Source organism: Streptomyces sp. NBC_00207 (assembly GCF_045160965.1).
Taxonomy (GTDB): Bacteria; Actinomycetota; Actinomycetes; order Streptomycetales; family Streptomycetaceae; genus Streptomyces.
Genome location: NZ_CP130715.1, coordinates 1,007,291 through 1,119,176 on the forward strand (window position 1 = coordinate 1,007,291; position 111,886 = coordinate 1,119,176).

Consider the following 111,886-nt stretch of genomic DNA (forward strand, 5'->3'; position numbering starts at 1 on the left):
TTCTACGCGGCGGCGGTCATCGTTCCGGTCCTGCTCGGGAACGCCCTGGGCCTCTCCCGCGAGGAGCTCGTCCACCTCATCAACGCGGACCTCCTGACCTGCGGCGTGGCCTCGATCGTCCAGGCCCTCGGCGTCTGGAAGGTCGGCGCCCGGCTGCCCCTGGTCCAGGGCGTCACCTTCACCGCGGTCTCCCCGATGATCGCCATAGGCACGGGGGCGGGGGGCGGGACCGCCGGTCTCCTCGTCGTCTACGGGGCGGTGATCACGGCGGGCATCGCCACCTTCCTCTTTGCGCCGCTCTTCAGCAGGCTCGTGAAGTACTTCCCGCCGGTCGTCATCGGCACGATCCTCACCATCATCGGCATCACGCTCATCCCGGTGGCCCTGCAGGACGCCGCCGGCGGTGGGCACCTCATCGGCACCCCCGCGTACGGGGATCCGAAGAATCTCGCCTACGCGCTGGGGACCCTGCTCTTCATCATGACCATGGTCAGGATCGGCAAGCCGCTCCTGAGCAGCCTGGCCGTCCTGCTCGGGCTCATCGCCGGCACGGCGGTCGCCTGGCTCCTCGGCGACGCCGATTTCACGGTGGTGGGGCAGAGCGACTGGTTCGGCGTCACCACGCCCTTCCACTACGGCATGCCGCGGTTCGAGCTGCTCCCGATCGCCGCCATGCTCGTCGTCATGCTGATCACCATGGTGGAGACCACCGGGGACGTCTACGCGATCGGCGAGATCACCCGCAGGAAGGTCGACGCCGACACGGTCGCGCGGGCGCTGCGCGCCGACGGCGCGGCGACGGTGCTCGGCGGCGTCCTCAACTCGTTCCCGTACGTGGCGTTCGCCGAGAACATCGGGCTCGTGCGGATGTCCAGGGTGATGAGCCGGTACGTGGTCGTCGCGGCCGGCGTGTTCATGGTCGTACTGGGGCTGCTGCCGAAGGCGGGCAGCCTCGTCGCCTCGATCCCGCACCCGGTGCTGGGCGGGGCGGCGATCGCCATGTTCGGCATCGTCGCCGCGGTGGGCGTGCAGATCCTGGGGAAGGCCGACCTGCGCGAGGAGCGCAACACGCTGATCCTGGCGGCCAGTCTCGGCGCCGCCCTGATGCCGACCACGGTCGCCCCGTTCTTCGACCGGATGCCGGACGACCTCCGGGCGGTTCTGGACAGCGGGATCACACTGGGCGCCCTCACCGCCATCACGCTGAACCTGTTCTTCAACGTCTTCACGCGCCGCACCACGGCCGAGATCGACTGGGACGGCATCGGAGAAGAGGACGCGGCGGAACCGCAGTTCGGGGCCCGCCCCGCCCGCTGACGCGGGCACCGCGGGGCCGGGAGGGGTGCGAGGGGCACGAGGGGCGGGCAGCCCTTCCCGGCCCGCCGCCGCGCGGTCAGCGCCCGCCCAGCGGGAAAGGGGACGCCTCGCCCTCCTCCCCGATCAACTCCCAGAAGTGGTCGACGAGTCGGCGCAGGTAGGCGGCACGCTCCGTCGCGATCTCCTTGAGCCGGGCGTCGTCGTTGCGCGCGACCAGGTGTCCCATGTACCGCTCCGAGAAGCGCGAGAACTCCTGGTGCATCGTGCGCAGTGCGTCCCCCACGCTGGTCGCGTCCACCACGACGATCTCCGCCACCGGTTCCACGTACGTCTTCCAGCGCCCGGCGACGGCCGATCCCAGGAGCTCCGCCAGCTCGTCCACCCGGCCCATGATCCCGATGAGCTTGCGCAGGGACAGGCCCAGGGCCTCCACGAGCGCCCTGGTCTGCCAGTCGTCGCCGCGCCAGTGCTGTGCCGCTTCGGCCTCGCGGTATTCGGTCGGGTCCATGCCTATGCGGTACGCCAGCCGCTCCACGGTGAGCCGGCGGGCCAGCCGGTGCTCGGCGAGGGTGCGCGGCTCGATGCCCATCAGTGTCGTCGCGTCGCACCACAGGACGTCGGCCAGGGCGAAGAGTTGCCGGTCGGTGGGGACCTCGAAGCCCTGCTCCCAGGCCAGGACCAGCTGGGGGTGGACGGGTGTGCCGCAGGTCGCCATGAAGTGGGCCACCTGGGTCGGGGACAGGCCCATGCGGGCTCGTGCGGATCTGGCCTCGATCGGGGAGAACGGAGTGCTGTGCACGGACGCGACACCTCGCAGCATCCTCGGACGCGAGGCGTGCGAGGGGAGGACGGATCGATGGATGAACACCAAGCGCGGGCACACTAACAGATGTTCAGCTGATGTTCAGCGGGGTGCAACCGTCCATCTCCCTGCGATTCAAAGGCTATTCGGCCCCTCCGGGTTCGAAGTTGGCAAGCATCTGCTCCAGCGCTGCCTGGTCCGGCCCCGAGAACGGATCGAGGCCGGGCAGCGCGGCAAGGGTGTCGACGAACTGCGCGGTCTGGCCCACCGCCGGCGGCAGGTGTGTGCACAGGATGGTCTGCGGGTCCATCGCCCGCAGCGGCTCCACGGTGGACAGGAACCGGTCCGGATCCACCACTTGGACCCACGGGCTGTCCACGCTCGCCCAGAGCCGCTGGGACGCCCTCAGGTCCTCGGCCGGCAGCGCCCCGACGTCGGTACTCAGCGCGACGTCCGCGGAGGGCATCGGACCGCCGAAGCAGTCGGAGCTGAAGCAGGTCCGCGAACGGTCCTCGTAGAAGCCGACGGTGGCCGGGTTGTCGAACAGCGGCGGCCGGAACGCGTGCAGCGTCCGGTCGCCCACGTCCAGGGTCTGGCCCGGATTGAGGAAGTACAGCCGGTCCATCGGCAGCGGCCGCTCGGTGGACATGATCCCGGCGGCCAGGAACGTGGTGACCACCCGGGCCCGGGGAGCGGCTTCGAGCAGCGCGAAGAGGCCGCCCGTGTGGTCGCGGTCGGGGTGGGTCAGCCAGATCCACCGCACGTCGGCGGGGTCGAGCACCGAACCCAGGGTCTCGACGAAGTCCCGGTCGGGCAGTCCGAGGCCGGTGTCGACGACCACCGGCTGCTCGGAGTGCAGGACGAAGGCGTTGACGGGGAGGAAGCCGATGCCCGGAACCTCCAGGCAGTCCGCGAGAACGGTGACGTCGGGTCCCAGCTTGTGTGTGCTCATGGCGGTCTCCACCCCCCTGCGCGGTTCGGGCTCTCCCTCCATCGTGGCGCCGCCGGGTTGCGACCGCGCGCGGGAGGCGGTGGCCGCCCGGGGGGCGGTGGCCGCCCGGGCGGCGGTGGCCGCGCCGGGGGGCGGTGGCCGCGCCGGGGGGCGGTGGCCGCGCCGGGTCGCCGTACTCAGTTCGCGCAGTCCGTGTCCCGGGCCGGACGCCTGCCGGTGGTCAGGAACTCCGTGACGGCCCGGTTGCCGCACGCGTTGCCGTTGCCGAGGTAGAGCCCGTGGCCGCCCTGCTCGACGGTGACCAGGCGGGCCCGGTCGCCCAGCGCCTCACGCATCTTCAGACCTCCGAAGAGCGGGGTCGCCGGATCCCGGCGGCTCTGGAGCATGAGGACGTTGGACGGCCCGTCGTCGGTGATCCGGGTGGGCTTCTGCGCCGGGGCGTCCTTCCAGAAGGAGCAGGGCAGCACGTTCACCGGCATGCCGGCCGTGAGCGGGTGGCGGGCGCGGTCCGCGTCGACCGCGCGCTGGTACGAGGCCGTCGGCACGTCCGGCCACGCCACGTCGTTGCAGATGACGGCGACCATGAGGGCGGCGTCCGGGTCCGGGATGGGCTGGGCGAGCTCGCGCGGGAGGGCGGGCTTCTTCGCCGGGTCCCCGGCCTCCTTGACGAGCCGGGCGAAGGCGGCAAAGGCGGAGTCGCTGTAGAGGGCGTTCTGGAGGGCCTGGCGCAGGCCGTTGCCCGTCAGGGGCACGCCCGGGGTGGTCGATTCCCTCGGGGCCCGGTCCAGCACGGCCGCGAGTGAGACGACGAGCGGCTCGACCTCCTCCGGCCGCCCGGCCAGTCGCAGGCCGTCCCCGTCCCGGTCGGGGTGGGCGGCCCAGGCCGCGAAGTCGGGGAAGCGGTCCGCGGCGCCCTGCGACATGTTCGCCAGCCAGCCGCGGGCGACCCGCCTCGGGTCGGGGTCGCCGCTGCTGTCGAGGACCCAGCGGTCGGTGCGCTGCGGGTACTTCTGCGCGTACACGGCCCCCACGTAGGTCCCGTAGGAGGTGCCCCAGGCGGAGAGCTTGCGCTCGCCGAGCGCCTCGCGGAAGCGGTCCATGTCGCGGACCTGGTTGGCGGTGGTGAAGCTGCGCAGCTCGGGGCCGCCGTTTCGGGCGCAGGCCTCGGCGATGCGCCGGGAGCGGGCGACGTTCTCGGCGATCTCCCCGTTCGGGCCCGGCCAGGACCGCAGGCTGGTGAGGTACCGGTCCTCGGGGGCGAGGCCACAGGTCGCGGTGGTGCTGGCGCCCACACCGCGCGGGTCGAAGGCGACGAGGTCGTACGCGCCGCCGAGTTCCCGGCGGAGGGCGTCGCCCTTCTGCTTCAGGCGCTGTACGCCGGAGCCGCCCGGACCGCCGGGGAGCACGACGAGCGTGCCGCGCCGGGCCTCGGGGCGGTCGCTGCGGATGCGGGAGACGGCGACGGTGAGCTGCCGGCCGTCGGGGTCGTCGTAGTCGAGCGGGACGGGCAGCTCGGCGCACTCCTGGCCGGCGGGCACGTCCGGATCGGCGCAGGTGTGCCAACCGAGCTGCGGGGCGGCCGTCGTGGGCCGGGCGGCCGCCGGTGCGGCGGTCGCGGTGGTCAGACCGGCGGCGACGGAGGCCGCGGCGAGGGCGAGGAGCAGGGCCTTCTTCGGGTAAGTCGTCATGGCGCAAGCCTTGTTGACCTCGCCCTGGAACCCCATCCAGGAGGCCGGTCGCCTCCCGGTGGGGCTAACCCCCGTGCCGCCCGGCCGGGTTGCCGGATCAGGGCAGCGGGACTCCGCGGGCCGTGATCCAGAGCTCGTACCATTCCTCGTGCGTGAGGTCGGGCTCCCGTACGGCCGCGTCGCGGCAGGCGCGGATCCGGTCGGGGCGGGCGGTGCCGATGACGGGCGCGATCCCCGCGGGGTGCCGGATCAGCCACCAGAGCAGGACCGCCTCGGGCGTCGTGCCCTTGCGGCGGGCCAGGTCGGTCAGCAGGTCCGCGGTGGCCCGCTCGGCCGGCGTCTGCTGGCGGCCAGTGAAGCGGCCCTGCGCCAGCGCACCCCACGCCTGGAGGCGGATGCCGTGGTCGCGGCAGTGTTCCAGCGTGCCGGACGGGAAGCCGTTGGCCGCGGACCCGGGCGTGTTGACGAGCACCCCGGCCTCGACCCAGTCACGGCTGTGCAGGCTCATCTCCAGCTGGTTGGCGACCAGCGGGACGTCGAGACGCGCCTGGAGGTGGGCGATCTGCGCGGCGCCCATGTTGGACACGCCGAAGCGCCGTACGAGACCCTGCCGGTACAGGGACGTCAGCGCCGACGCAATGGAGTCCACGTCCGCCAGCGGATCGGGACGGTGCAGCAGGAGGACGTCGATCACGTCGGTGCGCAGCCGGGTCAGGCTCTCCTCCACCCGCCGCGTGATGCTCTCCCCGCGCAGGTCGTAGATCCCCGGGCGGTCCTCGCCGCCGAGGCGGATCCCGCACTTGGTCTGGAGCGTGATCCGCTCGCGCAGCCCCGGCGTGCGGGCGAGCACCTCGCCGAAGACGGCCTCGGCCTTCCCGTGCCGGTAGATGTCGGCGTGATCGAAGGTGGTGATCCCGCTGTCCAGGGCGGCGCGGACGGCCTCCTCGGCGGCATCGATGTCGCCGGGCCCGTACGCACCGGGCTCCCAGCTCCCGCCGAGGCCCATGCACCCGTACAGCACCCGTTCTTCGCCACTCATGCCCACAGCCTCGTTCGTCACCAGGCCACCCTAGGGGGTGTCCGACGTGGGCTTCGCGTCGCCCGATCGGCCGTACACTCGGGCCATGGGTCGCATGGGTTCGTCGAGGCAGTGCCTGCAGCAGGCCGTCTCCGGACTGCGCCAGGCCGCCGCCGGCCCCGCCGCCGCGGCCGACGTCGAGGCGCCCGAGACCCGTCGGGTCGCCCTGCACGGCCACGGCTAGCGCTCTACTCCTCCCGGCGCGCCGCTGCTCCACGCAGCGGTCGGGGCTCTCCTGCCGCGCCGGGCCGCCTCGTCGTCCTGCGCTCGCCGGACGGTCGACCGCCCCGCTCCACGTCACCACCGCAGCTTCCCGGCACGCCGCCGGCGCTGCCGCCTGGCTACGGCCGCACGCCCGGGCCGAGCCCCCTCGAAGGGATCATTGTGAAGCTGAGCGAGTTGCTGGCCGGGCAGGAGCACCACGTACTCCGGGGTGACCCGGAGACGACGTCGATCACCGCGGGAACGACGTTCGACGCGGATCGGGTGATGCCCGGCTCGCTGTTCATCGCCGTGCCCGGGCACCGGGAGGGCGGACCGGACGCCGTGTCGCCCGCACTCGCCCGCGGGGCGGCCGCGGTACTAGTCGACGGCAGGGAGCCGGCCCTTCCGGCGTCGGTGTGGCCGCCGGGTGCCTGCGCCGTACGGGTGCCCGACACCCGGACGGCGGCCGCGGTCGTGACCTCGCGGTACTTCGGCGAGCCCGGGCGGCAGATGGACATGGTGGCGATCACCGGTACGAACGGCAAGACGTCCGTGTCGTACATGGTCGAGTCCGCCCTGCGGATCTCCGAGGGCGCGAAGGTGGGGGTCATCGGGACCGCCGGCAGCCGCATCGGCGACGAGCTGATCCCGATGCCGCGTTCGGTGCTGACCACTCCGGAGTCGCCGGACCTGCAGTACCTACTGGGGTGCATGCGCGACCGCGGTGCCGGCAGCGTGGTGCTGGAGGCCACCTCGATGGCCCTGCTGACGCACCGGGTCGACCGCACCTTCATCGATGTCGGGGTCTTCACGAATCTGACGCAGGACCATCTGGACGACCACGGCACGATGGCGAACTACCGGGACGCCAAGCTCCGGCTGTTCCAGGGCCTGTGCCGGCACGCCGTGGTCAACGCCGACGATCCCGTGGGCGCCGGGATCCGGTCGATGATGCCCGGGGCGGTGACCACGTACGCGATCGACGCCCCGGCGGACTACCGGGCCACCGGTCTCGCCGTGAGTGCTTCCGGTACGCGGTTCACCCTCCACCACGGCGGGCGCGCGTATCCGGCGTCGATCCCCGTTCCGGGGAAGTTCTCGGTGGCCAACGCACTGGCCACCGTGGCGGCCTGTCACGTCCTGGGCCACGACCTGGGCGCCCTGGTCGACGCCCTCGACCGGATGCCTCCGGTACCGGGCCGGTTCGAACGCTTCCGGACCCCGCTCGGCACCTCGGTGATCGTGGACTACGCCCACTCGCCGGATTCCCTGGACAAGGTCCTGACCACCATCCGCGGCTTCGCGCGCGGCCGGGTCGTCACCGTCTTCGGCTGCGGCGGGGACCGCGACACCACCAAGCGCGCCGACATGGGGAGGATCGCCGGAATCCACTCCGACCTCTGTGTCCTCACCTCGGACAACCCCCGCAACGAAGACCCCGAGGCCATCCTCGACCAGGTCGCCCCGGGCCTCGTGGCGACCGGCACCCCCTTCGAGCGCTTCGCCGACCGCCGCCGGGCGATCGCATTCGCCCTGTCGGCCGCGGGTCCCGAGGACATCGTCCTGATCGCCGGAAAGGGCAGCGAGCCCTACCAGATCGTGGGCGAGGCGCTGCTCCCCTTCAGCGACATGTCCACGGTGCGCGAACTCTCCCCGGCCCAGGTCCCCGCCCGGCCCGCGCCGGCAGTCCCCGCGTAGGGCGTCGGGGCGCTGCGGAAGTCCTCCGCGGCAGCCCCGGAGCGCGTTCCGCAGCCCTCACACCAGGGCCGATGCACGGTCTGACCGGCGGATACCCAATGATGTCCGCATGGAGAGACACAAGGAGACCGGCCGGTGGCCGTCCGGCCGCCGGTTCGGCCGCGCGGCCGCGACCCTGAGCCTGCTGACCTCGGTGGTGGCGTGTACGTCCGCGCAGGCTCCGGCTTCGGTAGCGGGCGCCGGGAGCGGGGACGAGGTCTCCGTGGCGACCTGGAACATGTGCGGGGTGCGGCAGTGGAGCTGTGAGGAGACCGGCAGCCCGAAGGACAAGTTCCAGCAGCTGCGCGACCTGGTCGGCGACTCCGGCGTACGCGTCCTGCTCCTGCAGGAGGTGTGCTCGGAGGACCTGCTGTCCTCGGCCGTGCGCCTGGGCCCGGAGTGGCACTCCGTCTTCGAACCGTACGAGGACGTGGACGCGTCGGGTCGGCGCACCGCCGTCGAATGCACCGGGCAGGGGCGCGGCCGGGCCGGCTACGGTCTGCTGGCCGCCTCCCGGCTCACCGATGTGGAGATGGTCCCGACCGAGCAGCCGACGGTGGGACTGCACCGCGGGATCCTGTGCGCGCGGGTCCCCGCCCAGGGGCTGCGGGTGTGCAACGCGCACCTGTCTCTGCGGGAGAGCGACGACGAGCACCCCGACTGGGACTTCCGCGACGACCAGCTGAGCTCGCTGGTCGCCACCGCGGCGACCGACGCCCGTACGGTCTTCGGCGGCGACTTCAACGCTCCGCCGCCGGTGGGCAACCGGAACACCTCCGCCTGGATCTGGCCGTCGGAGACCTACACCACGTACCGGGAGTGCGATCAGAAGGGCGACTCCCGGAAGGGCCGCGCCACCCACAAGGACGGCACGAAGATCGACTACCTCTTCACGCTGCTGCCCCGCACCGCCTGCGACGTGGTGGACACCAAGGCGTCCGACCACCGGGCCCTGGTGATGCGGGTGAGCCGTCCCGCCGACGCCCCGTCGGCCACTCCCTCCGCTCCCTCCGCCGATCCCGGCGTCAGTAGCGCGAGTTGAAGTAGTTGCCCTGCTGGGTGGGCACGGTGTAGCCGTTCACCGAGGTGAAGGGGACGGCCGTCCACGGGGAGGCGTTGCCGACGGCGTCGACCGCGATGGCCTCGACGAAGTGGTCGCCCTCGTTCCAGGCCCAGCCCGACTCCCAGACCCAGCTGCCGTCCGCCCGCACGTCGCACGTGCCGAGGGTCACGCCGCCCTCCTGGAAGTCCACGCGCACGGCGCCGGGGGCGTAGCCCGCGAATCCGACGGCAGGCCCCTGCACCTGCTGGTGGGCGACCGGGGCCGTCACCGAGAGCGCGAGAGGCTGGGCCGGCCTCGGCAGCGGCGCAGGCGCGGGCACGTACTCGGGCAGGGGCTCGGAGGCGTGCTCCACGGCGGTGAAGACCACTTCGGTGCGCTCGGTCTGGTAGTTGTTCGCGTCCGCGGCGAACAGCCGGACGACGTGCCTCCCCTTGGGCCAGGGGCTGCTGCGTTCCCAGACCCACGTGCCGTCGGCCGCGACGGGCGCGGAGCCCTTGTGCTTCCCGTCCTGCCAGAAGCTGACGCGCACGGCGCCCAGGGCGGTACCGGTGAAGCGGACGGTGTTCGCGGGGACCCGGTCCTCCGGCGCCGGGGACAGCACCACCGGCTTGGGGAAGGCCTCGCTGCTCTGCACCAGGGAGGTCTGCGCCAGGTAGGCCTCGATGGCCGACTTGTCGCGCTCCGGCTCTTCGTAGCCGTTGCGGACCATGCCGAACCGCGGGGAGATGCCTTCGACGAGGAGGTTCAACAACCCGATCATGGTCGGGAGGTTGCGCAGTGTGACCTTGCCGTGGTCGGTGATGAGGGGCGAGTCGTTGTAGACGAAGTTGAAGTTCTCGTGCCCCTGGAACAGCCTGATGAACGGTTCCACCTGGCTCGCGTACTGCTCGTCCTGGGGCGAGCTGATCAGGTAGATGTTGGCCGAGCGGTTCGCCCCGCTGTGGACCAGGTCGGGGAGGACCGAGTCGAGGATGCGTACGTTCTGCTCCGTCGCCTCGCCCATCATCACCCGGACCGCGTCGGGGTTGCCCTCCTTGACGCGGGTTCCGATCCGGAACTGGGGCACGCTGGCCACGATGTTCCGGAAGCCGTACTTCAGTCCGTAGAAGAGGGCTGCGCTGCCGCCCTTGGAGCTGCCGAACATGGTCACTTGGTCCGGCGAGAGGGACAGAGCGTGCATGACGCGCGAGATGAGCCCGGCGACGGACTGCTCCAGGGAGAAGTCCATCCCCTTGCACAGGTAGTAGGTGTTCGCGCCGTCGAACAGGTCGCGGATCCAGAGGATGTTCGACCGGAGCAGGTCGAGCTTCCCGTTCGCCCAGCCCCACTCACCGGGGGCGTAGCGGTTCGCGAAGACCACGACCAGGTGGCGGTTGCCGTTCCTCGCGTGGGAGAACCGGTACTCGACGGGCACCGCCCCGGCGGAGTCCACGCCGGTGAAGACGCGGCGCGAGTTCTGGGCTGCCTTAGACATGCTCGGAATCCATTCTTCTCACCGGCTGGCGCGGCACCTGGCCGAGGGTGCCTCCGTTCCATGGGCCTGGCTGGCCCGGCTGACCCGGCTGACCCGGCTGGCCCGGTGCACGGCCGCCCGCCGCACCGACGGCCGGCGCCTGGGCCCGCGCGGGGTCGAGGTCCCCGCCGGCGATCAGGATGCGGTCGGCGAGCCTGGCCGAGGCGTAGCCGTCGTCCAGATCGCAGAACTCCTGCTGGAACCAGCGGTACCGGGCGCCGTAGCCGTGCTGGATGCGGTCGATGTTGCGGATCGCCCCGATCAGTTCGGGGGAACTGAACAGCAGCGGACCGGGTGCGGACTGCTCGAAGTCGAAGTAGAAGCCGCGCAGGGTGTCCCGGTAGTGGTCCAGGTCGTACGTGAAGAACAGGATCGGCCGCCCGGTGTTGACGAAGTCGAACATCAGGGAGGAATAGTCCGTGATCATCACGTCGGTGATGAGGGAGAGGTCCGCCATGTCCGGATAGTCGGACACGTCGTAGACGAAGCCGTCGCCGGCGCCGGGCACCGGGTCCACCACGTTGGGGTGGCGCCGCACGAGCAGGACGTGGTCGTGGCTCAGCTGCGCCTTGGCATCGTCGAGGTCTATGCGGAAGTCGAGCTTGTACTTGCCGGGTGCGTAGAACTGGTCGTCGCGCCAGGTCGGCGCGTACATGATGACCTTCTTGCCCGGCGGGAGGCCGATGCGGCGGCGCACCTCCGCCGCCCGCCGGCCGGAGTCCGCCCGGCGCAGCACGTCGTTGCGCGGATAGCCGCTCTCGACCATCTCGCCCGGGAACTGGAAGGCCCGCTTGAGGATCGGGGTGCTGAAGCTGTTCGGGGACACCAGCATGTCCCAGTTCTGCACCTCCTTCTCCACGCGTTCCAGGTAGCGCTTGTCCGCGAAGTGCACGGCCTCGATGTCGTGGCCGATGCGCTTGAGCGGGGTGCCGTGCCAGGTCTGCACGACGACCTGGCCGTCGCGCTTCTGGAACCAGTCGGGCAGGTGGTTGTTGGCGACGATGTACCTGGCCCGGCCCATGGCCTCGTACCAGTCGGGGGACCACATGCGCACGGGGCGTGCGGTGGGCGGAACGGCGACCTGGTCGTCGCGCACCACCCACAGGTGCTCGAGGTCCACGCCGCGGCGGACCATCTCCTCGTGCAGCGCACGGGGGCTGTCGGAGTACTGGGTCCCCTTGAAGGCGTCGAACAGCACCGCCTGCGTCACCGGCTTGCGGCGCGCCTCCGGGTACGTCTTGGTGCGCATCAGCTTCTGCCGGTACGGGCCGCGGGCCTCGTCGGGCATGGCCGAGTGGACCAGGAGCGAGAGCCGGTCGTAGGCCTCGGCCTGGAGCTCGTAGCGCCGCTCGTTGCTGGTCATCTCGCTGGGGAAGTCGGGGATCAGCTCCTGCACCATCTTGACCATGAGGTCGTTGGAGCGGTTCTCCGCGGTGACGGCGGAGGGATCCTGGCGGCGCAGGAAGAAGTCCCAGCGGCCGGAGGCCAGCGGTACCTCTCCGGCCAGGGTGCGCATCGCGGCGGGAGTGACGACGAAGCGGAACTCCTCGCCGTACCAGGTGATGGGTACCGTGCGCTCCGCGCCGTGGGCGCGGGAGCGTACGACGATGTGCGCCGCGGCGAACTCGGACGAGTCGAGCCTGTCCTGCGCGGCGTAGCCGACGGCGACCTCCAGGGAGCCGTCCGGGTGCCAGGTGGCGGACTTGGCCAGCGGCAGGGTGTCCCGCTCGAACAGCACCACGTAGCCGGAGCCGTTGCGGTGCACGAACACCTCACGGTCCGCGCGCTCGGTCTGCAGTCCGGCCGGCATCCGGTAGTGGCCGTCGGTGGCGTCCTCCGCCATGACGGGGTAGAGGGCCGCCTTGCGCCCCTCGACGTGCAGCGTGGTCTTCCAGCCGTTGGCGCCGGTGTTCCAGGTCTCCGGAACCCCGTCGGAGGCGTTGGTGCGGTGGCCCGGGACGAGCGCCTTGACCGGGATGCGGGTCACGAAGGTGTACCAGCCCTCGCCGCCCGGCTGGAAGTTGACCCACGAGTCGTGCCGGCCGGCCCCGCCCATGCTCGTGACCCGGAACTTGCCCCACTCGGGGATCTTGGGGCCGAGGTAGACGCCGCCGAGTTCGAGGTGGTCGCCGACCATGCGGTGCCGTGTGATGCGGCAACGCACCGTCTCCACCCGGAGCTTGAGCTTGCCCTGCAGGAAGAGCGGGACCACGCGGATGTTCTTGTCCACGTACCGGTAGGGCGGGTTGGCCGCACTGCCCGCCCCGCCCCGGGCTATGCCCTTGTAGCGGAACAGGCCGCGGCTCAGGACGCCGGCGGCGACGTCCCAGGTCCCCTCGACCCACTCGCCCTTGCGCTTGAGCCGGGAGACGTCGAAGCGGACCTGGAACCCGGACCAGTCGTAGCAATAGCGGTTCTGCTGGGAGTATTCGGTGGCCTGCGGGTAGTAGGTGCTCTTCGCCTTGGCGACGACCACCCGGCCCTGCTTCTTGTTCCGCAGCGCGATCGCCTTCATCGACATGTGCCGCTTGTGCACGTTGATGAAGCGGACGTACGCGGATCCCTCAAGGGTCAGGTGGTCGGCGTCGTCCCAGTGCGCGGACGACAGCGAGCCGTGCAGCGAGAGTTCCTTGTCCAGCCGGTACGCGCTCTTGTCCAGCCCGATCGACCGGTCGCCGAGATAGGGGTAGTTGAGGTAGCGGTGGAAGCGCCGCTGTACGGGCAGGGGGCCGCCCTTGCGCTCGAACTCGACGACGTCGAGCAGCTCTTTGAGCCGGCCCTCGCGCACCAGGAGCCACTTGACGCGGGCGTCGGCGGGCAGTTCGTGGATGATGTCCGCGTCGGCCTCGTCCAGGAACTCGTTCGCCCACTGCATGAAGGCTTCGCGGTACTCCTCGTCCGCGTCCGGGAGCACCTTCAGGTGCAGCATCAAGTCCGACTTCAGACAGGCGAGATCGTACTTGCGCTTGTGGTCGGAGTAGGAGCGTGCACGGTGTCCGGCGAGGAAGCGGCTGACCGACTGCACCGCGGCGACACGGTCCTGGAGGTTGCTGAATTCGGTGTGCCGCTGGGTGATGGAGGGCGCGGCTCCGCCCTCGCGCCGGCGCCAGAAGTAGACGATGTCCGTGAGGATGTCGACCTTGGCGGCCCGGAAGTGGGCGAACATGTTGACCCAGGAGTCCTCGTACATCACGCCCTCGGGGAACGCGATGTAGTGGTAGTCCCAGAAGGACCGCCGGAACACCTTGTTCCACACCGTGCGGTCGTAGATGAGGTCCGGCAGCTTGGTGATGTGCGTGCCGCGCTTGTTGCTCCGCATGGGCGCCTTGTGCAGCGGGGACTGCCACCTCTTGGTGGAGTTCATCATCTGCACGTTGCCCGAGACGAAGTCGGAGCCGGAGGCTTCCAGGGTCCGCACGAGCAACTCGTAGGCGTACTCAGGTATGACGTCGTCGCCGTCGACGAAGGCGAGGAACTCCGCCTGGGGGTGGGCTGCGCGGATGCCGACGTTCCTGGCGTGGCCTGGCCCCATCGACTCCTGCCGCAGCAGCCGGAACCGCGGGTCCCGGCGGGCGAAGTCCGCGGCGATCGCGGTGGAGGAGTCGGTCGAGCCGTCGTCGACCATGATCACTTCAAGGTCGCGGAACGTCTGCCTGGCTATCGACTCGAGACACTCCTCGAGGTAGATCTCGACGTCCTGAAAGGGCACGACGACGCTCAGGCGGGGCATACCTGCCACTCAGAAAACTCCTTGGTAGACACACTTCGCACAGCGCACCGGGAATCGCCGCGACGCGCCGCCAGACCCGCCCCTGAATCTGGTCACCCACCGCTCCCCGCACACTCGACCCTCCCCCACCCCCGGCCCGCACACTTATGCGACCCTCACAGGGTGTGCGCAGCGTAGGGCAACTGCGCAACGGCGAGCAAGTATTCACAAGCGCGCAAGCCCCTTAAAGCTTCACGTCTGCGAAGGTGCGACGACCTGCAAACCGAACGGAACAGGCCAACTCCCCTCCGGTTCCGGGTGACGCGCGAAGACACGGACCGTCACCGGCCCGGGCGCGCGCACACCCGGTGAGCTAGGTCACCCCACCAGGCACCAGGGCTCGAAGGCGAGACCCGCGTCCATCAGGTCCTGGCGGGCGATCCGCAGGCCGCCGTCCGTGTCGATCATCGCGATCGTGACCGCGCCTCGGGCGTCGAGGGCGATGGCCGGAAGCCCGGCGCAGCGGTCTCCCACGGGGGCCCACCAAGCGCCGTACTGCTCACCCTCCGTGGGATAGGCGGCGATTTCAGGACATCCCTCCGCGCCCCGCTGCAGCAGCACGGTGCAGTCGTACCCGTTTATGCGCGTTCGCGCGATGCCCACCGGGCCGGCGCCGCCCGCCCCGCCCAGCGGCATCGGCGCGCGGGGCGCTCCGGCGGGGGCCATGGGGCGGTAGGCGATCACGCCGCCGTCCGCCGGGTGGCGCCAGAAGTAGGTGCCGGTGCCGGGGCCCGTCTCGTAGGCGCTGAACGTGCCCTCGACGGCGTCGGCCTGCATGCGCCCGAGCCAGCGGAAGGCATTGCCGGGCCTGTCCTGGCTCCAGTACGAGGCCCCGCCCCGGAAGGGTGCGAGGAATTCGGCCCGGCCCTGGGCGGTCACCAGGGGGACGACGGCACCTCGTGCCCATTTGCCCTGATAATCCGTCCAATTGTCCCATTTGCCATCGGCGCGCCGGGTCCGGCCGCACACACCGGACCCGAAGCGGGTGGCGACGACGTGGAGCGATCCGGCGCCATCCGGCAGCACCATCGGGTCCCCCGGCGGGGGCTGGGACTCCCCCTCCCGCTCCGGCTCGGGGAAGGGGTTGCCCACCGCACGCCAGTCGCCGAGCGGGCGGCCGGTCTGGTACTGGGCGGCGATGATGAATTCGCGGCCGCCCGGCGCCCCGTCCCGGTAGCGGGTGCCGGCGAACCAGACGAACCCGTTGGAGTCCTGGGCCAGGGTGAACCGGCCCGCCCAGCCCTCCACGGGGAAGAGGTCGGGCCCCTGCCAGACGTCGGAGCCGGGCGCCGACTCGGTCCAGCGCACCAGGCCCTCGGAACAGCTCGCGTAGGCGGTCAGCCGGCCGTCCCGCCCCAGGCGGAGCCAGCCCCGGGCCGCGAGCCCGCCGTCGGCCGCCGCGGCTATCTCGGAGCCCGGAACCGCGGGCGTGGCGGAGGTGACACCCCGGCCCGTCTCCGCACGTTCGCGTCGCGCCATGTCCTGCCCACTCCTGCCTGTTCTCGCCCGTTTTGCCCGACCTGACCCGGCGGGCCGTGGGACATTTCCTCCGGCAGGGCGCCGACCGGTCACCGCCAGGGGCGGACGTCCGGGACGGCCCCGGCCCGGTGCAATCTAGCCTGCCCGCGCCGTCTCCACGGAGGCGGACCCACCGATTCCGCAGTCAGCGCACCCACCCCGGACCGGATCACCCGCCGTGAGCTGCCCCCTTCCCGGCCGCATGGCATTGTCAGACCCCTGGGAGAGGATCATCCTCATGACGATCCTTCCCGCCGATGAGGCGTTGTCCAGCCTGTCCAGCCGCGCCGACTACCGTGCCGCGCTCGAGCAGTTGCGCGAGGCGTCCCACGCCTACTACGGCGGGGAGAACACCTCGCTGGACGACGCCACTTACGACCGGCTGCGCCTTTCCGTGCTCGCCTGGGAGGCGGAGCACCCGGACGAGGCCGCCCAGGACTCCCCGACCGGTCTGGTCGGTGACGGTGCAGCCCCGGTCGGCGACATAGCGCACACCACCCGGCTGCTCAGCCTCGACAACGTCTTCGACCCGGCCGGCCTGGTCGCCTGGGAGGCCTCGCTCCAGCGCCGCCTGGGCCACGCACCCGCCGGCGGGTTCACGGTCGAGCCGAAGATGGACGGAGCGGCCGTCGCCGCCCGCTACCGCGCCGGGCGGCTGGAGCAGATCGTCACCCGCGGCAACGGCACGCACGGCGAGGACGTCAGCCACGTCATCGGCACCATCGAGGGCCTGCCCGCGCAACTGCCCGTGGCGGCCACGTTCGAGGTTCGCGGCGAGGTCCTGTTCACTCAGGCGCAGTTCGAGACCGCGAACGAGGTCCGCACGGCACACGGCGCGCAGGTCTTCGCGAACCCGCGCAACGGCACCGCCGGCACCCTGCGCGCGAAGGACCGCCCCTACCGGCTCGCGATGACGTTCTGGGCGTACGGGGCGGTCGAGCTCGACGGGGTCGGCTTCGTCCCCGCCGGCGCCACGCACGCCGAGGTCCTCGCCGCCGTCGCCGAGGCCGGTGTGCAGACCACGGCCGGCACACCGGCCGGTCTGCACGTGGTCGCGACCCTCGCCGAGGCGCAGCAGAAGGTCGACGAGATCGCCGCGCTGCGCCCCGGCCTGCCGTTCGGCATCGACGGGGTCGTGATCAAGGCGAACGGCGCGGCCGAGCAGGCAGCGGCCGGGTTCGGCAGCAGGTTCCCGTACTGGGCGATCGCCTTCAAGCTCCCGGCGGTCGAGCGGCAGACGGTGCTGAAGGACGTGGTCTGGGACGTGGGCCGGACCGGCGTGCTGGCCCCGACGGCCGTCCTCGAACCGGTGGAAATCGACGGATCCACCGTCACCCGGGCCACCCTGCACAACCCTGCGGACATCCGCCGCCGTGACCTCCACATCGGCGACACCGTGACGGTCTACAAGGCGGGCGACATCATCCCCCGCGTCCAGGCCGCCGTCATCGGCCGCCGCCCGGCCGGGGCGCAGGAGGTGCCGCTGCCCACGGCCTGTCCCCACTGCGGTGGGGAGATCAACAAGGAACAGGAGCGGTGGCGCTGCGCGCAGGGCTCCGGGTGCGCGCTGCCCGCGCTGATCGAGTACGCCGCCGGACGCGACATGCTCGACATCGACGGTCTGGGCAGGACGTACGTCAACGCCCTGATCGAGTCCGGTGACGTCACCGACGTCGCCGACCTGTTCACCCTGACCGAGGACCGGCTCACCGCCGCCTCCGGGAGCGCCAAGCGCGGAGCGAAGCTGGCCGAGCAGATAGCGGCGGCCAAGTCCCACCCGCTCAGCCGTGTCTTCTGCGCCCTGGGCGTACTCGGCACCGGGCGCAGCATGTCCCGGCGCATCGCCGCGCACTTCGGCACGATGGACGCCATCCGGCAGGCCGATGCCTCCGAGATGCAGGAAGTCGAAGGCATCGGGCCGGAGAAGGCCCCGGTCGTCGTCGAGCAGGTCGCCTCGCTGGCCGTGGTCATCGACAAACTGGCCGCGGCAGGGGTCAACATGACGGAGCCCCGGCAGCCCCGGGCGGCCGTGGAGGGCCCGTTGGCGGGCAAGACCGTCGTCGTCACCGGCAAGATGAGCGGACCGCTGGAGACCATGGGGCGTTCGGAGATGAACGCCCTGGTCGAGAAGGCCGGCGGCAAGGCGGGCAGCAGCGTCAACTCCAAGACCGCCTACCTGGTCTGCGCGCCGTCCGCGAGCGGGAAGCCGAGCTCCAAGGCAGTCAAGGCGGCGGAGCTGGGCGTCACGGTCCTCACCCCGGAGGAGTTCGCCGAGCTCGTCTCCGACTGCCTGGACTGAGCGGGAGGACCGGCTGCGCCCTGACGACGGACGAGGCTGCCGCCGCGGCCGGGGCCCGTCAGTACACGAGCTTGTAGCTCACGTCCTTGGGGACCGGGGCGGGGGCGGTGTCCGTGTAGAGCAGCCGGATCATGGTGAAGCGCCGGAGGTCGGGACGGTCCGGCCAGGGCTCCGGCTTGCTCAGGGTCACCGTCACCGGGTAGGACCGGAAACGGCCGGCCGCGCAGTAGGGCTTGCAGTCGTTCACCATGTCGGTGCCCGTGGCCGTCGCGGTCTGCGGCCCCCAGGTGTCCCAGCGGAGCCGTACGAGGCGGTTGTTGCCGTCGCCGCAGGCCAGCAGGTACTCCTCGGGGCGTACCTGGGCCTTCGAGAAGCAGTCGACGACCACGACCGGATCCGGCGTCGGGGCCGGCAGTGCCCGGGGCTGCGCGGAGGCCGGTACGGTGCCCGCTGCAAGAGCCGCGGCCGCACAGAGCAGGGTGGCGGTCCGCACCCTGGTCCAGGGGCCACGGACGCGCCGGCCGTCTCCTGATGCGTCCACGACGTCCTCCTCGCCCGTCGGTCCCAGCGTCGGCGCTGAGATCATGCCCAGCTTCCCCCATCCGGGCGAGCCTCGCATCCGCAGGGCCCGGGGGCGGGAGGGTTGAGGCTCCAGGTACGCGTACTACCTGGGGAGTACGCCTGAAACGCTACGCCGGGGTGACGCGGGTGAAGGCGGGCGCGGTCTAGCGTGGCCGTATGGACGAGCTGCGCGAGCGCCCGGGTCCCCCGTGGCGGAGGTGGGTGGAGCGGACCGGGCGGGGCCCGGCCTGGCGCTCCGCGCTGCTCGTCGCCGTCTTCGCTCAGGTCGGCGCCGGGTGGGCCGCGCACGCGCAGAGCGGGCGGGTGGCTCTGGACGGCTTCGCACGGCTCCTGCTGCTGCTCGGGCCCGCCCTCCTCGTCGCACGGCACCGCCATCCGGTGGCCGTGGTGTACGCGGTCAGCGTGGTCACCCTGGTCTATGTCGGCGCCGGGTACCCCTACGGTCCCGTCTTCCTGAGCCTGGCCGTGGCCTGCTTCGCCGCCGTCGTCGCCGGCCGTCGCCGGGCCGCCTGGGGCGCCGTCGGCCTGCTCTGGGCCGGGCACCTGCTGATCGGCCACTGGCTGTACCGGTGGCTCCCGCCCGCCGGGGACGGGCCGGCGCCGTGGTCGCAGGAGGTGGCCGTCACCGCGTGGGTCCTCGCGATCCTCGCCGTCTCCGAGCTGGTCCGCCTGCGCCGGGAGCAGTGGGCCCGTGAGCGGGCCGAGCGGCGGGCGGCCGAGAGACGCCGGGTGGACGAGGAGCGGCTGCGGATCGCCCGTGAACTGCACGACGTCCTCGCCCACAGCATCTCGGTGATCAACGTCCAGGCGGGCGTCGGGCTGGCCCTGCTCGACTCCGATCCCGAGCAGGCCCGTACGGCTCTGACCACCATCAAAGCGGCGAGCAAGGAGGCCCTGGGCGAGGTCCGGCAGGTCCTCGACACCCTGCGCGCACCCGGCGAGGCACCGCGCACCCCCGCACCGGGCCTCGACCGGCTCGACGAGCTCGTCGAGCAGGCTGCGGCGGCCGGGCTCACCGTGGACGTCGCGGCCGAGGGAGAGGCCCGGGCGCTGGCGCCCGGGGTGGATCTGGCCGCCTTCCGCATCCTCCAGGAGGCGCTGACCAATGTCGTACGGCACTCCGGTGCGCGCACGGCGTGCATCCGCCTCGCCTGGCGGCCGCGCGCCCTGGAGCTGCGCGTGGAGGACGACGGACCGGCCACGGGCGGCGCCTCGGACGGCAGCGGCAACGGTCTCGTCGGGATGCGCGAGCGGGCTTCGGCCCTGGGGGGCGGCATCGAGGCCGGACCGCGTCCCGACGGCGGCTTCCGGGTGATCGCGAGGCTCCCTCTGCCGGCCTCGGCCGGCGGGGAAGAGGCAGGGAAGGAGCAGGCGTGATCCGCGTCCTGCTGGCCGACGACCAGCTCCTCGTCCGGGCCGGCTTCCGGGCACTGCTCGACGCCCAGCCCGACATCGAGGTGGTGGGCGAGGCCGCCGACGGCGCGGAGGCCGTGCGCCTGGTGCGGGAGCTGCGGCCCGACGTGGTGCTCATGGACATCCGGATGCCGGTGCTCGACGGGCTCGAAGCCACCCGCAGGATCACCGAGGACGGTCAGTCGGCCGCCGTGAAGGTGGTCATGCTCACCACCTTCGAGCTCGACGAGTACGTCTTCGAGGCGATCCGGTCCGGTGCCTCCGGCTTCCTGGTCAAGGACACCGAGCCGGAGGAACTGCTGCGCGCGGTGCGGGCGGTGGTCGCAGGCGACGCGCTGCTGTCCCCCGGGGTCACGCGCCGCCTGATCTCGGAGTTCGCGGCCCGCTCGAAACAGCCCGCCGCGGCGGCGGAGCTGGGCCGGCTCACCGAGCGGGAGCGGGAGGTGATGGCACTGGTGGGCATGGGCCTGTCCAATGAGGAGATCGCCCGCCGCCTGGTCGTCAGCCCGCTCACCGCGAAGACCCACGTCAGCCGGACCATGGTCAAGCTCGGCGCCCGGGACCGCGCCCAGCTGGTCGTCCTGGCCTACGAGTCCGGGCTGGTCCGGCCCGGCTGGCTCGGCTGACCCGGCACCCGCGGCCGTACTACCGGGGAAGTACCCCCGGTGCAGCCGGCCGTACGACGACCCGGCACCCCTCGCGGAGCCAGTCTCGGAGTGAGACGAAGAGTCCGCGATTCCGAGGAGCTGAACCGAGATGGACACCTTCACCACCCTCGCGTACGACGGGCCCGGCCCGTGGGTGCTGTTCTTCCCGCTGATCTGGGCGGCGGTCGTCATCGGCGTCGTCACCGTGCTGCGCCGCACGGTGTGGCGCGGCCGCCGTGCCCCGTGGCAGAACCGGGCCGCGGCGTACGGCGAGCACTCGCCGATCGCGATCCTGGGGCGGCGCTTCGCCTCGGGCGAGATCGACGAGGACGAGTACTGGCGGCGGCTTTCCGTCCTGGACGAGCAGCCGCTCCCTCAAGGACGGACCCGCCTGAACGCACGAAGCGGGTGGTGGCGGGATCACCTCCGGCGATCCCGCCACCACCCGGAAGTGCCCGGCCGGCCCTCTGCCTCAGCGGCTGAGCGCCGGCTCCTCTGCGGCGCGGAAGGGGGCGAAGCCCCGGTTGTCCTTGCAGCCGAGGTTCTCGTAGGTGTTGACCTTGGTCACCGGGTCGGTGCTCAGCAGGCGGATCTTGCAGGCCTGCTTGATGAACCGTCCCTCGACCCCGCCGGGGAAGTCGATCTCCTTGTTCCACAGGTACGGCGATTCGTATTGGTTGGCCCAGGCGGTGGAGTTCACGTCGATGCCGCCCGGGGCCTCGATCTCGTAGACCCATCCCGTCCTGGCCGCGCCGTAGGTGGCGAACTTCTCGGCCACCCACTTCTCGCAACTGGTGCTGAGGTGGGCGCTGGTCTGGCCGCCGCCCTTGACGATGTACTCGGCCAGCGGGGTCAGTTGATCGCCGCGCGGGGTGAAGCCCGCCTGGAACAGCTCCTCGACGTTCTCGCGGGTGTCACCGCGCCACAGGGTGTTGTCGTCGACGCGCCAGTGCCAGTTCTCGGCCTTCGCCGCGGCCTCGACGGCGTAGGCGATGAACGGGTTGGTGGTGGTGCTGAACCAGTCCCACGAGTCGAACTCGGAAACGGGCCCGCAGGGGCCGGTGTCCGGGGCGGGTGCGGGGAGGGAGCGTGCAGGGGCGGAAGGTCCGGGGGCGGACAGTGCGGGGGCGGAAGGTGCGGCGGTCGCCGGGGAGACGGCGGCGGAGGCGAGCGAGGCGGCGGCGAGGACCTGCAGGGCGGCCTTCAGCATGACGAGTGCCCATCAGTTGATCAACATGGCGGGCCCTTTATAGCGACATGTCGCAGCACGGATCGAGGGTGGCGAAAGGTGATCACCCGGACGAGTGGGGCGGGCGGACCGGCGCGGACCGCTCCTCGGAGGATCCGGCGAGGACCGACTCGGCGACGGCGGTGCGGGCGTAGAGCACGGAGCGCCCGGCCCGGTGCGCGCTGACGAATCCCGCGGCGCGCAGCGCGGTGAGGCACTGGGAGACCCCGGCCGCCGAGAGTCCGGTGCGCCGGGCCAGTTCGGTGGTGGACGCCGGGGTCTCCAGCTCGGTCAGCAGCAGGGCCCGGGAGCGGCCGAGGACGGCGGCCAGGGCCTCGGTCCCGGTCGCGGGCCGCGGTTCCCACAGCGCGCCCGTGCCGCGCGCCGGATAGGCGAGTTGCGGAGGTTCGGGCGGCGTCACGCGGGTGAAGGGGACCGGCCCGGTGAAGGCCGAGGGAATCAGCAGCAGTCCGGCGCCCGCCGTCCCGCGGGACAGCGGCCGGTGCCGGCGCGCCAGCCGCAGCGCGTTGTCGTCCCAGCTCACCGACGGGTGCAGCTCGTTGAAGAGCCGGCCCGCGCCGTGCTCTGCGACCTGCCGGGCCCGGTGGAAGACGTCGGCGTCGAGAACCGCGCGGATCCGCGCCCAGTAGGGCGCCAGGGCCAGCTCCCAGTAGGTCTCGATCTCCTCGGCGACCCGCTCCAGGCGGGCCTGCGGTTCGGCGTACAGGCTCCGTGTCCGGGGACCGAGGCCTCCCTGCTCGCGCCGCAGGCGGTCGAGGTCCCGGCGTACCTGCGCGGTGGACGAGGCCCGGATCCCGGCCAGTTCCTCCGTCAGCGCGGGAGCCGGCCCCGTGGGTGCCGGATTGAGGAAGTCGGGAACGTACCCCGAGGGCGGGATCAGTTCGGCCAGCCAGCCCCGGTCGAGGCCGGCGGCCGCCAGCCGTGGCCGTACCTGCTCGGCCCAGGGCCGGTGCACGGGCGATGCGGCACCGGAGCGCAGCAGCCGGAAGCTCGGGCCGACCTCCCACATCGGCGAGACGGCGAACCGCATCTGCGCCAGATCACTCACCGAGAACGTCAGCTCCGCCAGCACGGCCCAGCCCTCCCCCGAGGATTCGCACATGTCCTAATCAGTGGCCCGGCAGCATACACGGCGGAGATCATCCGGGGCATGACCTCACAGACGATGACCGCGGCCGCCGCGGGTACCTGGACACTCGGTGACCGGGAGATCAACCGGATCGGTTTCGGCGCGATGCGGCTGACACAGAGCGGCGAGGCGTTCGCGGACGACGCCGTGCCCAGCGACCGGGGCCGGGCCATCCGCGTGCTGCGCCGGGCCGTTGAGCTCGGGGTGAACCACATCGACACCGCCGCGTTCTACTTCTCACCGCTGCGCTCCGCCAACGAACTGATCAGCCGGGCGCTGGCCCCCTACCCGGAGGACCTCGTCGTCACCACCAAGGTCGGGCCGGGCCGGGACCCGTCCGGCGCGTGGATCGCCCACGCCACCGCCCGGCAGCTGCGCGGCCAGGTCGAGGAGAACCTGCGCCAGCTGGGCCGCGACCACCTCGACGTGGTGAACCTGCGCGTCGTCGGGTCCGATTCCATCGCCGAACGCTTCGGAGCCCTCGCCGAGCTGCGCGAGGCGGGGCTCATCCGCCACCTGGGCATCTCCAACGTCACCCCCGAGCACCTCGACGAGGCGCAGGCCATCGCCCCGGTCGTGTGCGTGCAGAACATGTACGGCATCGGGGTGCGGCCCGAGCACGACGCGTTCCTACGCACCTGCAGCGAACGGGGAGTCGCGTTCGTCCCCTTCTACTCCATCGCCGGCGACGGGCGGCAGGCGGGCGCGAGCGGCGCCGAGCACGAGGAGGTGCTCGCCGTCGCCCGGGCCCACGGCGCGAGCCCGGCGCAGGTGCGGCTGGCGTGGACCCTGCAGCGGGGACCCCACGTACTGGCCATCCCCGGTACCGGCGATCCGGCTCACCTGGAGGCGAACGTGGCTGCCGGCGCGCTGCGCCTGACGGCGGACGACCTGGCCGCGCTGGACTCCCTCCACCGCAGGGGGGCGTGAGCCGGCCGGCTGCGCCGCTCGAGCGGGGCCACCGCAGACGGGCCGGTGCGGGCGGCGCGGGCGGGGCGGCCGGCGCGGGCGGGGCGGGCAGGACGGGCGGGCGGGACGGTTCGGGTGGGGCCGGGCGCGCCGGTGGCCTTGCCGGCCGGAACGCGGGGGCCTGCGCACCGGTGCGGGTGGAGCCGGGCGCGCGCCGGGGCGTCTCCTCGGGCGCCGAACGTGGCGAGGGGTCGGAGGGCCGAGCCACAGTGCGTTCGACGCCCTGCGGGGAGCGCCCCTGCACACACCCGACCCGCCGGAGCCACCCTGGGGGTCGGAGGGCCGAGCCGCGTTGCGTTCGGCGCCCTGCGGGGAGCGCCCGGTCGGAACCTGTGGGGCCGGTGTCAGTTCACGGGAGGTCCTCGGTCGGCAGGTCGGCCTCGTACACGTGGGGGGTGTCGGCGTCCCACTCCACGAGCTCGGTGCCGCCGAGGACCACCTCGTCGGGGTCCGGCATGCCGGCCCGCCGCAGGAACTCGATGACGTCCTCGTCCGAGTGGGCCAGGCCGAGGGACTGCTCTCCGCTCGCGGTCCGCAGGGTCACCTGCCGGCCGCCCGACGGGAAGATCCGGTGTACGACGACGGGCGCATGACGCATACCCACAGCCTCGCCCCCTCGGCCCGGCCCGGCACCCCGGGGGGTCAGGACGTACGGCCGACCGTGGCGGCGGCGCCGTCGGCCGCCGCGGGGATGCGGAACATGGAGGGGTCGGGGTAGGTCGCCTTCTCGGCCTGCAGGACCTCTTCGATCTCGTCCCTGAAGACGGGCTCGAAGAAGTCGACGTCCAGCAGCAGGCGCAGCCCCCGCACGGTCGGGTCGAGCAGCGGGCGGGCCATGCGGGCGCCGCCGCCGGAGATGCCGCTGAACCCGGTCCGGGCGGTCGCCGATCTCCCGCCCACGCGGTCCTCGAAGCCCGCGGTCGCGTATCCGACGACCAGCGCCAGCTCGGTGAGGAACTTCCGCGTCCCGAGGGCCATCTCCTCGGCGCCCTGCAGTGTCTGGACGGAGCCGCCGGCCACCTTGAAGTCGTCGCTGTTCCGCTTGAGGCCGCGCGCCTCGTACGCGGCGCGCGCCTCCTCGAAGAGCCGCCCCGCCTCGTCGACCGCCTTCATCGCCGTCACCAGCTGGTCGATGTCGATCTCGCGCTTCACGCTGCCTCCCGATCCGGAACCCATGCTGCACAGACCGTAGGAGGCAAAGCCTCCGCTACGGAACACCCTTGCGGCGGTCAGATCTCGGGCCCTCCGGAGGCGCCAGAGACCCCTTCCCCGGCGGTGGCTCCAACTCTCCATGCCCTCTTGTGACTTGAGGCAAGTGTCTCAACAATGCACATGACAACCGGAGGATCTTCGGTCGCATTGTCATCAGAGGGGAACCCCCACATGAAAAAGCCTCTCGCCGGTGCCTTACTCTCGCTGCTCCTGATGGGAGCAGCAGTCGCCCCGGCCGTAGCCGCACCCACGGCACCCACGGCACCCACCGCACCGACCGCCCAGGCCGCGCCCGCCGCACCCCCGGCGACCGCCGTCGCCGTCAACTTCGCCGGCACCGTGGCCCTCAGCAACTGTTCCGGCTCCGTCGTCCGCGCGCCCGGCTCCCAGCCGAACGACCCCGCGCTCGTCCTCTCCAACGGGCACTGCCTGGAGACCGGCTTCCCGGCCGCCGGCGAGGTCGTCAAGGACCGGCCGTCCTCGCGCTCCTTCTCGCTGCTCAACTCGTCGGGGTCGAAGGTCGCGACCCTGCGGGCCAGCAAGATCGCGTACGGGACGATGACCGACACGGACGTCTCGATCTACCAGCTCACCAAGACCTACGCCCAGATCCAGAGCCAGTACGGCATCACCGCACTGACCCTGAACGACGTGCGCCCGGCCCAGGGCTCGGCGATCAAGGTGGTCTCCGGCTACTGGAAGCGGATCTACAGCTGCAACGTGGACGGCTTCGCCTACCGCCTCAAGGAGGGCGACTGGACCTGGAAGGACTCGGTCCGCTACACCTCGTCCTGCAACACCATCGGCGGCACCTCCGGCTCGCCGGTGATCGACACGACCACCGGCAAGGTCGTCGCCGTCAACAACACGGGCAACGAGGACGGCGGGCGCTGCACGGTGAACAACCCGTGCGAGGTCGACCAGAACGGCAACGTGACGGTCCGCCAGGGCATCAACTACGCCCAGGAGACGTACATCATCGTCCCCTGCATCGCCCCCGGCAACAAGATCGACCTGAACCGCCCCGGCTGCCTGCTGCCGAAGCCGCAGTCGTAGCTCCGGCCCCGCGTACGTCCCCGCCCGGCCCGAAAAGCCCCACGGCCGGGTCCCGGGCGGGGATACTCGGACGCGTGGAACTGCACATCGATCACCGCTGGTTGCTGGAGCGGCAGGAGGCGCTGTTCAAGGACGTGGAGGTGGCCGACCACTCCGCCCTGGTCGCAGCCGTCGCCCGGCACCGGGTGAACACGCCCAGCCTGGAAGTGGACGACCCCGACGCCTACTGGCGCGCGGCCGCCCTGCTCGATGCGATCGTCCTGCTCCGGCCGCTCCCCGACTCCAACGAATACTTCGCCTACGGGGTCGCCGTCGCCTACATCGAGGCCTCCGGCGAAACGGTGGAGGCCTCCTACGAGCAGTGGCGCGACCTGATCACCGACATCCGCATGCTCCGCGTGAGCGTCTACGACGTGGCCGCGCGGCTCCGCTCCTGGCAGCCCGCGTAACCCCCGGGCCGGTCCTCAGCGCCTGCGCTGGGCGGGAGTGCCCACCAGCAGCGCGTCCGAGACCAGGCGCGCGCCGCGGGCGAGCCGGCTCAGCTGCTCGAGCTCCAGGGCGTACATCCTGATCGAATTCTCGATGACCGTCTCGGCTATGCCCATCGTCGGCAGCTCGGCCCGGCTGGTCTGCAGGGCCGCCCGCACGGCGCGCATCTCGTGCTGCAGCTGGAGCTGGACGTGCCGGGCCAGGAGCGCGTGGTGGCGGGTGAGCGTGAGGTAGCCGCCGTAGCGGGCCGGGAGCAGGTCCCGCAGCCAGCGCGTGGCCGTGCGCTCCCAGTCGTGCGTTCCGGGCGCCTTGACCTGCAGGGGCCAGTCCGGGCTGAGCGTAAACGTGGCCGTCTGGGGCATTCTCGTCACTTCCGAATGGTGTCGAAGCTCTGATCGAGACGTTCTTGGGGGCGGCCTCGGCCCAGGGGTTGACCGAGGCCGCCATGGGCGCTCTGCGGGATCCGAAAGCCTGGACTCGACGCGCGGCCGCGACGTGAGGAGGTTCGTCGGGCCGTGCGTACGTTCGAGAGGACGTGGGGTCGTCCTCCTTGGCATCTGGTGGATCCGGAGCGCCGTCGTCAGTAAACATATATACCGTCGAGTAAGCAAGAGTATGAAAAATTTCATGCACATCGAAGGCTGAATATCCCCTGGTGGAGCGTGCAGGATCCGCGCTACAGCGCTACAGGAAGAAGCCGTGGTGGTGGGCGACCTGCTCGTAGTCCTCCAGGCGGGCCTGCGTCCGCTCGGGGTCCGCGTCCGCCATGGCCTGGAGCAGGGCCGCGGAGAGCATCCCGGGCGCCGCGTACGAGTCGAACACCAGGCGGGATCCGGTCCCCGCCGTCAGGGCCACGTCCGCCTCGTCCACCAGCGGCCCCAGGGTGGGGTCCGTGATCAGGACCACACGCAGCCCCGTACTGCGGGCGGCCCGGATGGCGGCCAGGGTCTCCTTGGCGTGCCGCGGCATGGCGAAGGCGAGGACCCAGGTCCCGCCGGCCGCCCGGGACTGGAGCAGCGCGTCGAAGGCGACGCTGCCGCCCCGGGTCACCAGACGGACGTCGGGGTGGATGCGCCGGGCCGCGTACGCGAAGTACTCCGCCAGGGAGACCGAGATCCGCAGCCCGAGGATGGTCAGCGGCACCGAGGCGGCCAGTTCGCGGCCGATGTCCAGCACCTGGTTGGTGTCGGCGAGCAGCCGCCGCACGTTCTCCAGGTTCTCGATCTCGGCGTCCACGGCAGCCTGCAGCTCGTTGCGGCGGATCTGCTCGCGGGTGTCCGGGGCTCCGGCGACCGCGCTCAGCGCGATCGGCTGGAGCACGTCGCGCAGGGCGGGGTAGCCGCTGAACCCGAGGGAGGAGGCGAACCGGGTCACGGAGGGCTGGCTGACGCCCACCCGCTCGGCGAGCTCGGTGATCGACAGGAACGCGGCCTCGGTGAGGTGGTCGATCAGGTACTGGGCGATGCGGCGCTGGCCCGGCGAGAGGCGGCGGCCGTCGAAAAGGGCGAGGAGCCGGTCGGCCGGGGGGCGGACCTCTTCCGACGACTGGCCGCTCGGCTTGATCGCGGCCGCCTGCGCGCGTGCCTGCTGCCCCGATGACACCGGAGGGCCTCCTTCTCACGTCACTCGCGTTCCAACATAGCTCACGCCCCGTGGTCGTTGATGATCAGTCCTCGGCCCGGGCCGTCACGGGGGCGTCGGTGCGGTCGCCGAGGAACTCGTACCAGCAGTGCCGCAGGTGCAGGTAGCGGGTATCGGCCTCGGTGAGGGCGAGGAAGGCGCCGATCGTCGAGGTCAGCCGCTCGGCGAGGCCCCGGTCGGCGAGGGCGCCGTTCTCGGAGAACGCCTGGTGGGCATTGGCCAGGCTGAACATGTCGGGGTAGACACGGGCTCCGAGGTGCTCCAGCGGGACCCGCAGGGCCCACAGCCCCCGGTTGCCGCCCACCATCGAGGGCGAGGCCGAGAGCAGCAGCGTCTGCTTGTCCTTGAAGGGCTGCGGGCGTCGGCGAGAGACCCAGTCGACGGCGTTCTTCAGCGCGCCCGGGACGGAGGCGTTGTACTCGGGCGAGGCGATGACCAGCGCCTGCGCGGCCTCGATCCGCTCGCACAGGTCCAGGGCCCCCTTCGGCACGCCCTCGTCGGCCTCCGCGTCGCCGTCGTACAGCGGCATGGGGAAGTCGGCGAGCGTGGCGGCGTCCGCGACGGCGCCGGCCCTGGCCACCTGGGCGGCGGCCAGGGACGCGAGCCGGGCGTTGACCGAGCCGGTGCGGGAGGACCCGGAGAGGACGAGCACGCGCAGGGAGGAATGGGAGAAGGCGGCGTCCTCGTGCGGGCGGGCCGGATCCGCCGGGAAGTGGTCGGTGTCGGTCGGGTTCATTCCGTCTCCCTGCTGTCAGCTGTTTCGGACTCCGGATACGGGCTCCCGGACGGGCTCCTGAAGAGGCTCCTCGCGGACGGGCCACGCGCGGCGGGACCCGCACACTCCGGTGTGCGGGTCCCGTCCGGGCCGCCGGGTCACTTCGCGCCGGGGTTCTCCCAGCGGTAGAACTCGTGGGCCATCGCGTCCTTCGGACTGCGCCAGGTCTCCGGGTTGTGCGGGCTGATGTAGGCCGTGAGCCGGTCACTGAGGTCCCGGAACTCCGGGTGGTCGGTGACCTTCGCGATCGCCGGGCCGGGCGGCCGGTCCGATTCGATCAGGTGCAGGTAGACGTCGCCGAACTGGAACAGGCTGCGGCGCGTGACCCCTACGAGGTGGGGCAGTTCGCCCGCGTCCGAGTCCGCGAAGAGCTCGGCGATGTCGGGCGCCGACCCCGGCGCCATGCGGGCGACGATGAGGGCGCGGTGCGGCTGGTTCATCCGGGTGCCTGCCTTTCTTTTCAGAGCCGGCTGACGGCGGGGGTGCGGTTCTCGCGCTCGCGCTGCTCGATCTTGTCCCGGATGAGCGCCATCTGGATCGGGGAGTTGCGGTTGATGTTGTCGGTCATCCACGCGTCGTCCACGGGTGCGTCCGGCTTCATCGCGAAGTCCTGGGTCCACTTCATCCGGGTGCCGCCGGGCACCTTGAAATACTGCCAGTGGATGTCCATGTGGGCGAAGGGGCCCGTTTCCACGCGCCGGGCCCGGACGGTGAGGCTCTTGCGGTCGACGGTCCGCTCGGAGACCCAGCTCCAGACCTTGCCGTTCTCGTCGGGGTGCATGGTCAGGCGGAACCGGGTGGTGTCGCCCTGCTGGTCGATGATCTCCAGCGAGGCGTACTCGCTGAACAGCTGCGGCCAGTTCGGGAGGTCGTTGGTCATCTCCCACACGACGTCCACGGGCGCGTTGACGGTGATCTCGTTCTCGGTGTGTCCAGGCATGTCAGGCTCCGGTCATCAGGCTGTTGTTGACGAGGTCGAGGAATTCCCCGGGGGTCTTGCACCGGTCGGCGTCGGTGGGCAGGGCCCGCCCGCGCCGGTTCTCCAGTTCGCCGACGATCCCGAGCAGGCCCAGGGAGTCGAGGCCGTACTCGTCGAAGGCCGAGTCCGGGCGCCTCGCCATCTCGGCGGGATCGACGGTGATTCCGGCGGTCTTCATCAGCACCGCCAGTTCCTCCAGGGTCAGTCGGTCGGACATCTGGCTTCTCTCTTCTACGGGGGCGCTACTTGGTCGCCGACGAGCCCTTGCGCAGGACGAGCGCGGAGTTCGATCCCATCCGTCCGCGGCTCAGCACGAGCGCGGTGCGCAGCTCTGCGGGGCGGGCGCTGCCGGTCACCACGTCGAGGTCGTGGCACACGTCGTAGACGTTCGGGGTCGGCGGGACGACACCGTGCTCCAGGGCCAGGACGGCGGCCGCGGTGTCGAGGGCCGGCGCCGCGCAGTACGCCCTGCCGGTGCCGGACTTGGGAGCCGTGACCGGCACCTTCCGCCCGTACGCGCCGAGGGCGTCGGCGAGGGCCGCGGCCTCGGCCGCGTCCGCCTCCGGCGTTCCCAGGGCGTCGGCGAAGACCACGTCGATCTCCTCCGGCGCGCAGCCGGCTTCCCGGAGCGCGCCCCGGATGGCGTGGGCCAGTCCCTCGCCGGCCGCGTCCCGCCGCCGGGTACCGGTGAAGGTCGCGGCGTGCCCGGCCAGGACGGCCCGGACCGTGGCGCCGCGGCGGCGGGCCCCGGCCTCGTCCTCGACGACGAACATCGCGCCGCCCTCGGCGGGGACGAATCCGCAGGCCTTGTCGGTGAACGGCCGGTACGCGCGCTCGGGGTCGTCCGAGGTGCTCAGCCCCTCGTACTCCAGCTGGCAGACGATGGAGTACGGCGCGAGCGGTGCCTCCGTCGCCCCGGCCAGCATGGCGCGGCTGCCCTGGCGGATAGCCCGGACCGCGTGCGCGAAGGCGTCCAGTCCGCCCGCCTCGTCGCTGCAGACGACCCCGCAGGGGCCCTTCAGCCCGCGGCGGATGGAGATCTGGCCGGTGCTGGCGGCGTAGAACCAGGCGATCGACTGGTAGGGGCCCACGAAGCGCGGTCCCTGTTCCCAGAGGTGCTGCAGCTCGCGCTGGCCGAACTCGCCGCCGCCGGATCCGGCGGCGGTGACGACGCCGACGGAGAAGGGATCGCCCTCGTAGTCGGCCCGGCCGAGCCGGGCGTCCTCCAGGGCCAGGTCGGCGGCGGCCAGGGCGTGGTGGGTGAAGCGGTCGGTCTGGACGAGGAAGCGGTCCTCGACCATGGCGCCGGGGTCGAAGCCCCGTACCTCGCCCGCGACGCGCAGCGGCAGGTGCTCGCACCCCGCCCGGGTGACGCGGTCCAGCACGCTGACCCCGGACTGGGTCGCCTTCCAGAAGGCGTCGGCGCCCACGCCGTTGGGCGCGATGACCCCGATGCCCGTGATGACCGTACGGCTGGTCACGAGACCTCCTCCTTCGGCCGGGTCATGACGACGGCGGACTGGAAGCCGCCGAAGCCGCTGCCCACGGAGAGCACGTTGCGCAGTTTCCGGCCGCGGGCGACGCGGGGCACGTAGTCCAGGTCGCACTCGGGGTCGGGCGTCTCGTAGTTCGCGGTCGGCGGCACCACCTGGTGGACCATGGCGAGGACGCAGGCCGCGAGTTCGATGGCGCCGATGGCGCCGAGGGAGTGACCCACCATGGATTTGATGGAGGTCATCGGCGTCTTGTAGGCGTGGTCGCCGAGGACCCGCTTCACCGCCGCGGTCTCGTGGCGGTCGTTCTGCTTGGTCCCGGATCCGTGTGCGTTGACGTAGTCGATCTGGTCGGGGCCGACTCCGGCCTGGGCGAGGGCGGTTTCGATGGCACGGGCCATCTCCAGGCCCTCGGCGGTCAGGCCGGTCATGTGGTGGGCGTTGCCGAAGGTGGCGTAGCCGCCGATCTCGCAGTAGACGGTCGCACCGCGGGCGCGGGCGTGTTCCAGCTCTTCGAGAACGAGGACGGCGCCGCCCTCGCCGAGGACGAACCCGTCCCGGTCGGCGTCGAACGGCCGCGAGGCGTGGGCCGGGTCGTCGTTGTTCGGCGAGGTGGCCTTGATGGCGTCGAAGCAGGCCACGGTGATCGGCGATATGGGCGAGTCGGATGCGCCTGCGATGCAGACGTCCATCCGGCCCTCCGCGATGGAGTGGACGGCGTACCCGATGGCGTCCAGCCCCGAGGTGCAGCCGGTGGAGACCGTCTGGACCGGGCCCCGCGCACCCATCTCCTCGGCGACGGCGGAGGCGAGGGTGGCGGGGGTGAACGCCCGGTGCAGGAACGGCCCGGCCAGCTTGTCGTCCACGTCCCACCAGGAGCCGGACTGGCTCACGGCGACGTAGTCGTGCTCCAGCCTGGTGGTGCCTCCGACGGCCGTGCCGAGGGAGACGCCGGTCCGCCAGGCCTCGTCCGTGTCGAGGTCGAGCGCCGCGTCTCGGACGGCCTCACGGGCGGCGACCAGGGCGAACTGGATGTACCGGTCCGCCCGGGCCGCTTCGCCCTCGTCGAGGCCGTGCGCGGCGGGGTCGAAGTCGACCTCGGCGGCTATCCGGGAGCGGAAACCCGTCGGGTCGAAGAGGCTGATGCCCCGGGTCGCCGTACGGCCGTTGGAGAGCAGGTCCCAGAAGTCGCGGACCCCGATCCCGCCGGGCGCGACGACGCCGACTCCGGTGACGGCCACCCGCCGGCGGGTCACGAGACCGCTCCCGTACGGTCCGGAGGCTGCTCCCAGGCGGTGCTCTCCGGGTGCGGGGCCTCCTCGGTGTCGACGTGGCCGAGTTCGGGACGCGGGGCGAGCGGGCCGAGGTGGAAGACCATGCGGGCCTCGGTGTCGCCGACGTTGCGGAAGCGGTGGCGCACGTTGAGGGGGACGAGCAGGCCCTGGTCGGTGCGCAGCGGGTGGGCCTCGCCGTCGAGGTCCACCTCCAGCCGGCCGGCGACCACGTACACGAACTCCTCGGAGTACGGGTGGTAGTGCTCGGCGATGGACTCCCCGGGGGCCATGATCGCCATGCCCATGAAGCCGCTGGTGGAACCCACCGACGTCGGGGTGAGCACGGCCCTCAGATCGCCACCGCGCCGGCGGTTGGGCGGCGTCTCGCTGAGGTCCACGATGCGTGGGCGCTGTCTGGTCATGGCGGGTTCCTCCTGGCGTGTGGGGAGAGCCTGGACGGGGATGGGGGTCGAGGCAGGGGGTGGAGCGAGGGGGGGGTGAGGGATGGTGCTCCGGATGGATTCCCCGGCGGGGATCAGGACTGCGCGGCTGCCCGGCGGTCGGTGATCAGGTTCATGGTGTGGTGCGCGGGGCGAACGCGCCCGCCGGGCGCGGCCGTCAGCCGGGCGAGCACCGCCGCCTTGCGCGGGCCCGAGACGCCGGAGGTGATGTCGGGCTGGGCGTCCAACGGGCCGCGCACGTCGATGAGGCGGACGACGATGTCGTCACGCTGGAAGATGCTGCTGCTCCGTACGGGGCTCTTCGGGCGGTGCGCGGCCGCCTCGTCCTGCCGGGCGAGGAACTTGGCGAGCGCCACGCCGCAGCCGGGCTTGGCCTCGTAGAACAGCGCGTGCCGCTGCACGTCGGCGGAGTCGGACTCGGGTGCCGTGATGTGGTGGACCGCCGGGAGCGCGGCACGCATGAAGAACATGCGCGCGGATTCCGGGTCGTTCAGGTTCCGGTCCTGTTCGAGGTAGGGGTTGATCGCCTGCTCCACGGCGCGTACCTCGGGTTGCTCGGAGACGTGCCGCAGGGCCGTCACCAGGTCGCCCTGCACCTCCACCGTCCGTACCACCCGGTTGCCGTGCATGAAGAGCGAGGTGCGGCACAGGCGGGTGTGGGCGTCGACGCGGGCCGCCGGGGACGCGTAGCTCGAGAGGATGGCCGCGACCTCCTTCTCACTGCCCGGCTTGACGGTGAAGGTGAGGGCGTGGCGCACGATTCCGGCGCCCAGCCGGGGTGCGGCCTGCAGGCGCGCCGTGGTGGGGCGGGCGGACTGGTCGTAGCCGCGGCCGGTCTCCCGCAGGACGGTGAACTTGAGCGGGCGCATGTTGCGCGCGCACGCGCCCAGCGGCTTCACCTGTTCGGCGTGGTGCTCGCTGTTGACCCAGGCGAGGTACTGCGGGGCGCTCTCCCACTCACTGGTGATGAGCCACTGCGAGGGATCCTCGAAGGATTGGCACAGCTGATCGCTGATGTGGCCCGGGACCGACGCGATGTCGTGGCGGAGCTGTTCGTACGCCTCGAAGAACTGCTGCTGGGTCCCCTCGTGGAGATCCATCAGCAGGACGACCCGGAGCATGGAGCCGTCGAAGGCTGACTGCGACACCCGTTCGGACAGGGTGGTTGTCATCTACTCACTCCTTCATGAGGGGGTGGAGATCCATCGCGTACGGACCCCTCGTCCGTCACCGGTGGCGTCCGCCCGGGCCGGCGGCCGCCTCCATGGGGAACGGCAGGCCGGCGCGTCTCAGGGGGAGCCGCTGTCGCTCATCGTCATCCGGGTGGCGACGTACCGCTACATGTCCGGATCAAGCGGGTGACAACCGGCGAATCAACTGGGCCTGATCCCGGATCGGGGGCATAAAGACTCCACTCCCCCACACAGAAAACAGGAGCCCGCAGCTGATGGAAGACAACGCCGATGTTCGCGTACCGGTTCTCGTCGTGGGCGGCTCCCTCGTGGGCCTGTCCACCTCGCTTTTCCTGAGCCGCCACGGAGTGAGGCACCTGCTCGTCGAGAAGCACTCCGGTACGTCCCCGCACCCGCGAGGCCGCGGCATCAACGCCCGGACGATGGAGCTGTTCCGCACGGCAGGGGCGGAGCGCGCGATCCGCCAGGCGGCGTCCGTACTGGAGGGCATTCAGGGCATTCTGCAGGCCCGGTCGCTGACCGACCGCAGCGACCACAACTGGCTGATCAAGTCGATCGATCCGTCGGGGGCGATCGCCCGGTTCAGCCCGACCGGCTGGTGCCTGTGCAGCCAGAACAACATCGAGCCGGTGCTGGCCGCCCAGAGCCGCGCGCAGGGCGCGGACGTGCGGTTCTCCACCGAGCTGATGAGCTTCGACCAGGACGCCACCGGAGTGAACGCCGTGGTGAAGGACCGGTTGACGGGCGAGCACAGCACGGTGCGCGCGGACTTCCTGATCGCGGCGGACGGTCCGCGCAGCCCCGTCAGGGAACAGCTTCGGATCCCCCAGACGGGTAACGGCGAGCTGTTCCACAACGTCAGCGTGACCTTCCGCTCGGAGCGGCTCGTCGAGGTCCTGGGCGACCTGCGGTTCATCGTCTGCTACCTGATGCGTCCGGGGGCGGACGGGGCCCTGCTGCCGGTGGACAACAAGACGCAGTGGGTCTTCCACGCCCCGTGGCACCCGGAGCAGGGCGAGACCCTGGAGGACTTCACCGACGAGCGGTGCGTGGACCAGATCCGCGACGCGATCGGCGTACCCGACCTGGACGTGGAGATCGGCGGCAAGGCGCCGTGGCATGCCGCCGAACGGGTGGCGGAGCGGTACTCGTCCGGCCGGGTGTTCCTCGCCGGGGACGCGGCCCACGAGATGTCCCCCACCGGGGCCTTCGGCTCCAACACGGGCATCCAGGACGCGCACAACCTGGCGTGGAAGATCGCCGCGGTGCTGGACGGTTCGGCGGGCTTCGAGCTGCTCGAAACCTACGAGGCCGAGCGGCTGCCGGTCGCCAGGGCCACCAGCGAGCGTGCCTCGGCCCGTTCGGCCGAGCACAGCCACCCGGGGTACGCGCCCCCGCCCACCATGGGCGGCGGTCCGGGCAGCGGGGTGCTCACCACGGCCATGGGCTACTGCTACCCGCAGGGCGCCTTCGTCGGCGGCGAGCCCGGCCGGCCCGTCATCCCCGAGACGATGCGCATGGTCGGCGACACCGGGACCCGGGCCCCGCACATGTGGCTGACCCGGGCGGGCGAGCGGATCTCCACCCTGGACCTGTACGAGCGCTCCTTCGTGCTGCTCAGCGGCGCGGGGTCACCCTGGAAGACGGCCGCGGAACAGGTCGCGGAGCAGCTGCCGGTGCGACTGGACGCCTACGCCATCGGCTCCGGTCCGGCCGCCGACCTGATCCAGGACGGCAGCGGCTCCGACTGGAGCGAGGTCCACGCGATGAGCGCCGAGGGCGCCGTGCTCGTACGGCCGGACGGGTTCGTGGCCTGGCGCTCGGAGGGCGCCGTCGCCGATCCGCGGGCGGCTCTCCACAAGGTCCTCTCGACGGTGCTGCGCCGGGCGTGACCACCTCGTCCCCCCTTCCGCCGGCCGTGCACGCGGCCGGCGGAAGGGGTTCAGCGGCAGGCCCAGCAGTTCGCCCAGCAGCCGGCGTCGGGCCGGAAGGTGCGGCGGCGGCCGGCTGCGGAGCCGACACCACCGCCCGCCGGACCGCGGGCCCGGTCTCCGCCCTGGTCACGGTCGCGGTCAAGGGAGTTCCGGTGCGCGTAACACGCGACGACGACCGCGAGCGCGGCCAGTTCCTCCGGGGCGGCAACGCCCCTCTCCACACGCAGCAGGCTCGCTATCGGGACATCGTTCGACATCGGCACGGCCTCTCTCACGGGGGCTGCGCGTGCGCCCGGCCGCGGCACGAGGGGCGGACCGGCTCTGCGCCGACACGGGCGGCACACGGGTGGCTCGGCGCGCTGACGGGACGTGTTCCGCGTGTGCGAACCGGCCGGCGGACTCCTGTCGGGTCACCAGGACTCCTGTCGCGACCGACGCTACAAGCGCGCGGCGGACCCGGCACTCCGGGGACGTGCCGCCCGGAGCGCGGCGGACCCTCGGCCCGGGCTGCCCGCCGGGGCCGGCCGTGACCGCCCAGGGGCCCCTGTTGTGCCGGGGCTGCGCCGGCCGGCTGTACGCCGTCTGCATCACGGACCATTCCGGCGGGAACACGGCCGGACAGTGGGAGGTGGACCACGAGATGCCCGTGGAGTGCCCGCTGGCCGGGCTGTTGCCCCTGACCGGGACGGCGACCGATGTCCACGACCTGCCGGGTGCCGCGGAGGTGCTCGGTCCGCCCTTCTGAGCGCGGCGGGTTGGACCGCACGGGTGATCTCCGTCCGTCGCCGGCCCGTCCCGGGCGGTGTCCTCGGCACTCCCCCGGCCGCGCCGGCGACCCCGCGGCGGAGACCGGCACGTGCGGTGCGTTCACCCTTTGAACTCCCCCTGCCCGTAAGGGCTTTGCCGGTTCTATCTCTTGACGGCCGCAAGTGCGGGGAGCACAGTGTCCAGCGGCGCCGTTCTGAGAGCGCTCTCAGAACGGCGGACCTCCCGTTTCCTCCCCCCGCACCGCGCCTCACCGCGCTTCAGAGAGGGCACCCATGCGTGAGATATCCGGCAGGACACGACCGACGGTCCGGCGGGCCGTCCTGGCCGCGCTCGGCACGATCACCGTGGTCGCGGCAGCCGCCGCGGGCATCGCGCTGCCCGCGAGCGCCGCGGCTCCCCCCACCCCGGCCGGCTGGTCCCGCGTGTTCCTGGACGACTTCGACGGAGCCGCGGGATCCGGGGTGAACACCGCCGACTGGCAGTACACCACCGGCACCAGCTACCCCGGCGGGCCCGCCAACTTCGGTACCGGTGAGATCGAGACGATGACCGCCGACCCCTCCAACGTCTCCCTCGACGGCGCGGGCAACCTCCGCATCACGCCGCGGCGGGACGCGGCCGGCAACTGGACGTCCGGCCGGATCGAGACCAGGCGGTCCGACTTCCAGCCCCCGGCCGGCGGCACGCTCCGCTCCGAGGCGCGCATCCAGATGCCGAACGTCACGGGTCCGGCGGCCAAGGGCTACTGGCCGGCGTTCTGGATGCTGGGAGCCCCGTACCGCGGCAACTGGTGGAACTGGCCCGGCATCGGCGAGATCGACATCCTGGAGAACGTCCAGGGCATCAACAACGTCTGGGCCACCGTGCATTGCGGCACGACCCCCGGCGGACCCTGCAACGAGACGTCCGGCATCGGCGGCCAGCACGTCTGCCCGGGCACGAGCTGCCAGGGCGGATTCCACACCTACGCCGTGGAGTGGGACCGCTCGACCGCGGTCGAGGAAATGCGCTTCTACGTCGACGGCCTCAACTTCCACACCGTGCGGGCGAACCAGGTGGACGCGACCACCTGGACCAACGCCACGAACCACGGCTACTTCATCATCCTGAACGTCGCCATGGGCGGCGGTTTCCCCGATGCCTTCGGCGGCGGGCCCGACGCGGGCACCCAGCCCGGCCACGCCATGGTCGTCGACTACGTGTCCGTCCTCCGCTCGACGGGCGGCACCACCCCGCCCACCACACCGCCCACCACTCCCCCGACCACCCCGCCCACGACGCCTCCCACCACCCCGCCGACGGGCAATCGTGACGCGTACTCCGCCATCCAGGCCGAGTCGTACGACGGCCAGGCGGGCACGGACAAGGAGACCACCACGGACGCCGGCGGCGGCCAGGACCTGGCGTCGGTCGGCAACGGCGACTGGGCACTGTTCAAGGGTGTCGACTTCGGTTCCACACCGGCGAAGCAGTTCTACGGACGCGTGGCGAGCGGTGCGGCCGGCGGGGTCAGCGGACTCGTCGAGGTGCGCCTCGACGACCGGAACTCGGCGCCCGTCGGCAGCTTCTCCATCGCGGGCACCGGCGGGTGGCAGAGCTGGCGGACGGTCCCGGCGAACATCACCGCGGTCACGGGCACCCACGACGTCTACCTGACCTTCACCAGCGGCCAGCCCGCCGACTTCGTGAACGTCAACTGGTTCGACTTCGGCCACTGAGCCGTTCGGGCAGGTGAAGTGGCGACGAGGGCAGGATTCGAACCTGCGTCCACCCGGGATCAGAGCCGGGCGCTCCTCCGCAGAGCTTCCTCGTCGCCACGTCGATCATGGCGGGAGCCGCCGCCCCGGGCAACCGGTTTCCCCGACGCCCCGGGACGGTCGGTCACAGCCACTCTCTCGCCGCTGCGCGCTTGCCCTTGCCGGAGAACACACCGGCCGACCGGAGGGCGCTGGCCATGAGGGGGTCCGCAACGGCGACACCGTGCACGAGTTCGGGCGTCCGGCGGAAGGCGACGGCCTCGGCCGCCGGCCTGGGGGCGGTCCAGGCGCCCGCGACGGGGTCCACCCGGTGCCGGGCGCAGACCGCCTCGACCAACGAGCGCGGGCATTCCCTCTCTCCTCGGAGCACTTCCCAGGGCAGGGGCAGCTCCGCGCAGATGTAGGTGTCGGGGTGCAGCCCGCCGCCGCTCATGCGGTGCCAGTACGCCACATCGGCGGCCATCAGCCGGGGAACCTTGCCCGGACAGAACCGGTCCAGGATCTCCTCCCGGCCCAGTTCGGACAGGATCGCGAACCAGTGGGCCCGGGCCGTGTTCCACGCCTGCGCGGCCTGGTTCCACGTCGACGAGTCGTCGCCGCGGCGCACGATCATCGTTTCGCGCTCCAGCGGGTGCCGGTTCCAGGCGTCTTCCAGCAGGTCCGCGACCTGGCGCAGGAAGCCGTTCCACCGCATCAGCAGGTGGGTGAGGTCCTCGTCGGACACCGCGGCCAGCACTTCCGGCGTGGGATGCACATGTGCGACCGCGGACCAGCGAGTCCGCTCGGGGCGCGCCCGCAGACGCTGGAACAGCGCCTCGGCGACCTCGTCGTGGACCTGGCGCTGGCGGCCGTTGGTGAAGACGCTGCGCATGTGGCCGCGTGCGGTGGTGTACGCGATGAAGGCCGCCGTGTCCGGGTTCGCGGCGAAGAGACCGTACGGCAGCGCGTGGGCGAGTGCCCCCTTGCCCGTCATGGTCACCTCGCGGCGGCGCTGCTCGTGAATCAGCCGCGCCAGTTTGGCCTCCGTCCGGCGCAGGAGCCGGAAGCGCTTGTTGTACTGGCGCTTGGAGATCTCGCCGAGGCCGGCAGCGGATCGCCCGGCCCGGTCGAGACGGTCCAAGCCGAAGTCGTTCTGGCCGTACGCGCGGCCTATGGACTCGCCCGCACGCCGAATCACCGCCTCGATCCGGTCCGGATCGTCTCCCGCGCCGTCCGGGAGCTGCGGTAGATCCGCGAACAGGCTTGCCACACGGGCGAGCTGGCGCTGTGCGCCGACCGGACGGGCGAAATCCTCCCGCATGGAGGTGTAGCCGTGCCAAAGGTTGCGCAGCGAATGCTCGGCGGCCTTGGCGAGGGCCTCTTCCGTGGCCGTGTCGAGTTCGGCGCCCTGGGCCGCGTACAGATCCTGGATGAGCCGGGCCACGTCCTCCGGACGCTTGCGCAAGGTGAGCGAGGCGTGCAGTTCACGCAGGAGTTCTTCGACGGTGGGCGACGGCATGATCCTCACCTTGCCACTCCGCGGTCACGCGCCCAACCGGATATCCGCGGGCCGCAGCCCGCCGACCCCGAGGGCAACGCATTCCGCATCCTGCACACCCGGCTCGGGCCCCGCTGACGACCTGTCTCCCGTAGCCGGGCCGCACTGTTGTACGGCGGCCGGGTGGAACCACCGCCTCCGAAGGGCCGGGTCCGGCGAGCCGCCGGGGTACTGCTGCGGCAGCGGCCGGAAGCTGTGGCCCGTCACGAGGGGTGACCGGAGCCAGGGCGAGCAGCGGCAGAGGGGTCTGCATGTCGACATTCACGTGGGGTGCTCGAAGGGATCGGGGACGGGTCACGAGGGGTGGCCGCCGGCGCCGTGCCGACAGGATCTGCGCGGTGGTGGCCCTGGGCCTGGCGCTCGCGGTGGCCCTGCCCGGAGCGGCTCTGGCCGCCCCGGGCGATCCGGATCCCACGTTCGGCGGCGGCGACGGGGCCGTGACCACCGACCTCGGCGCCTCCGAAGCGGCCGCCGACATGGTGGTGCAGCCCGACGGCAAGATCGTCGCCGTGGGCGGTGACGTGACGGACTTCGTCGGCAATTTCGCGGCGGTCCGCTACAACGCCGACGGCAGCCTGGACACCACGTTCGGCGACGGCGGAAGGGTGTCCACCGACATCGCCGGCGGCTCCGACACGGCCAATGGCGTGGCCCTGCAGGCCGACGGCAAGATCGTCGTCGTCGGCATCAGCGAGAACCTCGAAGGCGGCGTCGCCTGGTTCACCGTGGTCCGCTACAACGCGGACGGCAGCCTGGACACGACCTTCGACCGTGACGGCAAGGCGGTCACCGACTTCGGGGGCGGTGGCGCCGACCAGGGCTCCGACATCGCGGTGCAGGCCGACGGCAAGATCGTCGCCGGCGGCGGTGTCGGCGGACTGTTCGCCCTCGCCCGGTACAACGCCCTGGACGGCAGCCTGGACAGCACCTTCGACGGCGACGGCAAGGTGCTCACCCCCTTCGCGGGCATCCAGGGTGGCAGCACGGCGTACGGACTGGCGCTGCAGGCCGACGGCAGGATCATCGCCGCCGGCGACACGACCGAGGGTCTCGTGCGGGACTTCGCGCTGGCCCGGTACAACTCCGACGGCAGCCTGGACACGAGCTTCAGCGGCGACGGCAGGGTGACCACCGACCTGGGGTCCATGGACACCGCCCAGGACGTGGCGGTGCAGTCCGACGGCGGGATCGTGGCCGTGGGCGGCTCCGGTCCCGGTGGGTTCTCGCTGACCCGCTACCTCGCCAACGGCGCCCTCGACACGAGCTTCGACGGCGACGGCAGGGTGACCACCAGCCTCGGCGGGCCCCAGGGCGGCAGTTCCGCGTACGACGTGGTCCAGCAGTCCGACGGCAAGCTCGTCGCCGTCGGCGGCGTCAACGGGGACTTCGCGCTGGCCCGCTACCTCGCCAACGGCAGCCTGGACACGGGCTTCGGCGGTGGCGACGGCGCGGTCGCCACGAACCTCGGGGGCGCCGACCTGGCCCACTCGGTGGCGCTGCTTCCCGACGGCAGGCTCCTCGCCGCGGGCGGCGGCGGGGCGGGCGAGGACTTCGCGCTGGCCCGGTACGAGGGCGGCGGCACCACTCCGCCGCCTCCGCCCAGTGCGGACCTGGCCGTCACCGTGTCCGGTCCCGGCACGGTCGGCATCGGCGACCAGGCGACCTACACGGTGACGGTGCGCAACACCAGCGCCACCGTGCCCGCGACTGCCGTCACGCTGGCCGACACCCTCACCGGAGCCGGCGGCACCGTCCTGTCGGCCGTGCCCGGCCAGGGCAGTTGCACGAACACCGCCACCAGCGCGAGCTGCACCCTGGGCACCCTCGCGGCCGGCGCCTCCGCCACCGTGACCGTGGTGACCGAGCCCCGGAGCACCGGCACCCTCTCCGACACCGCCACGGCGGACGCGGCGGAGCCCGACCCGGTGCCCGGCAACGACAGGGCCACGGCGAACACCACCGTGAACAACGCCCGCGGCTGCACGATCATCGGCACCAGCGGCGCGGACACCCTGAACGGCGGCTACTTCGCCGATGTGATCTGCGGTCTCGGCGGCAACGACACGATCCGCCCGGGCTACGGAAACGACACGGTCCACGGCGGTGCGGGCAACGACAACATCGACGGCGGCTACGGCGACGACACGCTCTACGGCGGCGCCGGGAACGACACCCTGCTGGGCAGCTACGGCAACGACCGGCTCAACACGGTCGACGCCGTCGCCGGCAACGACACCGCGAACGGCGGCCTCGGCAACGACAGCTGCACGACCGACCCGGGCGACTCCCGCATCAGCTGCCCGTAGGCCGTCCGGACAGTGCGGGTGATCGCTGCCCGGCGGCGGTGGCGATGTCGCGCCATCGCACCGATCCCCGCCCTGGATCCCCCCACTTGGCACGCACCGGCCGCCGTCCGCCACCGCGCCGGCCGGGCCGGCCCCCGGAACCGGCCGGTGAACGACCGGCTCCCACCGGGCGTCACCGCGGTGACGCCCGGTACGGTCGTGAGCGCCCTCGGCTTCGCGTCCCCACCGGTTACCCTGCTGTGTCCGGCGAGGCCACCGCCCGTGGGACCCAACTACAGCATGGAGGAACACCCGTGTCGGAACCGCGTCCCGGGAACCGCCCCACCCTGGAGGCCGTCGCGGCGCTCGCCGGGGTGTCCCGGGCCACCGCCTCCCGTGTGGTCAACGGCGGCGACGGCGTCCGCCCGCACCTGGCGGACAAGGTGCGCGAGGCCATCCGGGACCTGGGCTACGTCCCCAACCACGCGGCCCGCACCCTGGTCACCCGGCGCACCGGAGCCGTCGCCGTGATCATCGCCGAGCCGGAGGTCCGGATATTCTCGGACCCCTTCTTCTCCCGCCAGATCCGCGGCATCAGCAAGGAGTTGACCGCGCACGACGCCCAACTGGTCCTGATGCTGGTGGAGGACCGGGGCGACTACGACCGGATCGAGCGCTATCTGGCCGGCGGCCACGTCGACGGGGCGCTCGCGTTCTCCCTGCACACCGACGATCCGCTGCCCGCCATCACCCGCCGCATCGGCATGCCCACGGTGTACGGGGGCCGCCCCGGCTGGACCGCCGGGTCCGGTGAGCAGGACGGGGTGGCGTACGTCGACGCGGACAACCGCGGCGGCGCCCGGGACGCGGTGCGCCACCTGCTGGCACTCGGCCGGCGGCGGATCGCGCACATCGCCGGCCCGCTCGACCAGACCTCGGCGGCGGACCGCCTCAGCGGCTACCGGGACGTGCTCCCGGGCGACTGCCCCGAGCTGTTCGCCGAGGGGGACTTCACGGTGGTGGGAGGGGCCCGGGCGATGGCCGAACTGCTGGACCGGGACCCGGGGATCGACGCCGTCTTCGCCGGCAACGACCTGATGGCGACCGGCGCACTGCAGGTACTGCGGGAGCGCGGCCGGACGGTTCCGGGGGACGTGGCGCTGGTGGGCTTCGACGACGCCGAGCCGGTGGCGGAGAGCGCCGACCCTCCGCTGACGACCGTGCGCCAGGACGTCGAGGGCATGGGGCGCATGATGGCGGGGTTGCTGATGCGCACGCTGAACGCGGGTCCGGACGAGCGGACCGCGCCCGGTCCGGTGATCACCGCGACGACCCTGGTCCGGCGCGTGTCGGCCTGACGCGGCCTGCGGAAGCGGCCCGCGGAAGCGGTCTGCGAAGTACGGCGCACGGAAACGGCTGCCGGGGGCCCGCGTGGCAGCGGGCCCCCGGCAGCCGGGCCGAGGGGGAGGATCCCGGATCAGCGGCGCACGGGGCACTGCTTCCACGAGAAGTGGTAGATGCTGTTGATGCTGCCGTCCGTCGAGTCGAGGGCCATGAAGCTGGTCTGCGACGGGTCGGAGGTGCCCACTTCTGCGCGCAGTTCGGTGTTGATGTTGAAGTTGCGCTGCTCGCCGCAGGGCGCGAAGACCAGGGCTTCGATGCCCGTGGTGTCGGTCGCCTGCCAGTTGTCGTCGTAGTGGCCGTTGAATTTGTGGGTGCGCTGGGCGGTCTGGCTCATGCCCTGGAAGTAGTAGCTGGCCTTCTGGGTGCCGATCGCGCCTTCCTGCAGGCTGCCGAAGCCCCGGTAGTCGACCCGGGCCACGGCGTAGGTGTAGCCCTGGGGGACGTGCACCTGGAGGGAGAGGAGACAGTTCTTGCGGCCTTCGGTGGCGGGGGCGCCGCCGCCGGCCTGGGCCAGGTACTCGCTGTAGGTGACGGTGAAGGCCGAGTTGTCCGGCGCCACGGCGACGGCCGCGCTGCCTGGTCGGCAGCCCGATCCGTTGACGGAGGCGACGTCCACGGTCACCTTGTCGGTGGGCGCCGAGGGGGAGGCCCCGGCCGTGGGGGTCAGCGTGACGAGCGTTGCGGTCACGGCGGCTGCGGTGAATCCGGTACGGAGCGACTTGATCACACCGTCATGGATAGCCGTCGGCGGCGGCACCGGCCGGCCGACGGGTACGCGGTCTCACCTCGATGGCCGAAACGATTCACCGCAGAAACGATCAATCAGCCCATAACGGACCGCCGAACGGCCGCGGGCGGCGCGATGTACCGAGTCGCACCGGTAATCGAGTCCCGTTTGTCCTAATATCGGCGAGATCCTTCAGGCCTGCGGTGAGGAGTCCCATGTCCCGCGTACGACGGTCCGCCGCCCTGGCGGCGCTGGCGCTCACCACCGCCCTGGCCGTCACGGCGACGGCGCCCGCGCCCGCCTCCGCCTCACCGCACCACAACGGTGACGAGGCGGCCGTGCTCGGCGAGGACCACGCCCGCGCGCACGCGCGACTGCGCCAGGAGGCCAAGGGCACCCAGGGCTATCCCCAGGCGAAGCGCACGGCGAGCCTGACCTCGCTGCAGGAGTCCCAGCGCAAGGCCAACGCGGGTTTCGACGCGGCGCGGTTCGGCCGTTTCACGCAGTTCTTCCCGTCGCCCGACTTCGGTGTCCACGTGGCCCAGCTGCCCACGGGCAAGGTGCTGCTCTTCTCGTTCGAGCGCGTGGAGGCCGATCCCACGAAGGAGACCGGCCCCACGAACACGGTGGGGCGGACGAACGCGGGCCGGGCCTACCTCTGGGACCCCGCCAAGGGGACCGGGGCCCGGGCCTTCAAGAACGTGCCCCCGCCGGTGGTGCTGATGCCCGACGGCACCTACGCCCCGCGCCCGGCACCCTTCTTCTGTGCGGGGCACTCCTACCTGCCCAACGGGATGGTCGGGGTCTTCGGCGGCAACGTCGGCGGCAAGGGCGGCAGCGGCGCCAAACTGTCCTTCGTCTTCGACCCGTGGACCGAGACCTGGTTCCGCAACCGCGACATGGCCGTGGGCCGCTGGTACCCCTCCGTCGTGACCGGGGCGGACGGCCGGCAGATCATCATGTCCGGCCAGTCCGAGCGCGGTACGGGGACACCCACCCCGGTGGTGGAGCGCTTCCCCGCGCTCGGACGCCCCGTGCCCTGGCGCCCGTTCGACATCCCGGTGAGCGTCCCCGCGGAGCGGCTCCGCTCCGAGGCCCCCTTCCGCAACGACTATCCGCACCTGTTCTCGCTGCGGGACGGGAAGATCTACGGGCTCGGCCGCGACGCCGATCAGCAGTGGCTCTTCGACCCGGTCAAGGACGTGCGCACCGACCTGCCCCGGCGGCCCGCCGACTTCCGCGGCTACGGCTCGGCCGTGCCGCTGCCGGCCGGCTTCCGCGGCCCGGACTCCGTCCTGGTGCTCGGCGGCGACCCGCGCGACCCGCTCACGTACCGGCTGTCCGGCGGCCGCTGGAGCATCGAGGGGCCGCGGGCCTTCGGCCGCACCCAGGACGGCACCCTGATCCTGCCGGACGCCACGCTGCTCACCGTGAACGGCGCCCTGGACACCCGTGACTACGGGAACGGACCCTTCAATCCGAAGGCGGACCTGAAGTACCGGCAGATCGAGCTGCGCGACGCGCGCGGCCACTGGAAGCTGGGGCCGGCCCAGCGGCTGCCGCGCGGCTACCACTCCAACGCCCTGGTCCTGCCGGACGGGCGGGTGATGGTCACCGGCGACGAGCTCCAGCAGATCGCCAACGACCCCGACATCAAGGACGGGATGGACGGCAGCATCGAGCTGTACGAGCCCGCCTACCTGCACCGGGGCGCGCGCCCCGCACTCGACCGGGCACCGGCGGGCGAGCTCGGCCACGACACGGCCTTCCAGGTCACGAGCTCGACGGCGAAGGACGTCAAGCGCGCCGTGCTGCTGGCACCGACCACCGTCACCCATTCGGTGAACACCAGCCAGCGCCACCTGGACCTCCGGATCACCGGCGTGCACGGCTCGGCGATCGGGCTCCGGACCCCTCCGAGCGCGGCCGACGCCCCGCCCGGGTACTACATGCTCTTCCTGCTCGACGCGAAGGGCGTGCCCAGCACGGCGAAGTGGGTGAAGCTGGGGGTCCGCCCGCGGTAGGGCCGGGTGCTCAGAGCCCCGGCGGCGGTTCGACCTTCGCCAGCCAGGTGGTGAGGAGCTGCTCCAGCTGCGCGGCCTCCGGCGGCGTCAGGCCGTCCAGCAGGCTCCGCTCGTTGCGCATGTGCTCGGCGAAGGCCCGGTCGATCAGGTCCCGTCCCGCCGGCGTGAGCGCGACCACCCGGCCCCGGCCGTCGGCGGCCGAACGGCGGCGGGTGACCAGCCCGTCGCGTTCGAGCCGGTCGATCCGCTTGGTCATGGCGCCGGTCGTCACCATGGTGTGCGCGGCGAGCTCGCCGGGCGCCCGCTCGAACGGCTCGCCCGCGCGGCGCAGGGTGGCCAGGACATCGAACTCCCCCTCGCCGAGTCCGTACTTGCGGTACACGAGGGCGAGGCGGTCGGTCAGGAGCAGGCCGAGGCGGTGCAGCCGCCCGATCACGCCCTGGGGACTGACGTCGACGTCGGGCCGTTCGCGGGCCCACTCGTCCTGGATGCGGGCCACGTGGTCCTTGGGCTGGGGTTTCACGGGATCAGCATAGCGTTACCTTCCATGGAAGGTATTGTAGCTTCCATGGAAGACAATCTGCGGTGGTCACTGGTCACGGCGATGGCCCCGGTGGCGTGGGGCACGACCTATTTCGTCACCCGCGAGTTCCTGCCCGCCGGCCACCCGCTGTACGGGGGCGTCATCAGGGCGCTGCCCGCCGGGCTCCTGCTGCTCGCGGCGGGCCGGCGCCTGCCGAGCGGCAGCTGGTGGTGGCGGGCGCCGCTGCTCGGCGTGCTCAACATGGGCGGCTTCTTCGCGCTGGTGTACGTGGCCGCGCAGCGGCTGCCGACCAGCGTGGCCTCGACCGTCATGGCGACGGCGCCGCTGGCGATGATGCTGTGCGCCTGGGCGCTGCTGGCGGAACGGCCGGGCCTGCGGCACCTGGCCGGTGCGGGCGTCGGGGTCGGGGGCGTCTGCCTGATGCTGCTGACCCCGGGCGCACCCGTCGACCTCCTCGGGGTGCTCGCCTCGGCCGCCGCCATGGGAATGGCCTCACTCGGCTACGTACTGGCCAAGCGGTGGGGTGCCGGGGTGGACGTGCTCGCGTCGACGGCCTGGCAGCTGCTGGGCGGCGGGCTGCTCCTGCTCCCCCTCGCGATCGCCCTGGAGGGTGCGCCGCCGCGACTCGACGGCCCCGCGCTGGCCGGCTTCGGCTACGTGACCGTGGTGGCGACCGCGGTGGCCTTCGCCGCCTGGTTCGCGGGGCTGCGGCACCTGCCCGCCGGGACCGTCGGACTCCTCGGGCTGCTCAACCCCGTGACCGGAGTCCTGCTGGGCACGGCCGTCTCCGGGGAGTCCCTCGGCCCGCTGCAGCTCTGCGGCCTCGCGCTGGCGCTGACCGGGGTGCTGCTGGGGCGCCCGGCGACGGCGCGCCCGCACCCGGGGGCTCCGGGGCGGGCGCGGGCGGCGGCCCCGGGGGCGGGCACTACCCCCTGACGGCGTCCGCCGCCGGAGCGGGACCGAAGCGGACCACCGCCGCGCGCCCGGCCGTACGCAGGACCCGGCCGGGCCCGCCCGTGAGCAGGGCGGCGTCGTACGGGGCCAGCTCCTCGACGCGGTCGGAGGCGGCGCCGGAGCCGGGCCCGAGGCCGCCGGACCGGTGGAGCAGCGCCGGCCCGTCCAGGGCCACGACCAGCAGGGTCTCCCCGGGCGGCACGGCGAGCGCGAGCACGCCCCGTACGACGGCGGTCTCCGCCCGGGTCTCGCTCCGCCGGTACATCACGTTGAAGTTGACCACCGGACCGTCGAGGAGCCGACAGTCCGTCGGCTCGTCCCCGGCGAAGTCCCGCGGCGCGAACCGCTCGTCCACGAGGTGGCGGACACCGGCCACCGCGAGGTCCATTCCCGCGCCCTCGGCCAGGGTGAGGATGCGGTCGACCCCGGGGAAGGAGGAGAACGGCCCGTCCGCGGCGACCTCCGCGAGGCTCACCCGCCAGGCGAAGTCCCCGATGCCGGCGCCCTCGGGCCGTGCGGCGATCTCGCGGGTGACTCCCCCGCCGTTCTTCCACGGGGTCGCACCGCGGTCGGCCGCCCGCAGGAGGCGGAGCCCTTCGCCGCCGCTCACGCGGTCGGCCCGGCCAGCCGCGCGGCCAGTTCCCCGGCGTCGGCGAGGAACCACGCCTGGCGTCCGCGGTTGCACTCGCGGACGAAGTCGCGCAGCGCCGAGCTGGCCGCCGTGTGGCGGGAGATGTCGCCGAGGACGACGATCCCGACCCGGTACTGGGCGAACTTCTGGATGATCTCCCCGGCGACCCGGGTACTCAGCCGGAAGAAACCTTCGTCGAACCGTTCGGCGGGGATGACGACCCACTGCGCGCCCTGGTAGGAGGCGTCGCCGATGCAGTCGAGGGCATCGCGTTCGCCCGCGATGACCTCACCTTCGGCCGCGCACATCAGGACGGGTACGTCATTGATCGTCTGCAGAGTGCTCATGGAGGTCGAGGCTAGCTCCCCGTCGAGGGGCGCAGGCGGCCCAGGAGGGCGTAGAGCGTCGCGCTCTCGGCCTCGTCGAGGGTGTCGAGCGCGCCGTGCATGTCCTGCATCTCCTCGCGGACCCGGCGGATGACGTCGCGGCCCGCGTCCGTGGCCACGACGTTCTTGACGCGGCGGTCGGCGGGGTCCGGCTCGCGGCGCACCAGTGCGCGGGCCTCCAGGCGGTCGACGATGCCGGTCACGTTCGAGGCGTCGCACACCAGCAGGGTGGCGAGGCCGCGCATGGGCACGGGTCCGTCGAGCTGGGCGAGGACCCTGGCCTGGGTCGAGGTGAGGCCGTGCTGGGCGGCGGCGGCCGCGAACTCGCGCCATTGGGCGGTGCCGATGGCCGCGAGCAGTTCCAGCAGCTGGAGCTTGGTGGGGGCGTGCGTGGCGGTGTCGCTCATACCTGGAGCGTACTCAGGATGTTTGACATTATCAATTGTTTACTTGACCACCTTAACTATCGAGGTCTACCGTCAGTCGAGTTACTTGAGGAAGTCAAACATCTGCGTTCCGAAGCATTCAGCTCCGAAACACGAAGAAGGTCCCCCCAGCCATGAGCACCCCCTCCCCCGCCACCCAGGCCTCCGGGCCCCGGAACGAGACGGTCATCGTCTTCGCCCTGAGCCTCGCCGCCATGGTCGTGGCGATGATGCAGACCCTGCCGGTCCCGATCCTGGGCCTGATCCGCGAAGACCTCGGCACCTCGACCGCGAACGTGAGCTGGGTGACCACCGCCACCCTGCTGTCGGCGGCCGTCTTCACCCCGCTGCTGGGCCGGTTCGGTGACCAGCACGGCAAGAAGCCCACCCTGGTGGCCGTGCTCGGCGTCATGGTCGCCGGCTCCGTCATCGCGGCGCTGGCGTCCTCGCTGCCCCTGCTGATCCTGGGCCGGGTGCTCCAGGGAGCCGCCACCGCGATCTTCCCGCTGGCCCTGTCGGTCCTGCGCGAAGAGGTCCGGCCGCAGAAGCTGCCGGGCGCGATGGCGCTGGTCAGCGGCACGCTCGCGTTCGGCAGCGGCCTCGCGCTCGTCGCGACCGGGCTGCTCACCTCCGGATCCGACGCGGACTACCGCAACGCCTTCTGGATGGCGACCGGCTTCGCGGTCCTCGCCCTGCTCGCGGTCGTCTTCCTGGTGCCCGCGACCCGCCACAAGACGGGCGGGCGCACCGACTTCCTCGGCGCACTGACCCTCGGCCTCGCGCTGCTCCTGCTCCTGCTGCCGATCTCCCAGGGCCACGAGTGGGGCTGGGGCTCCACCCGTACGCTGGGCAGCTTCGCCGGCGCCGCCGTCATGACCGCCGTCTGGGTGCTCGTCGAGCGCCGGGTCCGCGAGCCGCTCGTCGACATGAAGATGTTCGTCCACCGCCCGGTGCTCATGGCCAACCTGGCCGGCCTCCTCGTCGGCTTCGGCATGTTCGCGAACTTCCTGGGCGTCTCGTACCTCGTCCAGATGCCCGAGGCGCTGACCGGCTACGGCTTCGACGCGTCGATCCTGCGCGCCTCCGTGCAATTCCTGCTGCCCGGCGCCATCGTCTCGCTGCTCGCCTCGCCCGTGGGCGGCCAGATCGTGCGCCACCGCGGTCCGCGCACGGCGCTGGCCCTGGCCGCCGCGCTCGGCGCGGCCGGCTTCGCCTGGCTGGTCCTGGACCACCAGCACAGCATCTCGGTGATCGGCGCCGGACTGGTCGTCGGCGCGGCCGTCAGCTTCGGCTACGCGGCCATGCCCGCCGTGATCATGTCCAGCGTCCCGCACCACCAGAGCGGCATCGCCAACGGCATCAACTCGATCTCCCGCTCCACGGGCAGCGCGATCGGCAGCGCCGTGGTGACCACGATCCTGGCCTCGAAGACCATCGAGCACCTGCCGGCGGGCGTGCCCCCGCTGCCCGCCGAGTCCGGGTTCACCCTCACCTTCGGGATCGGGGCCGTGGCCTTCGCCCTGGTCGCGGTGATCAGCTGGATCGGCCTGCGGGGCGGGCACCGCACCGTCGTGGCGTCCGCGCCGACCGGGGCGGCCGGGCAGACCGCGAAGTCCGGGACGGCCGAGAAGGCGGAGAAGGCGAAGAAGGCCGAGGTCGCCGAGGCCACCCGCTGACCGGCCCACCGCCGGCCCGGCGGTCCCCGTTGTCGCGTGTCGTTCGCGCCGGGGGGACCGCCGGGCCTTGCATGGTGGGTGCATGAAGGCTACGGACGTCATCGCCGACGGGTTCGGACGCATCGGGGAGATCGTGCACGAGGTCGTGGACGGCCTCCCCGCGGAGCTGCTCAACGCGCGCGTGGACCCGGCGGCGAACTCGATCACCTGGCTGCTCTGGCACCTGACCCGCATCCAGGACGACCACATCGCCGACGCGGCCGGCACCGAGCAGGTGTGGGACTCCGAGGGGTGGTCGGACCGGTTCGCGCTGCCGCTGCCCGCCGGGTCGACCGGGTACGGGCACTCGCCGCGGGACGTCTACACCGTCCGGGTCGACTCGGGCGAGCTGCTGCTGGGGTACTTCGACGCGGTGCACGAGCGGACCGCGCGGTTCGTCCGGGGGCTCGCCGCCGCCGACCTGGACCGGGTGGTCGACGAGCGCTGGGACCCGCCGGTCACCCTCGGGGTACGCCTGGTCAGCGTACTGGCGGACGACCTCCAGCACGCCGGGCAGGCGGCCTTCGTGCGGGGCGTGCTGGAGCGGGACCGGGGCGTCTGAAGGACGCCTGCCGTCCCGTTGCCCGGACAGCTCCGCCGCCGAGCACACCACAGGTCGCACAGAGGGCCGGGACCCGTCCGGGTCCCGGCCCCTCCCGCTACGCCCCGCTCGCGTCGAGCATGTCCTCGCGCTCGACGATCTTCACGCGCTCGCGGCCCTGGGGCTCACCGAGGGCCTTCTCGGCCGCGTCCAGCCGGTGCCAGCCCTCCCACGTCGTGTAGCGGACGCTGCGCTCGGCGAGGAAGGCCTCGACGGCCTCCGGCGCGGGTGCGGCCGGCGCGCTCAGGCGGCCTTCCGCGTGGTCGGCGAGCAGGTTCGCGACGGTCTCGTTCGCGTCGCCCTTGGTGTGGCCGATCAGGCCGACCGGCCCGCGCCGGATCCACCCGGTGACGTACGTCGACTGCAGGTGGGAGCCGGCTTCGATCACGCGGCCGCCCTCGTCCGGAACGGTGCCGGAGTCGACGTCCCAGGGAAGCTTCGGCAGCTCGTCGGAGAGGTAGCCCACGGCCCGGTAGACGGACTGGACGTCCCAGTCGGTGAACCGGCCGGTGCCCTTGACATTGCCCGTGCCGTCGAGCTCGGTGCGCTCGGTGCGCAGGCCGACGACCTTGCCGTCCTCGCCGAGGACCTCGACGGGCGACTCGAAGAAGTGCAGGAACAGCTTGTGCGGCCGCTCGCCGATGTCCCGGATCGCCCAGTTCTCCAGCGTCTTGGCGACCATGTCGGCCTGCTTGTTGGCACGGCGGGTGGCTATGGAGCCCTCGTCGTAGTCGATGTCCTCGGGGTTGACGATGACCTCGATGTTGGGCGAGTGGTCCAGCTCACGGAGCTCCATGGGGCTGAACTTGGCCTGGGCGGGACCGCGACGGCCGAAGACGTGCACCTCGAGCGCCTTGTTGGCCTTGAGGCCGTCGTAGACGTTCGCCGGGATCTCGGTCGGCAGCAGCTCGTCGGCCGTCTTCGCGAGGATGCGCGCGACGTCGAGGGCGACGTTGCCGACGCCGAGCACGGCGACCTTCTCGGCCTCCAGCGGCCAGGTGCGCGGGACGTCCGGGTGGCCGTCGTACCAGGAGACGAAGTCGGCGGCGCCGTAGGAGCCCTCGAGCTCGACGCCCGGGATGGTCAGCGCGCGGTCGGCCGTGGCACCGGTGGAAAAGATCACGGCGTCGTAGAAGGACTGCAGCTCGTCGAGGCTGATGTCGTTCGGGTAGTCGACGTTGCCGAAGAGGCGGACCTGCGGCTTGTCGAGGACCTGGTGCAGGGCGGTGATGATGCCCTTGATGCGCGGGTGGTCGGGGGCGACGCCGTAGCGGATCAGGCCGAAGGGTGCCGGCATCCGCTCGAAGAGGTCGATGGAGACACCGGGCTCGACGGCGGCCTCGGACTTCAGCAGCGCGTCGGCGGCATAGATTCCGGCGGGGCCGGCACCGACGATTGCTACCCGCAGAGGGCGAGGCATGGCAGGGGTTCCCTTCGAGCGACGGCAAGGTGGATCAAGGGGAACCCTAAACGAAGGTAAGCCTAACCCAGCACCCGGTCTCGCTTTATGACCCCATAATCAAAACTTATGACCTCCCCAAGCTGCCCTTGGGGTCGCGGCGAACTCGCTGGTCAGCGGGCACGCCACCTGACAGACTGAAACGGCTTGATCACCCCAGGAGGACTAATGGCTGACGAAACAGACACCCCGCAGGACGAATCCCCGGCCGATGCGGCCAAGCGCAAGTTCCGGGAGGCGCTGGAGCGCAACGCGGCGAACGCCCAGTCCCAGCAGGCGCACCAGAGCCGTGCGAAGGTCCAGGGTGCCAGCAGCGGCCCCGGCGGCAAGAACAAGAAGGTCCGCCGCAAGACCGGCTGACCCTCGGACCCGAGGAGCTCAGTCTCGCCGCCGCGGCGGCGGGACCGGGCGACTCCACCCGCCATTGGGCCACCCGGGTGACGGAGGATAACCCCTGACGCCGTCAGTAGTTGATCAGCTCGTCCCGCCGAGGGCAGCTATCTCATGCGACAGTGCGACAGAAGGATCCCCCACATGTTCAAGAAGTTCATGGCCACCGCCGCCGTCACCGCCTCCGTGCTCGGCGCCGGTGCCGCACTCGCCTCCCCGGCCATGGCCATCGGCAACGACGAGGGCGTGACCACCGTCAACGGGAACGGCGCCGCGCAGATCTACGGCAACCAGGAGACCCACGGCAAGATGAGCCCGCAGCTCAGCGCGGTCCAGGGCTCCCTCAACAAGCTCTGCATCGGCCTGCCGGCCAAGGTCAACGCCCAGGCCCTGTTCGCGGTTCTCGCCAACGTCGCCGTCCAGGACATCAACGCCCTGTCGAACCCGCAGAACCAGCAGTGCGCCGAGAACTCCACCCAGGCGAAGGGTGACGAGGCGGCCTCTCACATCCTCAGCAACATCCCGGTCCTCTCCGGCAACGTCTCCGCCGGTAGCTGATCGACCCGATTCCGCGCCGGTGTCACGCGTAACGCGCGACGCCGGCGCGTTTCATTTGGTCTAGACCTTGACAGGTACAGACCACTCTCGCTTCAGTGGGCACTGTTGCCCCCACGGCAATTCCCCCCACTGAAGGAGCAGTTACGTGATACGTGCGTTTCGCCGCCGTGCCCTCTCCCTGGCCGCCGCCGCGGCCGTCACGGTCGGCCTCGCCATCGCCCTCCCCTCCTCCCCCGCCTCCGCGGCAGCCCCCTGCGCCGGCGGCTGGACCTCGTCCGCGGTCTACACGAACGGCATGAGCGCCTCCTACGGCGGACACAACTGGCAGGCGAAGTGGTGGACCCAGGGCGAGACGCCCGGCACCACCGGCCAGTGGGGCGTCTGGTCGGACCAGGGCGTCTGCGGCGGCGGGGGCCAGGACCCGGACCCCGGCAACCCGTCCGGATTCGTGGTCTCCGAGGCCCAGTTCAACCAGATGTTCCCGAACCGGAACCCCTTCTACACCTACAACGGCCTGGTCGCGGCGCTGTCCGCCTACCCCGGCTTCGCCAAGACCGGCGACGACACGGTGAAGCGGCGCGAGGCCGCCGCCTTCCTCGCGAACGTCTCCCACGAGACCGGCGGGCTCGTGTACATAGTCGAGCAGAACACCGCGAACTACCCCCACTACTGCGACGCGAGCCAGCCCTACGGCTGTCCGGCGGGACAGGCGGCGTACTACGGGCGCGGGCCCATCCAGCTGAGCTGGAACTTCAACTACAAGGCGGCCGGTGACGCGCTGGGCATCAACCTCCTCGCCAACCCGTACCTCGTGGAACAGGATCCGGCGGTCGCCATGAAGACGGCGCTCTGGTACTGGAACACCCAGAACGGCCCGGGCACGATGACCGCCCACGCCGCGATGGTGAACGGCGCGGGCTTCGGCGAGACCATCCGCTCCATCAACGGCTCGCTGGAGTGCAACGGGGGCAACCCCGCCCAGGTCCAGAGCCGGATCTCGAAGTACCAGAGCTTCACTCAGCTGCTGGGCGTGACCCCGGGGAACAACCTGGGCTGCTGATCCGCAGGGCGGTCAGCGGGTGCGCAGGGCGGTCGCGAGCTGGGCGCGTGAGCGGACGTCGAGCTTCTGGTAGATGCGGGTCAGCCGTGCCTCCACCGTCTTGACGCTCAGGAACAGCTTCGCCGCGGCCTCCTGGTTGCTGGCGCCCTGGCTGACGAGCAGGGCGAGCCGGGTCTCGGCCTCGGTCAGCACCGCGGCCGCCGCCTGCGCGCCGCCTCCCTCGCCGGGAGCCGGTTCCCTGGCGAGCTCCGTCCAGGGAGCCGCCCCGGCCAGGGCGAACACCTCGGCCGCCGCCCGCAGCGCCGCGCGGGGGGGGCGCGCCGGCGCCGGCGGCGCTCCACCCGGGCGAGGGCGAGCAGCGTACGGCCGCGCTCCAGCGGCAGCTGCAGGGCGTCGAACCGCTGGGCCGTGGCCTCCAGCAGGTGGACGGCCGCGTCGGCCTCGCCCTGGGCGGACAGGCACAGGCCCCGGGCCCGGTCGAGCGCGGCGACGACGCCCGTGCGGCCGAGGCGCACGGCGACCGTACCGACGCGGTCGAGGAGTTCGGCGGCCTCGCCGGGAGCGTCCGCGGCGATCAGGGCCTCGGCGAGCTCCCCGTGCCAGCGCAGGACCGAGGGGTCCACCACCTGCTGGGCGGCCTCCAGCGCGGCGACGCGGCGCAGCGTCGCGACTGCTTTCGCCGCCTCTCCGGTGGCCAGTTCGACCAGGCCGAGCGCGTGCAGGCTGCGGGAGAGGAAGACCTGGTCCTGCTCCTCCTGCGAAGCCTGGATACCGCGCCGGGCGTAGCCGGCGGCGCGCGCGAAGCTGCCGCCCGTGGCCTCGGCCATCGCGGCGACGTACCAGGCGGGGCCGGGCGACAGGCCCGCCTCGATCGTCAGCTCCAGGGCCCGGCGGGCGTGGGCGGAGGCGGCCTCGCAGCGGCCGCTGCGCAGTTCCACCTCGGTGAGGCTGCGCAGGACCTCGAAGACGTCCTCGGCGGAGCCGGTGCGCTGGACCGCCGGGAGCAGGACCATCAGCTGCCGGCGGGCGTCGGCGAGGCGGTCGTCGAAGAGGGCGTGCCGGACGGCGAGGTACTGCGGTGCGTTGCGCATCCCGAGCGGCACCTCGGGCGCGGGCAGGGCGAGCGCCTCGGCCAGGATCTCCTCGGCGTCCGTGTCCCCGAGGATGCGGCCCATGCGGGCCCGTACGGTCAGGGCCATGGCCTCGGCGGTCTGGTCGCCGCCGAGCGCGGCGAGGCGGCCGGCCTCGGCAGCCGCGTCGCGGGAGCGGACCGGGTCGCCGTCGCTGAGATTGTGCTTCCAGGCGATCCGGAGCTGGACGGCGGCCTGGAGCGAGGGGTCGCCGGCGGCCTCGTCCATGGCGTAGGCGAAGGTCTCGTCGAGGGCGCCCAGGGCCTGCCCGGCGGCGTCGATCACGGCGAGCCGGGCCCGTACCCGGTCGGCGGACGAGGCGTCGCGGGCCAGGACGGCCCGCGTGGCGCGGCGCGCGAGGTCGGCGCGGCCGGCCCAGCCGGCGTCCTCGGCGGCGGTGACGAGCCGGGCCAGTTCCTCGCCGGCCAGCCAGGACGGCGTACGTTCGGCGGCGAGCAGGCCGAGCTCGGCGGCGAGGACCCGCTGGCCGCGGCGCCGGCAGACCGCGGCGGCCTCGGTGATCTCCGCGGCGAGCCACTGGTCGGGGGTGTCCACGGCGAGCGCGCGGTGGCGTACGGCCTGGACGGGGTCGTCGACGGCGGCGGCCAGGGCCGCGTGCCCGGCGGCGCGTTCGGGCCAGCCCGCGTCGGCGGCGAGGGCGGTGGGCAGGGCGCCGGCGGTGAACTCGACGGTGCCGTCCTCCCCCACCCTGACCAGTGCGGCCCGTTCCGCCTCGGCGAGCTCGGCCTCGGCGTCGGGGCGGCCGGCCCGGCGGAGCAGGGAGGTGGTGGGGCGGGAGGCCAGGGCGGCGAGCAGCAGGGTGCGGCGGGCCTGGGCGGGGACGCCGGCGAGGAGCCTGCGGGCCACCTCGCGGGCCTGTCCGGAGACGGGCAGCGGGTCGGCGTGGTGGGCGCTGCTGTCGCGGGCCTCGGCGGCTTCGGCCAGGGAGTGGCCGAGGGCGAGGGCGAGGCGCGGGTTGCCGCCGCTGGCCTGGTGGATGCGGCCGGCGAGGCGGGCGGGGAGGCAGTGGCGGACGAGGAGTTCGGCGACCTCGTCCGCGCCGAGCGGGGGGACCCGGATCGCGGGGGCGCCGGGTCCGCACAGGGCTTCGCCGACGGGGGCTCCGCCCTGGACGCATTCGGCGACCAGGACCCGTACGCGGGGCGGGGTCAGGCGCAGCGCGAAGCGGAGGAGGTCGGTGCTCTCGGCGTCGAGCCACTGGGCGTTGTCGAGGACGAGCAGGACGGGCTGGCGGGCGGCGAGGGTGCGGAGCACCTCGACGACGGCGAGGCGCAGCGCGATGTGGTCGCGGCCGGCGCGGGGGGCGTCCGCCTCGCGGCGGAGCAGGGCTATGGCGGTGCGCTGGGGGCCGGAGAGCTGGTCCAGGGCGGCGGCGGGGACGGAGGCGAGGAGGGCGGCGGCGGACGCCTCGGGTATCCACTGGTCGGCGGCCTCGGGGGCGAGGCGGAGCACGCTCTCGCGCCGTGCTTCGGCCGCGGCCGCGACGGCGCGGACGACCTCGGTCTTGCCCGCGCCCGCGGGTCCGGTGAGGAGCGCCCGGCCGTGCGTGGTCAGCGCATGGTCGACCGCCTTGATGAGTTCACCGTGTCCGACACTCGTGTCAGCGTTCCCCGTCGCCGCCACCACGCACAGCCACCAGCCTTCCGGTCCCCAGCTCCTGTGCCCTTCCTGTGAGAGGCGACAATACGAGGTCGGATGGCGGGCGGACCCGGATTGTGACGCAGAAATCAGTCACGTGCCGGGAAAACCCGGCGGACCTGCCGATACGAGGTGTATCAGCAGGTCCGGGGGATCATTACTGGTCCGTACTATCGGCCCGTCAGGCCGAGTTGGCGGGCGGACCGGAAACCGGCCGGAAGCCGGTCACCGGCGCCTCAGAACGCGAGGTTCCAGGAGTCGATCTTGCCGGTGTCGCCGCCGGCGTTGTCGTTCACACGGAGCTTCCAGGTGCCGTTCGCGACCTCGGAGGAGGCGTTGACGGTGAAGACCTGGTTGATGTTGTCCGTGCTGCCGCCGGCCCGGTTGTGGACCGTGTAGACGCTGCCGTCCGGGGCGATCAGGTCGACCTTCAGGTCACCGATGTAGGTGTGCACGATGTTCACGCCCACCTTGAGGGTGGCCGGGGCGTTGCCGGTGACACCGCTGACGGTGATCGGGCTCTCCACGGTGGTGTTGTCACCGATGGCGAAGTCCGTGCCGTTCTCGAAGCCCGGGGTGGGCGGGGTCGAGGTGACGGCGGCGACGGTCGCGGCGGCGTCGGCGAGACCGGTGCCGCAGCCTCCGGTGCAGGTGCCGGCCAGCGGGCGGGCGTTCGTCTTGATCGCCGACTCGATCTGCGCCGGGGTCAGCGCGGAGTTCGCCGACTTCAGCAGGGCGGCGAGGCCCGCGATGTGCGGGGCGGCCATGCTGGTGCCCTGGTAGGGCTTGTAGATCTCGGCGCCGGGGGTGGTGGTGCCCGCGTTCAGCGTGGAGAGGATGGCGTTCTCGGGGGTGGTGACGGTGCCGGGCGTGTCGGTGGCGCGGCGGGTCTCACCGCCCGGGGCGGCGACGTCGATGATCGCGCCGTAGTTCGAGTAGTACGAGCGGTCGCCCGCGCGGTTGGTCGAGGCGACGTTGATCACGTTGTTGCAGCTGGCGGGCGAGAAGTTGGCCGCGTCCGCGTTGCTGTTGCCGGCGGCGACGACGACGGTCGTACCGCGGGCGACGGCGGCGTTGATGGCGTTCTGGTAGCTGGTGCCGCAGGTGCCCGAGCCGCCGAGGCTCATGTTGATGACCTTGGCCGGGGTGGCGTTGGCCGGGACACCGGCCACGGAGCCGCCGGAGGCCCAGGTGATGGCGTCGACGATGTCCGAGGTGGCGCCGCCGCACTTGCCGAGCACGCGGACGGGCTGGATCTTCGCGCCGTACGCGATGCCCGCGACGCCCTTGGAGTTGTTCGTGGCCGCGGCGATGGTGCCCGCGACGTGGGTGCCGTGCCAGGAGGAGTTGCTGGCCTTGGAGCCGAGGCCGCACTCGCCGTCGGTGGCGTTCCAGTCGCCCTGGTCGGCGGGGTTGTTGTCGCGGCCGTTGCCGTCACGGGCGTCGGCGGCGCTGGAGATGAAGTCGTAGCCCGCGACGATGTTCGGGGCGACGTCCGAGTGGGCGACGTAGCCGGTGTCGATCACGGCGACGGTGACGCCGGAGCCGGTGGTCTTGTCCCAGGCGGCGGGAACGTTCATGCCGGCGGTGGGCTCGAAGAGGTCCCACTGCTTGGCGTACTCGGTGTCGTTCGGGGTGACGGCCTGGGCGTAGGCGCGGGAGTCCGGCTCGACGTAGGCGACGTCCGGGTCGGCGCGGAACTGGGCCATCACGTCGGCCGCGTCGGCCGGGGCCACCGTTCCGCCGAGGTTGACCAGGGCGGCTCCGGTGCCGAGGCGGCGGTCGAACTTCGCCTTCTTGCCGGCCTTCTTGCCCTTGGCGGCGGCGTCGTCGGCGGCCGCGGTGTTCGAGCTGGCCTCGGTGGCCGAGGACTTGTAGCCGACGATGAGGTTCTGGACCGGCGCGGTGACGGCGACCGTGGCGGCCGGCGCCTGGCCGGGGGCCTCGACGGCCGCGGCCACCGAGGCGGTGGCGGTGGCGGATCCGGCGAGCAGGGTGACGGAGATGGCCGCCACGGATATGAGCCGACGTCTGGAAGCGTGCACGTGTTCCCCTTCGAGGGCCGTTTCCGGGCAGGCCGGAGCGGCCGGTCGGTGCAGTGTGGGAGGTTCCGGCGGCCGCGGGGCCGGGAGCGAGTTGGTCGGTCTCGCCCCGGCCGCCGCCGCGCGCCACGTTGTCCCGGCCGCAACGGCGGGGCAGGGGCAACGGCGTCCCGGCGCTCCCCCGGACGGTGGGGCCTACACGCCATGTGGGGTTGGCGTGTGAACCGCCCGGCCTGGGGAAGATCGCCGGTGGGCAGACAGTAGGCAACGCGGCGATGAACTCGATACGGGGAAAACCCTTGTCCGCCCCCTGCCGCACCCCCCGGGGGTCCCTCGGGGCCCCGGCGACCAGCGGTTACGACGTCGGGCGGGGCCCGCGGAAGTCGCCCGGCGGTCGCGCCCGGTGAGGGCCGGCCCACGCTGTCCGGTCCGCGGGGACCGGCGGCCGGGACCCGGCGGGTGCGCGGGCGACGCGGGCCCCGGCCGAACGGGCTGTCCGGCCGGCGCCGCTAGCTGGGCGGGAAGAGCTTGCGGAAGTAGGTCCAGCTGGTCTCGTTCGGTTCGCTCCACTTTTCCGGGGCGTGGGCGAATTCGGGGTGGTGGTCGGCAATGTACGCGCGGGTGCGCTCGGGGACCTGCGCGTACGCGTCGAGTTTGCGGCCCCGGCAGTGGAAGGTGAGGCCGCCGGGGCGGGCGCCCTGTTCCATCCAGGGCAGCCACGGGGACATCCGCGTCCAGGACATCGTCGAGGGGACGCTCACCTCGTCGGTGGCCAGCACCGACGCGGGCGTGAAGAACTGGAAGAGCTCCAGTGCCCGGTAGGTGTCGTCGGCCGACTGGGCCGGGTACTCCTCGACCGGCAGGGGCGAGGGGTAGGCGAGCGGGATCTCCAGGCTGAAGCAGACCTGGTCGCCCAGTTCGGTCACGGGCACCGGGAACGGCCGCCACTTCTGGTTGGCCGGGTCGTTCCAGACGTGGACCACCGGCTTGCCCTCCCAGGTCTCCGTGATCTCCCGGGTCCGGGGGTCCAGGTAGAACGCGGCCTCCCGGGAGAGCAGCTGGTAGCCGCCGGTCTCCTCGTCCGCGACGAGTCGGGCGACGTTGAGCCCTTCGAAGCCGAAGAGGCGCCGGTACGGCTCCCCCGGGGCCCAGGAGTGGACGTCACCGGTCCACCAGAAGACGACCTCGCGGCCGTCCAGCGAGGCGCGGGTGCGGGCGAATGCTTCCAGGAGCTCGGCGGGTGTCGCGGCTGAAGTCATGCGCCCACTCTGCGCGGTCGCGGGACGGCCGGGCAAGGGCCCGCACGGACAACCGGAGCCCCCTCCAAGGGGTTTGAGTGGCTGGTGGGGACGGGTGGATCCGGGGATCGCCGACCGGGCGGCGACCGCCATGCGGATGCCAGGTTGACGGCGGTCGCGCCACCGGCAACCGTGACCGCCATGGGGAAAGAACGCCGACTGCTCACACTCGTCATCTGCCTGGTCCTGGGGGGCGGACTGACCGCTGCGGTGCTGGGTGCCTCGCGGGCGGCCGGTCCGCACGGAGCGACCGCGGCCGGGCGTCCGGCGCCCTCCGACTACGTGGACATACGCGACGTTCCACGCGTCCCGGCCGCCGCTCCCGCCCCGGGCGCCGACGCATCCACCGGCTCGGTGGTGGTGGACTGCGGCCGCAACGAGCAGGGCCACTACAACGAGGACAACCTGGTGGTCTCGCCCGGCCTGCGGGCCGGCGCCCACCACACCCACGCGTACGTGGGGAACCTGTCCACGGACGCGATGTCGACCGACGCCTCCCTGGCCGCGGCCGCCACGAGCTGCAGGGGCGGCGACCGGTCGACGTACTACTGGCCCGTCCTGCGGCGCCTCGACCGGCCGGGCACGCGCTCCCACGAGCACTCGGCGGGACACGGGAACACGGGCGAGATCCTGCCGGAGGTCTCGGTCCTGGTGGAGTTCCGCGGCAGCCCGGTGAGCAAGGTGGTGGCCATGCCGCGCTTCCTGCGCGGGATCACGGGCGACGCCGTCGCGTACACGGCGGCCGGCGACGCCGACGTACGGGCCCGCTGGGGGTGTTCCGGCTCCCCGGACCGGTCCACGACCCGCTACCCGCGCTGCCCGGGGGACGAGCGGGTCACCCGCACGCTGGTCTTCCCGAGCTGCTGGAACGGCATCGACACCGCCGGCGCCGGACACCGCTCGCACCTGCGCTTCCCCGGCACGAACGGCGTCTGCCCGCCGGACTTCTTCCCGGTGCCCGAACTGCGCGTCTCCCTCGCCTACGAGGTCCCCGCGGGGGTGCCCGTGGCGCTCGACTCCTTCCCCGAGCAGCGGCACAGCCCGAAGACGGACCACGCGATGTTCGTCAACGCGATGACCGACCGGCAGATGGCCGCGGTCGTCGGCTGCCTCAACGAGGGCCGCGCCTGCCGGACCTGAGTGACACAGCTCACGTGAACCGTGCGGGCGCCGGCGGCGTGTTCCGACAGCACCACCTAAGCGAGGAAGACGGAGAGGGTGAGATGGCCGGACCACTGTGGCCCCGCACTCGGCGGGGCTCGACCGATGAGGCACTGATCAAGTCGGTGTACGAGGAGCACGGTCACGCCCTGCTCGCGTACGCCACCCGGCTGACCGGGGACCGGGCCGCCGCCGAGGATGTCGTCCAGGAGACGCTCATCCGGGCCTGGCGGCATTCCGAAGTCCTGGTCAACGGAAAGGGTTCGGTGCGCGGCTGGCTGCTCACCGTGGCCCGCAACATCATCACCGACCGGTACCGGGCCAAGGCCGCGCGGCCGCCGGAGGTCTCCGGAGCCTCGGCCACTCCCCCGGTGGAGGCGGATCACGCCGACGCGGTGGTGGACAGCATGACGGTCCTCGGGGCCCTCGATCAGCTGTCGCCGGAACACCGCGACGTCCTCAAGGAGTTGTACTACCGGCAGCTCAGCGTGGCGGAGGCGGCCGACGCCCTCGGCATCCCGGCGGGCACGGTCAAATCGCGTTCGCACTACGCGCTCAAGGCCCTGCGCGACGTCTTCCGGGACCAGCGTTCCAAGGACAGCAGCTTCAGAGATGGCAAACGACCGGGCGGGCCGCCCCAGCGGCCGGCCGGACTGCGTGAGGTGGTGGCATGAACCGGCAGCGGCACGAGGAGGAACTGCTCGGCCCGTACGTGCTCGGCGTCCTGGACGCCGAGGAGGTCCGCCGGATCGAGGATCACATGAGCGGATGCGTGCAGTGCCGGGAGGAGGTGGCCGCGTTGCGCGAGATGGAAGCGGCACTGGGCGAGGTGCCCGAGGAGGCGTTCCTCGACGGGCCGCCGCAGGGCGGGGACCTGCTGCTCCAGCGCACGCTGCGGCAGATGCGCGGTGAGCGGGCCGGTGCCGAGCGCCGGCGCGCGGGGCTGGCGGGACTGGCCGTGGCGGCCTCGCTGGCCGCGGTGTTCTGGGCCGGTACGCAGCTGGGCGCCGGCGATCCCGATTCCGTCGCCCTGCCCCTGCCGCCGTCCCCGACGGCTTCGGCGGACCCCTCACCACCGCCCGCCGGGACGAAGGTGCTCTCGGCTACCGATCCGGGCACGGGCGCGCGGATGACCGTGCAGATGACTCCGGCCGCCAAGTGGGTGCGGTTGCACGCGGCGGTCACGGGAGTGCCGCAGGGCGAGCGGTGCCGGCTGGTCGTGGTCTCCAAGGACGGTACGCGCACGACCGCGGGCGGCTGGGTCGTGGGCGGCCAGGAGAAGGGCGAGGGCAAGGGCGCCTCGCTGGACGGTTCGGCGGCGGTGGATCCGGCGAACGTCAAGGCGGTCATCGTGGAGAACGAGGCGGGCCGGACCTTCGTGTCCGTACCGGCCTGACCGGGGTGTGACGGAGCCCGGGAGCATATCCAGCTCCCGGGCTCCTGCGTGCCACCCAATTGCGCACACCGGCACGTTTAAGAGTCGCGGATCATTCTTAGATCGACGTGTTCTACCTTTGAACTACCGCGCCATGAGGAGAGGCACAGAGGGGACTTGAACCCCCATCCATCGATGATCGTCCACGCTCGGTCGATCCGGTGTTCGGCGGCGAATACTGAGACTGGAGCGAGAATCTGAGATTAACGGGGCCGCCTCTACCAGCTTGGGCCACCCCGGCACGCAATGCCGGGGGAGGGATTCGAACCCCCAACTGACACCCCTGTTCAGCTTCAACATCAGTTTCAGCTTGCGCTCTCGCGCACCCCCTGCAGACGTACAGGGGGAGATTTCGGGGCTACCTGAACAGGTAGCCGAACACTGCGTCTCCGACCCGCTGGTCGGTGACCTCGGCGCTGTTGGCCTCCTCGCGGGCGAACTTGACCGCCTGCTGGAGCTTCTCCACGCGGTCGAGCAGCTCGTTGACCCGGCGGGCGGGCAGCGCTCCGGAGAACTTCACGGTCGTCCAGTACCCGACCGGGACGTCCTCGTAGTAGACCTCGACCTGCGCCGGGTGCTTCTCGGTGGCCTCGGCCTTGACGTGGTTGCGCGGCACCTTCTTGGTGCGGATCGTGCGCACCGGGTCCGTCTTCCAGGAGTCCGTCGACGGGTCGAGGTTCCAGGACTCGGAGGCGTCCAGCACCGGCAGCTTCCGCACGAAGGTGTGCATGTCCGTCAGCTGCTTCTCGAGGAAGAGCAGGTACGGCACGGGCACCTGCGCCAGCAGGACCGTCCCGTCCACGACGACGTCGGCGGCCGCGGTGCGGTTCGCCCAGTCCTTGGTGGCCGTCACGTCGAACAGCCGCGTCAGGGTTCCCGCGGTCGCCCGCAGCACGTCCTCCGCCTTGACCTGTACCCGCGTGGACTCGGGCGGCAGCTGCTCGCCCTCCTCGTCCTTGGGCTGGTAGGTCCGGGAGATGCCGGCCAGCAGGGCGGGCTTCTGGACGTCGTGGTGAGCCTGCGTGAGCTCCTGGAGGGACTTGGACTTGACGCCCTTTTCCACTGCGATGATCTGATTCAACTTCGGCACGCGATCAACCTAGCAGCCGATTGTCCGATCATTCACCGGGATTTCCGGCACCCCGGCCCGGTCGAGCAGGCGTCTCATGTCCCCGGCGGGGAGCGCAGGGTTGGCCGCGGCGGCCGCCGCCGCGTCCCGGTCGGGGTCGGCGAGGAGTTCGCGGATCCGGGCCACGGGGAGCCGGGGGTCCCGGCCGGCCTGCGTGCGCGTCTGCGGGTCCCGGCTGAGCCGGTCCAGGAGCTCCGGCTCCAGACCCGGGTCGCGCAGGGCCAGGCACCGGGCCCTCGGGTCCGGGGAGTCGCCGAGGCGCGCGGCGAGCCCGGCGGCGGGGAAGCCCGGCCGGGTGACCAGCATGCCCACGGCGCGGTGGGTGCCGTGCAGGTAGAGGTCGAGGAGCAGCTCGGGCGGCGGTTCCGGGTGGAACTCGGCGAGCAGCAGGCGTACGGCGAAGTCGTCGTCCTGCGCGAGCAGTTCGACGGCATCGGCTGGCAGGCCGGGGCAGACCGCGGCGCTGCGCCGCAGCCAGGTGTGCGGGGACCGGGCGCACGTCCGGAGGAATTCGGCGTCCTCGCGGCGCTCCCACACCCAGCCGAGGGTGGGCAGCCGGTCCTCGGCGCCGACCGTGTAGTCGACGGCGGCGCGTTCGGCCTCGCCCAGTTCGGGGCGGGCGGAGACCTGGAGCCGGACCCGCGGGTCGGGGTCGACGGCCAGCCGCGCCACCAGGTCGGGCGGGAGCGAGGGGTTGGAGGCGATCGCCGCGAGCCGCTCGCCCTCCTCGACGAGGCGTTCGGCGAGCTCCCGGGTGAGCCGGCCCTTCGCCAGGACCTCGCCCAGCTGCCACCCGCCTCCCAGCCCGCCGACGAGCAGGCTGGTCCGCTCCTCGTCCTCGTGGCAGACGTGCAGGGCGGCGGCCTGCCGGACGTCCGGGTCCTCGTCGTGGAGGAGCCGCTGCCGGGCCTCGTCCGCGAGCCGGTCCCAGGCGCGGCAGGCCGCCTGCCGGAACGCCGGGTCCTCGTGGTCCGCGAGTCCCGCCAGGATGTGGGCGGGCGTGGCGCCCCACGAGACGAGTTCGCTGCGCACCAGGCCCCTGGGATGGTTGAGCAGCCGCTCGTACGCCCAGTCGGGCAGCGGGGCCACGGGCTGCCGGTAGGCCATGGGGCCGTGGGCGAGGGCGAGGTGGACGGCCGGGAGCGGGTCGTCGACCAGCCGGGCACGCTGGCCGGGGTCGGCGTTGCCGTTCTCGGCGAAGGTGCCCCGGACGCGGCGGTCCGGGTGGACCAGAACGGCCTCGATCACCTCCTGCGGCAGAACCGCGCGCCGCGCAACCGCTCGCCGCACCCACTCGTCTTCGTGGCCGAGCAGCCGCAGCAGCACGTCCGCCGGTGCGGCCTCGTTCCACACCAGTGCGTGCAGCAGCCCCGTCCAGTGATCGCCCATGCCCGATCCCTCCCCCGTTGATCCAAAACGGGCAGCGTAGCAACGAAGCCCACACGCGGACCGATCATCACATTGCGGTCCATGACATCCTGTGACGTCACAACTCGCCGGACGGAATCGGCGGACGTCCGGGGAATATGGGGAAGGTCGATGAGGCTCTGCTTCCTGGTGGAGGAGCACTACCGCCACGACGGCATGCCGAACGAGGTGATCGGGCAGCTGACCGCGTGGGGGCACCGGGTGGACGTGGTGCGGCCGGGCGGCTCGCTGCTGCGCATGTCCGAGACGGTGGACGCGGGCGCGCACGACGCCTGGGTGCTCAAGACCGTCTCCGGCGGGCCGGGGCTCACCCTGCTCGAAGCCGCCGCCGCGGCCGGGATGGCCACCGTCAACGACGCCCGGTCCATCCGGGGCGTACGGGACAAGGCGCTGGCCGCCGCCCTCGGGCGCGGCCGGGGGCTGCCCCTGCCGACCACGTACGCGGTGGCCTGCCCCGAACTGCTCAGGGAGGTACCGGCGGCGGAGTACCCGCTCGTCGTCAAGCCCGCCGACGGGAGCTCCGGACGGGCCGTGCGCATGGTGTCCTCGCCGGAGCAGCTGGAGACGATGCTTCCGCTGCTCGCGGGCGAGGGCATGCTGATCGCCCAGCCGTACGTGCCCAACTCGGGCACGGACATCAAGGTGTACGGGGTCGGCGGCGAGCTCTTCGCGACCGAGCGCTGCTCCCCGCTGCACCCGGACCCCTCGGTACGGGAGCGCCGGGTGCCGCTGTCGGCCGAGGTGGCCGCGATCGCCGCCCAGGTGGGAGAGGTCTACGGGCTGGACCTGTACGGGGTGGACGTGCTGCTGGGCCCGGACGGGCCGGTGGTCGTCGACGTGAACGACTTCCCGAGCTTCCGTCAGGTGCCCGACGCGGCGGCGCGGGTGGCCAAGGCGGTGCTGGAGCTGGCGCGGACGGGCGGTCGTGCGCAGCAGCAGGCGGCCTCCCCCCAGCCCGCACCCGCGGCGGTGCCGTTCCCGACGCTGCCCCTCTCGATTCCGGCGCAGGTCCGGGCGGGGGCGGGCGAGAGCGTATGAGGATCGGCCTGATCACCCCGGAGCCCGGGCACCCGCTGCTGGCTGGGGCCGCCGCGCTGCTGGCTCCGGAGCACGTCGTCGAAGCGCTCGATCCGACCCCGCCCGGGGGCGCTCCGGTGCCGGTGCCCCGGCGGCCGGCCGATGTCTACCTGCTCAAGTCGGGGACCCCGCACGCCGTGGGGCTCGCACGGGAGCTGGAGCGGCGGGGCGCGGCCGTGGTGAACTCCGCGGCGGCCACGGCGCTGTGCCAGGACCGGACGGAGATGGCCGGGCTCGCCCTGCGGGCCGGGCTGCCGTTCGCCGCGACGCGTACCGTCGGCCCCCTCTCGGCGTGGGCCTCCGCAACCCCGTTCACCGCTCCTCTGGTCGTCAAGAGCCGGCGCAACCGCAAGGGCGATCTCGTCGCCCGCGCCGACGACGCCACTGCGCTGCGCGAGTTGGCACGGGCCTGGCCGGGTGAGCCGGTGGTGGTGCAGGAGTACGCGCCCAACAGCGGCTGGGACCACAAGCTGTGGGCCATCGGGGACCAGGTCTTCGCGGCCCGGCGCCGCTCCGAGCTCTCCCCCGGCGGGCGGGGCCCCAATGTGCCGCTGGCCCTGGACGACCTGCCGTCCGGATGGGCCGGCCTGGTGCGCGAGGTGGGCGCGGTGTTCGCGCTGGACGTCTACGGCGTGGACATCATCGACACGGGCGGCGGCACACCGCTGATCGTGGACGTCAACGCCTTTCCCGGTGTCCGCGGCCAGTCAGGCGCCCCGGCGGCCCTCGCCGCCCTGACCCTGCGCCGGGCCCCGAGCCGCCGCCCGTAGTCCCGGGGCGACGCACGTGCGCGTCCGGACGGGCGAATGCGTGCGGCGGGACGGCCGCCGCCCGGTGTCGTGGCGCGGCCCTGCGGCGGGGGCGGTGAGGATCGGGGCATGGGCGTCGTCCTGCCGGTCCTCTTCGCGCTGTTCGCGGCGCTCAGCAACGCGCTCGCCACCGTGCTCCAGCGGCGGGCGGCGCTCACCGTGCCGCAGAGCGACGGCTTCCGCTTCGGTCTGGTCCTCGACCTGCTGCGGCGGCCGGTGTGGGTCGGCGGCATCCTGGCCGTGATCGCGGCCGGCGTCGGGCAGGCCCTCGCGCTGGCCACGGGCGCGCTGGCCCTCGTGCAGCCGCTGTTCGTGCTGGAGCTGCCGCTGGCCCTGCTGATCGCCTCGCTGGTGACGCGCCAACGGCTGCCGGGGGCGCTGTGGCTGGCCGTGGCGGGGGTCGTGGCGGGGCTCGGGATCGCGCTGGTGGCCGCCTCGCCCCAGGGCAACCGTACGGACGTGCCGGCCGCGCGCTGGGCGGTGGCCCTGGCCGCCTGCGCGGTCGTCGTGGCCCTGCTGGCCGTGGCCGGGCTGCGCCGCCAGCCCGGCCGCTCGCGCGCCGGCTGCCTCGGCGCGGCCACCGCCGTCTGCTACGCGCTCACCGCCGCCCTGATGAAGTCCGCGGTGCACGTCCTCGACGACGACGGCATCGGCGCGTTCCTGACCGCCTGGGAGACGTACGCCTTCGGCGCGAGCGGGATCTGCGCCCTGCTGCTGCTCGAACACGCCTTGCAGGGCGGGCCGCTGGTCGCCTCGCAGCCGGCGCTGACCCTCGGCGACGCGAGCATCAGCATCGCGCTGGGCGTGGTCCTCTACGAGGAACACCTGCGGTCGGGCTGGTGGCTGCTCCCCCAGCTGCTGGGCATCGCCCTGATCTGCACGGGGGTGCTGGCCCTCGCGAGGGCCGGGGACGGCGCGCCCTGAGGGGCGGCGGGTAGCGTGCCGGTCAGTCGAGCGGAGGGCGGGAGCCATGCGAGCGGTGGTCTTCGAGCGGTACGGGGAGCAGGCCGAGGTCAGGGACGTGCCGGAGCCGCGTCCGGCGGCGGGCGGGGTGGTCGTGCGGGTGGAGGCCACCGGGCTGTGCCGCAGCGACTGGCACGGGTGGATGGGGCACGATCCGGACATCGTGCTGCCGCACGTCCCCGGGCACGAACTGGCGGGCGTGGTCGAGGCGGTGGGGGCCGGAGTCACGAACTGGCGAGTCGGCGACCGGGTGACGGCCCCGTTCGTGTGCGCCTGCGGAAGCTGCGCCGACTGCGCTGCGGGTGACCACCAGGTCTGCGCGCGGCAGACGCAGCCCGGGTTCACCCACTGGGGTTCCTTCGCCGAGTACGTGGCCCTGGACCACGCCGACGTGAACCTGGTCGCCGTGCCCGGGGAACTCTCGTACGCCACGGCGGCCGGGCTCGGCTGCCGCTTCGCGACGGCGTTCCGGGCGGTGGTGGCACGGGGCAGGGTCGCGGCGGGCGAGTGGGTCAGCGTGTACGGCTGCGGCGGGGTGGGCCTCTCCGCCGTGATGATCGCGGTGGCGGCCGGGGCGCGGGTGGTCGCCGTGGACACGGCGCCGGGGGCGCTGGAGCTGGCGCGGAAGTTCGGCGCCGTGCACGGTGTGGACGTTACGGCCCACGCCGACACCGCTGCCGTGGTACGGGAGTTGACCGGGGGCGGCGCACACCTCTCGCTCGACGCCCTGGGGTCGCCGGTGACGGCGGCGGCCTCGGTGAGCGGTCTGCGCCGCCGGGGCAGGCACGTGCAGGTGGGGCTGCTTCCGGCGGCGGCCGGCGCGGCCGCCCTGCCGATGGACCGGGTGATCGGCTGGGAGCTGGAGATCCTCGGGAGCCACGGGATGGCGGCGCACGCGTACGCGCCGATGATGGAGCTGGTCCGGGGCGGGGTGCTGCGCCCGGACCTGCTGGTCACCTCCACGATCGCGCTGGACGCGGCCCCGGCCGCGCTGGCCGCGATGGGTACGTCGCCCGGGCGCGGGGTCACGATCATCCTGCCGGGGGCGTAGACACGTGGCTGAGCTACGATCGCCCGACCCGAACGGACGGACCGTACGGCGAGGGCGGGCGGTGGGCATGGGCTCCGGGAACCGAGTGGCGGGCGCCGTGACCGTGGCGCTGGCGGGCGCCCTGATGCTGGTCGGCTGCTCGGGCGGCGCGGCCGGACCGGACGCCGGGAAGCCCGGCGCCCCGGCCCCGGACTCCGCCCCGGCGAGCGCCCCGCCGGCTCCCTCCCCCTCGGAGCCGGCGACCGCGCAGCCGTCATCCCCGGCCTCGACGCCCGGCGCGGACGCGAGGCCTTCGGCCACCGGCGAACCGGCGCCGAAGCGGACCCCTGGGGGTCCGTCGGAGATCCCGCAGAACCCCAACCGGGGCCCCAACCCGCCGCCGGCGCCCGACCGTCCGCCGCCGGCGAGCTGGAAGCCGACGCCCTTCGACCCGAAGGACCCGTCGATCCCGAACTACACGGTGCCGCCGCCCATGCGGTAGCCCAGAGACGGCCTAGGGCTGCCCGGGCAGGGGTGCCCGCGCGTACTTGCCCGACAGGAGGTGGCCGGCCCCCGGGGCCACGGCGTCGAGGTCCAGGGCCCGGAGCATCTGGTGGGCGGTGCAGACCGCCGCGGAGACGACCGGCTTGCCCAGGAGCTGTTCGGCCTCCTCGATGGCGCCCAGGGACGGCATCTGCACGCAGGCCGAGAGCACCACGGCGTCGGCGTCCGAGTACTCCAGGGCCTGCGCGAGGCCCGGCAGCCGGGCCGGGTCGTGGGCGGCGACGTCGAGGTTGTCCGGGATCTCGAGGGCCTCGTAGTCGAGGACTTCGATGCCCTCGTGCGTGAGGTAGTCCACGACGGTCCGCGTGAGCGGGCGCATGTAGGGGGCCAGCAGCGCGATCTTCTTGGCGCCGATGGTGTGCAGCCCGTGGACGAGGGCTCCGGCGCTGGTGACGACGGGGGCGGGTGCCCCGTTCTCGGCGGTGCGGGTGTGCAGCCGCTGTTCCGAGGTCCGGTGGTAGCCGAGGCCCATGCTCATGATGGCGACCAGGCAGGCGTAGCCGAGTACGTCGACCCGGGCGTCGGACAGTTCCACGGCGCAGCGGTCGGAGTCCGCGTCCATGGCCTTGAGCTGTTCCGGGGTCACGTGGGTCATGCGCATCCGGCTGGAGTGGAAGGTGAAGCGCTCGTCGGGTGCGACGGCCTCGCGGGCCCGGAGGATGGCCGGGACCTCGGTCTCCATGGTGACGTTGGAGCTCGGCACGATCTGGCCGATGCGGTAGGTGCGTGGTGCCACGGGTGCTCCTCAGCGGGCGTCGACGACGGGGTTGGTCAGGGTGCCGATCAGCTCGACGGTGGCTTCCACCGTGTCACCGGGGGTGAGGAACTCCGGCGGGACCATGCCGGCGCCGACGCCGGAGGGCGAGCCCGTCGCGATGACGTCGCCGGGTTCCAGGGTCATGCCGGAGCTGATGTCGGCGATGAGGCGGGCGATCGGGAAGAGCATGTGGCGCGTGTTCGACTTCTGCTTGGTGACGCCGTTGACGCGCAGCGAGAGGTCCAGTGCCATGGGGTCGCGGATCTCGTCGCGCGTCACGATCACCGGGCCGAAGGGGGCGTAGGAGTCCTGGCCCTTGGAGAAGAACCACTGGCCGGAGCGGCGCTGGTCGCGGGCGCTGATGTCGTTGATGATGCTGAAGCCGAAGATGTGGTCGTACGCCTCCTCCTCGCTCACCCGGTGGGCGGTGCGGCCGATGACGACGGCGAGTTCGCATTCCCAGTCCAGCTGGGTGGTCAGGTCGGCGTTGTGCAGGATCGGCTGGCCCGGTCCCGTGACGGCGGTGGCGGGCTTGCCGAAGAGGACCGGGCGCGGCGGCAGGTCCTTGTCGGTGTCGAGGCTGCGGCTGGACTCCTCGACGTGCTCGATGTAGTTGAGGCCGACACCGATGATCTTGCCGGGGCGCAGCGGGGCGCGCAGGGTCACGTCCTCCAGCCGGTGGACGGCGCCGGCGAGCGGTCCGGCGGGGTCCGCGGCGAGCAGCCGACGGGCCGCTTCCTCCGCGGCCGGGCCGGCCTGGACGAAGGACAGCAGGTCGTGCGGGAGCCGCACGCCGGCGTGGTCGGCCAGGACCGCCAGGTCGAGGACGAGGCCGTCGGCCTCGACGCCCAGGCGTTCGGTGGTTCCGGTGGCTTCCGTGGTGAAGGTCAGCAAGCGCATGCTGGGGCTCCTCGTGGGTCAGGCGGCGGTGACGGGCTGGTGCCCGCCGTTGTCGGCGTACGCCTCTTCCCGGTGGAAACCGAGCGAGCGCATGACGGGGAAGTCGTTGAAGGAGAAGAGGCAGGCGTCCTCGGCCGGGTCGAGGTTGTGGTGCTCGTGCCAGGCCCAGGAGGGGACGCAGAAGATGTCGCCCTGCTTCCACTCGAAGCGCTGTCCGGCGATCACCGAGACTCCGCGGCCCTTGGCCGCCGTGTAGATCACCGAGCCGGTGTGGCGGTGGGCGAGGGTGGCCTGGCCGGGGCGCAGCAGCTGCATGTGGGCGCCCATGGTGGGCATGACCGGGCCGCCCGTCACCGGATTGGTGTATTCGGCGATGACGCCGTCGTACGGGGAGCCCTCGGTGGCCGTCGCGAGGCCCCGCAGCGCCTCGTAGGTGGGCTCCCAAGGGTAGGCGAGCAGCGGGGAGTAGGGCCGGGTCCACTTCTCCACCCCGTACGGCAAGAGGTTCGCTCCGTAGGTCAGGACCGAGGAGTTGATGACCTTTCCAGGGGTCTGGTACAGCTCGGGGTGGACCTCGTAGAACCCGGCGTCCAGGGCGTTGACCAGCGGGATGTCGAGTCCGTCCTGCCAGATGACGGGACCGTCCTCGGCGTCGTTGCCGTGCTCGTGCCAGGTGCCGTTCGGGGTGATGGCGAAGTCGCGGGGGCCGACCTTCAGCTTCTGGCCGTCGACGATCGTCCAGGCCCCGGTGCCCTCGTGGACGAAGCGCAGGGCGGCGGCCTGGTGGCGGTGGGCGGTCATGGCCTCGCCGGGGCCCATGATCTGCAGGCCGGTGTAGAGGAGCCCCGCGGCGGCGCTGACGTCCTTGCGGCCCGGGTTGACGAGCATGACGACGCGGCGGCCCGCGTCGTCGCCCTTGACGAGACCGAGGGCCTTGAGGACGTGGGGGCGCAGCTCGTCGTAGCGCCACAGCACCGGCACGGACCGGGGCTGCGGGTACCAGGGCTCGATGTCGTTGGCCACGGTCCACAGGGCGCCGGCGTCGAGGGCCGCGAGCTCGTCGTAGTACGCGGTGAGTTCGGGGGTGTCGGACACCCGGGCGCGGCCGAGCATCGTGTCGTCCTGCTCGCTGGTCATACGTCCTCCTCAGGGGCGGCGGTGTCGGTGCGGGGGGCCGGGGGCACGGTGAAGGTCACGGGCAGCCGGGGGCGGTTGTCGACTTCGAGGCGGAAGATGTCGAAGCGGTTGTAGTGGCCGGTGATGTCGTGCATCTGCTTGGGCTGGATGCACCGGGCGAGGTCGATCTCGCCGTAGACGATGCCCTCGTCGTCCACGAGGGGTTCGGTGACCGGGCGGCCGTCGGGGCCGAAGATCCCGGACAGGGCGCTGCGGGGACGGGTGAACTGCTTGCGCAGTTCCTCGTCGTCCCCGGCGATCAGGTCGACGATCTCCGGGGAGATCGTGGAGCAGGCGACGACGGAGAAGACCTTGCCCTCGAAACTGTGGGCGGCGGTGCGGACGGCGATCGCGTCGGCCATGTCGTAGTCGGCGGGGGCGACGGGCAGGGCGATGTAGCAGGAGGCGTGGACGAGTTCGCCCTGCGCGAGGAGCGTGAAGCGGGCCAGGGTGTTGGTGTTCTCGCCGCAGGCGAGCGCGCCGAGGGGGCCGACGGGTGTGTCGTGGACGACGAGCGAGCTGCCGTCCCCGCCGGTCCAGGTGAGCTTCTCGGCCCAGGTCGGCACCAGTTTGCGGTGGACGCCGAGGAGGGCGCCGTCGGGTCCGATGGTCAGCAGGGTGTTGTAGAGGACGCCGAGGCTGTGCGGGGCGCGCTCGTTGACGCCGATGACGACGACGATCCCGTGCTGGCGGGCGGCCGCCCGCAGGGCGTCGACGTGCGGGCCGGGGAGGTCGACGGAGGCCCGCTGGAGCCGCTCGAACCAGGGGGATCCCTGGACCGGGTTCATCGTCCAGTTCCAGTAGGGGTAGCCGGGGACGAACACCTCGGGGAAGACGACGAGTTCGGCTCCGTGGGCCGCGGCCTCGGCGATCAGGGCGACGGCCTTGTCGACGGTGGCGGCGGGGTCGAGGTAGACGGGCGAGGCCTGGACGGCCGCCGCCGTGAAACGGGGCAGGTTCTCCCTGTCCATGGGCATGGGAACCTCCGGCTATCGGGGGACGGGCGCGGGCGCGGCGGCGCGCGGCAGCCAGCGGCGGTGGGCGGACGCGGCGGGCTGCCGCAGGAGTTCGAGGCGGGGCGGGATCCGGTCGGTGCGGGCCGACGGGGGCCGGCCGCTGCCCGCCCGCCAGGCGCGCGCCCAGGGGGCGGCCGGGCCCTGGTAGCCCTGGGCCGCGGCGGCGTGCAGGGTCCACAGCGGGTCGTGGATCTGCGCGCGGCCGACGCCGCACAGGTCCGCCCGGCCGGCCAGGATGATCGAGTTCACGTCGTCGTAGGTGGAGATCGCGCCGACGGCGATGGTGGGGATCCCGGTGGCGTTGCGGATGAGGTCGGCGTAGGGGGTCTGGTAGCTGCGGCCGTAGCGGGGCCGCTCGTGGGAGACGACCTCGCCGGTGGAGACGTCGACCGCGTCGGCGCCCGCCCCCGCGAGCGCGCGGGCGATCGCGACCGCGTCGGCCTCGCTGGTGCCGCCCTCGGCCCAGTCGGCGGCGGAGATCCGTACGAGCAGCGCCTTGCCGGCCGGCCACACCTCCCGTACGGCACGCAGCACTTCGAGCGGCAGCCGCAGCCGGCCGTCGAGGTCGCCGCCGTACTCGTCGGTCCGCCGGTTGGTCAGCGGGGACAGGAAGCCGGACATCAGGTGGCCGTGCCCGTACTGGAGTTCCAGCACGTCGAAGCCGGCCCGGTCGGCGCGCCGGGCGGCGCTCACGAAGTCCCGTACGAGAGCGTCCATGTCGGCCCGGTCGGCCTCGCGCGGCACCGGGCTCCGCTCGTCCCAGGCCAGCGGGGAAGCGGCGATCGGCTGCCGGTCGTGCGCGGCCGCTCGGCGTCCGGCGTGCGTGAGCTGGATGCCGAGGCACGTGTCGGACTGGCCGTGGACGAAGTCGGTGATGCGCCGCCAGGCCGCTTCCTGTTCGTCGTTCCACAGGCCGGGGCAGCCGGGGGTGGCCCGGCCGTCGGTGCTGACGGCCGTCATCCCTGCGAGGACCATGCCGGCGCCGCCGAGGGACTGCGTGCTGAGGTGGACGAGGTCGAAGTCGCCGGGGACGCCTTCGCGCGCGGTGTGCAGGGCGGTGGGCGGGACGACGACCCGGTTGCGCAGCAGCAGTCCGCCGAGCGGGTAGGGCCGGAACATCGGCGGCACGGTCGAGGAGCGGTTGACCGCGGTGGTGAACTTCTCGTCGCGCACCCGCAGGTTGTCGTAGGTGACGCGGCGGCTGCGGGTCAGGAGGTTGAAGGCGAACTGGTACGGGTCCTGGCCGGTGTAGCGGTCGATGTGCTCGAACCACTCCAGGCTGGCCTGGGCGGCGCGCTGGGTGGACTCCACCACCGGCCTGCGCTCCTCCTCGTACGCGGCGAGCGCGGTCGGCACGTCCGGGTGCTCGTGCAGGCTGGCGGCGAGGACGAGGGCGTCCTCCATGGCGAGCTTGGTGCCGGAGCCGATGGAGAAGTGCGCGGTGTGGGCGGCGTCCCCGAGGAGGACGACGTTCTCGTGGCGCCAGGTGCGGTTGCGGACCGTGGTGAAGCGGAGCCACTTGGAGTTGTTGGGGAGGAGGCGGTGGCCGTCGAGATGGTCCGCCAGGAGCTCCTCGCAGCGCCGGATGCTGTCGTCGTCGCTGGTGCCCGGCGGGTGGTCGAGGGCGGCGAACTCCTCGAAGCCGGCGCGCCGCCACGCCTCCTCCTCCATCTCCACGATGAAGGTGGAGCGGGTGGCGTCGTAGGGGTACGCGTGCACCTGGAGGGTGCCGAAGTCGTGCTCGTCGACGATGAAGGTGAACGCCTCGAAGACCTTGTCCGTGCCCAGCCACATGTAGCGGCCGGTGCGTTCGTCGAGGTCGGTGCCGAAGGTGTCGGCGTAGGCGGCGCGGGTGGCCGACCGTACGCCGTCGCACGCCACCACCAGGTCGTACGACGCGGCGAGTTCGGCGGCGGGCGGGGCCTGGGTGCGGTAGCGGACGTCCACCTCCAGGGCGGCGCAGCGCTCCTGGAGGATCCGCAGCAGGTGCCGGCGGCCGAGGGCGGCGAAGCCGTGCCCGCCCGAGGTGAGGGTGGAGCCCCGGTAGCGGACGTCGACGTCGGCCCAGCGGGCGAACTCCGCGGACATGGCCGCGTGGATCTCGCGGTCGGCCTGGGCGATGCCGTCGAGCGTCTCGTCGGAGAAGACGACGCCGAAGCCGAAGGTGTCGTCGGGAGCGTTGCGTTCCCAGACGGTGACCTCCCAGTGCGGGGAGAGCTGCTTGGTGAGGGCCGCGAAGTACAGTCCGCCGGGCCCTCCTCCTATGACTGCGACGCGCACGCCGTACCTCCTGGTGATTGCGCGGATTCCGCGCGGGTGAGCAGTTCGGGTTCCTGCGGCCCCGCCGTGCCCAGCCGTTCCCGTACGTCGGCGGGCCAGGGGGTCGACCCGGTCGCGTGGGCGGCCGAATGGGCGATGACCATGCGGCCGGTGGCCGCCTCGCCGCCCTGTTCGCCGCGCACGGTGAAGGCGTAGTGCAGGGAGGCCGAGCCGACCTTGGTGACCTTCAGCTCGGTGCGCACCGCGTCCCCGAACCAGAGCCGGGCCCGGTAGTCGGCCTCGAAATGGACCCGGGGCGTGCTGCCGAACAGGTGGGACAGGCCGAGGCGGTGGAGCAGGACGGCCTCCGCCGCCTCGACCCAGCGCACGACGGTGGAGTGGTGGTAGTGGCCGGCCGCGTCGGTGTCGGTCCATTCGACCCGGCGTTCGACGACGACGCTGGGCTGCAGGGACGACGGTGGGGGCGGCGGCGCGGTCGGGGCGGATGCCGCCGGGGCCTCTTCCGCCGCGGCGGGTGCCGTGGGGGCCGGTGCCGCCGCGTCGGAGAGGGCGCGCTCGCGCAGTGCTCCGCGCCGGAGCTTCCCGGTGCCGGTGCGCGGGAGTTCCGTCACGAATTCGACGGCGCGCGGGTACTTGTACGGGGCGATCGTCTGCTTGACGTGGGCCTGGAGCTCACGGACGGTCCCCTCGGCCGCCGGGACACCGGCACCCAGGACGACGTAGGCCTTGACGACCATGCCGCGCCGCGTGTCCGGGGCACCGACGACCGCGCACTCCTCGACGTAGGGGTGGGTGGCGAGGGCCTTCTCCACCTCGGGGCCCGCGATGTTGTAGCCGGAGGAGACGATCATGTCGTCGCTGCGGGCGACGTACCAGAAGTAGCCCTCCGCGTCGCGGATGTAGGTGTCGCCGGTGATGTTCCAGCCGTTCCTGACGTACGAGGCCTGGCGCGGGTCCGCGAGGTAGCGGCAGCCGGTGGGGCCGGTGACCGCCAGCAGGCCGGGCTGCCCGTCCGGGACGGGATCGCCGTGCTCGTCGACGACGGCGGCGCGGTAGCCGGGAACGGGGCGGCCGGTGGAACCGGGCCGGATGTCCTCGTCGGCCGCGGAGATGAAGACGTGCAGCATCTCGGTGGCGCCGATGCCGTCGATGATGCGCAGCCCGGTGGCGGCGTGGAACTCGTGCCAGACCGCGGCCGGCAGCGCTTCCCCGGCGGACACGCAGCGGCGCAGCCCGGCCAGCCGGTCCACCGCCCCGGCCTCCATGATCGCGCGGTAGGCCGTGGGCGCGGTGAACAGCACGGTCACGCCGTGGGCCGCGACGAGTTCGGCCAGTTGCAGCGGGGCCGCCTGCTCGATCAGCAGGGTGGCCGCCCCGACGTAGAGGGGGAAGACCACCAGTCCGCCGAGCCCGAAGGTGAAGGCGAGCGGCGGTGTGCCGGTGAAGACGTCGTCCGGGCGGGGCTTGAGGACGTGCCGGGAGAAGGTGTCGGCGTTGGCGAGCACGTCCCGGTGGAAGTGCAGGGTCGCCTTGGGGCGGCCGGTCGTGCCGGAGGTGAAGGCGATCAGCGCCACGTCGTCCGCGGCGGTCGTCACGGTGTCGAACCGGCCGTCCTTGGCCGCGCAGAGCGCGGTCAGGTCCGCCGGTCCGGGACCGCCGTAGGTGATGACGGGCAGGTCCGGGAGGTCCTGCGCGTCCGCCCCGCCGGGGCGGCGGGCCGGGTCGAGCTCGTCGGCGTAGCGGTGGTCGCACACGGCGAGCAGGGGCCGGCTGATGTCGGTGAGCTCGGTGAGCTCGGACGCGCGCAGCATCGGCATGGTGGTGACGGCGACCCCGCCGGCCTTGAGGACCCCGAACCACGTGGCGACGAGCCACGGGTTGTTGGGGCCGCGCAGCAGGACGCGGTTGCCGGGAACGAGGCCGAAGTCCTCGGTGAGGACCTGGGCGACCTGGTTGGCGCGCTGCTGCAGTTCGCCATAGGTCCAGCGCTCGGTCGGGGTGAGCAGACAGGGGCGGTCGGGGCCCAGCCGCTCGACGGCGTCGTCGAGCAGGCGCCGAGCGCAGTTGAGCCGGTCCGGGTAGTCCAACTCCGGTAGTTCGAAGTGGAGTTCGGGCCAGAGAGTGAAGGGCGGCAGCCGGTCCCGACAGAAGGAATCGGCATGCGCGGAAGGGGAGAGCTCCATGGGGCGGCACCTCAATCAGGGAGCAGCGGGGAGATGGGGAGAAGATATGTCGAATATTTGGCGTCCGTCAACATCTCGCGATATTCGAGGGAGGGGGCATCGCCGCACACACCCCGGGACCTCCCCCGGGCACCGGCTCAGACCGCGGGAATGCACACGCGGACCGACTTCCCGAACTCATGCGCCACCACGGAGAGTTCGCCACCCAGCTCGGCCGTCAGCAGCTGCACGATCAGCAGTCCGCGCCCGCCCTCGGACTCCGGATCGATCTCGGCGCGCGGAGCGGGCAGCCGCGGCAGGCCTGCGCCCCGATCGGCGACCTCCAGCCGGAGCCAGCCCCCGCCGACGGCCACGCCGACCCGCATCCGGCCGGCTCCCGCATGCCGGACGACGTTGCCGACGAGTTCACTGACGGCCAGCAGCAGGACGTCGACCTCGCCGCAGGGGACTCGCCAGCCTTCGAGCGTGGCGCGCACACGTGCCCTGACCTGCGGGACGCTCGCGGCGACGGGATCGGCGACCCAGTGGACGAAGCTCCGCACCGCGGGTGGAGCGGAACTGCCGGTGGTGGTGAGCATGACGTGCTCCCGGAGGGGAAAGGCGACGTGCCACTGAGGTGTCTCGTGTAACTGCTCCAGAAGTCGGGGCACCTCTGGGCTTGTAGTCAGCGGAAATGCGTCGCTAGAGTCGTGATTACACGTGTAACACGCTACGCCTCCCCCGGTGACTCGCGCAAGCATTTCGGACATACGACGCGAAGCCTGCACGTCGCCCCGCCGGGACCGCCGCATTTGGAAGGGCCGCAATGACGCAATCTCCTCCCACCGAGTTCGATCTCGCCGACATGACCTGGCCGCCCCCGCCGTACCAGTCCCCCGTGCCGCCCGTGACGGGCGCGGACGGCGTGCGCCGGTTCGACGGGGTCACGTACGCGACCACCCCCGGCTACCGCCCCCGCCTGCTCGACGTTCAGGTGCCCGCGGGCGAAGGGCCGTTCCCGGCGGTCGTCTGGATCCACGGCGGCGGCTGGCTGGACGGCGACCGCCGCTACCCGCCGCCGACCGTGCCCGCCGCCCTCCTGCACGGGGCGGTGCTGACGGCCGGGCTCGCGCTCGTCTCCATCGACTACCGGCACAGCCTCGAAGCGCCCTTCCCGGCCCAGCTGCACGACGTGAAGGCCGCGATCCGCTACGTCCGCACCTTCTCCGGCACGCTCGGCATCGACCCGGACCGGATCGGCGTCTGGGGCGAGTCCGCGGGCGGCCACCTGGCGGCGCTCGCCGGACTCGTCGGCCCCGACAACCCGCAGGCCGCGGCGCTGGAGGGCACGCACGGCGTCGGCTCCGGCGACACCGGGGTCCTCGCGGTCGTCGACTGGTACGGCGTCTCCGACCTGGTCGCCCTGGCCGCGCACCCCATGCCGGCCATGCCGTCCGGGATGGAGTTCCCCGATCCCTACGAGGCGCTGCTGGGTGCCTCCGTGGCCGAGAACCCGGAGGCCGCCCGCGCGGCAAGCCCGGTGACGTACGCCGCGGACTCGACCCCGCCGCCGTTCCTGCTGGTGCACGGGACCCGGGACGGCCTGGTCCCGTACAGCCAGAGCGAGGTCCTCGCCGAGGCCCTGAAGGGCGCCGGGGGCGAGGTCACCCTGCAGCCCGTGGACGGCGCCGACCACATCTTCCTCGGAGCCCCGGACATCACGCCGATCGTCGAGGAGAGCGTGGCCTTCCTGGCCCGGCACCTCGGCGCGGGGGCCTGACCGCCGGTCCCGCGGACGCGTTCCGCCGCGGGGGGCGCGGCCCGGCCGCGTCTCCCGCGTTCCCTCGAACGCCCCCCGTCCTCCCTCCTCACCTCCCCCCTCCCCTCCCTTCAGAGCACACACGGCCGCGGGCGCTCCCGCGGCCGCGAGAGGCACAGCCATGCCCGGCACTCCGGTCACCACCCCGCACGACAGACCCGACGGCCCCCGCGCAGCCGCCCGCCGCGCCGGCCCCGGGACATCCCCGCGCCGAGGCCGCGGCATCCTCGTCGCGGCCCTCCTGCTCCTGACGGCCGCCGTGGCGCCGGGCCTCGTGGTCCGCTCCGACGTCACGCATCCGCCCTTCCAGGGGCTGGACGAACGCTGGCTGGTCTGGATGGGCGGCCCCCACGAGGGCCCGTACCTGGCCGCCGCCACGGCGCTGGACTGGTTCGGCGGCCCGGTCGGCGCCGTCATCCCGCTGACCTTGCTGGCCGTGCTGCTCGTCCGCAGGCGCTGGGCGTCGGCCGGATACCTGCTCGCCGGCTACCTCGGCGGCAACATGCTCGTCGTCCAGGGGCTCAAGCACCTGGTGGACCGGCCCCGACCGGCCGACCCCCTGGTCCGTGTCGACCACGGCTCCTTCCCGTCCGGCCACGCGGCCACGGCGGCCCTCCTCGTCGTCACCGTCGGCGTGCTCCTGGTCCCCGCCGCCCGCCGCCGGGCCTGGTGGTTCGGGGGCGCGGCCTTCACCCTGGCCATGATGTGGAGCCGTACCTGGCTGCACGCGCACTGGCTCACCGACACGGTGGCCGGCGCCGCAGCGGGCGCGGGCGCGGGTCTGCTGGTGTGGTGGCTCTTCCAGCCGGCCCTCGCCCGGGAACGCGTACGTGCCCACGACCGTCGGGGGGCGGCCGCGGGCACCGGCTCGGTGGTGACCGACGGCGGATGACCGCCCGGGGTCACGCCTCACACCGAGGCAGCGAGGCGCCCCGTGTCCCCCGCAGCAGGTGCGGGCGCCACGGGGCGCTTCCCGTCGGGCGTCTCCCGGACAGCCGTGGCCGTCCTCAGACGGCGAGCGGGAAGCCGGCGGTCCGCCTCTTGTTGCTCTTGAGACCCGGAATACCGCGGACGTGGTGGACCACCGCGTAGATTTCCTCGCCGCCGGACTCGGACCCGAGTTGATCGCGGGTGCGCAGGATGGAGAACGTTCTCGTCTCCTCGGTCGACTGCGGGAAGAAGAATCTGGGTTCCAGACCGAACAGGCGATCGCCGTCGCCGCCGGAGACCTCCCCCTTGTCGCTTTCGAACAGCGCAACGCTGTCGAACCAGCCCTCCGGGAGCAGCAGTTCATTCGGCGCATAGAAGATGGTGTACGAAACCCGGATCTCATAAAATCCGGCGCCCCTGTCGACGACCCCGATGGTGGGCGTGTCCTTGTAACCAGACATGGCGAAAATTCCTTCGTCGAGAAACAGCGGGATGACGTCCGGCCGCATTGCCGGCGGGATGCTGTTTCGATCCGTGATCCCAGTAGGCCCCGGGGCGGGCCGTCGGTCACGTCGCTGGAATTCGTCGCTTGACACCGCGGCCCGTGGCTGCGGCGTGCCTGCGAACGCGGACGGCCCTCGCTCAGGAGGACATACGGGGCACCAGGACGGCTTCCACGGCCGGGACCGGCACGGCCGTGCCCGTCTCGATCAGCTCGTGCAGGGCGCCGGCGATCTGCGCCGCCGACGGCATGTCCAGCCGGACCGTGGTGAGCGCGGGCTGCTGCAGTGCGGAGAGGACGAGGTCGTCACAGCCGACGAGGGCGACCTCGTCCGGTACGACGATGCCCTCGGCCTGGAGCGCGTGGAGCAGCAGTGCGGCGTACTCGTCGTTGTACGTGAAGACGGAGTCCAGCCCGAGGCTGCGCCAGCGACGGGCGAGAGCGCTCGCGGACTCCCGCGTGTAGGCCAGTTCCACCGGGGTGACGGTCGCCATGTGCCGGGCCGCGACCGACTCGGCGCCCGCGAGGCGCGGCTGCGCGAGGGTGCCGAGGCCCCTCTCCTGGGGCATGACCACGCCGATCCTGCTCCGGCCGCGCGCGATGAGGTGCTCGGCCGCGGTGGCGCCGATGTGGGTGTGGTCGAAGCCGATGGTGTGCACGCCCTCGACGGGGTGGGACGCGAAGGCCAGCAGGCCGCGCACTCCGGCGCGGCCCAGCACCTCGGCCGCCCGGGGGGTGAAGCGGTCGCCGTCCAGGGCGACGACGGCCGCGGGGCGCAGCTCGGCCCAGGCGCGGGCGGCGTCGACGGGGTCGGCGAAGCGGCCCGCGTGGAGCACGGCCGTGTAGCCGAGGCGGTCCAGCTCGCTGTGCAGGTCGTCGACCCAGTCGCTGACGAGGCGGCCGATCGCGGAGATCGACGCGGGCATCAGGACGAGGTTGCTGCGGCCGGCGCGCAGGGACCGGGCGGCGGCGTGCGGTACGTAGCCGAGCTGGCGCGCCGCGTCGAGCACCCGGTCCCGGGTGCCCGCGCTGACCCTGTGGCCCTGGGTGTCGTTGAGGACGAAGGAGACCGTGGCGCGCGACACCCCGGCGAGGCGGGCCACGTCGGCGCTGGTGATCGACGCGGGGACGGCGTGCGTGTCTTTGGCCATGACGTCCCTCGATGCTCCTTCTGCGCTGCTTGCTCCCTCCTTTCAGGTTACACGAGTTAGGTCAAGGGAGCGGAGGTGTGCACAGACGTGCGGGCGGAGCCGTGCAGCAGCCGGGATGCGCCCGCGAGGTCGCCGAGCGCGGTGACGACGGAGTCGAAGCGCATCGTGGTGCGCGCGTCGCTGTCGTACGGCTGCCAGTGCGGCAGGTCCGGATGGTTCGGGTCGCCGGTGCGAACGAAGGCGATCCAGGCCCGGTGCATGGCGTACGCGAGGCCGTCGCGGACGGCGGGAGCATGACCGTCGCGGACGGCGGGAGCAAGTCCGGCCAGGAAGGGCGCGTGCGCCCACTGGTCGAAGTTGTCGAAGACGAAGGGGAGTTCGAGGCAGTGCGCGGCGCCGAGCCGGCCCTCACAGGCGGGGGTGGGCAGGTCGAACTGGTAGGCCCAGACGGGGTTGCCCGATGCCGCCCTGGCCTCGGCCAGCCGGATCGCGGGGACCCTGAAGAGCTCGTCGGTGATGAGGTCCATCAGCACGTCGGCCGGACGCGCGCCGGGCCGGGCGCGCTCGTACGCCGCGTACACGTCGGCGGCGGCTTCGGTCCCGAAGGTCTCCGCGATCCGGTCGGTCACCTGCTCCCGGGTGGCGGCGGCGTAGCCCTCGTCGAGGGCGAACCCGAAATTGGCCTCTTCCCTCGTCCAGCCGATCATGACGTCGATGCCGGCCGCCGCTCCGTTCAGCAGCGCCTGCGCCGGGTGGCTGCGGAGGGTGGTCCCGTCGATCACGGGCAGGAAGGGCGTGGGCCAGTACCCCCACCGCATCGTCTGCATGAAGAGTCCGGCGGCCGCCCCGATCAGCTCCTGCCACGGCAGGGTGCGCAGCTCGGCCACGTCCTTGGCGCCCGCCAGCTCCAGGTAGGCGGCGGTGCGCTCCAGGTAGGCCTCCGGGGCGGGGAGGTCCAGGCCGAAGGGCGGGCTCTGCAGGATCACCCGCCGGATCAGCCCCAGGGTCTCGGGGTGTCCGGCGAGGGCGGCGGTGGACACCGCGCCGCCCGACTGCCCGGCGACCGTGATGAGGTCCGGGTCGCCGCCGAAGGAGGCGATGTTCTCCTTCACCCAGCGCAGGGCGGCGAGCTGGTCGGAAAGCCAGTGGTTGCCGTCCTCGCCCTCCCCGCCCTCACCGGTGTAGAGGTAACCCAGCGGCCCGATGCGGTAGTTGATGCTCACGACGACGAGGTCTCCGTCGCGCGCGAAGGTCTCGCCGGAGTAGCAGGGCAGCGAGCCGGAGCCGGACACGAAGCCGCCGCCGTGGATCCAGACGAGCACCGGGCGGCGCCCGCCGTCGGCGGCGGGCGTCCAGACGTTGAGGGTCAGACAGTCCTCGTCGAACGGCGGCGACCCGTGCCCGCCGAGGACCGGATCGCCGCCTTCCCGGTACATCTGCGGCGCGCTCGGGCCGTCGGCGGTGGCGTCCCGCGTGCCGCTCCAGCCGGCGTGCGGCTGCGCGGGCCGCCACCGCAGGTCGCCGACCGGAGGTGCGGCGTAGGGCACGGCCCGGAAGACGGCGACCCCGTGCTCGGTCGCGCCGCGCAGGCGCCCCGCCGGGAGGTCCACCACGGTCGCCTGGTCCTGACCTGGGGAGTGGGGCATGAGCCGTTCCTTCCTGAGTGCAGCGCACCGGATGCGCAAGTACAGCGAGACTATGGCGTGAATTTAACGCCCGTCAATGCTGCACGATATATCGAGGCTCCTTCGGGATCGCGCCTCACAGCCACAGGCTGTCCGAGGCCATCCGCTCCGCCTCGACCTCCAACAACGGCTTGAAGACCCGCCACAGCACGAGGCAGGCCCCCGCGCCGAGGAGAACGCCGGCGAAGGTGTCGCTGAGCCACTGGGCGTGCAGCCAGGTGCGGCTCCCCATCATGGCGAGGACGTACGAGGCCCCGATCGCCCACCACCAGCGTCGCGCACGCGGCGGGAACACCACCACCGCGACCACGATCACGAGCGTCACCGCGCTGAACACCTGGCCGGAGGGGTACGAGCCGTCGTTCACCAGGACCCACGGGTGCGGCGGACGCGGACGGTCGGCCAGCGCCTTGAGCGGCAGGACGAGGAAGACGTTGGTGACGACGGACGCCGAGAGGACGAACAGGCCCGAGCGCCAGCGCCCGTAGACGCAGAGGCACCCGATCAGCGCGAGCGGCAGGACCAGGCCGAACGGTCCGCCGAGCCGGTCGAGGAAGAGGGCCACCCCGCCGAGCCCGTCCGATCCGCCGGATCCCTCGGCGGAGGAATCGTTCACCGAGGCGGCCCAGCGGTCGTCGAGCTCCTGGAAGAAGGGCTGCTGGTCCATCCGGAGCAGCAGCGCGACCAGGAGCGCGAGGAGCAGCAGGCCGATCCCGAGGGCGAGCGCGTGGCGCGGCGGGGCGGCGGGGAGGTGGTGCCGGGGCGGACGGGAAGGGCCGGGCGGGCGGGGCGGCGGTGTGAGGGAGGGCGAGGAGAACATGGCGGGCCTTTCACGGTCGTCTCCCCAGGCGGTGGGGGCACGCGGAGAGCAGGCGCGGAAATGGGGAACGGGAGGGAGCGGGAGCGGGAGGGAGCGGGAGGGGCACGGGGAGGTGGAGGGGCGGGGAGGCAGGGATGCAGGGGGTTGGCGAGTTGGGGAGTCAGGGAGCTGAAGGCGCTGGGAGCGGGGGGAGCTCCGGGCCGCGGGGTACGGCCGAGTGGGGTGCCCGCCGATCGGGCCGGATCGGGGTGCGACGTCCGGGCCGTGGACCACGAGGCGGACGAAGGAGTCCGCACGGCGGGGCGCCTCCCGGCGGTGGCCGGGGGTACGCCTACGGCCGGGGGCCGCGCCCGGGGCGCCTCCCGGCGGTGGCCGGTGGGAGACGCGGCCGGGCTTCGTGAGCCCGGCACGATCGGCGAGGCGCCCCGCGAGGGACGCCTTGAGGTCCGGGTCGGCCCGCTGTGCCTGGTGGGCGGGCTGGGCCTGGTGGGCGCGCCCGCCGCGTTGTCACGTCGTACGAGCACGAGCGGCAGCAGGGCAGGTACGGGTGCGGATGCAGGTACGAGTACGGGCTGCGCCGTTGCACAGGCACCGCCGGCCACGCTCCGTCGGCCGGGCAGGACGCCCTTCGGCGACGGGGTAGTCGCGGTGCGGCACGGAGTATTGCCGATGCGTGACGGCCGCCACAAGTGCAAGAGGGTTTTTCGACACATCAGCCCTGCGCAGTGACCTCAACGCGATGGTTACACGTCTTCTCATCTCGACCCCGCGGTCGGTCACGATCTGCGCAGCGACCCCCCTCAACCTCTGGCGGAGCCCGGAAATGGGTGCTACACAGTCTCCAACGCACTTGGTGACACGTGTAACAACATCAAGTAAACCGCGGTCGTCCGCCCCACCCCCGGTGACACCGCCGCCCGGCCTCCGCTCGCGGGGCGCCCCTCTCCCCCCACGCACCGCCACCTCCCCGCTCCGTCCCCCGAGGAGTCGTCATGGCCACGCCCGAAGCCGTCGATACGCCCGTACCGCCGATGCCGGAACCCGTCCGCCAACGAGGGCTGATGCCCCTGCTGCTGGTCGCGAACTCCGCGTTGATGGCCGTCTACATGGGTGTCGGATCCGTCCTGCTGCCCACCCAGATCGCCTCGATCGCCCCCGATGACAAGGTCGCCGTCCTGGGACTGATCGGCGGCATCAGCGCGATCTTCGCCACCGCCTTCAACCCGATCGCCGGAGCGCTCTCCGACCGCAGCGGCCGCCGCAACCCCTGGATCCTGGGCGGCGGCCTGGCCTCGCTCGTCTGTCTGGCCCTGCTCGGCAGCGTGAACACCGCGCTGCTCGTCGGCATCGGCTGGTGCCTGATCCAGGCGACGATGAACATCTACCAGGCCGCGGTCACCGCGATCGTCCCGGACCGGATCCCCGTCGCCCGCCGCGGCACCGCGTCCGCGCTGGTGGGGCTCGGTCTGCCCATCGGCGGCACGGTCGGCGTGCTCGTCGCCTCGAACACCGCCGAACACCTGCTCACCGGCTATCTGATCCTCGGCGCGATCGTCGCCGTCTCCGCGCTGCTGCTCACCGGATTCTGCCGGGACGTCCCGCGCAGCGAGTCCGCCGCCAAGGCGCCGGCCGCACCCAAGCGCGCCCAACTGGCCGCCTTCCTCTCGGCCTTGGGCAACCACGACTTCCGCTGGGCCTTCATCGGCCGTGCCCTGATGGTCCTCGGCTACTTCGCCGTCGTCGGATACCAGCTGTACATCCTCGACGACCACATCACGCTGCCCTCCGGGCTCACCCCGCCGGCCGCGATGGCCATCCTCACCCCGGTGTCGATGGTCGCGATGGCCCTCTCCACCGTGCTCGGCGGGCTGCTGTCCGACCGCCTGGACCGCCGCAAGGTGTTCGTCGGCGTATCGGCCGCCCTCGCCGGGCTGGTCATGGTGGTTCCCGTGGTCAGCCCGACGTGGACCGGCATGCTCGTCTTCAGCGCGCTCAACGGCCTCGCCTTCGGCTGCTTCATGGCCGTGGACACCGCGCTCGTCACCCTGGTGCTCCCGAGGGCCGAGGACGCCGCCCGCGACATGGGCGTCCTCAACATCGCGAACGCCGGACCGCAGATCATCGCCCCCTTCGTCGCCTCGGCCGTCGTCACCGCGCTGGGCGGATACACCCCGCTCTTCCTCGTCGGCGGAGCCCTCTCGCTGATCGGCGCGCTCGCGATCCTCCCGATCCGCAGCGTGCGCTGACCGCCCCCCTGCGGGCCCGCTCCCCCGGGCCCGCTCCGGGCCCGCCCCGCGGGACCGGGCCCGGCCGGAACTCCGGCGGGCGCGCGCCGAGGGTCGCGCGCCCGCCGGGCTGCACCACGCACCACCGCTCACCCTCACCTCCCTCCGCTCTGAAGGAGCACCCTGTGAGACGCAAGCGAGTTCTGCCGCTGGCCGCCCTGATGCTGTGCACGCCGGCCCTGGCCGGCACGGCACCCGCGGCCGCCGCGCCGCAGACCGCGCCCACGGCGACGCCGGCGGCCGCGCCCGCCGGCCCGTTGCGGATCCTGCTCACCAACGACGACGGCTACAACGCGCCGGGCATCCGCAAGGCCTTCGAGCGGCTGACCGCCGCCGGGCACGACGTCACGATCGTCGCCCCGCTCACCAACCAGAGCGGCACCGGCACGAAGATGATGAGCGGTGGCCCCGCGATCGCGGTGAAGCACCCCGAGCCGAAGGTCTGGGCCGTCGACGGCACCCCGGGCGACTCCGTCGCCTTCGGGCTGGCCGAGGTCTTCGCCGACAAGGCCCCCGACCTGGTCGTCTCCGGCACCAACTTCGGCCCGAACGTAGCCGGGCTCGCCACCCACTCCGGAACGGTCGGCGGCGCCGTCGCCGCCCTGGAGTCCGGCGTGCCGGCCATCGCGCTGAGCACCGGCGGCCTGAGCGCGCCCGACCCGGTCACCACGGTCAACGCCATGGGGCCCACGCTCGATTTCGCGGTCAAGCTGATCGACCGGCTGCAGGTCCGGGCACGGTCCGGTCCCCTGCTGCCCAAGGGAGTCGGCCTGAACGTGAACCACCCGATCGTCGGTGCGGACGGCACGGGCACGGCCGCCGGTGTGGCCGCCACCTTCCAGGACCCGCAGAACTTCCTCGAGCCGGACTTCACCGACGCGGGTGACGGCACCTGGAAGGTCAGCGTGAAGGTGTCCCTGAAGCCCGCCGCCAAGGGCGGTGACATCGAGGCGGTGGCCGCCGGCAAGATCGCCGTCAGCCCGATGAACTCCGACTGGAACACCGGGCCGGCGGACCAGGCCGTGACGTCGGCCCTGATCGCCGGGCTCCGTCCGTAGCACCGCGGACCGGCCGGGGGCGGAGCGGGCACAAGGCTCCGCCCCCGGCCGCACCCGAGGCCCCGAGCCGAAGACAGAAGCCCGAAGCCCGAGGCCCGAGATCCGAGGTCCGAGGTCCGAGGCCGCCTCGGCAGTCACATGTCACATCCCCGCACGCACTCCGCACGACTCCAGGAGGACGGATGAAGAGGCCCGGCAACCGGCTGTCTTCGGCAAGATCCCTACTCGGCACGGCCCTCGCCCTGGTGACCCTGCTCGCCTCGGCACTTCCGGCGGCGGCCTCGCCGTCCTCACCCCCGGCATCGGCCGGCGGTTCGCCGCGCCCTGTCGTCACCGTGGCGCAGGGCGGCCTGCGCGGTCAATCACGTGACGGCGCACAGGAGTTCCTCGGTGTCCCCTACGCCGCTCCGCCGGTCGGGGACGCGCGGCTGCGGGCACCTCAGCCGCCGCCCCGCTGGAACGGGGTGCGCGAGGCCGTGCAACAGGCCCCCGCGTGCCTGCAGTTCTCGCCGTTCGGCCTGGCCGATCCGCAGGCCGTCAGCGAGGACTGCCTGTACCTGGACGTCTACCGGCCCCGGACCGCCCGCACCGGAGCCCGGCTCCCGGTGATCCTGTGGATGCACGGGGGTGCGTACAGCCAGGGAACGGGCACGCAGTTCGGCGGGCGCACCATGGCCGATCTCACCCAGAGCGTGGTCGTCAGCATCAACTACCGGCTGGGACAGCTGGGTTACCTGGCCCTTCCCGAGCTCGGCCGGGAGAACGCCCGGAGTTCCGGGTCCTTCGGTCTGATGGACCAGCTCGCGGCGCTGCAGTGGACCCGGCAGAACATCGGCGCGTTCGGCGGGAATCCGGGCAGCGTGACGATATCCGGGCAGTCCGCGGGCAGCGGTTCCGTCTGCGCGCTGCTGGCCACCCCCTCGGCCGCGGGCCTCTTCCACCGGGCCGTGCTGCAGAGCGGTCCGTGCACCCTGCTGCGCACGCCGGACGGCGCGGCTGCCGAGGAGCAGGCGCGGTCCTTCGCCGCCCGCGCGGGCTGCACCGTGGCGGCGGAGGTGGCCGGCTGCCTGCGCGACGTCTCCGGGGCGGCGCTGGTCGAGGCGGCCCGTACGCTGCCCACCCCGGGTCCGGCGTCCGGTGACGGCCTGCTGCCGCTCCCGCCCGCACAGGCCATCGGAAACGGCACGTGGAACAAGGTGCCGGTGCTGATCGGGAGCACGCGCGCCGAGGCCCGCTTCTTCGTCGCGCTGACGCAGCCGCGGCTGACGGCGGAGCAGTACACGGCGCAGATCCTGGCGGACTACGGGGCCGCGGGGCCCGAGGTGCTGGCCCGCTATCCGGTCGCGGCGCACGGCTCGCCGTACCTGGCGCTGTCGGCCGTCAAGACGGACTCGACATTCGCCTGCCACACGGCGTGGACGGCTCAGCTCTTCGCGTCCCAAGTGCCCACGTACGTCTATGAGTTCGACGACCCGCAATCGCCCACCCTCGCGGGGGCGCAGGTGCCGGGCCTGGACGAGTCGAACGCGCACAGTGCGGAGCTGGCCTATCTGCACGACTTCACCATGGGCGAGCGTCCGCTGACCCCGGTCCAGACCGCGCTCGGCACCCGGATGAAGCGCTACTGGGCCGCGTTCGCACGCTCCGGCGCTCCCGTCGTGGCGGGTCAGACACCGTGGCCGCCGGCCGGCGCCGCCGCCGGTACCGTCCTCACCCTGAATCCGTCGGCGACGCGGACGAGCTCGTCCTTCGGCGAGGACCACCAGTGCTCCTTCTGGCGGACCCAGCCTCCCCGGCCCCTCTGATCCACTCCGGCCACCCGTGCACGCCGTCGACCGTGCACGCCGTCGACCCGTGCACTCCGGTCGCCCCGGGCCGAGGCCGCCCGTACGGGGGACTTCAGGCAGCCCGGTCCTCGCGGAGCCGGCGGCGGCGTCGCATCACCGCGAAGAAGGATCCCGCGAGCGCCGCCAGGACGGCCGAGACCGTCAGGAGCCAGACGGGTATGCCGTCTCCCACGGTGAGCAGTTCGTCGTGGTAGACGGCCCTGCGGTACGGGGTGTCCTCGGCGGTGGCGCGCAGTTCGTGGTCGGCGTCGATGCGGGCCGGCTCCGGGAACTCCTGGTCGATCGCGGTCAGGAACACCTCCTTGCCGCCGGCCAGTTCGGCGATCGGCCCGTCCTTCGGGTGCACGGTCCCCGCGAAGGTCACCTTCGGCGCGGAACCGCCGATCCGGGAGGCGGGTTCCATGCGGTGGTCGGCCAGCACGTACAGGCCGAGCGACTGGGGCGTCTTCGCCATGCGGGAGAGCCGCATCGGGTAGACCAGCCGGTCGCTCTCGAAGCGGATCCTCAGCGGGTCGAGGTCGCCGCGCAGCACCTTGCCCTGCTGGCGGGGGGCGAGCCGTACCGCCACGTACTCCCACCGCTGGTCGACGTACGGCTGGACTTCGGCGGCGAGCCGGTCGGGGAGCTTGAAGCCGTTGGTCTCCAGCCAGGTCTTCAGGGCGTCCGGGTCGGTGGCGGTGAGCCGGGCGACGTCGAAGTCGCCGAGCTGTTCGCGGCCGACGACGCCGACGGACGCGTCCCCGGCGCCCGGGGGTGCGGCGCCGGCGAGGTCGCCCCGGCCGGCGGAGAAGGGCCAGTCCCGGTCGCGCGGCCAGAAGTAGTGCCGGGCCTTGCGCTCGGGCCGGGTCAGGTCGCGCAGTTCGCCGAACATGTCCCCGTCACCCAGTTCCACCGTGGCCCGCCCGGGCACCGGCATGATCCACGCGGCCCGGTGGGCGTCCCCTCCGACGGTGAAACGCATGACGATCTGCTCGGTCCGGCCGTCCCAGCGCACGACGGACGTCTCCCGGTCGACGCCGATCCGGGACTGTCCGTCGGGAACCATGGCCCCGCATCCGCACGCGTACGCGGGGTTGATCAGGGCGCCGAGCTGCGTCACGAGCAGGGCGAGGAGCAGGGCCGGAATTCTTCGTTTCATCCACACGGCGTCTCAGACGACGGCCCTGGTGATCCGGTTCCGACCCCCCTCGCAGAGTGGTCGGCCCTGGGCTCATACTGTGCCCCATGAGGGGGAGCGAGAAGCGGCAGCATGCACTGCTGCGCCAGGGTGCGGTGCCGCGCAGTCCGCTGGTTCCGGACGCGGTGGAGGCGGAGATCGCCCGGCACGACTGGGAGTCGACGGAATGCGGCTGCGGCCGTTCGGCGGGCCATCTGGTGGCCGCCGTACGGGATGCCGCCGAGGGGCATCCGGCCGCGTTCCACGCGCTGGAGGGCCACGTCTTCTTCGCGGAGCACCTGAAACCGCCCGCTCCGGCGGTGTGCGCCGTGCTGATGGCCGTGTGGGCCGCGCAGCCGCCCCGGCAGGCGACCCGCGAGGCGCTGCTGTGGACGCTGCTGGCCCTGCTGTGCACGGTGGACGACGGCGGCACCCACGAGGCCGGGCTGCACGGGCAGTGCGTCGCCTTCATCCGCACCGGCGCCGCCGGCTTCCGCCGCGAAATCACCGCGGCTCCCGGCTCGGGACCCGCCGCCTACGCGGAGGGCATCCTGGAGATCCTCGGCCTGCCGACCTCCTAGGAGTGTCCTGCCTCCAGGTCAGAGCGCTACGGGTGCCGTCGGGCAGCGGTGGTGCGAGGCTGGGAGGTGATGTGGCCCGGCGTGAGCGGGCGTCCTGCGGACCATGAGGAGACCGCATGAAGGGCACAACGCAGGCAGGCGCGGCCAGGACCACGGCCCTCTGGCTCGCGACGGGCGCCGTGACGTGCGGCCTGTTGCTGGCCGCGGGGCAGGGCGCCGCGGCGCAGCAGCCGGACGGGCGGCGGGCACCCGCCCCGCCGTGCACGAACACACAGCTCGTCGCGGACAACGCGCAGCGGATCCGCGGCAGCCAGGTGCGGATCACGTTGATGAACGAAGGTCCGCAGGCGTGCGCCTTGAAGGGGTTCCCCACCGTCGCCCTCGCCGGTCAGGGCTCGCCGGACCGCAACAAGCCCCTGAACGTGGTCCCCCAGGGCCAGGCGCGCCCCGTGGAGCTGCAGGTCGGCGGCCGGGCCTGGACCCAGCTCACCTTCACCCCGGTGCTCGGTGAGGCCGACGGGTACTGTGCCTCCGGCGCCGAGCCGACCGTCGCGCCCTCGATCGTGCTGGGCGTGGGAGGCGGCGGGCTCCAGGTGTCGCCCGACGACGGCGGGGACTTCGCGCTCTGCGGCACCACCGTCCGCGCCACGGCCTTCCGCCCCGCCGGTTCCTGAGGACCTCGCCGGCCGGGATCCCCGGACGCGCGGGCCGGGTCGGATCCGAAGGGGACGGCCCTAGACGGGGATCGAGCGGTACTCGTCCAGCACGGCGAAGCCGGTGCTGTCGTACAGGCTCATCGCGACGTCGTTGCCGCCGAAGACGTTGAGCATCATCGCCTCGTCGCCGCCCTGCCGGGTCGCCCACTCGCCGACGGCCATCGCGGCCCGGCCGTAGCCCTTGCCGCGGTGTTCTTCGTACACCTCCAGTGAGAAGCCGAAGGTCACGCCCGGAAGGAAGCCGTGGTTCACCCAGCCGGTGCCGACCGCGTGGCCGGCGGCCTCCAGCACGTAGAAGGCGTGGCCCGGGGTCTGGTACCCCTGCGGGAGGTAACGGGCGAAGTCCTGGTCGGACTTCGCCTTGGCCTCCTCCGGGGTCAGGGTTCCGGACCGGACGATGTCCGCGATGTACCCGGCCTCCTCGGCGGCGTACCAGGCCGGGTACTCCTCCTCGGTGAGCCGGCGGACCGCCAGGCCCGGCGGCAGCTCGGGCCGTTCGGCCGCGGCGCGCATCCGGATCTGTTTCCCCACGGGGTAGTCGGCGAACGCGCCCGCTCCGCCGGTGAGCCGGACCTCCACCCGCTGCGCCCCGTGCCCGGCGCACCACCGCTCGGCCCATGCGCGCCCCCGCGGCGCCGTGAGGTCATGGATCCGGCCCACGGTCGCGCCGTTGTCCTGCGTCACCCCGACCGCGATCCAGCCGGTGCCGTCCGTGGCGACCGTCCAGCCGTCGATGCCTTCCACCGCCCGTTCCAGCAGGGCCCGGGCCAGCGCCTCCGAACACCCCGCAGCCCGGTATCCGGCCAGCACCCGCTCCTCGAACCCGCCCCGCCACTCACCCTGGTCGGCCACGATCCGTATCCCGTTCATCCGGCCACCCTAGGCAGGGCCGCCGCCCGCCCGCCGGACTTTTCCGTCGCGGGGACCGGCCGCCCTGCCTGACCGGCAGGAGGCCGCCTAGGGGGTGGCCGGCAGGCAGCTCCGCAGGAGTCCGGGGGTGGCCTCCTCCAGGGAGCGGGCGAAGACCCGCTTCGGTGACGCGGGGACGGCCAGCAGCGAAGGCACGACCAGGACCCCGCAGCCGGCCGCCTCCGCGGAGGCGGCGCCGTCCGGCGAGTCCTCCACCGCCACGCACGCCTGCGGTACGAGGCCCAGCCGTCCGGCCGCCGCCCGGTACGGGTCCGGGTGCGGCTTGGTCCGGGCCGTGTCGTCGGCGGACAGGGTGAAGGCGAAGGGGACATGGGCCAGAGAGCCCCCGACCACCGAGTCCACGACCACCCGCGGGGATGCGCTGACCAGGGCGAAGGGCACGCCTTCCGCCGTGAGCGCGGTCAGCAGCCGCTGGGCGCCGGGCCGCATGGGCGCCCCCGCCTCCACCCGGCGGAAGAAGTTGTCGGTGAGGGCCGCCCCCACCTCGTACGGGTCTCCCCCTCCCGAGACCCGTACGAGGTGTGCGGCGGTGTCCTCCACCGCGCGGCCGACCACCTCGGGCGCGTCCGCGCCGGTCAGCCGGTGGCCGAGGCCGTCGGCCACCTCCTCGGTGGCCCGCCACCACAGCCCCTCGGTGTCGACGAGGGTGCCGTCCATGTCGAACAGGACCGCGGCGAGGGCGCTCACACGGACCTGGCCACGACGAGCACCGGCCGCTCGGCCAGCCCCACGGCGGCCCGCGCACCGGGCACCAGGGCTCCGGCGTCCCGCGAGGGCAGGTCCGCCTTGACCGGCACCCCGCCGGGCAGTTCGAGGTGGAGCCGGGTCACGGAGCCGAAGAAGGAGGCGGAGACCACGGTGGCCGTGCCCTGCCCGTCGGCGGTCGCCGTCACGTTCTCGGGTCGTACGAGGACCTCCACGTCCGGCGTCGACGGCACCGGGCCGTCCACCGGCAGGCGAGCTCCCGCGACCTCCACCAGGCCCGAGTCGGCGAGCCGCCCCGGCAGCCGGTTCATGGTGCCGACGAACTCGGCGACGAAGGGGGTCGCGGGGCGGTCGTACAGCTCGGCCGGGGCCGCGCACTGCTCCAGCCTGCCGGCGTTCAGGACGGCGACCCGGTCGGCCATCGACAGCGCCTCCTCCTGGTCGTGCGTGACGAACACGGTGGTGATGCCGAGGGAGAGCTGGAGCCGGCGGATCTCCTCGCGCAGGTTCGACCGTACCTTGGCGTCCAGCGCGGAGAGCGGCTCGTCGAGCAGCAGCACCCTCGGGCGCAGGGCCAGTGCGCGGGCGAGCGCGACGCGCTGCTGCTGGCCGCCCGACATCTGGTGCGGGTAGCGGTCGCCGTGGTCGGGGAGGCCGACCAGGTCGAGCAGTTCGGCGGCCCGTTCGCGGCGCTGCGCCGCCCCGACCTTGCGTACGCGCAGTCCGAAGGCGACGTTGTCGCGGGCGTTGAGGTTCGGGAAGAGGCTGTACGACTGGAAGACCATGCCGGCATCGCGGCGGTTGGCCGGGACCCCGGTGATGTCCTGTCCGTCGACGAGGACTTCGCCGGAGTCGGGCTGCTCGAAGCCGGCGACGACGCGCAGGGCGGTGGTCTTTCCGCAGCCCGACGGGCCGAGCAGGGCCAGGAGTTCGCCGGGCTCGACGGTCAGGTCGAGGCCGTCGAGGGCGACGGTGGAGCCGAACGCCCTGCGCAGGCCGCGGAATTCGACGCGTGCGCCGCCCGTCTGCTCGGTGCGGTCCGCGGGCTCGGTGGCGTCCGCCGGCTTCCGGGCCGCGGGGAGGGTGGTGGGCATGGGGGTCAGGACTCCTTGCGGGAGGTGGTGGCGGGGGCGGCCGCGGCGGTGGAGGGGGTGGTCCCCGCCCGTGAGAGGGCGATCAGCAGCAGCCAGGTGATGAGCAGGCTGAGGATGGAGACGGCCACCGACATGCGGGCCTGGGCTCCGGAGATCGAGACGATCCACACGGCGAACGGCCGGAACCCGAGGAGGGAGGCGATGGTGAACTCGCCGAGGACCAGGGCCAGGGTGAGGAAGGCGGCGCCGGCCAGCGAGGCCCGCAGGTTCGGCAGGAGCACGCGCAGGACGACGTACGGCCAGCTCGCGCCGCAGCTGCGGGCGGCCTCGACGAGCGTCGGCACGTCGACGGCGCGCAGGCCCGCGTCGAGCGAGCGGTAGACGAAGGGCAGTGCCAGGACGGTGTAGGCGAGGACCAGGACGACGGGGAACTTCTCGTTCTGGACGGCGATGAAGGTCTGGTAGAGCGGGGTCCGCGACAGGTGTTCCGGTCCCCAGCGCAGCACGGTGGATATTCCGGTGACCAGGGCGATCGGCGGCACCACCAGCGGCAGCATGCACATCACCTCGACGACCGGGCGCAGCCGCGGGGAGCCGATGCGTACGGCCACCAGCGCCGGCACGGCGAGCAGCAGGGACAGCGCGATGGTCGCGGCGGCGAGGCCGAGGGAGAGCAGCAGGCTCTCGGTGAAGCCGTCGGCGGAGAGCAGTTCGCTGTACGCCTCGAAGGTGATCCCCCGGCCGGGCACGTGCACGGTGAACACGAAGGAGGCGAGGAGCGGGCCGAGGAAGTAGACGCCGGCCAGGGCGAGGACGGCTCCGCGCCAGACACCGGGGCGCCGGGGGCCGCGGCCCTGCCGGGCCGGGGTGCCGGGCGGGGCGGAAGCGGGGCCTGGGGCCGGGGAGGCGCCTCGCGCGGGCCCGTCCGTCCGGTCGTCCGCCCGGAGTCCGCGGGGCGGGACGGTCTGGGCCGGCGGGGCGGGTGTGTTCATCGCAGCCATCGGGCGCTCCGTCGCTGGAGGGGCAGGTAGACCGCCATGACCAGGCCGGCGATCAGGATCATGTCGAGGCCCAGGGCGAGCGCCACGTTCTCCTGGCCGGTGAGCACGTTCCCGGACAGCGCGTCCGCGATCTTGAGCGTGACGAGGGGTACGGAGCCGCCGACGAGGGCCGCGGCCGTGGCGTGGGCGGCGAAGGCGGTGCCGAAGAGCAGCACGAACCCGCCGAGGAGGGAGGGGGCGAGCACCGGCAGGCCGACGTGGCGCCAGAAATGCCATCCGGTGGCCCCGCTGCTCTGGGCGGCTTCGCGCCATTGCGGGCGCAGTCCGTCCAGTGCCGGGGCGATCACGAGCACCATCAGCGGGATCAGGAAGTACAGGTAGACCACGGTGAGGCCGGTGAAGGAGTACAGGTTCCAGCCGAGGCTGCCGAGCTCGGCGAGCTGGGTGACGACTCCGGAGATGCCGACGGTGGCGATGAAGGCGAACGCGAGCGGTACGCCGCCGAAGTTGGCGAGTACGCCCGAGGCGGTCAGTGCCGCGCTGCGCAGACCCTTGGAGCGGGAGGTGACCACGGCCTGGGCGATGACGACGCCGAGTACTCCGCCGACGAGTGCGGTGAGGGCGGAGAGCTGGACGCTGCCGACGAGCGAGCCGAGGTAGGGGCCCTGGAGCGAACGCGCGAGGTGTTCGCCGGTCAGCCGGGTGGCGCCGCTCGCCTGGTCGGTGCGGGTGACCGCGCCGAAGGCCATGGCGCCGAGCGGGATGCCGAAGCAGAGCCCGGTGAAGAGGAGGAGCGGGAGGGCGGCGAGCCAGGTGCGCGGGCCGCGCCGCCGGCGGCTGGTGCCGCCGGCGGTGGGTGAGGGGGAGGTGGACATCAGGAGAGTGCCTTGTCCCACTTCTCGGCGAGGGTGGCCTTGGCCCGGTCGAGCTCCGCGGAGGCCGGGAAGTCCGGGGTGCCCTGGACCTGCGGGAGCTTGGTGACGGCGTCCTTGTCGGCGGTGCCGTCCTCGGTCATGACGGGCAGCAGCACCGGGCGGGCGTGTCCCTTGAGCCAGAGGTTCTGGCCCTCGGCGCTGTAGAGGAACTCCATCCACAGGCGGGCGGCCGCCGGGTTCGGCGCGTCCACGTTGATGGCCTGCGAGTAGAACTGGGCGAAGACGCCGTCGGCGGGGACGGTGACCTTCCAGTCGACGCCCTTGCCCTTGAACTGCTCGGCGTAGCCGGCGTTCAGGTAGTCCCAGTCGATGGAGATGGGCGTCTCGCCCTTCTCGACGGTGGCCGGGGTGGACTCGACGGGGATGAAGTTGCCGCTCCTCTTCAGCTGTCCGAAGAAGTCGATGCCCGGCTGGATGTCCGCGAAGGAGCCCTTGTTGGCGAGCGAGGCCGCGTAGACGCCGCCGAAGGCCGAGCCGGACTTGGTGGGGTTGCCGTTGAGGGCGACCTTGCCCTTGTACTCCGGCTTGAGGAGATCGGCGAAGGTCTTCGGGCAGGTGGCGATGCGGGCCGCGTCGCAGCCGATGGAGACGTAGCCGCCGTAGTCGTTGTACCAGCGGGCGTCGGCGTCCTTCTGGGAGACGGGGATCTTGTCCCAGGCGGTGACCTTGTACGGGGCGAAGAGCTTCTCGGCGGCGCCGCTGCGGGCGAAGGCGATGCCGAGGTCCAGCACGTCGGGGGCGCGGTCCTGGCCCTTGCGGGACTTGACCGCGGCTATCTCGTCGGCGCTGGAGGCGTCCGGGTTCTCGCTGGTCACCTTGATCTTGTACTTGGCCTCGAAGGCCTTGATGATCTCGCCGTAGTTCGCCCAGTCCGGCGGCAGCGCGATCACATTGAGCCTGCCCTCCTTCTGTGCGGCGGCAACGAGGGCCTCCATCGAGCCGAAGTCGGCCACCGAGGCCGCGGCGCCCGGCTGTACGCCGGTCTTGGTGGCGCCGGCGCCGCCGGACTTCTGGTCGGGTGCCGCACCACACGCGCTGAGCGTGGTGAGTACGGCGGCGCTGAGCAGTACGGCCGCACCGCGACGGGCGGAGGAACTGAGCACGGTCTCTCCCGGAGACGAGGGTGGGTTCACTTGTCTGAACAAGTTGGCTCCAGTTCGCCCGGGCTCGCTGTACGGACGGTGAACGGCGCCTGTCTCCGGGAGCACGGCTCGACGAAGAGCTGAGAATGACCGGAATAAGTCGTGACAGCACATGTTGGAATGATCATGAGTGCGGCACCGACCGGGGTGATCCGTACGCACCCACCCGGGGGGCGAAGGGCATGGGCACGGTCCGTTATCTGGAGATCGCCGATGCGCTGCGCCGGGCGATCCTCTCCGGCGAGCACCCGGTGGGTTCCCAGCTGCCGTCCGAGAGCGACCTGGCCGCCCGCTGGTCCGCATCGCGCGGCACGGTCCGCCAGGCGGTGGCCACCCTCGCCGCCGAGGGGCTGATCGGTTCCCGGCAGGGCGCGCGGAGGATCGTTCTGCGCCACGAACGCCGGCACAGCTTCGGCGAGCTGAACAGCTTCGCCCAGTGGGCCGAGGGGGTCGGGCACGAGGCCGCCGGCCGCTTCCTCTCCCGCACCCGCCGGCCCGCGACGGCCGAGGAGGCGGAGCGGCTCGCGGTGGCGCCGGGCGCGGAGATCCTCGCGGTACTGCGGCTGCGCCTGCTCGACGGGGAGCCCACCATGATCGAGCGGACGGCCTACCCCGGCTGGGTCGCAGCGGCGGTGGAGGCCCTGCCGGAGGACTGCCGCTCCATCATGGACCGGCTGGCGGACGACTCCGGGGTCGTCGCCCACTACGGCGAGCACCTCATCGACGCCCTCCCGGCCGGCAGCGAGGACGCCCGGCTGCTGGCGATCCGGCGCGGCAGCCCGCTGCTGCGCCAGCGGCACGTGTCCGCCACCGCGACCGGCCGCCCGATCGAGTGGTCCGACGACCGCTACCGGGCCGGCAGCGTGACGTTCAGTGTGAGCAACTCCGCAGTAGCAACACCCCTGGAACGGCGCGCCGGCGACGGCTGATCGATCCGCTTCGCGGCCCCGCCCCTACCGCTGTATCGCCCCCGGCGGAACCCGCCGGCCACCGAACCGGACCCGAGCCGCCGGGAGATCGCCCCGCGCAGCGGCCGCGCCGGCGCCGCGCGAACCCGGTCGAGGGGGCCGCGGGCATCTTGGGCCCCGGCTGTCACATCCCCTCCCCGGCCCGGGTCAGAGGGGCATGACTGCCAAGAAGATCGTCCTCGCCCTCCCGCTGGCCGCCGCGCTGATGGCCGTGACCGCCACCGCTCCCGCCTCCGCCGCGCCCCACGGCCCCTGGCACAGCGCCTGGGGTGCCTCCCCCCAGGCGCCCGCCACCACCCCCTGGTACCCCAACTGGTCCGAGGCGGGCTTCACCGGTGAGTCCGTGCGCCAGGTGGTCCGCGTCGGCGCCGAGGGGTCCGAGCTGCGCGTCCGGCTCACCAACGCCTACGGCAGGGCCCCCCTGCGGCTCAGCGGCGCGACGGTCGCCCGGGCCGCGGGGGGCGCCGCCGTGCAGCCGGATTCGGTCCGTACGCTGCGCTTCCACGGGGCGCAGTCCGTCACGGTCCCGGCCGGCGGGCAGTTCTCCAGCGATCCGGTGGCCCTTCCCGTCAAGGCCTTCGAACAGCTCACCGTCACCTTCTACTTCGAGGGCCCGACCGGTCCGGCCACCTTCCACAACGTCGCCATGTCCCTGTCCTACAAGGCCGCCGGGGACCACCGGCGCGACCCGGCGGCGGACGCCTTCGCCGCCGCGCAGCCGAGCTTCTCCTGGTACTACCTGGCCGGCGTCGACGTGAGGAACACCCGTCCGGGCGGCCCCGGGAGGGCCGTCGTCACCTTCGGCGACTCGCTCACCGACGGCTTCGGGGCGACTCCCGGAGCCGACCGCCGCTACCCCGACGAGCTCGCCAAGCGCCTGGCGGCCAGCGGCCGTTCGCGTCCGGTGCTGAACGCCGGCATCGGCGGGAACAGGGTCCTGAACGACTCGGCGTGCTTCGGCGAGAGCGCCCTCGACCGGTTCCGGCGCGACGCGCTGGGCCGCCCGGACGTGGGCACCGTCATCCTCCTGGAGGGCACCAACGACATCGTCCTGCCGGACTCCCCCACCCCCGACCACTGCACCGTGCCCGGCCCCCGGGTCACCGCCGACGAGATCATCGCCGGATACCGGCAGCTGATCCGCGAGGCCCACGCCCGCGGGGTCAGGGTCATCGGCGCCACCATCCCGCCCTTCCACGGCTCGGCCTACTGGACCGAGCGCGGCGAGGACGTCCGTACGGCCGTCAATGCCTGGATCCGCACCAGTGGCGCGTACGACGGGGTGGTGGACTTCGACCGGGTGCTGGCCGCGCCCGCCGCCCCGGAGCACCCCAAGGAGATCAAGATCAAGGACGAGTACGCCTTCGCCGACCGCCTCCACATGAACGACGCCGGGTACAAGGCGATGGCCGACGCCGTGGACCTCGACTCCCTCTGAACCCGCGCTTCTCGGCCCCCGCCAACCGCCCCTTCTCCCGGCCCGGTCCAAGTGGTTCGTCACTTCCCCGGGCCGGGGGTCGTTAGGGCCTGGGGGTTGATCCGGGGGACGAAGGGATGACGGTATGCGGCAGTTTCCTCTGGAGATGCACGACGTGGCGCCCGGCCGGGTGGTCGAATGGCGGCTCCGGTCCACGGCGGCGGAGGCCGGCGGCACGGACGATCCGGCGAGCAGGAAGGCGTCCTTCAACCAGGACAAGCACTTCACCGTCGCCGAGGAGAGCCGGGCGGCCGACGACCCGGTCGCGTCCTGGGTCGCGGTCACCTTCGAGGTGACCGGCCCGCTGGACGAGGAGGCTCTGGCGCAGTCCCTGCTCTCCTTCGTCCGGCGGCACGAGGTGCTGCGGTGCGCCTTCCGCCGGCTGGCCGGGGAGCTGGCCTGCGAGCCCTTCGACCCCGCCGGGCTCTCCCTCGACCCGCGGCACGTGGGCACCTTCGAGTCCGCCGAGCTGCTGAACGCATTCCTCGTCGAACGGTTCAAGCGGAGCATCGACACGCTCTCCTGGCCGCTGTTCATCATGGGCGCGGTGCTCCGCGAGGACTCCGCCACGGTCTACCTCGCCTTCGACCACATCGTCTGCGACGGCATGTCGATGCCGATCGTCGTCCGCGAGGTGCTGACCGCCTACGAGGCCCTGTGCCGCGGCGAGGAGATCGCGCTGCCGCCCGCCCCGAGCTATCTCGACTTCGCCGACCAGCAGCGCCGCCGCTACCTGTCCATCGATGCCCGCGACGAACGCCTGGACTACTGGAAGGCCTTCATCGGCCGGGCCGGCGCGTTCTTCCCCCGCTTCCCGCTCGACCTGGGCGTCGAACCGGACCGGATGTACCCGATCGTCAACGAGGCCTCGCTGCTGCTGGACGCCGGCGAGACCGAGGTGTTCGAGAAGACCTGCCTGACGGCCGGCGGGAAGCCCTTCATGGGCGTGCTCGCGTCCGTCGCCGTATGCCTGCGCGAGGCGGGCGGGCCGGGCGTCTACCGGGGCCTCATGCCGGTCAGCGAACGCGGCCGGGGAACCTGGACGAATTCGGTGGGCTGGTTCGTCAACACCATGCCCATCGAGTTCGACGCCTCACCGGGCCGGGACTTCGCCCAGGTCATGGCCTCGGTGCGGGCCGGCTTCACCGAGATGATCGGCCATGTCGACGTGCCGTTCGTACGGGCGTGGGAGCTGCTCGCACCCGAGGAGTTCGCCGCGCGCTCCTGGCCGTACCCGGTGAACTTCTTCTCGTACATCGACATGCGCAAGTGCCCGGGCGCCGAGCGCCACGACGACTGGCGGCCCGCCACCCACGTGTGGTCGGCGCGCGCCAACGGGGCCTGTTCGTGGTTCCACCGGGACACGGACGGGCTGCACATGAACTCCCTCTACGTCGACACGCCGGCGGCCCGCCGGACCATGGGCGACCTCCAGGAGGCACTGCGCCTGACGGTCCAGGAGATCGCCCGGACCGGCGGCTTCCGCCGGCCCATCGCGCTGACCGCCCCGCGCCGGCCCGTGGGGACCCCGCTGGACGTCGCCGCGTACGCCCGGCGCCGCTGACCCGGGGGCCTACGGGGTGGCCGCCCGGGCGGCTCGCGGGGTGCTCCGCAGCAGGGCGATCCCGACGGCGAAGGCCCAGTAGACGAGGAGGGCCGCCGTCAGCGCCGTGTTGCCCCAGCCCACCGCGCTGTAGAAGTCGGCGGCGTCCGTGCCGAAGAACAGCGAGGGGACGAAGGCGAGGTTGACCGCGGCGACGCCGTGGGCCGAGTACCCGGTCCAGCGCGGCAGGACGCCGGCGCGCAGGATCGCGTACCCGGCGGCGGCGAGGAGCACCGCCGTCAGCAGCCGGGCCGCCGAGCCGTGCAGCAGCATGTTGGCGTGGGCGAGCGGGCCGTCGACGGTCGGATCGAGGCCGCCGCCGGGGTGCTCCAGGACGATGCCCGCCTCGACGGAGGCGGCGACCAGGGTGACGGTGACATAGGCCAGCCCGGCACCGAAGACCAGGGTGGCGGGCCAGTCGAAGGCCGGGCCCGCGCCGCGGATGACGTGGCGCAGGCCCGCGAGGAAGGCCAGCAGGGCCGCACAGGTGAGGAGGTTGAGGAGGATCCGGGCGAGGACGTTGCCGGCGGGCGGCGGGCCGGAGTGGACGAAGTAGAGCGGTACGGCGACGGCCGCGAGTGCGCCCGCCGCGATGCCGCAGATTCCCATGAGCCGTCGTACGTGGTTCTCGTTCATCGGTTTCCTTCCCTCGGTGGTGAGGACTTCTCGATGCCGTCGAGCAGCCGGGCGATGCCGCAGGCGACGATCGGGGCGACGTCGCCGTCCTCGTCCTCGTCGAGCCCCGGCTCGCCCGCGAGGGAACAGAGCGTGGGGAACGCCCCCGGGTCGAGGCGCTCGGCGAGGATCCGTCCGTACGAGGCGGCGCCGGCCGGGTCGAGCTCGGTGGCCACCCGGGCCAGGTCGCGTACGGCGCCGGAGATGAAGGTGGCGAGCGGGATCAGCTCGCCGCGGCGGGCACCCGAGCGGGCCAGCGGACTCAACAGGGCTTCGAACCAGGCGAGTTCGTTCGGGCCGACCGGAGCGCTGACGGTGGGCACCCGCACCATCCACGGATGCCGGGCATACGTCGACCAGAGCGCGTCGACCCAGGCTTCGACCTCGGCGCGCCATCCCGCCCCGGCGGCCGCGGGCGGCCGGCCGGTGGCCGCGTCGACCATGGCCGCGACGAGCTGCTCGCGGCCGGGCACGTGCCGGTACAGGGCCATGGCCGTGCAGCCCAGCTCGGCGGCGACGCGCTGCATCGACAGCGCGTCCAGCCCTTCGGCGTCGACGACGGTGACGGCCGCGTCGACGATCCGGCGCGGGGTGAGGCGCGGGCGGCCCGCATCCGCCCGTTCGGCCTCGACCCGCCACAGCAGGTCGGCGACGGCGGCGAGATCGGGCGGGGCGGCCGGTCCGGCCGCCCCCCGGGGCTCACGGGGCATCTCGGCCCTCCCTGACAGCAGAGGTTTATGACATACACAAAGTATAGGTCGTAAACATCCAGGGCAAGGGGGCGCCGTGCACGGCGAGTTGGGGCCGTCGCTCCAAGGTCAGAGGCGGGCCGCGCGCCGCAGGAGCAGATTGCGTTCCTGCGCGTTGCGCGTCAGCGAGGCCGCGCGCTCGAACTCCGCCCGGGCCTCCTGCGGGCGGCCGAGCCGCTCCAGCAGATCGCCCCGTACGGACGGCAGCAAGTGGTAGGTACGCAGGGCCGGTTCCCGTGCCAGGGCGTCGACCAGCGGCAGGGCCGCCTCCGGCCCCTCGGCCATCGAGACCGCGACGGCCCGGTTGAGCTCCACCACCGGTGAGGGGATCAGCCGGACAAGCCGCGCGTAGAGTGCGGCGATCCGCGGCCAGTCCGTGTCCTCGTAGCGGACGGCCGCCGCGTGGCAGCCGGCGATGGCGGCCTGGACGGAGTAGGGGCCGTTCCCGGCGTGGCCCAGGGCCCGGGCGCCGCGGGCGATGAGCATGCGGTTCCACCGGGCCCGGTTCTGGTCGGCGAGCAGGACCGGTTCCCCGTCGGGGCCGGTGCGGGTGGCGATCCGGGACGCCTGGAACTCCAGCAGCGCGGCGAGGCCGTGCACCTCGGGTTCCTCGGGCATCAGGCCGGCCAGGACGCGGGCCAGGCGCAGGGCGTCCTCGCAGAGGGCGGGGCGGACGAGGTCGTCCCCGGCGGTGGCCGAGTAACCCTCGTTGAAGATGAGGTAGATGACCTCCAGGACCGAGGAGAGCCGTGCGTCGCGGTCGGCGCCGTACGGGACTTCGAAGGGCACGCCGGCCTTGGCCAGGGTCCGCTTCGCCCGGACGATGCGCTGGGCGACGGCGGACTCGGAGGCGAGGAAGGCGCGGGCGATCTCCTGGGTCGTCAGACCGCCCATCAGGCGCAGGGTGAGCGCGATCCGGGCCTCGGTGGCCAGGACGGGGTGGCAGGAGGTGAAGATCAGGCGCAGCAGGTCGTCGTCGATGTCATCGGGGTCCGCCGGTTCGGCGGGCGGCGGCGCGTCCTCCAGGGTCCGGCCCACCTCGGCGAGTTTGCGCGCGTAGGTCTCCTTGCGGCGGACGAGGTCGATGGCGCGGTGCTTGGCGGTGGCCGTGAGCCAGGCGCCCGGCCGGTCCGGGACGCCGGACTCCGGCCACTGTTCGAGCGCGGCGACCAGGGCGTCCTGGGCGATCTCCTCGGCGATGCCGACGTCCCGTACGATCCGGGCGACGCCGGCGATGATCCGCGCGGACTCGATCCTGAACACCGCTTCGACCGCCTGGGCCGCACTCACTGCCGTCACGGCCACCCATCAGAGCAGCCGTGACGAGGCAGGGCAAACGCGGCGCGGGCGCCCCGGGATCACATCTCCTGGATCTCCCGGACCTCTGCGCTGACGTTCCACTCGGCCGGGTGGATCTCGAGGAACCGCTTGGTCCACTCGATGGCTTCGGCCTTGTCCTTGCACTGGGTGAGGGAGTAGCCGCCGATGACCTCCTTGGTCTCGGTGAAGGGGCCGTCGGTGTAGCTGATCTTCCCGCCGGACCAGGTGACGCGGGTCCCTTCGGACGTGGGGAGCAGCCCGGCCGTGTCGAGCATGACCCCGGCCTTGGTGATCTCCTCGTGGAGGGCGCCCATGCGCTGCTCGAAGTCGGCCGGGAACGGGGTCTCGGGGGGAAGTTCCTGCTCGTTGATGCGGATCATCGTCAGGAAGCGCGGCATGGTGACTCCTCGGTCGGGAGGGCGGGGACGGTCCCCGCCTCTCACCCCTGCGTCGAACGGGAGACACCCGGATCGACAGCCTCCGGGAAATTCTTCGAAGATTTTCCGGGGACGGCCACCGGAGGTCAGCGGCTGTCACCCGTCCAGTCCCAGTGGCGCGGGTCCGCGGCGCGGCGGCGGTAGTGGGCGCGGCCGCCCGCCCCGTAGCGCCCTATCTCGGTGGGGAGCCTGGCCTCCTCGGCGAGCTGGGGCGTGCTCCAGCCGGTGATGTCCAGGAGGAGCCCGTCGAGCGGCCCGCCGACCAGTTCGCCGTAGACGTGGCCGGGGCGCGGGCCGGGGTCGGGGTCGTCGTGGTCGGCGCCGTAGACCCGGCGCCGGAGCATCCTGTCGTCCATGCTGCCCAGCTTCACAGGCGCCACTGACATTGCGGCGATGATGGGGGCCGCCCTCCCGATCGCGGGGGCGTACGAGCGAGGAGCGACACGCATGGCACGTCGGGTGCACCAGCCACTGGAGGACCAGGAGTTCGACTTCATCCTGTCGATGACGACCGGACCGGTTCTCGCCTACTTCTGCGGCACCTGGCCGAAGGCCGTCGAGGCCTGCCGCGCGATGGACGCGATCGTCGGCGAACTGACCGAGGAGTACGGGACGCGGTTCACGGCCGTCCGCACCGACATGACCCGGTGCCCCGGTACGACGAGGCGCTACGGGGTGACCGGAGCGCCGACCGCCGTGATCGTCAAGGACGGGGAGGCGGTCGCGAGCCAGGCCGGGCCGATGACGCGCGAGCAGTTCCGGGCCTTCCTGGACGCCGGCCTCTGAGGCTCAGAGCAGGGTGACGGCCTGCCGTTCCAGGCTCAGCGAGCGGTCCACCAGGGCGGCGCACTCGTCGAACAGGGCGCGCCGCCCCGCCGCGTCCGCCTCCGGACCGGCGGCGTGCGCCAGCCCGGCGAGCCGGGACCAGTGACCGCCCGAGTCGCGGAAGAGGGCGGCGGCCTCCGGCCGCCCGGCGAGGTCGAGGAAGTCCGCGTACAGCGGCCGGGTGGCGCCGGGGGCGGTCCACTCCTCCTCGAGGCAGGCGTACAGCCGGCGGGTCCCCGCGAGGAAGGCCTCCGGGGTGCCGAAGCGGCGCTCCCAGCCGGCCTTGGTGCGGGTGTCGCGCATCTGGGCGGCGAGCTTCTCCATCCCGGAGAAGCCGAAGTTGACGTCGAACGCGTTGCCCAGCACCGGGCCGGTGAGGCGGGCGGCGGTGGCCGCCACGGCCCCGTCGACGTCGGGGGCGCCGGCCGCGGGGCCGGTGGGCACGATCATCCGGTGGCGGCCCTTGCGGTGTCCGGACCAGGCCGCGCCGAACTCGGCCTCCTCGATCGCGTGCGGGGAGCCCGCGCCGTCGTCGACGTGCAGGGTCCCGTCCCCGTACCCGGCGAGGACCACGGTGTACGGGTCCGCGCCCGCCATCTCGCCGGCGTCCCCGGTGGCCGCGTGCCAGGGCAGCCCGGACCGGTCGACCGTGCAGAACACCGGCCGTCCCGCGTCGAGGGCGGCGTACACCCGGTCCCAGCGGGGTTTCGCGCTCCGGAACACCTCGTAGGGGACGCGGAGGCGGTCCAGGGCGGACTCCACCCAGGGATCGGGATGGGCCTGCGCCACGATCGTGAGCAGGGGCGGGCGGCCCGCGTACGCGAAGACGAAGTACATGAAGCCGACTCCCCCGGCCAGGCCCGCCACCAGCGCCTCGTCGTGAGTGCTGCCGAGGGCGTGCCGGACGAGGGTGCTCTCGCGGTGGCGTCCGGGGCCGAAGTCCTCGTAGAGAAGGGTCACCCGGCCAGCGTAGGCGCGGGGTGCGACAACGGACCGGAGGAGACTTCCTGTACAGTTGTCCAGGAAATCGCGTCCTCCTTCGCCCACCTTCCGTTCCCCTCGGCACCCAGAAGTGGAGGCGGCCATGCACACGGTCGCTCAGATCCTGATCGGCCTCGTGGCCGCGCTGCACGTGTACTTCCTGGTCCTGGAGATGTTCCTGTGGGAGCGCCCGCCCGGCCGCGCGCTGTCCGGCTTCGACGCCGACACCGCCCGCCTCACCGCGCCGCTCGCCGCCAACCAGGGGCTCTACAACGGCTTCCTGGCCGCGGGGCTGATCTGGTCGCTCGTCATCGACTCGCTCGCCACGCAGGTCTTCTTCCTCGTCTGCGTGATCGTCGCCGGGGTGTACGGGGCCGCGACCGCCAACCGACGGATCCTCGTCGCCCAGGCCCTGCCCGGCGCCCTCGCCCTCGGCGCGGCGCTGCTGGCCGCGTGAGCCCGGAGGACGCGCGTACGGGCGACCCGCGCACGGCCCGGACGAAGGGGCGGCTGCGCGAGAGCCTGCTCGCGGAATGCGCCACCGCACCGCTCGCGGAGGTGAGCGTCTCGGCGGTGGTCCGCCGGGCCGGCGTCGGCCGGGCCACGTTCTACCTGCACTACGAGGACCTCACCGCCCTCGCCGTCGACGCGTGCGCCGACGTGGTGCACGCGGCGGTCGACGCCCTGCACGCCTGGCAGACCGGCCCCGGCGCGCTCCCCCCGGCCCGGCCCCCGGCGGCGCTGGCCGCCTTCCTATCGGGCGCGGCCGCCCGGGCGCCGCTCTACCGCACCCTGCTCCTCCCGGGCGGCGGCGGCCCGCTCGGCGACCGCCTCCACCGCGAGCTGCGCGAACGCGCCCGCGCCGAGCGCGCGGCCGCGGGAGCACCGCACCCGGACCTGGTCGCCTCGGCGGTGGCCGCCGCCTTCACCGGCGTCCTCGCGGACTGGCTGCACGGCGCCGTCCCGGCCGACCCGCCCGCCCTGGCGGACCACCTCTGGCGCCTGCTCCTGGCCCTCCACCGAGCCGGGTAGCCACACCGTCCGGGCCCCGGACGCGCAAGAGCCCCGCCGGGGACCGGCGGGGCTCTCCTCACGGGCGTGGCTCGTGAAGCGGCACTACGAGAGGGGGACCACCTGCTCTGCCTGCGGGCCCTTGGGACCCTGGGTGACGTCGTACTCGACCTTCTGGTTCTCCTCCAGCGACTTGAAACCGGTGGTCGCGATCGCGGAGAAGTGCACGAACACGTCGGGGCCGCCGTCGTCCTGCTGGATGAAGCCGAACCCCTTCTCCGAGTTGAACCACTTCACGATGCCTGTTGCCATCTGGCTGATCCTTCTCAACGTTCCACTGCGGGCCGCATATGCGGCCGTCTCGATCCTGCCCAACGGTCCCCGACAGCACACGCTGAACGCGGCCAACCGGGGCGCGGCGCGCATTCGAACTTCTGGTCGCCTTGTCCGTGAAAAGAGGGAGCAGCTCCTTCCGGAGGCCTTCCGGAAGCCCTTCGAGAGGGGACGGACATGGGCGGGTTAGCGACATTCAGGGTGCCCGACCGGGTGACCGGCACGGCGGCGGACGAGGCGCTCGGCCGGGCGATGACCGCGGCCTGGCGGCGCGACGGGATCTTCCAGGTCGCGGCGGACGCCGGACAGCGGGCGCGGACGCGGGAGGCGCTGGCGGCGAGCCGCCGGTTCTTCGCCCGGCCGCCGGCGCAGAAGGCGGCGTACGTCAACGACACCTCGTACAGCGGGTACATCGCCTCCGGCGAGGAGGTCACGGCGGGCGAGCGGGACGCGTCGGAGATCTTCACCATCACCCCGGACCTGCCGGCCGGGCGGGGCCTGCCCTGCCACGGGCCGGTGCCCTGGCCCGATCCCGGCTACCGCGCGGCCATGGAGGCCTACCTCGCGGGGGTGGGCGCGCTCGGCGAGCGCCTGCTGCGGCTGGTGGCGCTCGGGCTGGGCCCCGGCCTCGGGCTGGGGCCGGCCGGCATCGACCGGCTCGCCGGGCTGACCCGCGGCGGCTGGCACCACATGCGGGTGCTGCGCTTCCCGGCCGCCTCGCGCACGACGGAGCGCGGCATCGGCGCGCACACCGACTACGGGCTCCTGGTGATCGCCGCCCAGGACGAGGTCGGCGGCCTCTTCGTGCGTCCCCCCGTCGACGGCGAGCGCCGGCCGCGCAACTGGCTGCCCGGCGAGAGCACGGCGGGCTTCGCGCAGGACTCCCCCGGCTGGACGTACGTGACCCCGGTGCCGGGGGTGCTGACCGTGTTCCCCGGAGACATCCTGCAGTTCCTGACGGGCGGCGCCCTGCTGTCGACCCCGCACAAGGTGCGGCTCGCCGACCGGGAGCGCTACACGCTTGCCTATTTCCACGAGCCGCGGTTCGGCGCCCGGGTCCGGCCGCTGCGGCCGGACCCGGGGGACGACACGGAGATCCACTACGGGGAGCACTTCACCCGCATGTTCATGCGCTGCTATCCGCAGCGGGCAACGACACGGCGGATCGAGGCCGAGGGGCTGCTGCTGCGGCTCGGCGCGGTCCGCTGACCCGGCAGCCCAGGCAGTCGGCGTGCCCGGTGCGGGCGCCGGCGTCCCGGGTGCGCCAGTCCCAGCCGGCCTCCGGGCGGGGTCCGCTCGGCTTGCCCCACCCGGCGAGGTGCAGCAGCCAGGTGACGATCCCGGCCGCGGCGACGACGCCGAGGCCCAGCCAGATCCCGGGGGCCCAAGCCGCGCACACGGCGACGCCCGCTCCGGCGAAGCCCAGCAGCGCCAGGGTGGTCCCGGTCCAGCCGGCCACCGTGTGGCCGAGGT

General features: G+C 72.7%; 106 protein-coding genes, 1 tRNA gene and 2 pseudogenes (2 of these 109 cut by a window edge). 45 read left to right on the plus strand and 64 right to left on the minus strand.

Annotated elements, in window-relative coordinates:
• Window positions 1–1,317, plus strand: the 3' portion of a protein-coding gene (locus OG472_RS05185; protein WP_405941001.1) for a nucleobase:cation symporter-2 family protein. 114 nt of this gene lie to the left of the window's left edge; 1,317 of the gene's 1,431 nt are visible here — the last part of the coding sequence; its start codon lies beyond the left edge, outside the window; the stop codon is at window positions 1,315–1,317.
• 76 nt (window positions 1,318–1,393) lie between these two features.
• On the opposite strand, the gene OG472_RS05190 is transcribed toward OG472_RS05185, so the two are convergent.
• From OG472_RS05190 to OG472_RS05205, 4 genes are all read right to left on the minus strand, one after another.
• Window positions 1,394–2,116, minus strand: coding sequence for a transcriptional regulator (locus OG472_RS05190; protein WP_401603112.1), 723 nt, complete (start codon window positions 2,114–2,116; stop codon window positions 1,394–1,396).
• A gap of 145 nt (window positions 2,117–2,261) precedes the next feature.
• A complete protein-coding gene (locus OG472_RS05195; RefSeq protein ID WP_405941002.1) occupies window positions 2,262–3,071 on the minus strand; it encodes an MBL fold metallo-hydrolase in 810 nt (269 codons plus the stop codon).
• Between the two features lie 176 nt (window positions 3,072–3,247).
• Window positions 3,248–4,759 (minus strand): alpha/beta hydrolase, encoded by a 1,512-nt coding sequence (locus OG472_RS05200; protein WP_405941003.1) that lies wholly within the window; start codon window positions 4,757–4,759, stop codon window positions 3,248–3,250.
• Window positions 4,760–4,856: 97 nt separating this feature from the next.
• The gene (locus OG472_RS05205; RefSeq protein WP_401603118.1) at window positions 4,857–5,798 is read right to left on the minus strand and encodes an aldo/keto reductase family oxidoreductase; all 942 of its coding nucleotides are present in this window, start codon (window positions 5,796–5,798) and stop codon (window positions 4,857–4,859) included.
• Between the two features lie 85 nt (window positions 5,799–5,883).
• Here OG472_RS05205 and OG472_RS05210 point away from each other — a divergent pair, with 85 nt between their 5' ends.
• From OG472_RS05210 to OG472_RS05220, 3 genes are all read left to right on the plus strand, one after another.
• Complete coding sequence (locus tag OG472_RS05210; protein WP_405941004.1) at window positions 5,884–6,021, plus strand: hypothetical protein; 138 nt, start codon at window positions 5,884–5,886, stop codon at window positions 6,019–6,021.
• A 200-nt stretch (window positions 6,022–6,221) separates the two neighbouring features.
• Window positions 6,222–7,739 carry a UDP-N-acetylmuramoyl-L-alanyl-D-glutamate--2,6-diaminopimelate ligase gene (locus OG472_RS05215; RefSeq protein WP_405941005.1) on the plus strand — a complete coding sequence of 506 codons (1,518 nt, stop codon included), beginning with the start codon at window positions 6,222–6,224 and terminating at the stop codon, window positions 7,737–7,739.
• Between the two features lie 109 nt (window positions 7,740–7,848).
• Window positions 7,849–8,820, plus strand: coding sequence for an endonuclease/exonuclease/phosphatase family protein (locus OG472_RS05220; protein WP_401603122.1), 972 nt, complete (start codon window positions 7,849–7,851; stop codon window positions 8,818–8,820).
• Here OG472_RS05220 and OG472_RS05225 read toward each other — a convergent pair.
• The 3 genes from OG472_RS05225 to OG472_RS05235 all read right to left on the minus strand — a co-directional run bounded on the left by OG472_RS05225 (window position 8,804) and on the right by OG472_RS05235 (window position 15,602).
• Entirely contained in the window at window positions 8,804–10,315 is a 1,512-nt protein-coding gene (locus tag OG472_RS05225; RefSeq protein WP_405941006.1) for a hypothetical protein, read from the minus strand. The two genes, OG472_RS05220 and OG472_RS05225, sit on opposite strands and share 17 nt — an antisense overlap.
• Window positions 10,308–14,084, minus strand: a complete 3,777-nt coding sequence (locus OG472_RS05230; RefSeq protein WP_405943142.1) for a CDP-glycerol glycerophosphotransferase family protein — start codon at window positions 14,082–14,084, stop codon at window positions 10,308–10,310. The genes OG472_RS05225 and OG472_RS05230 overlap by 8 nt, the downstream gene beginning before the upstream one ends.
• Window positions 14,085–14,441: 357 nt before the next feature.
• Window positions 14,442–15,602 carry a hypothetical protein gene (locus tag OG472_RS05235; RefSeq protein WP_405941007.1) on the minus strand — a complete coding sequence of 387 codons (1,161 nt, stop codon included), beginning with the start codon at window positions 15,600–15,602 and terminating at the stop codon, window positions 14,442–14,444.
• 277 nt (window positions 15,603–15,879) lie between these two features.
• Between OG472_RS05235 and ligA the strand changes: the two genes are divergently transcribed.
• Complete coding sequence (gene ligA, locus OG472_RS05240) at window positions 15,880–17,940, plus strand: NAD-dependent DNA ligase LigA (protein ID WP_405941008.1); 2,061 nt, start codon at window positions 15,880–15,882, stop codon at window positions 17,938–17,940.
• 58 nt (window positions 17,941–17,998) lie between these two features.
• On the opposite strand, the gene OG472_RS05245 is transcribed toward ligA, so the two are convergent.
• Window positions 17,999–18,526, minus strand: coding sequence for a hypothetical protein (locus OG472_RS05245; protein ID WP_401603129.1), 528 nt, complete (start codon window positions 18,524–18,526; stop codon window positions 17,999–18,001).
• Between the two features lie 152 nt (window positions 18,527–18,678).
• On the opposite strand from OG472_RS05245, the gene OG472_RS05250 reads away from it, so the two are divergent.
• From OG472_RS05250 to OG472_RS05260, 3 genes and pseudogenes are all read left to right on the plus strand, one after another.
• Window positions 18,679–19,899, plus strand: coding sequence for a sensor histidine kinase (locus OG472_RS05250; RefSeq protein ID WP_405941009.1), 1,221 nt, complete (start codon window positions 18,679–18,681; stop codon window positions 19,897–19,899).
• Window positions 19,896–20,561 carry a response regulator gene (locus tag OG472_RS05255; RefSeq protein WP_405941010.1) on the plus strand — a complete coding sequence of 222 codons (666 nt, stop codon included), beginning with the start codon at window positions 19,896–19,898 and terminating at the stop codon, window positions 20,559–20,561. The genes OG472_RS05250 and OG472_RS05255 overlap by 4 nt, the downstream gene beginning before the upstream one ends.
• A gap of 130 nt (window positions 20,562–20,691) precedes the next feature.
• Window positions 20,692–20,949, plus strand: a pseudogene (locus OG472_RS05260) (SHOCT domain-containing protein); the annotation flags it as partial.
• A gap of 105 nt (window positions 20,950–21,054) precedes the next feature.
• Here OG472_RS05260 and OG472_RS05265 read toward each other — a convergent pair.
• On the minus strand, window positions 21,055–21,792 hold the full coding sequence (locus OG472_RS05265) for a hypothetical protein (protein ID WP_405941011.1): 738 nt from the start codon (window positions 21,790–21,792) through the stop codon (window positions 21,055–21,057).
• Window positions 21,793–21,874: 82 nt separating this feature from the next.
• Window positions 21,875–22,933, minus strand: a complete 1,059-nt coding sequence (locus OG472_RS05270) for a transcriptional regulator (protein WP_405941012.1) — start codon at window positions 22,931–22,933, stop codon at window positions 21,875–21,877.
• A gap of 48 nt (window positions 22,934–22,981) precedes the next feature.
• On the opposite strand from OG472_RS05270, the gene OG472_RS05275 reads away from it, so the two are divergent.
• Window positions 22,982–23,890 carry an oxidoreductase gene (locus OG472_RS05275; RefSeq protein WP_405941013.1) on the plus strand — a complete coding sequence of 303 codons (909 nt, stop codon included), beginning with the start codon at window positions 22,982–22,984 and terminating at the stop codon, window positions 23,888–23,890.
• A 388-nt stretch (window positions 23,891–24,278) separates the two neighbouring features.
• On the opposite strand, the gene OG472_RS05280 is transcribed toward OG472_RS05275, so the two are convergent.
• Both OG472_RS05280 and OG472_RS05285 read right to left on the minus strand, forming a co-directional pair.
• Complete coding sequence (locus OG472_RS05280) at window positions 24,279–24,527, minus strand: hypothetical protein (protein ID WP_401603140.1); 249 nt, start codon at window positions 24,525–24,527, stop codon at window positions 24,279–24,281.
• A gap of 44 nt (window positions 24,528–24,571) precedes the next feature.
• Window positions 24,572–25,081 (minus strand): hypothetical protein, encoded by a 510-nt coding sequence (locus OG472_RS05285; protein WP_401603141.1) that lies wholly within the window; start codon window positions 25,079–25,081, stop codon window positions 24,572–24,574.
• Window positions 25,082–25,312: 231 nt separating this feature from the next.
• Here OG472_RS05285 and OG472_RS05290 point away from each other — a divergent pair, with 231 nt between their 5' ends.
• The gene (locus OG472_RS05290; RefSeq protein ID WP_405828141.1) at window positions 25,313–26,197 is read left to right on the plus strand and encodes a serine protease; all 885 of its coding nucleotides are present in this window, start codon (window positions 25,313–25,315) and stop codon (window positions 26,195–26,197) included.
• A 74-nt stretch (window positions 26,198–26,271) separates the two neighbouring features.
• The gene (locus OG472_RS05295) at window positions 26,272–26,646 is read left to right on the plus strand and encodes a toxin Doc (protein WP_383564768.1); all 375 of its coding nucleotides are present in this window, start codon (window positions 26,272–26,274) and stop codon (window positions 26,644–26,646) included.
• A gap of 15 nt (window positions 26,647–26,661) precedes the next feature.
• Here OG472_RS05295 and OG472_RS05300 read toward each other — a convergent pair whose 3' ends face one another.
• The 10 genes from OG472_RS05300 to OG472_RS05345 all read right to left on the minus strand — a co-directional run bounded on the left by OG472_RS05300 (window position 26,662) and on the right by OG472_RS05345 (window position 34,481).
• Window positions 26,662–27,048, minus strand: coding sequence for a hypothetical protein (locus OG472_RS05300; RefSeq protein WP_030723417.1), 387 nt, complete (start codon window positions 27,046–27,048; stop codon window positions 26,662–26,664).
• A gap of 322 nt (window positions 27,049–27,370) precedes the next feature.
• Window positions 27,371–28,288 carry a MurR/RpiR family transcriptional regulator gene (locus tag OG472_RS05305; protein ID WP_383564766.1) on the minus strand — a complete coding sequence of 306 codons (918 nt, stop codon included), beginning with the start codon at window positions 28,286–28,288 and terminating at the stop codon, window positions 27,371–27,373.
• A gap of 64 nt (window positions 28,289–28,352) precedes the next feature.
• Window positions 28,353–29,063, minus strand: a complete 711-nt coding sequence (locus tag OG472_RS05310) for an NADPH-dependent FMN reductase (RefSeq protein ID WP_405828144.1) — start codon at window positions 29,061–29,063, stop codon at window positions 28,353–28,355.
• 137 nt (window positions 29,064–29,200) lie between these two features.
• On the minus strand, window positions 29,201–29,542 hold the full coding sequence (locus OG472_RS05315; RefSeq protein ID WP_383564762.1) for a TcmI family type II polyketide cyclase: 342 nt from the start codon (window positions 29,540–29,542) through the stop codon (window positions 29,201–29,203).
• Window positions 29,543–29,562: 20 nt separating this feature from the next.
• Entirely contained in the window at window positions 29,563–30,042 is a 480-nt protein-coding gene (locus OG472_RS05320) for an SRPBCC family protein (protein WP_361769669.1), read from the minus strand.
• A 1-nt stretch (window position 30,043) separates the two neighbouring features.
• Window positions 30,044–30,298 (minus strand): acyl carrier protein, encoded by a 255-nt coding sequence (locus tag OG472_RS05325; RefSeq protein ID WP_365479198.1) that lies wholly within the window; start codon window positions 30,296–30,298, stop codon window positions 30,044–30,046.
• Between the two features lie 25 nt (window positions 30,299–30,323).
• A complete protein-coding gene (locus OG472_RS05330; RefSeq protein ID WP_405828147.1) occupies window positions 30,324–31,562 on the minus strand; it encodes a beta-ketoacyl synthase N-terminal-like domain-containing protein in 1,239 nt (412 codons plus the stop codon).
• Window positions 31,559–32,830: a beta-ketoacyl-[acyl-carrier-protein] synthase family protein gene (locus OG472_RS05335; RefSeq protein WP_405828149.1), complete on the minus strand. Its 1,272-nt coding sequence runs from the start codon at window positions 32,828–32,830 to the stop codon at window positions 31,559–31,561. Before OG472_RS05335 ends, OG472_RS05330 begins: the two co-directional genes overlap by 4 nt.
• On the minus strand, window positions 32,827–33,270 hold the full coding sequence (locus OG472_RS05340; RefSeq protein ID WP_319732396.1) for a cupin domain-containing protein: 444 nt from the start codon (window positions 33,268–33,270) through the stop codon (window positions 32,827–32,829). The genes OG472_RS05335 and OG472_RS05340 overlap by 4 nt, the downstream gene beginning before the upstream one ends.
• Before the next feature lie 113 nt (window positions 33,271–33,383).
• On the minus strand, window positions 33,384–34,481 hold the full coding sequence (locus OG472_RS05345) for a SchA/CurD-like domain-containing protein (protein WP_383564755.1): 1,098 nt from the start codon (window positions 34,479–34,481) through the stop codon (window positions 33,384–33,386).
• Window positions 34,482–34,756: 275 nt separating this feature from the next.
• Here OG472_RS05345 and OG472_RS05350 point away from each other — a divergent pair, with 275 nt between their 5' ends.
• Window positions 34,757–36,394, plus strand: a complete 1,638-nt coding sequence (locus OG472_RS05350) for an FAD-dependent oxidoreductase (RefSeq protein ID WP_405828152.1) — start codon at window positions 34,757–34,759, stop codon at window positions 36,392–36,394.
• A gap of 50 nt (window positions 36,395–36,444) precedes the next feature.
• On the opposite strand, the gene OG472_RS05355 is transcribed toward OG472_RS05350, so the two are convergent.
• Complete coding sequence (locus OG472_RS05355) at window positions 36,445–36,693, minus strand: acyl-CoA carboxylase subunit epsilon (protein WP_401603153.1); 249 nt, start codon at window positions 36,691–36,693, stop codon at window positions 36,445–36,447.
• A 269-nt stretch (window positions 36,694–36,962) separates the two neighbouring features.
• Between OG472_RS05355 and OG472_RS05360 the strand changes: the two genes are divergently transcribed.
• Both OG472_RS05360 and OG472_RS05365 read left to right on the plus strand, forming a co-directional pair.
• Window positions 36,963–37,181, plus strand: coding sequence for a hypothetical protein (locus tag OG472_RS05360; RefSeq protein ID WP_405941014.1), 219 nt, complete (start codon window positions 36,963–36,965; stop codon window positions 37,179–37,181).
• Between the two features lie 295 nt (window positions 37,182–37,476).
• Entirely contained in the window at window positions 37,477–38,922 is a 1,446-nt protein-coding gene (locus OG472_RS05365; protein WP_405941015.1) for a glycoside hydrolase family 16 protein, read from the plus strand.
• 19 nt (window positions 38,923–38,941) lie between these two features.
• Here OG472_RS05365 and OG472_RS05370 read toward each other — a convergent pair.
• Together OG472_RS05370 and OG472_RS05375 are read right to left on the minus strand one after the other, a co-directional pair.
• Window positions 38,942–39,017 (minus strand) — tRNA-Gln (locus OG472_RS05370).
• A 68-nt stretch (window positions 39,018–39,085) separates the two neighbouring features.
• Window positions 39,086–40,459, minus strand: coding sequence for a hypothetical protein (locus OG472_RS05375; protein ID WP_405941016.1), 1,374 nt, complete (start codon window positions 40,457–40,459; stop codon window positions 39,086–39,088).
• 377 nt (window positions 40,460–40,836) lie between these two features.
• Here OG472_RS05375 and OG472_RS05380 point away from each other — a divergent pair, with 377 nt between their 5' ends.
• The gene (locus OG472_RS05380) at window positions 40,837–42,804 is read left to right on the plus strand and encodes a calcium-binding protein (RefSeq protein WP_405941017.1); all 1,968 of its coding nucleotides are present in this window, start codon (window positions 40,837–40,839) and stop codon (window positions 42,802–42,804) included.
• Window positions 42,805–43,097: 293 nt separating this feature from the next.
• Window positions 43,098–44,141, plus strand: a complete 1,044-nt coding sequence (locus OG472_RS05385; RefSeq protein ID WP_401603163.1) for a LacI family DNA-binding transcriptional regulator — start codon at window positions 43,098–43,100, stop codon at window positions 44,139–44,141.
• A gap of 119 nt (window positions 44,142–44,260) precedes the next feature.
• On the opposite strand, the gene OG472_RS05390 is transcribed toward OG472_RS05385, so the two are convergent.
• The gene (locus OG472_RS05390; RefSeq protein WP_383564739.1) at window positions 44,261–44,914 is read right to left on the minus strand and encodes a DUF4360 domain-containing protein; all 654 of its coding nucleotides are present in this window, start codon (window positions 44,912–44,914) and stop codon (window positions 44,261–44,263) included.
• 215 nt (window positions 44,915–45,129) lie between these two features.
• On the opposite strand from OG472_RS05390, the gene OG472_RS05395 reads away from it, so the two are divergent.
• Window positions 45,130–46,938: a galactose oxidase-like domain-containing protein gene (locus tag OG472_RS05395; protein WP_405828161.1), complete on the plus strand. Its 1,809-nt coding sequence runs from the start codon at window positions 45,130–45,132 to the stop codon at window positions 46,936–46,938.
• A 10-nt stretch (window positions 46,939–46,948) separates the two neighbouring features.
• Here OG472_RS05395 and OG472_RS05400 read toward each other — a convergent pair whose 3' ends face one another.
• On the minus strand, window positions 46,949–47,437 hold the full coding sequence (locus OG472_RS05400; RefSeq protein ID WP_401604490.1) for a MarR family winged helix-turn-helix transcriptional regulator: 489 nt from the start codon (window positions 47,435–47,437) through the stop codon (window positions 46,949–46,951).
• Window positions 47,438–47,506: 69 nt separating this feature from the next.
• Between OG472_RS05400 and OG472_RS05405 the strand changes: the two genes are divergently transcribed.
• The gene (locus OG472_RS05405; RefSeq protein WP_405828163.1) at window positions 47,507–48,418 is read left to right on the plus strand and encodes an EamA family transporter; all 912 of its coding nucleotides are present in this window, start codon (window positions 47,507–47,509) and stop codon (window positions 48,416–48,418) included.
• Here the strand turns inward: OG472_RS05405 and OG472_RS05410 are convergent.
• The 3 genes from OG472_RS05410 to OG472_RS05420 are packed head-to-tail and all read right to left on the minus strand — an operon-like array spanning window position 48,408 to window position 49,860.
• On the minus strand, window positions 48,408–49,046 hold the full coding sequence (locus tag OG472_RS05410) for a HutD family protein (protein ID WP_405828165.1): 639 nt from the start codon (window positions 49,044–49,046) through the stop codon (window positions 48,408–48,410). The genes OG472_RS05405 and OG472_RS05410 overlap by 11 nt on opposite strands.
• Window positions 49,043–49,414: a DUF4180 domain-containing protein gene (locus OG472_RS05415; RefSeq protein ID WP_401603169.1), complete on the minus strand. Its 372-nt coding sequence runs from the start codon at window positions 49,412–49,414 to the stop codon at window positions 49,043–49,045. The genes OG472_RS05410 and OG472_RS05415 overlap by 4 nt, the downstream gene beginning before the upstream one ends.
• 11 nt (window positions 49,415–49,425) lie before the next feature.
• The gene (locus tag OG472_RS05420; protein ID WP_405828168.1) at window positions 49,426–49,860 is read right to left on the minus strand and encodes a MarR family winged helix-turn-helix transcriptional regulator; all 435 of its coding nucleotides are present in this window, start codon (window positions 49,858–49,860) and stop codon (window positions 49,426–49,428) included.
• A gap of 152 nt (window positions 49,861–50,012) precedes the next feature.
• On the opposite strand from OG472_RS05420, the gene OG472_RS05425 reads away from it, so the two are divergent.
• Complete coding sequence (locus OG472_RS05425; RefSeq protein WP_401603172.1) at window positions 50,013–51,554, plus strand: MFS transporter; 1,542 nt, start codon at window positions 50,013–50,015, stop codon at window positions 51,552–51,554.
• A gap of 82 nt (window positions 51,555–51,636) precedes the next feature.
• Entirely contained in the window at window positions 51,637–52,155 is a 519-nt protein-coding gene (locus OG472_RS05430) for a mycothiol transferase (protein WP_401603174.1), read from the plus strand.
• Between the two features lie 97 nt (window positions 52,156–52,252).
• Here OG472_RS05430 and OG472_RS05435 read toward each other — a convergent pair whose 3' ends face one another.
• A complete protein-coding gene (locus OG472_RS05435) occupies window positions 52,253–53,614 on the minus strand; it encodes an FAD-dependent oxidoreductase (protein WP_405828171.1) in 1,362 nt (453 codons plus the stop codon).
• Between the two features lie 207 nt (window positions 53,615–53,821).
• Here OG472_RS05435 and OG472_RS05440 point away from each other — a divergent pair, with 207 nt between their 5' ends.
• The 3 genes from OG472_RS05440 to OG472_RS05450 all read left to right on the plus strand — a co-directional run bounded on the left by OG472_RS05440 (window position 53,822) and on the right by OG472_RS05450 (window position 55,661).
• Window positions 53,822–54,013: a DUF5302 domain-containing protein gene (locus tag OG472_RS05440; protein WP_030725782.1), complete on the plus strand. Its 192-nt coding sequence runs from the start codon at window positions 53,822–53,824 to the stop codon at window positions 54,011–54,013.
• Between the two features lie 174 nt (window positions 54,014–54,187).
• Complete coding sequence (locus OG472_RS05445) at window positions 54,188–54,601, plus strand: rodlin (RefSeq protein ID WP_401603178.1); 414 nt, start codon at window positions 54,188–54,190, stop codon at window positions 54,599–54,601.
• A gap of 145 nt (window positions 54,602–54,746) precedes the next feature.
• The gene (locus OG472_RS05450) at window positions 54,747–55,661 is read left to right on the plus strand and encodes a glycoside hydrolase family 19 protein (protein ID WP_405828173.1); all 915 of its coding nucleotides are present in this window, start codon (window positions 54,747–54,749) and stop codon (window positions 55,659–55,661) included.
• Between the two features lie 12 nt (window positions 55,662–55,673).
• Here the strand turns inward: OG472_RS05450 and OG472_RS05455 are convergent, their stop codons facing one another.
• The 4 genes from OG472_RS05455 to OG472_RS05470 all read right to left on the minus strand — a co-directional run bounded on the left by OG472_RS05455 (window position 55,674) and on the right by OG472_RS05470 (window position 61,751).
• Window positions 55,674–55,853 (minus strand): response regulator transcription factor, encoded by a 180-nt coding sequence (locus OG472_RS05455; protein WP_405941018.1) that lies wholly within the window; start codon window positions 55,851–55,853, stop codon window positions 55,674–55,676.
• A complete protein-coding gene (locus tag OG472_RS05460; protein ID WP_405941019.1) occupies window positions 55,847–58,438 on the minus strand; it encodes an AAA family ATPase in 2,592 nt (863 codons plus the stop codon). The genes OG472_RS05455 and OG472_RS05460 overlap by 7 nt, the downstream gene beginning before the upstream one ends.
• Window positions 58,439–58,686: 248 nt before the next feature.
• The gene (locus OG472_RS05465; RefSeq protein ID WP_401603184.1) at window positions 58,687–60,495 is read right to left on the minus strand and encodes a S8 family peptidase; all 1,809 of its coding nucleotides are present in this window, start codon (window positions 60,493–60,495) and stop codon (window positions 58,687–58,689) included.
• A 506-nt stretch (window positions 60,496–61,001) separates the two neighbouring features.
• The gene (locus tag OG472_RS05470; RefSeq protein WP_401603185.1) at window positions 61,002–61,751 is read right to left on the minus strand and encodes a DUF1838 family protein; all 750 of its coding nucleotides are present in this window, start codon (window positions 61,749–61,751) and stop codon (window positions 61,002–61,004) included.
• Between the two features lie 180 nt (window positions 61,752–61,931).
• On the opposite strand from OG472_RS05470, the gene OG472_RS05475 reads away from it, so the two are divergent.
• From OG472_RS05475 to OG472_RS05485, 3 genes are all read left to right on the plus strand, one after another.
• Entirely contained in the window at window positions 61,932–62,930 is a 999-nt protein-coding gene (locus tag OG472_RS05475) for a DUF1996 domain-containing protein (protein WP_405941020.1), read from the plus strand.
• Window positions 62,931–63,013: 83 nt separating this feature from the next.
• Complete coding sequence (locus OG472_RS05480) at window positions 63,014–63,625, plus strand: sigma-70 family RNA polymerase sigma factor (protein ID WP_383564703.1); 612 nt, start codon at window positions 63,014–63,016, stop codon at window positions 63,623–63,625.
• On the plus strand, window positions 63,622–64,347 hold the full coding sequence (locus OG472_RS05485; RefSeq protein WP_401603189.1) for an anti-sigma factor family protein: 726 nt from the start codon (window positions 63,622–63,624) through the stop codon (window positions 64,345–64,347). The genes OG472_RS05480 and OG472_RS05485 overlap by 4 nt, the downstream gene beginning before the upstream one ends.
• A gap of 397 nt (window positions 64,348–64,744) precedes the next feature.
• Here the strand turns inward: OG472_RS05485 and OG472_RS05490 are convergent, their stop codons facing one another.
• Window positions 64,745–65,476: a hypothetical protein gene (locus tag OG472_RS05490; RefSeq protein ID WP_376618239.1), complete on the minus strand. Its 732-nt coding sequence runs from the start codon at window positions 65,474–65,476 to the stop codon at window positions 64,745–64,747.
• Between the two features lie 9 nt (window positions 65,477–65,485).
• Complete coding sequence (locus OG472_RS05495; protein ID WP_405941021.1) at window positions 65,486–66,904, minus strand: hypothetical protein; 1,419 nt, start codon at window positions 66,902–66,904, stop codon at window positions 65,486–65,488.
• Between the two features lie 150 nt (window positions 66,905–67,054).
• On the opposite strand from OG472_RS05495, the gene OG472_RS05500 reads away from it, so the two are divergent.
• From OG472_RS05500 to OG472_RS05520, 5 genes are all read left to right on the plus strand, one after another.
• The gene (locus OG472_RS05500; RefSeq protein WP_405941022.1) at window positions 67,055–67,981 is read left to right on the plus strand and encodes a RimK family alpha-L-glutamate ligase; all 927 of its coding nucleotides are present in this window, start codon (window positions 67,055–67,057) and stop codon (window positions 67,979–67,981) included.
• Window positions 67,978–68,790, plus strand: a complete 813-nt coding sequence (locus OG472_RS05505) for a RimK family alpha-L-glutamate ligase (protein ID WP_405828184.1) — start codon at window positions 67,978–67,980, stop codon at window positions 68,788–68,790. Before OG472_RS05500 ends, OG472_RS05505 begins: the two co-directional genes overlap by 4 nt.
• Window positions 68,791–68,898: 108 nt before the next feature.
• Window positions 68,899–69,753, plus strand: a complete 855-nt coding sequence (locus OG472_RS05510) for a DMT family transporter (RefSeq protein WP_405941023.1) — start codon at window positions 68,899–68,901, stop codon at window positions 69,751–69,753.
• A 46-nt stretch (window positions 69,754–69,799) separates the two neighbouring features.
• Window positions 69,800–70,843, plus strand: coding sequence for a zinc-dependent alcohol dehydrogenase family protein (locus tag OG472_RS05515; protein ID WP_405941024.1), 1,044 nt, complete (start codon window positions 69,800–69,802; stop codon window positions 70,841–70,843).
• Window positions 70,844–70,847: 4 nt separating this feature from the next.
• Window positions 70,848–71,324, plus strand: coding sequence for a hypothetical protein (locus OG472_RS05520; RefSeq protein WP_405828188.1), 477 nt, complete (start codon window positions 70,848–70,850; stop codon window positions 71,322–71,324).
• Window positions 71,325–71,336: 12 nt separating this feature from the next.
• Here the strand turns inward: OG472_RS05520 and OG472_RS05525 are convergent, their stop codons facing one another.
• The 8 genes and pseudogenes from OG472_RS05525 to OG472_RS05560 form a co-directional block, all read right to left on the minus strand.
• The gene (locus OG472_RS05525; RefSeq protein WP_401604493.1) at window positions 71,337–72,068 is read right to left on the minus strand and encodes an Asp/Glu racemase; all 732 of its coding nucleotides are present in this window, start codon (window positions 72,066–72,068) and stop codon (window positions 71,337–71,339) included.
• A 63-nt stretch (window positions 72,069–72,131) separates the two neighbouring features.
• The gene (locus OG472_RS05530) at window positions 72,132–73,043 is read right to left on the minus strand and encodes a fumarylacetoacetate hydrolase family protein (protein ID WP_405941025.1); all 912 of its coding nucleotides are present in this window, start codon (window positions 73,041–73,043) and stop codon (window positions 72,132–72,134) included.
• A gap of 18 nt (window positions 73,044–73,061) precedes the next feature.
• A complete protein-coding gene (locus OG472_RS05535) occupies window positions 73,062–74,180 on the minus strand; it encodes a cupin domain-containing protein (RefSeq protein ID WP_405941026.1) in 1,119 nt (372 codons plus the stop codon).
• On the minus strand, window positions 74,177–75,196 hold the full coding sequence (locus OG472_RS05540; RefSeq protein ID WP_401603206.1) for a carbon-nitrogen hydrolase family protein: 1,020 nt from the start codon (window positions 75,194–75,196) through the stop codon (window positions 74,177–74,179). The genes OG472_RS05535 and OG472_RS05540 overlap by 4 nt, the downstream gene beginning before the upstream one ends.
• A 12-nt stretch (window positions 75,197–75,208) precedes the next feature.
• Window positions 75,209–77,515, minus strand: coding sequence for an FAD-dependent monooxygenase (locus OG472_RS05545; RefSeq protein WP_401603207.1), 2,307 nt, complete (start codon window positions 77,513–77,515; stop codon window positions 75,209–75,211).
• On the minus strand, window positions 77,497–78,078 hold the full coding sequence (locus tag OG472_RS05550; protein WP_401604495.1) for an acyl-CoA thioesterase: 582 nt from the start codon (window positions 78,076–78,078) through the stop codon (window positions 77,497–77,499). The genes OG472_RS05545 and OG472_RS05550 overlap by 19 nt, the downstream gene beginning before the upstream one ends.
• Window positions 78,070–79,698: pseudogene (locus OG472_RS05555) on the minus strand (AMP-binding protein); the annotation flags it as partial. The gene OG472_RS05550 and the pseudogene OG472_RS05555, both read right to left, overlap by 9 nt.
• Window positions 79,699–79,835: 137 nt before the next feature.
• A complete protein-coding gene (locus tag OG472_RS05560; RefSeq protein ID WP_405941027.1) occupies window positions 79,836–80,276 on the minus strand; it encodes an ATP-binding protein in 441 nt (146 codons plus the stop codon).
• 227 nt (window positions 80,277–80,503) lie between these two features.
• Between OG472_RS05560 and OG472_RS05565 the strand changes: the two genes are divergently transcribed.
• Window positions 80,504–81,457 (plus strand): alpha/beta hydrolase fold domain-containing protein, encoded by a 954-nt coding sequence (locus OG472_RS05565; RefSeq protein ID WP_405941028.1) that lies wholly within the window; start codon window positions 80,504–80,506, stop codon window positions 81,455–81,457.
• Between the two features lie 160 nt (window positions 81,458–81,617).
• A complete protein-coding gene (locus tag OG472_RS05570) occupies window positions 81,618–82,388 on the plus strand; it encodes a phosphatase PAP2 family protein (RefSeq protein WP_401603212.1) in 771 nt (256 codons plus the stop codon).
• A 115-nt stretch (window positions 82,389–82,503) separates the two neighbouring features.
• Here OG472_RS05570 and OG472_RS05575 read toward each other — a convergent pair whose 3' ends face one another.
• From OG472_RS05575 to OG472_RS05590, 4 genes are all read right to left on the minus strand, one after another.
• Entirely contained in the window at window positions 82,504–82,935 is a 432-nt protein-coding gene (locus OG472_RS05575; RefSeq protein ID WP_405941029.1) for a hypothetical protein, read from the minus strand.
• Between the two features lie 133 nt (window positions 82,936–83,068).
• On the minus strand, window positions 83,069–84,079 hold the full coding sequence (locus tag OG472_RS05580; RefSeq protein ID WP_401603214.1) for a LacI family DNA-binding transcriptional regulator: 1,011 nt from the start codon (window positions 84,077–84,079) through the stop codon (window positions 83,069–83,071).
• Window positions 84,080–84,135: 56 nt separating this feature from the next.
• Complete coding sequence (locus OG472_RS05585; protein ID WP_405941030.1) at window positions 84,136–85,725, minus strand: carboxylesterase/lipase family protein; 1,590 nt, start codon at window positions 85,723–85,725, stop codon at window positions 84,136–84,138.
• A gap of 115 nt (window positions 85,726–85,840) precedes the next feature.
• Entirely contained in the window at window positions 85,841–86,584 is a 744-nt protein-coding gene (locus tag OG472_RS05590) for a phosphatase PAP2 family protein (protein WP_401603217.1), read from the minus strand.
• Between the two features lie 992 nt (window positions 86,585–87,576).
• Between OG472_RS05590 and OG472_RS05595 the strand changes: the two genes are divergently transcribed.
• From OG472_RS05595 to OG472_RS05605, 3 genes are all read left to right on the plus strand, one after another.
• Window positions 87,577–88,830: an MFS transporter gene (locus tag OG472_RS05595; protein ID WP_401603219.1), complete on the plus strand. Its 1,254-nt coding sequence runs from the start codon at window positions 87,577–87,579 to the stop codon at window positions 88,828–88,830.
• A 164-nt stretch (window positions 88,831–88,994) separates the two neighbouring features.
• On the plus strand, window positions 88,995–89,927 hold the full coding sequence (gene surE / locus OG472_RS05600; protein WP_405828203.1) for a 5'/3'-nucleotidase SurE: 933 nt from the start codon (window positions 88,995–88,997) through the stop codon (window positions 89,925–89,927).
• A gap of 182 nt (window positions 89,928–90,109) precedes the next feature.
• Window positions 90,110–91,732 carry a carboxylesterase/lipase family protein gene (locus OG472_RS05605; RefSeq protein WP_405941031.1) on the plus strand — a complete coding sequence of 541 codons (1,623 nt, stop codon included), beginning with the start codon at window positions 90,110–90,112 and terminating at the stop codon, window positions 91,730–91,732.
• A 94-nt stretch (window positions 91,733–91,826) separates the two neighbouring features.
• Here OG472_RS05605 and OG472_RS05610 read toward each other — a convergent pair whose 3' ends face one another.
• On the minus strand, window positions 91,827–92,912 hold the full coding sequence (locus tag OG472_RS05610) for a DUF2330 domain-containing protein (protein WP_405941032.1): 1,086 nt from the start codon (window positions 92,910–92,912) through the stop codon (window positions 91,827–91,829).
• Between the two features lie 86 nt (window positions 92,913–92,998).
• On the opposite strand from OG472_RS05610, the gene OG472_RS05615 reads away from it, so the two are divergent.
• Complete coding sequence (locus tag OG472_RS05615; RefSeq protein ID WP_405941033.1) at window positions 92,999–93,511, plus strand: hypothetical protein; 513 nt, start codon at window positions 92,999–93,001, stop codon at window positions 93,509–93,511.
• Between the two features lie 116 nt (window positions 93,512–93,627).
• Window positions 93,628–94,185: a DUF4232 domain-containing protein gene (locus OG472_RS05620; protein WP_405941034.1), complete on the plus strand. Its 558-nt coding sequence runs from the start codon at window positions 93,628–93,630 to the stop codon at window positions 94,183–94,185.
• Between the two features lie 60 nt (window positions 94,186–94,245).
• On the opposite strand, the gene OG472_RS05625 is transcribed toward OG472_RS05620, so the two are convergent.
• The 6 genes from OG472_RS05625 to OG472_RS05650 form a co-directional block, all read right to left on the minus strand.
• Entirely contained in the window at window positions 94,246–95,097 is an 852-nt protein-coding gene (locus OG472_RS05625) for a GNAT family N-acetyltransferase (RefSeq protein ID WP_401603228.1), read from the minus strand.
• A gap of 87 nt (window positions 95,098–95,184) precedes the next feature.
• Window positions 95,185–95,844: an HAD family hydrolase gene (locus OG472_RS05630; RefSeq protein WP_401603230.1), complete on the minus strand. Its 660-nt coding sequence runs from the start codon at window positions 95,842–95,844 to the stop codon at window positions 95,185–95,187.
• Window positions 95,841–96,956, minus strand: coding sequence for an ABC transporter ATP-binding protein (locus OG472_RS05635; protein WP_405828212.1), 1,116 nt, complete (start codon window positions 96,954–96,956; stop codon window positions 95,841–95,843). The genes OG472_RS05630 and OG472_RS05635 overlap by 4 nt, the downstream gene beginning before the upstream one ends.
• Before the next feature lie 5 nt (window positions 96,957–96,961).
• The gene (locus OG472_RS05640) at window positions 96,962–97,957 is read right to left on the minus strand and encodes an ABC transporter permease (protein ID WP_405828214.1); all 996 of its coding nucleotides are present in this window, start codon (window positions 97,955–97,957) and stop codon (window positions 96,962–96,964) included.
• Window positions 97,945–98,832: an ABC transporter permease gene (locus OG472_RS05645; protein ID WP_405941035.1), complete on the minus strand. Its 888-nt coding sequence runs from the start codon at window positions 98,830–98,832 to the stop codon at window positions 97,945–97,947. Before OG472_RS05645 ends, OG472_RS05640 begins: the two co-directional genes overlap by 13 nt.
• Window positions 98,832–99,995, minus strand: coding sequence for an ABC transporter substrate-binding protein (locus OG472_RS05650; RefSeq protein WP_405941036.1), 1,164 nt, complete (start codon window positions 99,993–99,995; stop codon window positions 98,832–98,834). Before OG472_RS05650 ends, OG472_RS05645 begins: the two co-directional genes overlap by 1 nt.
• A gap of 221 nt (window positions 99,996–100,216) precedes the next feature.
• Between OG472_RS05650 and OG472_RS05655 the strand changes: the two genes are divergently transcribed.
• The 3 genes from OG472_RS05655 to OG472_RS05665 all read left to right on the plus strand — a co-directional run bounded on the left by OG472_RS05655 (window position 100,217) and on the right by OG472_RS05665 (window position 104,043).
• Complete coding sequence (locus OG472_RS05655) at window positions 100,217–100,963, plus strand: GntR family transcriptional regulator (RefSeq protein ID WP_401603239.1); 747 nt, start codon at window positions 100,217–100,219, stop codon at window positions 100,961–100,963.
• A 196-nt stretch (window positions 100,964–101,159) separates the two neighbouring features.
• On the plus strand, window positions 101,160–102,440 hold the full coding sequence (locus OG472_RS05660; protein WP_405941037.1) for an SGNH/GDSL hydrolase family protein: 1,281 nt from the start codon (window positions 101,160–101,162) through the stop codon (window positions 102,438–102,440).
• Between the two features lie 124 nt (window positions 102,441–102,564).
• Window positions 102,565–104,043, plus strand: coding sequence for a condensation domain-containing protein (locus OG472_RS05665; RefSeq protein WP_405941038.1), 1,479 nt, complete (start codon window positions 102,565–102,567; stop codon window positions 104,041–104,043).
• Between the two features lie 9 nt (window positions 104,044–104,052).
• On the opposite strand, the gene OG472_RS05670 is transcribed toward OG472_RS05665, so the two are convergent.
• The 5 genes from OG472_RS05670 to OG472_RS05690 form a co-directional block, all read right to left on the minus strand.
• Window positions 104,053–104,718: a hypothetical protein gene (locus OG472_RS05670; protein ID WP_383564637.1), complete on the minus strand. Its 666-nt coding sequence runs from the start codon at window positions 104,716–104,718 to the stop codon at window positions 104,053–104,055.
• Entirely contained in the window at window positions 104,715–105,467 is a 753-nt protein-coding gene (locus tag OG472_RS05675) for a TetR/AcrR family transcriptional regulator (protein ID WP_405941039.1), read from the minus strand. Before OG472_RS05675 ends, OG472_RS05670 begins: the two co-directional genes overlap by 4 nt.
• A 108-nt stretch (window positions 105,468–105,575) precedes the next feature.
• The gene (locus tag OG472_RS05680) at window positions 105,576–106,796 is read right to left on the minus strand and encodes an RNA polymerase sigma factor (RefSeq protein ID WP_401604497.1); all 1,221 of its coding nucleotides are present in this window, start codon (window positions 106,794–106,796) and stop codon (window positions 105,576–105,578) included.
• Between the two features lie 68 nt (window positions 106,797–106,864).
• Window positions 106,865–107,224: a YciI family protein gene (locus tag OG472_RS05685; protein WP_383564634.1), complete on the minus strand. Its 360-nt coding sequence runs from the start codon at window positions 107,222–107,224 to the stop codon at window positions 106,865–106,867.
• 125 nt (window positions 107,225–107,349) lie between these two features.
• Window positions 107,350–107,619 carry a hypothetical protein gene (locus OG472_RS05690; protein WP_383564876.1) on the minus strand — a complete coding sequence of 90 codons (270 nt, stop codon included), beginning with the start codon at window positions 107,617–107,619 and terminating at the stop codon, window positions 107,350–107,352.
• A gap of 91 nt (window positions 107,620–107,710) precedes the next feature.
• Between OG472_RS05690 and OG472_RS05695 the strand changes: the two genes are divergently transcribed.
• A complete protein-coding gene (locus OG472_RS05695; RefSeq protein ID WP_405941040.1) occupies window positions 107,711–108,049 on the plus strand; it encodes a thioredoxin family protein in 339 nt (112 codons plus the stop codon).
• Between the two features lie 3 nt (window positions 108,050–108,052).
• On the opposite strand, the gene OG472_RS05700 is transcribed toward OG472_RS05695, so the two are convergent.
• Window positions 108,053–109,048: a BtrH N-terminal domain-containing protein gene (locus OG472_RS05700; protein WP_405941041.1), complete on the minus strand. Its 996-nt coding sequence runs from the start codon at window positions 109,046–109,048 to the stop codon at window positions 108,053–108,055.
• 124 nt (window positions 109,049–109,172) lie between these two features.
• Here OG472_RS05700 and OG472_RS05705 point away from each other — a divergent pair, with 124 nt between their 5' ends.
• Together OG472_RS05705 and OG472_RS05710 are read left to right on the plus strand one after the other, a co-directional pair.
• Window positions 109,173–109,526 (plus strand): DUF1304 domain-containing protein, encoded by a 354-nt coding sequence (locus OG472_RS05705; protein WP_401603249.1) that lies wholly within the window; start codon window positions 109,173–109,175, stop codon window positions 109,524–109,526.
• A complete protein-coding gene (locus tag OG472_RS05710) occupies window positions 109,523–110,101 on the plus strand; it encodes a TetR/AcrR family transcriptional regulator (protein WP_405941042.1) in 579 nt (192 codons plus the stop codon). The genes OG472_RS05705 and OG472_RS05710 overlap by 4 nt, the downstream gene beginning before the upstream one ends.
• A gap of 84 nt (window positions 110,102–110,185) precedes the next feature.
• On the opposite strand, the gene OG472_RS05715 is transcribed toward OG472_RS05710, so the two are convergent.
• Window positions 110,186–110,392, minus strand: a complete 207-nt coding sequence (locus tag OG472_RS05715) for a cold-shock protein (protein ID WP_030714758.1) — start codon at window positions 110,390–110,392, stop codon at window positions 110,186–110,188.
• A 198-nt stretch (window positions 110,393–110,590) separates the two neighbouring features.
• On the opposite strand from OG472_RS05715, the gene OG472_RS05720 reads away from it, so the two are divergent.
• The gene (locus tag OG472_RS05720) at window positions 110,591–111,622 is read left to right on the plus strand and encodes a 2-oxoglutarate and iron-dependent oxygenase domain-containing protein (RefSeq protein ID WP_405941043.1); all 1,032 of its coding nucleotides are present in this window, start codon (window positions 110,591–110,593) and stop codon (window positions 111,620–111,622) included.
• Here OG472_RS05720 and OG472_RS05725 read toward each other — a convergent pair.
• Window positions 111,540–111,886 carry the 3' portion of an HGxxPAAW family protein gene (locus OG472_RS05725; protein ID WP_405941044.1) on the minus strand. Its footprint extends 22 nt past the window's final position, so 347 of the gene's 369 nt are visible here — the last part of the coding sequence; its start codon lies off the right edge, out of view — the gene reads right to left on this strand; the stop codon is at window positions 111,540–111,542. The two genes, OG472_RS05720 and OG472_RS05725, sit on opposite strands and share 83 nt — an antisense overlap.

Coding starts and splice junctions, on each gene's coding strand:
- OG472_RS05355 (WP_401603153.1), bottom strand. CDS start 36,693: ATGTCGAACGATGTCCCGATAGCGAGCCTGCTGCGTGTGGAGAGGGGC.
- OG472_RS05675 (WP_405941039.1), bottom strand. CDS start 105,467: ATGCCCCGTGAGCCCCGGGGGGCGGCCGGACCGGCCGCCCCGCCCGAT.
- OG472_RS05320 (WP_361769669.1), bottom strand. CDS start 30,042: ATGCCTGGACACACCGAGAACGAGATCACCGTCAACGCGCCCGTGGAC.
- ligA (WP_405941008.1), top strand. CDS start 15,880: ATGACGATCCTTCCCGCCGATGAGGCGTTGTCCAGCCTGTCCAGCCGC.
- OG472_RS05715 (WP_030714758.1), bottom strand. CDS start 110,392: ATGGCAACAGGCATCGTGAAGTGGTTCAACTCGGAGAAGGGGTTCGGC.
- OG472_RS05525 (WP_401604493.1), bottom strand. CDS start 72,068: ATGGAGACCGAGGTCCCGGCCATCCTCCGGGCCCGCGAGGCCGTCGCA.
- OG472_RS05690 (WP_383564876.1), bottom strand. CDS start 107,619: ATGGACGACAGGATGCTCCGGCGCCGGGTCTACGGCGCCGACCACGAC.
- OG472_RS05440 (WP_030725782.1), top strand. CDS start 53,822: ATGGCTGACGAAACAGACACCCCGCAGGACGAATCCCCGGCCGATGCG.
- OG472_RS05350 (WP_405828152.1), top strand. CDS start 34,757: ATGGAAGACAACGCCGATGTTCGCGTACCGGTTCTCGTCGTGGGCGGC.
- OG472_RS05620 (WP_405941034.1), top strand. CDS start 93,628: ATGAAGGGCACAACGCAGGCAGGCGCGGCCAGGACCACGGCCCTCTGG.
- OG472_RS05300 (WP_030723417.1), bottom strand. CDS start 27,048: ATGCCCCAGACGGCCACGTTTACGCTCAGCCCGGACTGGCCCCTGCAG.
- OG472_RS05245 (WP_401603129.1), bottom strand. CDS start 18,526: ATGATCTCAGCGCCGACGCTGGGACCGACGGGCGAGGAGGACGTCGTG.
- OG472_RS05395 (WP_405828161.1), top strand. CDS start 45,130: ATGTCCCGCGTACGACGGTCCGCCGCCCTGGCGGCGCTGGCGCTCACC.
- OG472_RS05345 (WP_383564755.1), bottom strand. CDS start 34,481: ATGACAACCACCCTGTCCGAACGGGTGTCGCAGTCAGCCTTCGACGGC.
- OG472_RS05445 (WP_401603178.1), top strand. CDS start 54,188: ATGTTCAAGAAGTTCATGGCCACCGCCGCCGTCACCGCCTCCGTGCTC.
- OG472_RS05720 (WP_405941043.1), top strand. CDS start 110,591: ATGGGCGGGTTAGCGACATTCAGGGTGCCCGACCGGGTGACCGGCACG.
- OG472_RS05210 (WP_405941004.1), top strand. CDS start 5,884: ATGGGTCGCATGGGTTCGTCGAGGCAGTGCCTGCAGCAGGCCGTCTCC.
- OG472_RS05425 (WP_401603172.1), top strand. CDS start 50,013: ATGAGCACCCCCTCCCCCGCCACCCAGGCCTCCGGGCCCCGGAACGAG.
- OG472_RS05510 (WP_405941023.1), top strand. CDS start 68,899: ATGGGCGTCGTCCTGCCGGTCCTCTTCGCGCTGTTCGCGGCGCTCAGC.
- OG472_RS05220 (WP_401603122.1), top strand. CDS start 7,849: ATGGAGAGACACAAGGAGACCGGCCGGTGGCCGTCCGGCCGCCGGTTC.
- OG472_RS05290 (WP_405828141.1), top strand. CDS start 25,313: ATGAAAAAGCCTCTCGCCGGTGCCTTACTCTCGCTGCTCCTGATGGGA.
- OG472_RS05195 (WP_405941002.1), bottom strand. CDS start 3,071: ATGAGCACACACAAGCTGGGACCCGACGTCACCGTTCTCGCGGACTGC.
- OG472_RS05590 (WP_401603217.1), bottom strand. CDS start 86,584: ATGTTCTCCTCGCCCTCCCTCACACCGCCGCCCCGCCCGCCCGGCCCT.
- OG472_RS05705 (WP_401603249.1), top strand. CDS start 109,173: ATGCACACGGTCGCTCAGATCCTGATCGGCCTCGTGGCCGCGCTGCAC.
- OG472_RS05430 (WP_401603174.1), top strand. CDS start 51,637: ATGAAGGCTACGGACGTCATCGCCGACGGGTTCGGACGCATCGGGGAG.
- OG472_RS05685 (WP_383564634.1), bottom strand. CDS start 107,224: ATGCCGCGCTTCCTGACGATGATCCGCATCAACGAGCAGGAACTTCCC.
- OG472_RS05340 (WP_319732396.1), bottom strand. CDS start 33,270: ATGACCAGACAGCGCCCACGCATCGTGGACCTCAGCGAGACGCCGCCC.
- OG472_RS05415 (WP_401603169.1), bottom strand. CDS start 49,414: ATGAGCACTCTGCAGACGATCAATGACGTACCCGTCCTGATGTGCGCG.
- OG472_RS05530 (WP_405941025.1), bottom strand. CDS start 73,043: ATGCGCTTGCTGACCTTCACCACGGAAGCCACCGGAACCACCGAACGC.
- OG472_RS05280 (WP_401603140.1), bottom strand. CDS start 24,527: ATGCGTCATGCGCCCGTCGTCGTACACCGGATCTTCCCGTCGGGCGGC.
- OG472_RS05270 (WP_405941012.1), bottom strand. CDS start 22,933: ATGTGCGAATCCTCGGGGGAGGGCTGGGCCGTGCTGGCGGAGCTGACG.
- OG472_RS05235 (WP_405941007.1), bottom strand. CDS start 15,602: ATGGCGCGACGCGAACGTGCGGAGACGGGCCGGGGTGTCACCTCCGCC.
- OG472_RS05505 (WP_405828184.1), top strand. CDS start 67,978: ATGAGGATCGGCCTGATCACCCCGGAGCCCGGGCACCCGCTGCTGGCT.
- OG472_RS05475 (WP_405941020.1), top strand. CDS start 61,932: ATGGGGAAAGAACGCCGACTGCTCACACTCGTCATCTGCCTGGTCCTG.
- OG472_RS05470 (WP_401603185.1), bottom strand. CDS start 61,751: ATGACTTCAGCCGCGACACCCGCCGAGCTCCTGGAAGCATTCGCCCGC.
- OG472_RS05560 (WP_405941027.1), bottom strand. CDS start 80,276: ATGCTCACCACCACCGGCAGTTCCGCTCCACCCGCGGTGCGGAGCTTC.
- OG472_RS05640 (WP_405828214.1), bottom strand. CDS start 97,957: ATGGCTGCGATGAACACACCCGCCCCGCCGGCCCAGACCGTCCCGCCC.
- OG472_RS05200 (WP_405941003.1), bottom strand. CDS start 4,759: ATGACGACTTACCCGAAGAAGGCCCTGCTCCTCGCCCTCGCCGCGGCC.
- OG472_RS05495 (WP_405941021.1), bottom strand. CDS start 66,904: ATGGGCGATCACTGGACGGGGCTGCTGCACGCACTGGTGTGGAACGAG.
- OG472_RS05670 (WP_383564637.1), bottom strand. CDS start 104,718: ATGAACGAGAACCACGTACGACGGCTCATGGGAATCTGCGGCATCGCG.
- OG472_RS05635 (WP_405828212.1), bottom strand. CDS start 96,956: ATGCCCACCACCCTCCCCGCGGCCCGGAAGCCGGCGGACGCCACCGAG.
- OG472_RS05535 (WP_405941026.1), bottom strand. CDS start 74,180: ATGACCAGCGAGCAGGACGACACGATGCTCGGCCGCGCCCGGGTGTCC.
- OG472_RS05580 (WP_401603214.1), bottom strand. CDS start 84,079: ATGGCCAAAGACACGCACGCCGTCCCCGCGTCGATCACCAGCGCCGAC.
- OG472_RS05205 (WP_401603118.1), bottom strand. CDS start 5,798: ATGAGTGGCGAAGAACGGGTGCTGTACGGGTGCATGGGCCTCGGCGGG.
- OG472_RS05625 (WP_401603228.1), bottom strand. CDS start 95,097: ATGAACGGGATACGGATCGTGGCCGACCAGGGTGAGTGGCGGGGCGGG.
- OG472_RS05365 (WP_405941015.1), top strand. CDS start 37,477: ATGCGTGAGATATCCGGCAGGACACGACCGACGGTCCGGCGGGCCGTC.
- OG472_RS05250 (WP_405941009.1), top strand. CDS start 18,679: ATGGACGAGCTGCGCGAGCGCCCGGGTCCCCCGTGGCGGAGGTGGGTG.
- OG472_RS05605 (WP_405941031.1), top strand. CDS start 90,110: ATGAAGAGGCCCGGCAACCGGCTGTCTTCGGCAAGATCCCTACTCGGC.
- OG472_RS05230 (WP_405943142.1), bottom strand. CDS start 14,084: ATGCCCCGCCTGAGCGTCGTCGTGCCCTTTCAGGACGTCGAGATCTAC.
- OG472_RS05310 (WP_405828144.1), bottom strand. CDS start 29,063: ATGAACCCGACCGACACCGACCACTTCCCGGCGGATCCGGCCCGCCCG.
- OG472_RS05665 (WP_405941038.1), top strand. CDS start 102,565: ATGCGGCAGTTTCCTCTGGAGATGCACGACGTGGCGCCCGGCCGGGTG.
- OG472_RS05515 (WP_405941024.1), top strand. CDS start 69,800: ATGCGAGCGGTGGTCTTCGAGCGGTACGGGGAGCAGGCCGAGGTCAGG.
- OG472_RS05485 (WP_401603189.1), top strand. CDS start 63,622: ATGAACCGGCAGCGGCACGAGGAGGAACTGCTCGGCCCGTACGTGCTC.
- OG472_RS05585 (WP_405941030.1), bottom strand. CDS start 85,725: ATGCCCCACTCCCCAGGTCAGGACCAGGCGACCGTGGTGGACCTCCCG.
- OG472_RS05570 (WP_401603212.1), top strand. CDS start 81,618: ATGCCCGGCACTCCGGTCACCACCCCGCACGACAGACCCGACGGCCCC.
- OG472_RS05435 (WP_405828171.1), bottom strand. CDS start 53,614: ATGCCTCGCCCTCTGCGGGTAGCAATCGTCGGTGCCGGCCCCGCCGGA.
- OG472_RS05225 (WP_405941006.1), bottom strand. CDS start 10,315: ATGTCTAAGGCAGCCCAGAACTCGCGCCGCGTCTTCACCGGCGTGGAC.
- OG472_RS05265 (WP_405941011.1), bottom strand. CDS start 21,792: ATGCTGAAGGCCGCCCTGCAGGTCCTCGCCGCCGCCTCGCTCGCCTCC.
- OG472_RS05375 (WP_405941016.1), bottom strand. CDS start 40,459: ATGCCGTCGCCCACCGTCGAAGAACTCCTGCGTGAACTGCACGCCTCG.
- OG472_RS05655 (WP_401603239.1), top strand. CDS start 100,217: ATGGGCACGGTCCGTTATCTGGAGATCGCCGATGCGCTGCGCCGGGCG.
- OG472_RS05480 (WP_383564703.1), top strand. CDS start 63,014: ATGGCCGGACCACTGTGGCCCCGCACTCGGCGGGGCTCGACCGATGAG.
- OG472_RS05420 (WP_405828168.1), bottom strand. CDS start 49,860: ATGAGCGACACCGCCACGCACGCCCCCACCAAGCTCCAGCTGCTGGAA.
- OG472_RS05695 (WP_405941040.1), top strand. CDS start 107,711: ATGGCACGTCGGGTGCACCAGCCACTGGAGGACCAGGAGTTCGACTTC.
- OG472_RS05325 (WP_365479198.1), bottom strand. CDS start 30,298: ATGTCCGACCGACTGACCCTGGAGGAACTGGCGGTGCTGATGAAGACC.
- OG472_RS05615 (WP_405941033.1), top strand. CDS start 92,999: ATGAGGGGGAGCGAGAAGCGGCAGCATGCACTGCTGCGCCAGGGTGCG.
- OG472_RS05315 (WP_383564762.1), bottom strand. CDS start 29,542: ATGAACCAGCCGCACCGCGCCCTCATCGTCGCCCGCATGGCGCCGGGG.
- OG472_RS05575 (WP_405941029.1), bottom strand. CDS start 82,935: ATGCGGCCGGACGTCATCCCGCTGTTTCTCGACGAAGGAATTTTCGCC.
- OG472_RS05540 (WP_401603206.1), bottom strand. CDS start 75,196: ATGCCCATGGACAGGGAGAACCTGCCCCGTTTCACGGCGGCGGCCGTC.
- OG472_RS05595 (WP_401603219.1), top strand. CDS start 87,577: ATGGCCACGCCCGAAGCCGTCGATACGCCCGTACCGCCGATGCCGGAA.
- OG472_RS05500 (WP_405941022.1), top strand. CDS start 67,055: ATGAGGCTCTGCTTCCTGGTGGAGGAGCACTACCGCCACGACGGCATG.
- OG472_RS05405 (WP_405828163.1), top strand. CDS start 47,507: ATGGAAGACAATCTGCGGTGGTCACTGGTCACGGCGATGGCCCCGGTG.
- OG472_RS05660 (WP_405941037.1), top strand. CDS start 101,160: ATGACTGCCAAGAAGATCGTCCTCGCCCTCCCGCTGGCCGCCGCGCTG.
- OG472_RS05565 (WP_405941028.1), top strand. CDS start 80,504: ATGACGCAATCTCCTCCCACCGAGTTCGATCTCGCCGACATGACCTGG.
- OG472_RS05645 (WP_405941035.1), bottom strand. CDS start 98,832: ATGTCCACCTCCCCCTCACCCACCGCCGGCGGCACCAGCCGCCGGCGG.
- OG472_RS05275 (WP_405941013.1), top strand. CDS start 22,982: ATGACCTCACAGACGATGACCGCGGCCGCCGCGGGTACCTGGACACTC.
- OG472_RS05610 (WP_405941032.1), bottom strand. CDS start 92,912: ATGAAACGAAGAATTCCGGCCCTGCTCCTCGCCCTGCTCGTGACGCAG.